101 protein-coding genes, 2 tRNA genes and 1 pseudogene (1 of these 104 running past the window's edge) are annotated in these 115,343 nt (G+C 44.3%); 39 read left to right on the top strand and 65 right to left on the bottom strand.

The window, feature by feature from the left end:
* Positions 1 to 289: 289 nt before the first annotated feature.
* From ACHZC4_RS13430 to ACHZC4_RS13455, 6 genes are all read left to right on the top strand, one after another.
* A complete protein-coding gene (locus tag ACHZC4_RS13430) occupies positions 290 to 1,114 on the top strand; it encodes a TIGR04255 family protein (RefSeq protein ID WP_394754370.1) in 825 nt (274 codons plus the stop codon).
* 18 nt (positions 1,115 to 1,132) lie between these two features.
* Entirely contained in the window at positions 1,133 to 1,780 is a 648-nt protein-coding gene (locus ACHZC4_RS13435; protein WP_394754371.1) for a hypothetical protein, read from the top strand.
* Between the two features lie 7 nt (positions 1,781 to 1,787).
* Positions 1,788 to 2,237 carry a hypothetical protein gene (locus ACHZC4_RS13440; RefSeq protein WP_394754372.1) on the top strand — a complete coding sequence of 150 codons (450 nt, stop codon included), beginning with the start codon at positions 1,788 to 1,790 and terminating at the stop codon, positions 2,235 to 2,237.
* A 289-nt stretch (positions 2,238 to 2,526) separates the two neighbouring features.
* Positions 2,527 to 2,751 carry an addiction module protein gene (locus ACHZC4_RS13445; RefSeq protein WP_394754373.1) on the top strand — a complete coding sequence of 75 codons (225 nt, stop codon included), beginning with the start codon at positions 2,527 to 2,529 and terminating at the stop codon, positions 2,749 to 2,751.
* Positions 2,748 to 3,041, top strand: a complete 294-nt coding sequence (locus ACHZC4_RS13450; protein ID WP_394754374.1) for a type II toxin-antitoxin system RelE/ParE family toxin — start codon at positions 2,748 to 2,750, stop codon at positions 3,039 to 3,041. Before ACHZC4_RS13445 ends, ACHZC4_RS13450 begins: the two co-directional genes overlap by 4 nt.
* Before the next feature lie 217 nt (positions 3,042 to 3,258).
* Positions 3,259 to 3,966 (top strand): tRNA1(Val) (adenine(37)-N6)-methyltransferase, encoded by a 708-nt coding sequence (locus ACHZC4_RS13455; protein ID WP_394754375.1) that lies wholly within the window; start codon positions 3,259 to 3,261, stop codon positions 3,964 to 3,966.
* A 281-nt stretch (positions 3,967 to 4,247) separates the two neighbouring features.
* Here the strand turns inward: ACHZC4_RS13455 and ACHZC4_RS13460 are convergent, their stop codons facing one another.
* Positions 4,248 to 5,900 (bottom strand): alpha-keto acid decarboxylase family protein, encoded by a 1,653-nt coding sequence (locus tag ACHZC4_RS13460; RefSeq protein WP_394754376.1) that lies wholly within the window; start codon positions 5,898 to 5,900, stop codon positions 4,248 to 4,250.
* A 364-nt stretch (positions 5,901 to 6,264) separates the two neighbouring features.
* On the opposite strand from ACHZC4_RS13460, the gene speE reads away from it, so the two are divergent.
* The 4 genes from speE (at position 6,265) to ACHZC4_RS13480 (ending at position 10,644) form a co-directional block, all read left to right on the top strand.
* Entirely contained in the window at positions 6,265 to 7,119 is an 855-nt protein-coding gene (speE, locus tag ACHZC4_RS13465) for a polyamine aminopropyltransferase (RefSeq protein ID WP_394754532.1), read from the top strand.
* Between the two features lie 61 nt (positions 7,120 to 7,180).
* A complete protein-coding gene (locus ACHZC4_RS13470) occupies positions 7,181 to 7,441 on the top strand; it encodes an accessory factor UbiK family protein (RefSeq protein WP_394754377.1) in 261 nt (86 codons plus the stop codon).
* A 43-nt stretch (positions 7,442 to 7,484) separates the two neighbouring features.
* Positions 7,485 to 8,993: a YifB family Mg chelatase-like AAA ATPase gene (locus ACHZC4_RS13475; RefSeq protein ID WP_394754378.1), complete on the top strand. Its 1,509-nt coding sequence runs from the start codon at positions 7,485 to 7,487 to the stop codon at positions 8,991 to 8,993.
* A 391-nt stretch (positions 8,994 to 9,384) separates the two neighbouring features.
* Entirely contained in the window at positions 9,385 to 10,644 is a 1,260-nt protein-coding gene (locus ACHZC4_RS13480) for a SpoIIE family protein phosphatase (protein WP_394754379.1), read from the top strand.
* Positions 10,645 to 10,698: 54 nt separating this feature from the next.
* Here ACHZC4_RS13480 and ACHZC4_RS13485 read toward each other — a convergent pair whose 3' ends face one another.
* Positions 10,699 to 11,172 carry a Crp/Fnr family transcriptional regulator gene (locus tag ACHZC4_RS13485; RefSeq protein WP_394754380.1) on the bottom strand — a complete coding sequence of 158 codons (474 nt, stop codon included), beginning with the start codon at positions 11,170 to 11,172 and terminating at the stop codon, positions 10,699 to 10,701.
* Between the two features lie 302 nt (positions 11,173 to 11,474).
* Here ACHZC4_RS13485 and pyrF point away from each other — a divergent pair, with 302 nt between their 5' ends.
* Positions 11,475 to 12,185, top strand: coding sequence for an orotidine-5'-phosphate decarboxylase (gene pyrF / locus ACHZC4_RS13490; RefSeq protein WP_394754381.1), 711 nt, complete (start codon positions 11,475 to 11,477; stop codon positions 12,183 to 12,185).
* A 60-nt stretch (positions 12,186 to 12,245) separates the two neighbouring features.
* Here the strand turns inward: pyrF and ACHZC4_RS13495 are convergent, their stop codons facing one another.
* On the bottom strand, positions 12,246 to 13,565 hold the full coding sequence (locus ACHZC4_RS13495) for a L,D-transpeptidase family protein (RefSeq protein WP_394754382.1): 1,320 nt from the start codon (positions 13,563 to 13,565) through the stop codon (positions 12,246 to 12,248).
* Positions 13,566 to 13,797: 232 nt separating this feature from the next.
* Between ACHZC4_RS13495 and ACHZC4_RS13500 the strand changes: the two genes are divergently transcribed.
* Positions 13,798 to 16,185: a Lon protease family protein gene (locus tag ACHZC4_RS13500; RefSeq protein WP_394754383.1), complete on the top strand. Its 2,388-nt coding sequence runs from the start codon at positions 13,798 to 13,800 to the stop codon at positions 16,183 to 16,185.
* A 1-nt stretch (position 16,186) separates the two neighbouring features.
* Here the strand turns inward: ACHZC4_RS13500 and ACHZC4_RS13505 are convergent, their stop codons facing one another.
* Both ACHZC4_RS13505 and ACHZC4_RS13510 read right to left on the bottom strand, forming a co-directional pair.
* Positions 16,187 to 17,104: an ABC transporter ATP-binding protein gene (locus tag ACHZC4_RS13505; RefSeq protein WP_394754384.1), complete on the bottom strand. Its 918-nt coding sequence runs from the start codon at positions 17,102 to 17,104 to the stop codon at positions 16,187 to 16,189.
* Positions 17,101 to 17,922, bottom strand: a complete 822-nt coding sequence (locus ACHZC4_RS13510) for an ABC transporter permease subunit (protein WP_394754385.1) — start codon at positions 17,920 to 17,922, stop codon at positions 17,101 to 17,103. Before ACHZC4_RS13510 ends, ACHZC4_RS13505 begins: the two co-directional genes overlap by 4 nt.
* A gap of 294 nt (positions 17,923 to 18,216) precedes the next feature.
* Between ACHZC4_RS13510 and ACHZC4_RS13515 the strand changes: the two genes are divergently transcribed.
* The gene (locus tag ACHZC4_RS13515; RefSeq protein WP_394754386.1) at positions 18,217 to 18,438 is read left to right on the top strand and encodes a hypothetical protein; all 222 of its coding nucleotides are present in this window, start codon (positions 18,217 to 18,219) and stop codon (positions 18,436 to 18,438) included.
* Entirely contained in the window at positions 18,435 to 18,827 is a 393-nt protein-coding gene (locus tag ACHZC4_RS13520; RefSeq protein WP_394754533.1) for a type II toxin-antitoxin system VapC family toxin, read from the top strand. Before ACHZC4_RS13515 ends, ACHZC4_RS13520 begins: the two co-directional genes overlap by 4 nt.
* A gap of 137 nt (positions 18,828 to 18,964) precedes the next feature.
* Here ACHZC4_RS13520 and ACHZC4_RS13525 read toward each other — a convergent pair whose 3' ends face one another.
* The 3 genes from ACHZC4_RS13525 to ACHZC4_RS13535 all read right to left on the bottom strand — a co-directional run bounded on the left by ACHZC4_RS13525 (position 18,965) and on the right by ACHZC4_RS13535 (position 20,329).
* On the bottom strand, positions 18,965 to 19,414 hold the full coding sequence (locus ACHZC4_RS13525; protein WP_394754387.1) for a hypothetical protein: 450 nt from the start codon (positions 19,412 to 19,414) through the stop codon (positions 18,965 to 18,967).
* Positions 19,415 to 19,680: 266 nt separating this feature from the next.
* Positions 19,681 to 20,085 (bottom strand): phospholipid-binding protein MlaC, encoded by a 405-nt coding sequence (locus ACHZC4_RS13530; RefSeq protein ID WP_394754388.1) that lies wholly within the window; start codon positions 20,083 to 20,085, stop codon positions 19,681 to 19,683.
* A gap of 19 nt (positions 20,086 to 20,104) precedes the next feature.
* A complete protein-coding gene (locus ACHZC4_RS13535) occupies positions 20,105 to 20,329 on the bottom strand; it encodes a hypothetical protein (RefSeq protein ID WP_394754389.1) in 225 nt (74 codons plus the stop codon).
* 286 nt (positions 20,330 to 20,615) lie between these two features.
* Between ACHZC4_RS13535 and ACHZC4_RS13540 the strand changes: the two genes are divergently transcribed.
* From ACHZC4_RS13540 to ACHZC4_RS13555, 4 genes are read left to right on the top strand one after another with little or no spacing between them, the layout of a single operon-like run.
* Positions 20,616 to 22,379, top strand: coding sequence for a chemotaxis protein CheB (locus ACHZC4_RS13540; RefSeq protein ID WP_394754390.1), 1,764 nt, complete (start codon positions 20,616 to 20,618; stop codon positions 22,377 to 22,379).
* Positions 22,376 to 23,617: a PAS domain-containing protein gene (locus ACHZC4_RS13545; RefSeq protein WP_394754391.1), complete on the top strand. Its 1,242-nt coding sequence runs from the start codon at positions 22,376 to 22,378 to the stop codon at positions 23,615 to 23,617. The genes ACHZC4_RS13540 and ACHZC4_RS13545 overlap by 4 nt, the downstream gene beginning before the upstream one ends.
* Positions 23,614 to 24,432: a hypothetical protein gene (locus ACHZC4_RS13550; RefSeq protein WP_394754392.1), complete on the top strand. Its 819-nt coding sequence runs from the start codon at positions 23,614 to 23,616 to the stop codon at positions 24,430 to 24,432. The genes ACHZC4_RS13545 and ACHZC4_RS13550 overlap by 4 nt, the downstream gene beginning before the upstream one ends.
* Before the next feature lie 45 nt (positions 24,433 to 24,477).
* Positions 24,478 to 25,974: a PAS domain S-box protein gene (locus ACHZC4_RS13555; protein WP_394754393.1), complete on the top strand. Its 1,497-nt coding sequence runs from the start codon at positions 24,478 to 24,480 to the stop codon at positions 25,972 to 25,974.
* A 61-nt stretch (positions 25,975 to 26,035) separates the two neighbouring features.
* On the opposite strand, the gene maiA is transcribed toward ACHZC4_RS13555, so the two are convergent.
* From maiA to ACHZC4_RS13630, 15 genes are all read right to left on the bottom strand, one after another.
* Entirely contained in the window at positions 26,036 to 26,692 is a 657-nt protein-coding gene (gene maiA / locus ACHZC4_RS13560) for a maleylacetoacetate isomerase (RefSeq protein WP_394754394.1), read from the bottom strand.
* The gene (locus ACHZC4_RS13565) at positions 26,683 to 27,663 is read right to left on the bottom strand and encodes a fumarylacetoacetate hydrolase family protein (protein WP_394754395.1); all 981 of its coding nucleotides are present in this window, start codon (positions 27,661 to 27,663) and stop codon (positions 26,683 to 26,685) included. The genes maiA and ACHZC4_RS13565 overlap by 10 nt, the downstream gene beginning before the upstream one ends.
* Entirely contained in the window at positions 27,660 to 28,775 is a 1,116-nt protein-coding gene (locus ACHZC4_RS13570; RefSeq protein WP_394754396.1) for a homogentisate 1,2-dioxygenase, read from the bottom strand. Before ACHZC4_RS13570 ends, ACHZC4_RS13565 begins: the two co-directional genes overlap by 4 nt.
* Positions 28,775 to 29,830, bottom strand: a complete 1,056-nt coding sequence (gene hppD / locus ACHZC4_RS13575; RefSeq protein ID WP_394754397.1) for a 4-hydroxyphenylpyruvate dioxygenase — start codon at positions 29,828 to 29,830, stop codon at positions 28,775 to 28,777. Before hppD ends, ACHZC4_RS13570 begins: the two co-directional genes overlap by 1 nt.
* Positions 29,831 to 30,144: 314 nt before the next feature.
* A complete protein-coding gene (locus ACHZC4_RS13580; protein WP_394754398.1) occupies positions 30,145 to 30,591 on the bottom strand; it encodes a host attachment protein in 447 nt (148 codons plus the stop codon).
* A gap of 46 nt (positions 30,592 to 30,637) precedes the next feature.
* Positions 30,638 to 30,976 (bottom strand): chaperone modulator CbpM, encoded by a 339-nt coding sequence (locus ACHZC4_RS13585; RefSeq protein ID WP_394754399.1) that lies wholly within the window; start codon positions 30,974 to 30,976, stop codon positions 30,638 to 30,640.
* Positions 30,977 to 30,980: 4 nt separating this feature from the next.
* On the bottom strand, positions 30,981 to 31,931 hold the full coding sequence (locus tag ACHZC4_RS13590) for a DnaJ C-terminal domain-containing protein (protein ID WP_394754400.1): 951 nt from the start codon (positions 31,929 to 31,931) through the stop codon (positions 30,981 to 30,983).
* A 143-nt stretch (positions 31,932 to 32,074) separates the two neighbouring features.
* Entirely contained in the window at positions 32,075 to 33,091 is a 1,017-nt protein-coding gene (locus ACHZC4_RS13595) for a class I fructose-bisphosphate aldolase (protein ID WP_394754401.1), read from the bottom strand.
* A gap of 52 nt (positions 33,092 to 33,143) precedes the next feature.
* The gene (gene lon, locus ACHZC4_RS13600; protein ID WP_394754402.1) at positions 33,144 to 35,552 is read right to left on the bottom strand and encodes an endopeptidase La; all 2,409 of its coding nucleotides are present in this window, start codon (positions 35,550 to 35,552) and stop codon (positions 33,144 to 33,146) included.
* A gap of 8 nt (positions 35,553 to 35,560) precedes the next feature.
* Positions 35,561 to 35,962, bottom strand: a complete 402-nt coding sequence (locus ACHZC4_RS13605) for an Hsp20/alpha crystallin family protein (protein WP_394754403.1) — start codon at positions 35,960 to 35,962, stop codon at positions 35,561 to 35,563.
* A gap of 153 nt (positions 35,963 to 36,115) precedes the next feature.
* Positions 36,116 to 36,757: a YchE family NAAT transporter gene (locus ACHZC4_RS13610; RefSeq protein WP_394754404.1), complete on the bottom strand. Its 642-nt coding sequence runs from the start codon at positions 36,755 to 36,757 to the stop codon at positions 36,116 to 36,118.
* 253 nt (positions 36,758 to 37,010) lie between these two features.
* Positions 37,011 to 37,679, bottom strand: coding sequence for an Hsp20 family protein (locus ACHZC4_RS13615; protein ID WP_394754405.1), 669 nt, complete (start codon positions 37,677 to 37,679; stop codon positions 37,011 to 37,013).
* A gap of 96 nt (positions 37,680 to 37,775) precedes the next feature.
* A complete protein-coding gene (locus ACHZC4_RS13620; RefSeq protein WP_394754406.1) occupies positions 37,776 to 38,162 on the bottom strand; it encodes an acid-shock protein in 387 nt (128 codons plus the stop codon).
* A gap of 201 nt (positions 38,163 to 38,363) precedes the next feature.
* Entirely contained in the window at positions 38,364 to 38,807 is a 444-nt protein-coding gene (locus ACHZC4_RS13625; RefSeq protein ID WP_394754407.1) for a hypothetical protein, read from the bottom strand.
* A 416-nt stretch (positions 38,808 to 39,223) separates the two neighbouring features.
* On the bottom strand, positions 39,224 to 39,550 hold the full coding sequence (locus ACHZC4_RS13630; RefSeq protein WP_394754408.1) for a DUF2934 domain-containing protein: 327 nt from the start codon (positions 39,548 to 39,550) through the stop codon (positions 39,224 to 39,226).
* Positions 39,551 to 40,385: 835 nt separating this feature from the next.
* Here ACHZC4_RS13630 and ACHZC4_RS13635 point away from each other — a divergent pair.
* Positions 40,386 to 43,584, top strand: a pseudogene (locus ACHZC4_RS13635) (type I restriction endonuclease subunit R).
* Between the two features lie 547 nt (positions 43,585 to 44,131).
* Here ACHZC4_RS13635 and ACHZC4_RS13640 read toward each other — a convergent pair.
* The 15 genes from ACHZC4_RS13640 to ACHZC4_RS13710 form a co-directional block, all read right to left on the bottom strand.
* Positions 44,132 to 44,208: transfer RNA gene (locus ACHZC4_RS13640), tRNA-Pro, on the bottom strand.
* A gap of 97 nt (positions 44,209 to 44,305) precedes the next feature.
* Entirely contained in the window at positions 44,306 to 44,659 is a 354-nt protein-coding gene (locus ACHZC4_RS13645) for a MerR family transcriptional regulator (protein ID WP_394754409.1), read from the bottom strand.
* On the bottom strand, positions 44,643 to 44,939 hold the full coding sequence (gene ihfA / locus ACHZC4_RS13650) for an integration host factor subunit alpha (RefSeq protein ID WP_087147386.1): 297 nt from the start codon (positions 44,937 to 44,939) through the stop codon (positions 44,643 to 44,645). Before ihfA ends, ACHZC4_RS13645 begins: the two co-directional genes overlap by 17 nt.
* Before the next feature lie 4 nt (positions 44,940 to 44,943).
* The gene (pheT, locus tag ACHZC4_RS13655) at positions 44,944 to 47,370 is read right to left on the bottom strand and encodes a phenylalanine--tRNA ligase subunit beta (RefSeq protein WP_394754411.1); all 2,427 of its coding nucleotides are present in this window, start codon (positions 47,368 to 47,370) and stop codon (positions 44,944 to 44,946) included.
* Positions 47,371 to 47,394: 24 nt separating this feature from the next.
* The gene (gene pheS / locus ACHZC4_RS13660) at positions 47,395 to 48,414 is read right to left on the bottom strand and encodes a phenylalanine--tRNA ligase subunit alpha (RefSeq protein WP_394754412.1); all 1,020 of its coding nucleotides are present in this window, start codon (positions 48,412 to 48,414) and stop codon (positions 47,395 to 47,397) included.
* 125 nt (positions 48,415 to 48,539) lie between these two features.
* Positions 48,540 to 48,902 (bottom strand): 50S ribosomal protein L20, encoded by a 363-nt coding sequence (rplT, locus tag ACHZC4_RS13665; RefSeq protein WP_394754413.1) that lies wholly within the window; start codon positions 48,900 to 48,902, stop codon positions 48,540 to 48,542.
* Positions 48,903 to 48,913: 11 nt separating this feature from the next.
* Positions 48,914 to 49,111 carry a 50S ribosomal protein L35 gene (rpmI, locus tag ACHZC4_RS13670; protein WP_394754414.1) on the bottom strand — a complete coding sequence of 66 codons (198 nt, stop codon included), beginning with the start codon at positions 49,109 to 49,111 and terminating at the stop codon, positions 48,914 to 48,916.
* Positions 49,112 to 49,455: 344 nt separating this feature from the next.
* Positions 49,456 to 49,980 carry a translation initiation factor IF-3 gene (gene infC / locus ACHZC4_RS13675; RefSeq protein ID WP_087147389.1) on the bottom strand — a complete coding sequence of 175 codons (525 nt, stop codon included), beginning with the start codon at positions 49,978 to 49,980 and terminating at the stop codon, positions 49,456 to 49,458.
* 22 nt (positions 49,981 to 50,002) lie between these two features.
* Entirely contained in the window at positions 50,003 to 51,910 is a 1,908-nt protein-coding gene (thrS, locus tag ACHZC4_RS13680; protein ID WP_394754415.1) for a threonine--tRNA ligase, read from the bottom strand.
* Positions 51,911 to 52,052: 142 nt separating this feature from the next.
* A complete protein-coding gene (locus ACHZC4_RS13685; RefSeq protein ID WP_394754416.1) occupies positions 52,053 to 52,916 on the bottom strand; it encodes an NAD(P)-dependent oxidoreductase in 864 nt (287 codons plus the stop codon).
* Positions 52,917 to 52,988: 72 nt separating this feature from the next.
* Positions 52,989 to 53,297: a BrnA antitoxin family protein gene (locus ACHZC4_RS13690; RefSeq protein ID WP_394754417.1), complete on the bottom strand. Its 309-nt coding sequence runs from the start codon at positions 53,295 to 53,297 to the stop codon at positions 52,989 to 52,991.
* Positions 53,298 to 53,659: 362 nt separating this feature from the next.
* The gene (speA, locus tag ACHZC4_RS13695; RefSeq protein ID WP_394754418.1) at positions 53,660 to 55,495 is read right to left on the bottom strand and encodes a biosynthetic arginine decarboxylase; all 1,836 of its coding nucleotides are present in this window, start codon (positions 55,493 to 55,495) and stop codon (positions 53,660 to 53,662) included.
* 265 nt (positions 55,496 to 55,760) lie between these two features.
* Positions 55,761 to 57,182 (bottom strand): nitrogen regulation protein NR(I), encoded by a 1,422-nt coding sequence (ntrC, locus tag ACHZC4_RS13700; RefSeq protein ID WP_394754419.1) that lies wholly within the window; start codon positions 57,180 to 57,182, stop codon positions 55,761 to 55,763.
* Entirely contained in the window at positions 57,175 to 58,224 is a 1,050-nt protein-coding gene (gene glnL / locus ACHZC4_RS13705) for a nitrogen regulation protein NR(II) (RefSeq protein ID WP_394754420.1), read from the bottom strand. Before glnL ends, ntrC begins: the two co-directional genes overlap by 8 nt.
* Positions 58,225 to 58,745: 521 nt before the next feature.
* On the bottom strand, positions 58,746 to 60,989 hold the full coding sequence (locus ACHZC4_RS13710) for a CHASE2 domain-containing protein (protein ID WP_394754421.1): 2,244 nt from the start codon (positions 60,987 to 60,989) through the stop codon (positions 58,746 to 58,748).
* Between the two features lie 725 nt (positions 60,990 to 61,714).
* Between ACHZC4_RS13710 and ACHZC4_RS13715 the strand changes: the two genes are divergently transcribed.
* A complete protein-coding gene (locus ACHZC4_RS13715) occupies positions 61,715 to 62,368 on the top strand; it encodes a pentapeptide repeat-containing protein (RefSeq protein ID WP_394754422.1) in 654 nt (217 codons plus the stop codon).
* 20 nt (positions 62,369 to 62,388) lie between these two features.
* Here the strand turns inward: ACHZC4_RS13715 and ACHZC4_RS13720 are convergent, their stop codons facing one another.
* From ACHZC4_RS13720 to ACHZC4_RS13750, 7 genes are all read right to left on the bottom strand, one after another.
* On the bottom strand, positions 62,389 to 64,350 hold the full coding sequence (locus ACHZC4_RS13720) for an acetoacetate--CoA ligase (RefSeq protein ID WP_394754423.1): 1,962 nt from the start codon (positions 64,348 to 64,350) through the stop codon (positions 62,389 to 62,391).
* Positions 64,351 to 64,398: 48 nt separating this feature from the next.
* Positions 64,399 to 64,890 (bottom strand): macro domain-containing protein, encoded by a 492-nt coding sequence (locus tag ACHZC4_RS13725; protein ID WP_394754424.1) that lies wholly within the window; start codon positions 64,888 to 64,890, stop codon positions 64,399 to 64,401.
* Between the two features lie 171 nt (positions 64,891 to 65,061).
* Complete coding sequence (gcvP, locus tag ACHZC4_RS13730; RefSeq protein WP_394754425.1) at positions 65,062 to 67,962, bottom strand: aminomethyl-transferring glycine dehydrogenase; 2,901 nt, start codon at positions 67,960 to 67,962, stop codon at positions 65,062 to 65,064.
* Between the two features lie 5 nt (positions 67,963 to 67,967).
* Positions 67,968 to 69,050 carry a glycine cleavage system aminomethyltransferase GcvT gene (gene gcvT, locus ACHZC4_RS13735; protein WP_394754426.1) on the bottom strand — a complete coding sequence of 361 codons (1,083 nt, stop codon included), beginning with the start codon at positions 69,048 to 69,050 and terminating at the stop codon, positions 67,968 to 67,970.
* Positions 69,051 to 69,052: 2 nt separating this feature from the next.
* The gene (locus tag ACHZC4_RS13740) at positions 69,053 to 70,276 is read right to left on the bottom strand and encodes an aminotransferase class I/II-fold pyridoxal phosphate-dependent enzyme (RefSeq protein WP_394754427.1); all 1,224 of its coding nucleotides are present in this window, start codon (positions 70,274 to 70,276) and stop codon (positions 69,053 to 69,055) included.
* Positions 70,277 to 70,302: 26 nt separating this feature from the next.
* Positions 70,303 to 71,289 carry an NAD-dependent epimerase/dehydratase family protein gene (locus ACHZC4_RS13745; RefSeq protein WP_394754428.1) on the bottom strand — a complete coding sequence of 329 codons (987 nt, stop codon included), beginning with the start codon at positions 71,287 to 71,289 and terminating at the stop codon, positions 70,303 to 70,305.
* A gap of 134 nt (positions 71,290 to 71,423) precedes the next feature.
* A complete protein-coding gene (locus ACHZC4_RS13750; RefSeq protein WP_394754429.1) occupies positions 71,424 to 72,326 on the bottom strand; it encodes a hypothetical protein in 903 nt (300 codons plus the stop codon).
* Positions 72,327 to 72,699: 373 nt separating this feature from the next.
* Between ACHZC4_RS13750 and ACHZC4_RS13755 the strand changes: the two genes are divergently transcribed.
* Positions 72,700 to 73,593: a phosphoribosylaminoimidazolesuccinocarboxamide synthase gene (locus ACHZC4_RS13755; RefSeq protein WP_394754430.1), complete on the top strand. Its 894-nt coding sequence runs from the start codon at positions 72,700 to 72,702 to the stop codon at positions 73,591 to 73,593.
* Between the two features lies 1 nt (position 73,594).
* Here ACHZC4_RS13755 and radC read toward each other — a convergent pair whose 3' ends face one another.
* Positions 73,595 to 74,269, bottom strand: a complete 675-nt coding sequence (radC, locus tag ACHZC4_RS13760) for a DNA repair protein RadC (protein ID WP_394754431.1) — start codon at positions 74,267 to 74,269, stop codon at positions 73,595 to 73,597.
* A gap of 85 nt (positions 74,270 to 74,354) precedes the next feature.
* Here radC and coaBC point away from each other — a divergent pair, with 85 nt between their 5' ends.
* The 4 genes from coaBC to argB are packed head-to-tail and all read left to right on the top strand — an operon-like array spanning position 74,355 to position 79,569.
* Positions 74,355 to 75,578: a bifunctional phosphopantothenoylcysteine decarboxylase/phosphopantothenate--cysteine ligase CoaBC gene (gene coaBC, locus ACHZC4_RS13765; protein ID WP_394754432.1), complete on the top strand. Its 1,224-nt coding sequence runs from the start codon at positions 74,355 to 74,357 to the stop codon at positions 75,576 to 75,578.
* Positions 75,559 to 76,014, top strand: coding sequence for a dUTP diphosphatase (gene dut / locus ACHZC4_RS13770; protein ID WP_394754433.1), 456 nt, complete (start codon positions 75,559 to 75,561; stop codon positions 76,012 to 76,014). Before coaBC ends, dut begins: the two co-directional genes overlap by 20 nt.
* Positions 76,015 to 76,042: 28 nt before the next feature.
* Positions 76,043 to 78,652: a phosphomannomutase/phosphoglucomutase gene (locus tag ACHZC4_RS13775; RefSeq protein WP_394754434.1), complete on the top strand. Its 2,610-nt coding sequence runs from the start codon at positions 76,043 to 76,045 to the stop codon at positions 78,650 to 78,652.
* A 17-nt stretch (positions 78,653 to 78,669) separates the two neighbouring features.
* Complete coding sequence (argB, locus tag ACHZC4_RS13780; RefSeq protein WP_394754435.1) at positions 78,670 to 79,569, top strand: acetylglutamate kinase; 900 nt, start codon at positions 78,670 to 78,672, stop codon at positions 79,567 to 79,569.
* On the opposite strand, the gene ACHZC4_RS13785 is transcribed toward argB, so the two are convergent.
* The 7 genes from ACHZC4_RS13785 to dnaA all read right to left on the bottom strand — a co-directional run bounded on the left by ACHZC4_RS13785 (position 79,546) and on the right by dnaA (position 88,668).
* Positions 79,546 to 80,547, bottom strand: coding sequence for a hypothetical protein (locus ACHZC4_RS13785; protein WP_394754437.1), 1,002 nt, complete (start codon positions 80,545 to 80,547; stop codon positions 79,546 to 79,548). The two genes, argB and ACHZC4_RS13785, sit on opposite strands and share 24 nt — an antisense overlap.
* A 253-nt stretch (positions 80,548 to 80,800) precedes the next feature.
* The gene (locus tag ACHZC4_RS13790; RefSeq protein ID WP_394754438.1) at positions 80,801 to 81,376 is read right to left on the bottom strand and encodes a YggT family protein; all 576 of its coding nucleotides are present in this window, start codon (positions 81,374 to 81,376) and stop codon (positions 80,801 to 80,803) included.
* Positions 81,376 to 82,203, bottom strand: coding sequence for a pyrroline-5-carboxylate reductase (proC, locus tag ACHZC4_RS13795; RefSeq protein WP_394754439.1), 828 nt, complete (start codon positions 82,201 to 82,203; stop codon positions 81,376 to 81,378). Before proC ends, ACHZC4_RS13790 begins: the two co-directional genes overlap by 1 nt.
* 277 nt (positions 82,204 to 82,480) lie before the next feature.
* Positions 82,481 to 84,892, bottom strand: a complete 2,412-nt coding sequence (gene gyrB / locus ACHZC4_RS13800) for a DNA topoisomerase (ATP-hydrolyzing) subunit B (RefSeq protein WP_394754440.1) — start codon at positions 84,890 to 84,892, stop codon at positions 82,481 to 82,483.
* Between the two features lie 51 nt (positions 84,893 to 84,943).
* Positions 84,944 to 86,020 (bottom strand): DNA replication/repair protein RecF, encoded by a 1,077-nt coding sequence (gene recF, locus ACHZC4_RS13805; protein ID WP_394754441.1) that lies wholly within the window; start codon positions 86,018 to 86,020, stop codon positions 84,944 to 84,946.
* A 9-nt stretch (positions 86,021 to 86,029) separates the two neighbouring features.
* On the bottom strand, positions 86,030 to 87,130 hold the full coding sequence (gene dnaN / locus ACHZC4_RS13810; protein ID WP_394754442.1) for a DNA polymerase III subunit beta: 1,101 nt from the start codon (positions 87,128 to 87,130) through the stop codon (positions 86,030 to 86,032).
* Positions 87,131 to 87,348: 218 nt separating this feature from the next.
* Complete coding sequence (dnaA, locus tag ACHZC4_RS13815) at positions 87,349 to 88,668, bottom strand: chromosomal replication initiator protein DnaA (protein WP_394754443.1); 1,320 nt, start codon at positions 88,666 to 88,668, stop codon at positions 87,349 to 87,351.
* Positions 88,669 to 88,827: 159 nt separating this feature from the next.
* Between dnaA and rpmH the strand changes: the two genes are divergently transcribed.
* The 13 genes from rpmH to lpxB all read left to right on the top strand — a co-directional run bounded on the left by rpmH (position 88,828) and on the right by lpxB (position 102,659).
* Entirely contained in the window at positions 88,828 to 88,962 is a 135-nt protein-coding gene (gene rpmH / locus ACHZC4_RS13820) for a 50S ribosomal protein L34 (protein ID WP_394754444.1), read from the top strand.
* A gap of 16 nt (positions 88,963 to 88,978) precedes the next feature.
* Positions 88,979 to 89,341 (top strand): ribonuclease P protein component, encoded by a 363-nt coding sequence (gene rnpA / locus ACHZC4_RS13825; RefSeq protein ID WP_394754445.1) that lies wholly within the window; start codon positions 88,979 to 88,981, stop codon positions 89,339 to 89,341.
* Positions 89,323 to 89,556, top strand: a complete 234-nt coding sequence (gene yidD, locus ACHZC4_RS13830) for a membrane protein insertion efficiency factor YidD (protein ID WP_394754446.1) — start codon at positions 89,323 to 89,325, stop codon at positions 89,554 to 89,556. The genes rnpA and yidD overlap by 19 nt, the downstream gene beginning before the upstream one ends.
* Complete coding sequence (yidC, locus tag ACHZC4_RS13835) at positions 89,549 to 91,261, top strand: membrane protein insertase YidC (protein WP_394754447.1); 1,713 nt, start codon at positions 89,549 to 89,551, stop codon at positions 91,259 to 91,261. Before yidD ends, yidC begins: the two co-directional genes overlap by 8 nt.
* Positions 91,262 to 92,602 (top strand): tRNA uridine-5-carboxymethylaminomethyl(34) synthesis GTPase MnmE, encoded by a 1,341-nt coding sequence (gene mnmE, locus ACHZC4_RS13840; protein WP_394754448.1) that lies wholly within the window; start codon positions 91,262 to 91,264, stop codon positions 92,600 to 92,602.
* Between the two features lie 159 nt (positions 92,603 to 92,761).
* Complete coding sequence (locus ACHZC4_RS13845; protein ID WP_394754449.1) at positions 92,762 to 94,912, top strand: AMP-binding protein; 2,151 nt, start codon at positions 92,762 to 92,764, stop codon at positions 94,910 to 94,912.
* A gap of 157 nt (positions 94,913 to 95,069) precedes the next feature.
* The gene (locus ACHZC4_RS13850) at positions 95,070 to 95,276 is read left to right on the top strand and encodes a DUF6494 family protein (RefSeq protein ID WP_394754450.1); all 207 of its coding nucleotides are present in this window, start codon (positions 95,070 to 95,072) and stop codon (positions 95,274 to 95,276) included.
* 98 nt (positions 95,277 to 95,374) lie between these two features.
* Positions 95,375 to 95,890: an RNA 2',3'-cyclic phosphodiesterase gene (thpR, locus tag ACHZC4_RS13855; protein WP_394754451.1), complete on the top strand. Its 516-nt coding sequence runs from the start codon at positions 95,375 to 95,377 to the stop codon at positions 95,888 to 95,890.
* 124 nt (positions 95,891 to 96,014) lie between these two features.
* A complete protein-coding gene (locus ACHZC4_RS13860; RefSeq protein WP_394754534.1) occupies positions 96,015 to 96,899 on the top strand; it encodes an NAD(+) kinase in 885 nt (294 codons plus the stop codon).
* A gap of 2 nt (positions 96,900 to 96,901) precedes the next feature.
* Positions 96,902 to 98,581: a DNA repair protein RecN gene (gene recN / locus ACHZC4_RS13865; RefSeq protein ID WP_394754452.1), complete on the top strand. Its 1,680-nt coding sequence runs from the start codon at positions 96,902 to 96,904 to the stop codon at positions 98,579 to 98,581.
* Between the two features lie 108 nt (positions 98,582 to 98,689).
* Positions 98,690 to 99,715 (top strand): agmatine/peptidylarginine deiminase, encoded by a 1,026-nt coding sequence (locus ACHZC4_RS13870; protein WP_394754453.1) that lies wholly within the window; start codon positions 98,690 to 98,692, stop codon positions 99,713 to 99,715.
* 59 nt (positions 99,716 to 99,774) lie between these two features.
* Complete coding sequence (locus tag ACHZC4_RS13875) at positions 99,775 to 101,457, top strand: DUF262 domain-containing protein (protein ID WP_394754454.1); 1,683 nt, start codon at positions 99,775 to 99,777, stop codon at positions 101,455 to 101,457.
* 59 nt (positions 101,458 to 101,516) lie between these two features.
* Positions 101,517 to 102,659 carry a lipid-A-disaccharide synthase gene (gene lpxB, locus ACHZC4_RS13880; RefSeq protein ID WP_394754455.1) on the top strand — a complete coding sequence of 381 codons (1,143 nt, stop codon included), beginning with the start codon at positions 101,517 to 101,519 and terminating at the stop codon, positions 102,657 to 102,659.
* A gap of 1 nt (position 102,660) precedes the next feature.
* Here the strand turns inward: lpxB and ACHZC4_RS13885 are convergent, their stop codons facing one another.
* The 10 genes from ACHZC4_RS13885 to rpsU all read right to left on the bottom strand — a co-directional run bounded on the left by ACHZC4_RS13885 (position 102,661) and on the right by rpsU (position 112,203).
* Positions 102,661 to 103,323, bottom strand: coding sequence for an inorganic pyrophosphatase (locus ACHZC4_RS13885; protein WP_394754456.1), 663 nt, complete (start codon positions 103,321 to 103,323; stop codon positions 102,661 to 102,663).
* Positions 103,324 to 103,423: 100 nt separating this feature from the next.
* Positions 103,424 to 104,257, bottom strand: coding sequence for a thymidylate synthase (gene thyA / locus ACHZC4_RS13890; protein ID WP_394754457.1), 834 nt, complete (start codon positions 104,255 to 104,257; stop codon positions 103,424 to 103,426).
* Positions 104,258 to 104,301: 44 nt separating this feature from the next.
* A complete protein-coding gene (gene metF, locus ACHZC4_RS13895; RefSeq protein WP_394754458.1) occupies positions 104,302 to 105,144 on the bottom strand; it encodes a methylenetetrahydrofolate reductase [NAD(P)H] in 843 nt (280 codons plus the stop codon).
* A 54-nt stretch (positions 105,145 to 105,198) separates the two neighbouring features.
* Positions 105,199 to 106,491: an adenosylhomocysteinase gene (gene ahcY / locus ACHZC4_RS13900; RefSeq protein ID WP_394754459.1), complete on the bottom strand. Its 1,293-nt coding sequence runs from the start codon at positions 106,489 to 106,491 to the stop codon at positions 105,199 to 105,201.
* Between the two features lie 25 nt (positions 106,492 to 106,516).
* Positions 106,517 to 107,677, bottom strand: a complete 1,161-nt coding sequence (gene metK, locus ACHZC4_RS13905; protein ID WP_394754460.1) for a methionine adenosyltransferase — start codon at positions 107,675 to 107,677, stop codon at positions 106,517 to 106,519.
* A gap of 69 nt (positions 107,678 to 107,746) precedes the next feature.
* Positions 107,747 to 107,823, bottom strand: a tRNA-Ile gene (locus ACHZC4_RS13910).
* 12 nt (positions 107,824 to 107,835) lie between these two features.
* Positions 107,836 to 109,662: an RNA polymerase sigma factor RpoD gene (gene rpoD, locus ACHZC4_RS13915; RefSeq protein ID WP_394754461.1), complete on the bottom strand. Its 1,827-nt coding sequence runs from the start codon at positions 109,660 to 109,662 to the stop codon at positions 107,836 to 107,838.
* An 85-nt stretch (positions 109,663 to 109,747) separates the two neighbouring features.
* A complete protein-coding gene (gene dnaG / locus ACHZC4_RS13920) occupies positions 109,748 to 111,484 on the bottom strand; it encodes a DNA primase (protein ID WP_394754462.1) in 1,737 nt (578 codons plus the stop codon).
* A 21-nt stretch (positions 111,485 to 111,505) separates the two neighbouring features.
* Entirely contained in the window at positions 111,506 to 111,955 is a 450-nt protein-coding gene (locus ACHZC4_RS13925; RefSeq protein ID WP_394754463.1) for a GatB/YqeY domain-containing protein, read from the bottom strand.
* A gap of 14 nt (positions 111,956 to 111,969) precedes the next feature.
* The gene (rpsU, locus tag ACHZC4_RS13930; protein WP_087142143.1) at positions 111,970 to 112,203 is read right to left on the bottom strand and encodes a 30S ribosomal protein S21; all 234 of its coding nucleotides are present in this window, start codon (positions 112,201 to 112,203) and stop codon (positions 111,970 to 111,972) included.
* A gap of 105 nt (positions 112,204 to 112,308) precedes the next feature.
* Between rpsU and tsaD the strand changes: the two genes are divergently transcribed.
* The gene (gene tsaD, locus ACHZC4_RS13935; RefSeq protein WP_394754464.1) at positions 112,309 to 113,322 is read left to right on the top strand and encodes a tRNA (adenosine(37)-N6)-threonylcarbamoyltransferase complex transferase subunit TsaD; all 1,014 of its coding nucleotides are present in this window, start codon (positions 112,309 to 112,311) and stop codon (positions 113,320 to 113,322) included.
* A 22-nt stretch (positions 113,323 to 113,344) separates the two neighbouring features.
* Here the strand turns inward: tsaD and ACHZC4_RS13940 are convergent, their stop codons facing one another.
* Positions 113,345 to 115,099 (bottom strand): EAL domain-containing protein, encoded by a 1,755-nt coding sequence (locus ACHZC4_RS13940; RefSeq protein ID WP_394754465.1) that lies wholly within the window; start codon positions 115,097 to 115,099, stop codon positions 113,345 to 113,347.
* 8 nt (positions 115,100 to 115,107) lie between these two features.
* Positions 115,108 to 115,343: the final stretch of a response regulator gene (locus ACHZC4_RS13945; RefSeq protein WP_394754466.1), read on the bottom strand. The gene runs 2,689 nt beyond the window's last position; 236 of the gene's 2,925 nt are visible here — the last part of the coding sequence; its start codon lies off the right edge, out of view — the gene reads right to left on this strand; it ends in the stop codon at positions 115,108 to 115,110.

Here is a 115,343-nt window from a genome sequence, read left to right on the forward strand (position 1 = left end):
AGCCTGTCGAAGGGTGGGCGGTTAAGCCGATCATGGTTCGACAAGCTCACCACGAACGGCTTAACCTGAAACTGTCCCACCTTAAGTGGATAGCCGAAAAACCTTATATACGAAATGGCCTGATGCTTACTGAATTTGGCTAAGTCAGAGAAAAATTTGGCAATATCAGGGATGATGATTTGTAAAGCCACTGAATAAATGCATTTCCATAAAGGAAAGTTTAGTTGAATTTATTTATGTATCGCCTTAAGAAGGAAAGTCGTCATGTTTAAATTAAGTGAGAATTAAATTGCAAACTTCAAGATCAAAAAAGTTGTCATATCGCCCAATAAATGGAGCTCATGCCATTGTTGAAGTGGTTTTTTTTGTACAATTTAGTCCTGAATTCAACCAAGCTACTAGAACAAAGCTTGCATCACTTGAATTTGACTTAAAGAATGATTTACCTAAAGCCGAACAAATTAAAAAGGTAGCTTTTCAATTTGCATCTGGGCACCACCCATCAGTGCAAAGTTCGGATGAAGAGCTGCTTGGTGTCGTGCTACAAGGTCTAAAAGAAGATGGAAGCGTTGAGTGGATGCTGAGGACTACAGAAAATACTATTGCTATACATTGTTTAGATTATACGACTTGGGCTGAGGTGAGCACGAAAGCAGAAGGTTTTCTAAAAAAAGCATTTGCTCATATGGGAGACTCAAATAGCTCTTTAGCTGTTGTAGGACTCAAGTATGTTGATAAGTTTATTTGTCATGACATATCAGATCAGCCAAATTTATCGGAACTGTTTAAAAATGATACGCCACATGTTGTAAAAACAGCATTTTATAACGATGGGTTATGGCATTCAAATTCCGGGTGGTTTGATAAGTTGGATGAATTACAATGCCTTAATCAATTAAATATTGATGCCAGTTTTATGGATGCTAATGAAAATAAACCAATAGAAATTTCAATAGATCATACCGTAATTGCTATTATTGGAAATGGTAATTGTAGCGAACCTATTCTTGAACTAAACTTAGATTTTATGTCCAAATTGCATCTAAAAAATAAAAAAGTTTTAGCTGATCTTCTAACTGAAGATATGCAAAAGCGGATTAACTTAAAGCCATGAGCTGGGGACTTTGAAAAAATGCCTATTATTCAAACGCTTGATATGAGGGCTTATGACTATTCTCTAGTAAACGGCATAACCTCCTGTTTCAAAAGAAACATCGACAATTTCCCGCGCGATTTCGGACATAATATCATTGACCAGTCCTATGATCATCTTATATCCACCAACAGCTTAGTAAAAACTTTTAAGGCTATTGCTATAACAACTACCTTATCCATAATTGTAAATCCATCAATAAGCTCTAAACCAGTTACAGCAAGACCATATGTTCATGCAAAGGCAAAAGATCAACATTTAAACACTGACAGAGTGGATTTAAAAATGATTGCTAGAATAAGGGATATAGGAATGTACTCTAATGGATGGGATGGCTCTAATGGAAAAGCCGCAAGCAATGCAGCAATTAATGAGGCTGAAATGTTTGTCAGACAACTTTCATTAAATACTAAAGAACCAATTATTACGTTAGCTGCTGATGGAGAAATAAACTTTCTTTGGGTTTTTTCTGACTTTAGGTTGGATTTAGGTATCTATGGCGACAATAGCTATTCGTATTATGGAAAAAAATCCGATGGTAAAGAATTTTTAGCAGATGAAAAACTAATAAATGAAAAATTACCAACAGAAATACTAGCACTTATTAACCAAAATAATATTCATTAATCTTTTAATGCCACGATATACTCAAGAAGATGAAAAAATTGCTCACAGCGAATTTGGAGTAGTAAAAGATGAAGAATATTTACTTCGTATTATTTATGCCCCCGAACATATTAGGGATGACTTAGTAATAGAATCGGCTATTGCCTTGGATGACTTAAGCACAAGAGGCTTTAGTCTTGATAGGGACGCATACAAGAATGATTCTGCTATACAGCAACGCATAAGCACTCAAAGTGACAAGCAACCTGATCAGAGACAAACTTATTTCATTGCAAAATTCCAGTGTATAAGCGTAAGAGATATGTTAGATGAGGCTAATAAAAGGGCATTTATTGTGATAGATGATGTCCATGACGATAATAAAGCTCATGCCTCACTCTATAGCGCAAAAGCGAATCTAGGTAAAGGTATTTTAAGAAAACTTAGATCGCAACTTTTACCGCTCCTTCAAAAATAACACGGTAAGGCACAATAACAGGCTAATCGTGTACTACCCCTTATGCACAAAGCAAATCGGGCATGCTTTTTATGCCGGACGTTTACTATGTTTTCATACGGTTACGGCTTTTTGACACTTATTGACTTCTCATCGGACACTGCTGTAGGGCAACCATAAAGCTGTTGTCTGGCCAGCGCATTCCATGCTCAAACTATTTAATACCTCAGTTTTTTATTAAGGTACTTATTAAAAAACGTTGTGCACGTTACAATTGCTAGCAACGCTACCCAACTTGGAGAATTAGCCAATGTCCACCACAACCGAAACCCTTTTACGGCAAGCTATACAGCTTCCTGTTAATGATCGCGCAGCCTTAATTGAGGGACTTATTATTAGCCTAGATAAACCCGACCCCTCACTGGATACCTTATGGCTACAAGAAGCCGAAAGCCGCCTTGCTGCCTACCGATCAGGTGAACTTGATGCCATTGATGCCGATGACGTTTTTGCTACGTTGGGTAAGCGCGTTTGAAAGTCAGGTTTTTACGTCCCGCAATCAGGGAGCTTAATGAAGCAATCCGGTATTACAACGTACAAAAAGTACGGCTGGGTGAAGAGTTTCGTGACGAAGCGTGGGAAACGATAGGCCGTATTAAGGAGTTTCCACTGGCATGGCATCCTTTAAATGAAACCATTAGACGATGCCAAATGCGTCGTTTCCCATATGGGTTAATTTACGAACCTTCCGAGTCCGAAATTGTCATCATTGCCGTTGCACATCTTCATCAAGAACCTGAATATTGGCGAATTCGGACACAATAAGTTTGTACCAATAGCCACACTGTCATTAAGCCAAGTAGATCAGGCGTGCTTTTTATGCCGGACATTTACTGTATTCCCATACGATTATGGATTTTGGGCTATTGATTGCTCATTGGACACTAATGTCGGGTAATTTTAAAGCTGTTGCCCGACCTACACTCCTCCATAATGAGAATTGCTGTGTACAATATCGCCAACTGTTAAACCCAACAAATCCATGTCAACCTTCCACTTCCAGCAGTTTTCAGTGCTGCAACAATACTCAGGCATGAAAGTATGCACAGATGCTGTGCTCTTCGGCGCGATGGCACCAGTCAATCGGGGCGACCGAGTGCTGGACATCGGGACCGGCACCGGACTGCTCTCGCTGATGGCGGCTCAGCTGGGCGCAGCGCAGGTAACCGGTGTAGAGTTAACCGAAGAGGCAGCTAAAGAAGCTGGGTTCAATTTTAAGCACAGCCCGTGGGCGAAGCATCTTGACATTGTGCATCAGGATATTCAAAGCTTTGCCTTAAAAGTAGATAGGTGTTACGACCTTATCATCAGCAACCCGCCGTTTTTTGAACAGCACAGTAGAGCGCTCAATGCGCTTAGAAATACCGCTCGCCACACCGATCAACTGCCTTACGCCGAACTAATCGGTAGCGTCGGCGCATTATTATCCCTTCAAGGCTTGTTTTATCTGTTACTTCCGGTGCATGCCGTCCTCAACTTTGCTGAGCAAGCCTTGGCAGCCAGCTTATATTTAATCCACCAAACCGATATTCAAGGCTACGCGCATAACACCGCCAAAGTTTCAGCACTGACCTTCAGCCGCCAAGCCGCTGAGTCTACGTCAAGCTTATTGACCATCTATGAATCTCGCAATGTTTACAGCCCAGACAGCGCAGCTTTCCTAAAGGATTTTTTGTTGCGCTTTGCTTAAAATAGCCAAGCTTATCTCGCGTCAACTATCTTGTCCGGTTGGAGACAATTACCATGGACGGTTTTAGCCAGGTAGATCAGTCATGCTTTTTATGCCCGACATTTGGCGTTTTTTCATACGGTTACGGCTTTCAGATACTTATTGATTCCTCATCGGACGCTACTGTCGGGCAACGATAAATCTGTTGCCCGACCTACGCATTCTTATCATCATCCCAACCTACGCCAGACAGATTATGATTTGTTTCAGTGGAGAGCCAATATATCTATGCCTCGACAAGCTCAATTCCCACCTTTTACTTTGGCTTTCAAGTGCGCTCCCAGACGTTTCATGGCTGGAGATGCATCCTCCACGGTAAGATGCACATTAATAATGCTAGGCATCGTGCGGTTATTGAGTGATTGTACAAGTGCCTCCTCAAAGTCTTGTTCAGTAGAAGCATCGTAGCCTTTTAGCGGGCCAAATACTTCCCCCAGCCGGTCAAAGCGCCAATCATTTATATCATTAAAGGGCCCTTCAAGAATGTAGCGCTCAGTGCTGTAACCACGATTGTTAAACACCACCACAATGGGATTCAGCCCAAGGCGAGCATGCGTGGAAAGTTCTGTGCCGGTCATTTGAAAAGCACCATCGCCAATTAAAACAAGGCTACGATGATCGGGCCGTGCAACTTGTGCGCCCAGCGCAGCAGGCATTGCAAAACCCATGGAGGTATAAAAACTGGAAGCCAAAAATTCACTTTGTTCATGTACGCGTAAATCGATAGCGGCAAACAGGCAATCACCGACATCACACACCACAATCATGTCCGGAGTAAGCGCCTCATTAAGGCGATCCGCCAAACGAGTAATAGTGATGGGGCGGTTTGGCTCAGGAAAATTATTTGGCTCTCCTGTTACAGGAGACACTAAAAAATCGTCACGATAAGGTTTGACTGCACTTATCAGGTGGGATAAAAAATCGGTTAAGGCGATATTCGGATAACGGTGGGCACTGATTATCACCTCATTCAGGGAGGCACGGATCATTTTATGGGGGTCAAGTTTGGCTGTATAAATGCCAGTGTCGATTTCATTTAAAGTAACGCCCAGCATCAGCAAAGAATCGGATTGCTCGACCATGTAACGGGCATTTTCGGAGCTCATCGCGCCTTCGTAAATACCCAAATAGGCGGGATGGCGTTCGGCAATCACCGACTTACCGGTTAATGTGGCTACCACGGGTATACGTGAGCGTTCCACAAGCTCCACTAAAGCGCCTTGCAGCCCGCGTCGGTGTAACTCAACCCCGGCAATAATAATAGGTGAAACTGACGTCGCCATCAATGCGGTGGTTTCTGCAATGGCTTCTGATAATGCGGTCGGATCGCTAACAAACTGCTCTATGGCCTCAGCGGGCATAGGATAGCCTTCAACATTGACCAAATCCCTGGGGATTTCTATATACACCGGTTTACAAAACCGGCGTGCTGCGGCAATGGCTCGGTCTATCTGGCGAAAAGCGATTACGGGATCATTGAGTACTACGGTGGCACAGGTAATACGTTCAAAAATTTCGCGTTGCAACGTAAAAGGCCCAAAGCGATGATGGATCAAAGGATCATCCCTTTGTTCACGCACCCCAGGCGCACCGCTGATGACGATGACAGGTGAAGATTCTGCATAAGCCCCCGCCACGGCATTAACCGTATTTAAAGCACCTACGCCGTAAGTGACTGCCAACGCTCCCATTCCAAGGCAACGCGCATAACCGTCAGCGGCAAAAGCGGCAGTGTCCTCTCGAGTAGTGCCGATATGCTGGATAGGGCTTTTGACTATGAGGTCATAAAATCCAAGGATGTAATCGCCAGGAACGCCAAAAATATGCTGAACACCTGCTGCATGTAAACTTTTGAGAAGATATTGCCCAATAGTATCAACTTTAGTAATGCTCATAATGAATTATCCTATGGAAAAGTAATTATCAAGCAAGCCACTAAACGAGTATGTCATCGGAAAAAAATTAAAACATAAGCGTATTTTTTGATATTACGCCTTACCCATCATGGTGCGCGAGACATTTTGCAGGTATTAACCCATTGGCTAAAAAACTAAAAATGCAGTGGGCTATAATCTCTATTTTAATAAGGTTTATGACCGTTTAAGGAGGCAATTGTTCAAGATAATGTTTACAAAACTGCTGGCGTTATTATGGGGTATTAAATTAAGCGAATAACTGTAGATGTAAAGTTATCTGCGCTATTTAGGATCACAGCTGCGGCCAAACTCTAATATAATGCTTTATTTTTCAGGAATTCCCATCATGAATCCAACCGAGTGGTTTACCGAACAAGTCCCCGCTGCTGGCACTGCATTTTCACTTAAAATTAAAAAGAAACTGCACGAGGAGCAATCTGAGTTCCAGTTTTTGGAAATGTACGAAACCGAAACTTTTGGCAACCTGATGGTGATTGACGGCTGCACGATGGTATCTACCCGTGACAACTTCTTTTACCACGAGATGATGAGCCATCCTGCGCTATACACGCATCCTAATCCCAAAACGGTGTGGATTATCGGTGGCGGTGATTGTGGCACTTTAAGAGAAGTTTTAAAGCATCCGTCGGTAGAGCACGCGGTACAGATTGATATTGATGAGCGCGTCACCCGTTTGGCGGAAATTTATTTTCCTGAACTGTGTGAATCTAACGGCGACCCACGCGCTGATCTTAAATTTATTGATGGCATTAAATGGGTGAAAGATGCAGCACCCAATTCGGTAGACATTATTATTGTCGATAGCACCGATCCGGTTGGTCCTGCGGAAGGTTTGTTCAGTGCCGCATTTTACCGAGATTGCGCAGCGTGTTTAACCGAAAATGGCATGGTCATTCAACAAAGCGAGTCGGCATTATTGCATTTAAAACTTATTAAGGAAATGCGCGATGCCATGAGTAGCGCAGGTTTTAGCCATTTACAAACCCTGTTTTTCCCACAATGTTTATACCCCTCCGGCTGGTGGAGTGCAACTATTGCCAGCAAAGCTGATCTAACAAAATTCAGAGAACAAGATGCTGCCAACAAACCTTTTGAGACTGTCTACTATAATGTCGATATACACAAGGCATCGTTGGCACAACCTGAGTTCTTCAAGAAAGCCATGGCTTTAAAATAAACCCCTTCCTGCCGATAGATGGTTACAAGCTCATCGGCATCACCCACCCAGAGGTAAACCCATGTTTGATGCAAAATCCATAGATGATATCGCCAACCGTTTAATCAATTCCATACCCCCAGGTCTTACTAACTTAAAAGAAGATATGGACAAAAATTTCCATGCTATTTTGCAATCGGCTTTAGGTCGATTGGACTTGGTGACCCGTGAAGAATTTGAAGTGCAAAAGGCGGTGCTGGCAAAAACCCGTGCCAAATTAGACGCACTGGAAAAGCGTGTGTTAGCTATTGAAGCGCAAGTACTGGATAAAGCAGAGCTTTAAAACCAACGCCCTAACAGGCCGACCTAACACGGAGTAGTTAAAGATGGCCTTAGCAATTGTGTATAGCCGTGGGCGCTCAGGTATTGATGCGCCCTTGGTTACCGTTGAAGTGCATGTTGCCAATGGCTTGCCGGCGATGTCTATTGTCGGCTTGCCGGAAGCGGCGGTTAAAGAAAGCAAAGACCGCGTTCGCGGCGCATTATTAAATTCCAAATTTGAATTTCCCGCCCAACGCATTACCATCAATCTTGCCCCTGCCGATTTACCTAAAGAAAGTGGACGTTTTGATTTGGCGATTGCCTTGGGAATTTTGGCGGCATCGGGTCAGATACCCAAATACAATCTTGAGCAATATGAATGCGTGGGCGAATTGTCCTTGGGCGGTCAACTACGGCCTATTATTGGTGTATTGCCCATTGCCATTCAAGCCCGTAACAGCAAGCGCAAGCTGATTTTGCCGAAAGAAAATATTGGCGAAGCGGCGCTGGTTAAAGATATTGAGATTGTACCCGCAGAACATTTGTTAGAGGTGTGCGCGCACCTCACAGGGCAAAAATTTATTACCAGCGTGTACGCACCCGATATACAGCCGACACCTGAATCCGATATTGATTTTGCTGATGTGCATGGCCAATATCATGTAAAGCGCGCGTTTGAGATTGCCGCCGCAGGGAACCATAATCTGCTGATGCTGGGCCCGCCTGGAACGGGTAAATCCATGCTGGCATCGCGCTTGCCGACTATTTTACCCATGTTAACTGAGCAACAAGCGCAAGAAACGGCAGCGATTGCTTCGGTAAGTGATTGCGGCATAGACCTTGCCAACTGGTTAAAACCACCTTTCCGCGCGCCACACCATACCGCGTCTGCGGCGGCGTTAGTCGGTGGTGGCAGTAATCCTAAGCCCGGTGAAATTTCGCTGGCGCATAACGGCACGTTGTTTCTGGATGAATTGCCGGAATTTGACCGCAAGGTGCTGGAGGTGTTGCGCGAACCTTTGGAAACTGGTCATATCACTATTTCCCGTGCGACAAGGCAAGCGGATTTTCCGGCACGCTTCCAGTTAATTGCGGCGATGAATCCGTGCCCTTGTGGTTATTTGGGCGATGCGTCTGGGCGTTGCCATTGTTCATCTGAGCAGGTTTTGCGTTACCGTGCCCGCATATCAGGACCGTTGTTGGATAGGATTGATATGCACCTGGAAGTGCCGCGTGTACCGCACGAGGTGTTACGCAAGGGTTCACCGGAGGGCGAGGAAACGAGTGCGGCTATTCGAGGGCGTGTGGTGGCTGCCCGCGCTATTGCAGCAGCGCGTAACGGCAAGCCCAATTCGGCATTAAGTGCCAAGGAAGTTAAGCTTTATTGTGATTTGACCGAACCTGGCCACAAGTTGCTGGAGCAAGCGATGGATAAGTTTGGTTTGTCGCATCGAGCCTATCATCGCATTTTAAAATTGGCTCGGACGATTGCCGATTTGGCGGGTGCTGAGCATATCGCGGTTAATCATTTAAGCGAAGCGATTGGCTATCGGAAGTTGGATCGTAGGGTTTAGGTCACTGCTATTAAGTGGCTACACACATAAGACGGTACACTCAATAAGGCACACCGTTCGGCCAGAGCTTGTCGAAGGGTGTACGGCGTGCCGCTCATGGTTCGACAGGCTCACCACGAACGGCACACCTTCACCTGTCCTGCCTTAAGTTGGAAGCCCATTAAGTTAAGCAAAAAGCCCCCTCTCCTGCTGGAGAAGGAGCTTAAAAGCCGTGTAGATACTTATGATCGCAGGGTTTGATGCAAGCCTCAGATTGGCGCGTTAATTTTGCAGTGTGTGAGCCTAAATTATCCCTAACCGTTGTTTAAACCCGTTAAAGCCAATTGCCTTAAGACAATAATAACGTTACGCTCTGGTAACTGGCTGGCGCGTAACTTCTTGGACTGGGAAAATGAAAAAATACACCGGACAAATGGGTGATCTTTTACAGGTATTGGAAATATCTCGCAATCTTGCCTTAAACCATGATTTGCAAGGCCTGATCAAGCAAATTGAACAAGCCGCTGTTACCGTGCTCAACTGCGAACGAGCCACGGTTTTTGTTTACGCTAAAAATACCGACGAACTATATGGCCTAGTTTGCGACCGTATCGGAAAACTATGTGTACCTGCCGATTCTGGCATTGCGGGCACTTGTTTTAATACCGGTAAGCTAGTGAATGTATCTGATGCCTATGAAGACCCGCGTTTTAATACCTCAGTCGATCTGCTGACCGGCTTTAAAACCCGTAATATTTTGGCTGCACCGTTATTTGGCGACCAGAAAAATGTTCTGGGTGTATTAGAAGTGCTCAATAAAACCGACCATGCCTTCGGAGAATGGGATGAATTTTTATTGGAAGTCTTATCCGCGCAATGCGGTGTGGCCATTCATCGACAGGCGTTAATGGAAGAGTTCGCTGAACGTAAACGTCTGCAACAGGAACTGGCTATTGCCCAAGGCATTCAAAAAAGTCTCTTGCCAGCTTCGGCACCCATAATTGCCGGTTACGACATTGCCGGATGGAGCCAATCTGCACAAGAAACCGGTGGCGATTTTTTCGATTTCCATGTACAGGATGACGGCTGTTTAATACTCATTTTGGCCGATGTGTCAGGCCACGGGATTGGTCCGGCGCTGTTGGCAGCGGAATGCTGGGCTTTGCAACGGGCTTTTTTTTCATGGGCCGCAGATTACCACTCAAGCTTAACCTATATCAACCAACTCATCTGCCGACATATTCCCAGCGACCGGTTTATTACCGCTTTTACCGCTCACTTGAATGCCGAAAACAATACCCTAAGTTTTTTATCGGCCGGCCAAGGCCCGGTTTTCATTGTGCGGGTTGCAGAAAGCCGTATCGAAACATTACCCATCACTTGTTTACCGTTAGGTATTTTGGCCGACAACTGTTATGAAGAGTGGCAAACCATCTCATTCAATGCAGAGGATATTTTGATTGCCTTTACCGATGGTTTTTTTGAATGGGAAAACCCGTCAGGAGATTGTTTTGGAACTGATAGAATCTGCGAAAATGTGTTGTCTCATGCCGAGCTTTCAGCCGCCAGCATTATTGAACGCGTTTATCAACAGTTGCTGAGTTTTGCCCAAGGAACCCAGCAGCAAGATGATTTGACTGCGGTGGTCATTAAAAAATTACCCGATAGATAATGCATTGTCCACGATGTTAAGCAGTCACTTTGAATATACACAGCCTAAAAATGTTTAGGCAAATCCAACCGGATTCCATTCATCCATCATTTTCTGACGTGCCGCATCAAGACGCATTGACATTAGTTCTGCAAATTTCTTTAACAGCGCGTAACCGAACTTGGGTTCTTGCTCGCATCGCTCTAATAAAGCTTTCCCATCAAACATGAGCAATTCCGAATCCTCTTCGGCCATAGTTTGAAAACTCCATTTATAGGGTGATATCAACCAAGACCACCCCAAGACTTGATCCTTCCCCAGCGTTTGAATTTCCAAAGTTGGACCCATTATCGCCGGCATTTGTATAGAAATGCGCCCATTAAGAACCACATAAAACTTGTCGGCATTTTCGCCCTGTCGAAATAAGATCTGTCCCTTTTTTATTTCCCGCGTGCTGGAACACTCACACAGGAATTTAAGGACGTCATCACTGAAACCAGAAAAAAACGCATGATCCGCCAGATACTGGTTAATTGATTGATTACTCATTATTTATCCCCCGCAACTGAATGATGACAACACTAGAAAATGGCGCTACAAATATAAAGCCTGTTTCTTTTGATGGCCAATAGCATTTTAAAGTTCAATGAAGCCAAAACATATAAACCGATAAATTGCCAAATTTAATCTTAACGTATTCTAGTGAACCCTTTAAGCAACGTTTATTCTAAACAATTGATTTAAATTACATAACACCGGATTAAACCCTCCATCCGCGCATAGCGAAATAGTCTGAAGGAGCCTAATTATGCTAAAATTGCCGCGATTATAATTTGTCATTGGTAAACAACATGAAAAACATAGCCCTGAATGAACGCATCATTTTTGCGCTGGATGTCGCGCACGCCGACGAAGCAAAAGACTGGGTTAAAAAACTCGACAGTGATATGAAATTTTTTAAGGTGGGTTTAGAGCTATTTTTGGCCGGTGGCTGGGATATTGTCGATTTTATTATTGATCGCGGCAATAAAGTCATGCTTGATCTCAAGTTTTTCGACATTCCAGAAACCGTTCACTTAGCGGTGCAGCAGCTCAAAAACAAAGGCGTAACGCTCACCACCATTCATGGCAATGATGCCATCATTAAAGCCGCCTTAACCGACAAAGGCGATTTAAAAGTATTGGCAGTCACCGTACTGACTAGCTTTGATGAATCGGATATGCGTCAAATGGGCTTGACCGGATCGGTTGCTGATTTGGTATTAATTCGCGCTAAAAAAGCACTCGACTTGGGCTGTGATGGCGTCGTATCGTCGGCATTGGAAGCACAGGCCATACGCCAGCAATCCAGCGATGATTTCCTGATCGTAACACCTGGCATACGCCCTTCATCCAGTGTTGTCGGCGAGGATGACCAACGTCGTATTGCCACAGCACGGCAAGCCATCATTAGCGGCGCAAACCATGTCGTTATCGGCAGACCCATCAGAACCGCTGCCGATCCTATCGGTACGCTTAAAAAGCTTTATGAAGAAATCGAGCAAGGGCTAGCTGCGGGTTAAGTTCTCTGCTGGAAGCGCGGCATTTAGCGACGCAAAATCTTGCGTCGCTACCGATCAGGCTTAACGCTGGCTAGACAATATCACTGGCTCTATGGGCTTTACCTCTACTTCAAACTCATAGCGGATGCGCTTGGCAAAGGCCTTGGTTTCTTTTGCATCTTTAAAAGGCCCAGCAATGACTTGATATTCGCTGCCTTTTTGCACTTTTCTGGCCGGAATACTGGGGCCCTGATGCGTTAGCATGGCAACCATGCGCTGCGCTGAAACTTCATCTTTAAAGGTATCTACCAAAATTGACCAATCACTGTTTGTTAACGGTGCAACCGCAGGCTGGCCGTACAATGCGCTGGGTCGGGTCAAATGCATAGCGCTATTAGATAACGCCGTAATATCAGGGCTGTTGACCAAAACGGGTGTGGGGATACCATCCGCACGTTGCAGTACAGCGTTAACCTTATCCCAGTCTACCTTGGCACTTTTGGTCTTACTCATTTTTTTCAGCTGTTTTATAAAGGCTTTCTTTTTGGCACTTTTGCCGCCACCTGCCTGCGAAACCGGATCGTGTGCTTCGACATACAGCATGTCCTGATCCCATGCCGCCAAATACGGCTGGTGGACAATGTGTACCGGCGTGCCTACTTTTACATCGTTAAACAACACTTCAATATCTTCAGGATAAAGCTGAATACAGCCATGGCTCACCTGCATACCAATGCCGTAAGGTTTATTGGTACCGTGTATCAAATAACGCGGAATAGCCAGACGCATGGCATAGTAGCCCAACGGATTACTAGGCCCTGAGCGCACTACGCGCGGTAAAATATCACCTTTTTGGGCATGCTCACGATAAATGGAATCCGGCACGTGCCATTCGGGATTAGCGGTTTTAATGGCCACCCGCGTCAAGCCCATCGGCGTATTCCAGCCATCCCGGCCAATACTGACCGGATAAGTCTCCACTTGTGCCTGTTTTTTAGGGTAATGAAACAAGCGCATATTAGCGAGATTAAGCACAATACCTTTGTGGGGGGCTTCCGGTAAAATGAATTGCAACGGTAATAACACCTGGCTGCCTGCTCTGGGTGTCCATGGGGTAATATTTGGATTAGCAATACTGATATCGGTATAACCCAGGCCATAATGTCTGGCAATATCAGACAGGGTATCGCCTTCTTGGCTGTTTACCACAGCAAGCTTGCCGACCATATTTTGCTGGTCGTTTACAGGAAATTCATGCTTGGCAATCGATTGAGTCGGTGTAGGTAGAAGGACGGTTGTAGAATCATGAGAAAAAAGACTGGAAAAACTCTGACAGCCGCTCAGCAGCATTGCCAAAAGTACCATTAAAGCGGTTAAAAAGGGGCGTTTATAGTGTGGCATACGGTTTTTATTATTACCTTAAAAAAGCAAGACTCTAGATTGGATCAATGGGTTATTTAAAGCACAAAACATTAAGTACACATTAAGGCCAACAAATTTTTGATTTCTTTTATCAAATTTTATAACAAAACAACTGAGTAATATAAAGCATTTTTTTTGTTAAAAGACAGGCTTTTGTCACTAAAAATGATAGACTTGCCGCTGTTTGCAACCTCAGGCTACTTACGTTTTCATGTCCAATACTACAAAACTCCCTCTTGAATCTTTAAAACTGCATATCGATTTAAGTGATTTTAAATTTTCTGCTGTGCAGCCAAGAAAAATATCCATTTTAGGACAGCCGCGAGCACAAGCCGCATTTGAATTTGGCATTGCCATGACCAATGCCGGCTACAATATTTTTGTGATGGGCGATCCAGGTTTGGGGCGCTTGACGATGGTTACCGACCACCTGAACACTATCGCACAACACTTGCCCGCACCGCCTACTTACGCTTATGTGGATAATTTTTCCAATTCCAGGGAGCCCTTGGCCCTAGAATTACCCCCAGAATACGGGCAAGTTTTTGTTAAAGATATTGAAAAACTGATTGATAACGTACTGGCAACATTTCCGGCCGCCTTTGAAAGCCCTACTTATCAGCAAAAGAAAAATGCTATTGAGCGCCAGTTCAGCCAAACCTATAACACGGCCATCGATACGGTTGAAGAAAAAGCGCAAACCCTCAAGATTGCTTTATTCAGGGAAGGGGAAGCCATCACCTTTGGGCCTATTAAAAACAAAAAGACCTTAAGCCAGGAACAATTTACCCAATTACCCCAGCCGGAACGTGAATTATTCCATAAACACGTTGAACAACTGGAAGATTACCTCAGCGATGCGTTACTGGAATTGCCGCAATGGCGACGCATCATGATCGATAACCTTAAGCAATTGGATAATGACTCAATCAGTCTTGCACTAGAGCCACTGTTAAGCGAATTGCATGATAAGTATGCCGCCATCGAAGATGTCATTACTTATTTATCGGAACTAAAAAGCAACCTCGAAATCACTATCAGTGATTACCTGATGCTCGGCAGAAGCCTGGAATCTAACGATAATACATCCAGACGACTCAGCCTGATTGAGCAATATATGCCCAATATTTTGATCGAAAATAAGCTGGACTGCGGAGCACCGGTGGTGCATGATCCGCATCCTGTGTATCAGAATTTATTTGGCCGTATTGAATACATTAGCGACCAAGGCACCTTAATTACCCATTACCGTAAAATTTGTGCAGGCTCTTTGCATAAAGCCAATGGCGGCTATTTAATACTGGATGCCGAAAAACTACTGACCTATCCTTTTGTTTGGGACAGCCTTAAACGCGCCTTGCAGTCCGGTTGTATTGAAATTGATTCGCCTTATTCTGAGCTAGGCATTAACACCATCACGCTCAAGCCAGAAGTGATTCCGCTGAACGTCAAAATTATTCTGGTAGGTTCACCGGATATCTATTATCTGTTAGAAGAAATGGACAGTGAATTTAACGAGATGTTTAAAATCCTGGCTGATTTTGATAATCACATTCCGCGCACCGATGAAACCATGCATCAGTTTGCGACCTTAATGGCGCAACAAGCCCACGATGCCCATACCAAACCCCTTACCCGCAGTGCTATTGAAGGCCTGATTGAACACAGTTGCCGACTTGCCGAGAACCAGCATTATTTTTCAGCACGCATTAACGATAGTCTGGAAGTTATTGGGGAAGCCAACTTTTTTTGCACTCAAACTCAGGCCAGCCAAATAGAGCGCAGCCATATTGAGCAAGCCCTGGCAGCCCGAGAATACCGCAATGGCCGCTTGCCACAAACCATACTCGACGAAATGTTGGATGGTTCCATACTTATAGATACCGACGGTGACGCAGTAGGAAAAATTAACGGTTTGACGGTATTGGAAGTCGGTGGCAGCAGTTTTGGTGCACCGGCAAGAATTACTACAACGGTATATCCAGGTTCCAGAGGCATAGTAGATATTGAGCGCGAAGCGGAATTGGGTCAGGCCATTCATTCAAAAGGCGTGATGATTTTAACCGGTTATTTGGGGCATTGTTATGCACAACAATTTCCGCTAGCCATCTCTGCCAGCATAGCGGTTGAACAATCTTACGGCTATATCGATGGCGACAGCGCCTCGCTGGCCGAGTTGTGTTGCCTGATTTCGGCGCTTACCCGTACGCCTATTATGCAGTCGTTTGCCGTCACCGGCTCCGTTAACCAATATGGCGAAGTGCAGCCGGTAGGCAGTGTGAATGAAAAAGTGGAAGGCTTTTTTAGATTATGCAAAGCCAGAGGACTTAACGGCCAGCACGCTGTTATTATTCCTGCGGCCAATAAACGCAACTTAATGTTAAAGCAGGAAGTGATTGATGCAGTAGCGCAAGGCTTGTTTGCCGTGTATGCCGTTACCAGCGTTGATGAAACCTTAGAGTTATTAACCGGTTATCTGGCTGGAACATTAGACAGTGATGGGTTATACCCCGCCAACAGCATCAACTTTAATGCTATCGTCCGCTTAAAAGAAATTTCTGAACTAACCACGGACGATGATAAGGAAGAAGGCAGTTAAGTTATTCGCTAAAAAAAAGTTTTTCTTCCAGCGTCTTGCCGTGGCTCAATTGCCGATAGTGCCAGCCGTTAGCATTGATACATTGCATCAGCTGCAAATCCATTGAAGGCTTGGTGTCAGGATTATACTCAACTATAAATTCATTTTTCTGGGGATTGGTAACCTGTACCACACCGACTAAAGCCTGAAACTTAGCCATAACATCTACAGCTGTACAAGCTTCCATTTGCAGGGTAATAAAGCGGGTTGCCGCCTGCTGTCCGTTAATATGAGTATGTTCTGGCTGCAAAATGCCGTTGTGCAGCAGCAATACCTGATGGCACAATCGATCCAGTTCGGTTAAATCATGAGAGCTGATAACAAAAGTAGTTTCCGGCGATTGTTCGGTAATGATTGAACGCACGCTGCGGACATTCACCGGATCAAGCCCTGCGGTGGGTTCGTCGAGTAATATCAACGCGGGTTTACCGATTAAAGCTTGGGCAATCGATACCCTTTTGGCCATGCCATGACTCAGTACCTGCGGCTTACTGTGCGCAATCTCTGTTAGTGCAACCGCCTCCAAAACGCGGCTTGTTTCCAACATTGCTTCTTGCTTAGTGAATCCCTGTAAACGGGCATAAAAAACCAGTTGCTCTGCTATGGTAAAGCTTGGGTCAAGTCTTGCATCCTGCGGCAGCGCAGATACTTTACCAATCAATTGCGCTGCACCCGGTGGGTATCCAAACAGCTTTACTGTGCCGGAAGTCTGGCGTAAAAACCCAGATAAGATACTAAGCAAAGTGGTTTTACCTGCACCATTAGGCCCCACTAATCCTATAGGTTCGCCCGCCCCCAGCTCAAAGTTAAGATTGTTGAGTGCGAACTTACCGGAATAAACGTGGCTCAGCTGTTGACATTGAATAATCGGTGTTTTCATAGGGCTTGCTTGGTCATTATCCAACGCCCTGCGGCTAATAAAATCAGGCTTTGCAAAAGCGGGATATAAGCCAGTTGCAAGGTTTTCCATTCCGAAAGCTCTGTCAGGGCAGATATTTGATAGCCTGGAATCAAGCATTTAAAAAAGGCCAGTGCCGGCAGGTAGTACGCTAAAATATTGAGGATACCAGCAAGAAAAGTCCAGATTAAAATAGCCCACACCGTTGCTTGGCGAACCGACTTAACGGCCGCGGATAAAGCGGCCATCATGGCGGTAAACGGCAGCACAGCCAGAACAACATTCATGGTTATCGCAGCCAAATTGGGCAATGCGGCAGAAAAAAGCGTCGCGTCCCGGTATAGCACCAATGCGAGAGTCGCTAAGGCTGTGGCGCTAATCAACACTGTCTGAATCATCATAACCCCTGCAAAACGCCCAAAAAATACACTGCTGCGGCTACTGCGTAAAGTGATGAAACGTAGCGTACCTCGTTCCCGATCCGAACAGGTTTGATCGGCGGCCAGGGTAATGCTCAGCATAGGAAATATAAACAGTGCAAAATGCCAGTAAACGGAAAATTCAGGAATAGCCCAATGTTGTAACGAGCTTAGTCCGATAAAATCAAAAAAACTAGCCCCTTCCATAAAGCCTTTTCCCTGTACCAGCATATCAGCAGCAAAGCGTAGCGGATACCACAGGATAAAATACCAAACCACTACAAACGTAAGTAGAGATAGCAAGCCTTTACGGGTTGCAAAAAACCGTTTGAGTTCAAATTGGCTGATGAGTAAGAGGTGGGGGAAAAAGCCAGGCTGCATGGTTTTGTATTTGATTGTGCTACGGAAATGAGTTGTATTTACGCTTAAGGTAACACGCCCCAAATAAGCTGAGCAACTTGAAATGCTGATTTGGTTTTTTGCGTGCCCTTGTACCTGCTTGGAAGAACTTATAAGATGACTAATAATTCCACCTATACACAGCAGAACTTTGCCTTGGCCGCATGCGATGTTTAACGCAACCTTATTGCGCTATGGATTGTACATTACGATTTGGCTTGGCATTTATAGAATCTGGTATAAAAAGCAATACTCTATCTTTCTTAGGAGAACATAATGCTATACGCTGAACGTATGATTATAGAAACTGACACCGCTGGAAACTTGAAACAATTGCCCAAGCTTCCGGCGAACTCGCAGATTGAGGCGATTTTTTTGGTTATGGAAGAACAATCCCAAGCTGTACGCCAACCACATCCAGATATTGCTGGCAAAACCATTGTTGTTGGAGATATTTTTTCGAGTGTTTCAGAAACGGATTGGAACTTGCCCGCATGATTGTTCTGGATACACACATTTGGCTGTGGTGGGTTAATCAAGATAGTAAAAACCTCAAGCCTGATTGGATGAGCCGTATACAGAGTCCAGAAGATGTGGGGGTTTCAGCTATTTCTTGCTTTGAGGTAGCTTGGTTGGAACGTCATAATCGTATCGTTTTACCTTGCTCTAGACAGGAATGGTTTGAAAAAGCATTAATTGGTTCTGGAATTACCTTGTTGCCAGTAAGCCCTGCTATTGCTTCGTTAGCCGTCGACTTACATGAGCACCACAGCGATCCGCAAGACCGCATCATTATCGCAACCGCATTAGCATATAAAAGTACGCTGATATCGGCAGATGGTAAATTTCCGTTGTATACAGAATTGGCGGGGTTATTGTTATCTTAAATTTTGTAGCGTTATAGGAGCGTAATAACTATTGCAGCATCTTTACTCGAACGATACCCGACTCTTTGCATCGGCAACGTCCTAATAGCGTATCTTATTGTGTTGTTATAAAGCAAAGCACGACTTGTATTTAGCCATCAATGCTCAGCACGCTTAATATTGTGTTGCTGCTCGATACCTTTGGTTAAATTATAACCTTCGTCATTGAATAGATCCTCTTTAAAAAACAAGCGCATATTTATAATCCAGGCAATTTTTTTTTGCTTATTGTTTTCTATAATAATGGTTGAAAGTTTATGATTGTTATTAATAATCTGATCCACAATGGTTTGTGGGTTAGTCGGGTCTTCTTTTAGCGCACCCGATACAATACGCTGCGCAGATTTCATTGTCAGCACTGGCTGCGCAGTAGTTAGCTCAGTATTTTGGTCATTTTCAAGTGCCTGCGCGTTAAAGTAACCAATATCATAGCCAAGCTTAAAGGTGAGAACAATCATAATCACCCCTCCACAAGCAGAGAGGGCAATTTTTAATCGCCTTTTAACGCGAGGATTTGACAGTCTTTTTATAATAACGCGAATTTTCATGGCGACATTATCGCATTACCCGCTAGGATTCACATAGAGGCTATTTTTTCTGATCGCTAAACAATTTTAGCGAAAAGACTCTGATTTTTAAAACAGTTAACCGACATTACCTTGCCAGTAGTATTCGATGAGTAATCAATAAGCACCGTATTGTTGGAGTTCCTATCGTCACCACTAACCTACATTAGCTTTAAGCACCACGCTTAGTTAGCAGATTCACTTAGCAAGCGCCTCTGCATTACGTTTAGCAAGATCATCAATAACAGCTAGAGCATTGGCGAGCACAAGCGGATCTTCAATTCTGCATTACGTTTAGCAAGATCATCAATAACAGCGCTTAATGAACCCTTAGTCTGAATTTCATCAGCAAAAGTGGAGCGGTAATTCGTTATCAAGCTGACCCCATCAATCATAATATCGTAAACCTTCCATTCGTTATTATTTAAAAACATGCGGTAATTAACTTCAACAGGTTGAATGCTCGGTTGAATAACGTTAGTTTTTACAATCACTTTGGTTGCGTTACTTGCCATGTCTAGCGGTAAATAGCGTATTGTCCAATCGTTGTATTCAACAAATGCTCTGGCATAGGCTCTGATGATCAAGGTTTGAAACTCATGTTTAAAGCGCGTTTGATCTGAAATGGTTGCCGTTTTCCAGTACTTACCCAAAACTAACGGTGCAATGGTGTCAAAATCGGTATGGGGGATCGATTACACCTCTAACAAACTCGGTAACTTGCGCAAAATTTTGGGTAAAGGATTTATCCTGTAATTTTTTTTGCAGCATTTCTGATACATTTTGTATGACTTGTTGGGGGGCTTGCAAACTCTCTGCCATGGTTTTTATAGCTGGCATCAAACTAAGTAATGTTGCAAATAAAGCCAATATTAAGTAGTGTCTTGTTTTTCGCATGATGATTTACTCCTAAAATTAACTGCAACTTTATAAAGGACGCGTTCTTTTGTTGATAGTGGAATTAAACACATTGACCCTACAAAATAGAATAAAGTCATTTAATTAACAGTGTGTTGAAGAATTTAACCAGATAACCGTTGTCCACACGTAAATATGGACAAGGAAAAATATCCCTTTAAATAGCCCCACCCGAATAAAATCCTAATCTATCTAGCACGTGGCGATTACAGTACGCATCTACAATGTTAAGAGCATAATAGGCCAAAAAACTAGCGAGGATAAAATGGCTACACCACCAAGTAACGAATCTTTTTTTATTATTGGCCTTGGTGCATCAGCAGGTGGGCTAGAAGCACTCCAGGAATTTTTTAAAGCCATGCCATTAGACAGTGGTATGGCATTTATTGTCGTAGTGCATTTAGATCCACACCATGTCAGCTTATTGCCTGAGATATTACAACGGCAAACTACTATGCCCGTAAAGCAGGTTACCGACAACGTAGTGGTTGAACCCAACAAAATTTATATCATTCCGCCCAATAAACGTTTATCCATTTTAAACAATCATCTCCAGCTTATGGATTTAGAGCTGCCCCGCGCCAGCCATTTGCCCATTGATTATTTTTTTAGTTCCCTTGCCCAAGAACGCAGCAACAAAGCTATTTGTATCATTTTATCGGGTACCGGTTTCGATGGTTGCCAGGGTTTAAGGGAAATAAAAGCTGAAGCAGGCCTAGTGATTGCCCAAGATGAAAGTTCGGCAAAATACAATGGCATGCCTAAATCTGCTGTGGAAACGGGTCTGGTGGATTACGTGTTATCCCCGGCTGAAATGCCTGCCAAGCTAATGGAATATAGCCAATATCCCCATACGGATATGCCCGCACTCAGCAAGCAAATTAATACTGACGCCATTCTCCAGAAAATATTAGTGATGATTCGTAACCAGATCGGGCACGATTTTTCTTTGTATAAAAAAAATACTATTTATCGGCGTATCGAAAGACGCATGCAGCTGCACCAGATTGAAATAATGCCGGATTATTTAGGGTTTTTACAAAAAAATGACTGGGAAGTGGCGGCGTTGGCAAAAGAATTACTCATCGGCGTGACCAGTTTTTTTAGGGATCCGGATGCCTTTGAAGTGCTCAAAGCTAAATATTTACCCGATTTACTGGCGCAAAAACCCAATAATTATACTTTGCGGGTATGGGTTCCCGCTTGCAGTACCGGCGAAGAGGCGTATTCCCTTGCCATGCTATTTCAAGAATGCCTGGATAGCCTTAGCCAGCATATCAATGTGCAAGTTTTTGGCACGGATATTGACGAAAGAGCCATTGAAATAGCCCGACGCGGATTTTATTCCGCCGGCATAACCGCCAACGTGGATGATCAGCGTCTTGCGCGGTTTTTTATTACCGAAGATGACGGCTTTAGAATAAAAAAATCAATTCGGGAAATGCTCGTCTTTGCTACCCAAAATATCACCAAAGATGCGCCGTTTACTAAACTGGATATAATTAGCTGTAGAAATTTGTTAATTTATTTCAGCGCGGAATTGCAAGCTAAAATCCTGCCGCTGTTCCATTATGGTTTAAAGCCATCGGGGCTTTTGTTTTTAGGTTCGTCAGAAACCACTGGGCAATCCAATGATTTTTTCACTATTTTAGACAGAAAATGGAAACTGTTTAGCCGCTCAGAGCTAAACAGCACGTTGCCTAAAACCTTTGCTATCCATGAACAACTCGATCACCAAATTAACGATGATGTAAAAAACCCGGCCGTTATTCAAAAGGCCGACGAAGTAAGCTTGGTACAATTGGTCGAAGCCATTTTAAGGCGTAGCGCAGTGCCGCCCTGTGCCATTATTGATAGCAACCATAATATTATTTATGTGCATGGCAGGCTAGGACGATATCTGGAGCCTGCCCAAGGTAAAATTAACCTTAATATCGTGCAAATGATTCACCCCGGACTTAAAACCGCACTTATGTCGGCTATTCGTAAAGCAAATCAGGGCCAAATTGCCAGCCAAAAAAGCCGTTGACACTACACACGGACAGCGGTGTTATCAGTGTTGTGATCAGCGTATCCTCTATCCTGGAACATACGTCGCTATCAGGATTATTGATGGTGTCTTTTGAAGAAATTTACGGCGGCGCAGCACCGGTGCAGACACTGTCTAAACCCACCTCACCGCCGCCGACTAAAACTTTGGAAGAAATGCGCAAGGAGTTGGCCTGGACCAAAGAAAATCTGCAAACTACCATAGAAGAAATGGAAGCTGCTAATGAGGAACTTAAATCTACTAACGAAGAGCTCCAGTCCACTAATGAAGAATTACAAAGCACCAACGAGGAGCTGGAAACCTCTAAGGAAGAATTGCAATCTTTAAATGAAGAATCGGTAACGGTGAACTCCGAATTGCAAAACCGGATGGAAGATTACCAAATCGCCAATGACGACTTAAAAAACCTGTTTGACAGCACACAGCTCGCTACTATTTTTTTAGATACCCAACTGTGTATCCGTCGCTTTACGCCTAAAGTCAAAGAGATCATTAGCTTGGTTGCTACTGATATTGGCCGCCCCATTGCGCACTTTTCCTGCTCTTTGCAAGCTATTGATTTAAGTGAGACTTCCAGGCAGGTGTTAAAAACGCTGGATAAATATGAAGCAGAAATCTATGACACTAACGGACGGTGTTTTTTTACCCGCATACTGCCGTATAGAACAACCAACAATGTGATTGATGGCACTGTGCTGAGTTTTGAAGATATTTCAGCGCGAAAAAAAGTCGAACTGGCGTTAATTGACAGCGAGAAACGTTATAAAAACTTGTTTGATTACAGCCCGATTGCGATTTGGGAAGAGGATTGCTCCAGTCTTGAACAGGCATTGTTTAAACTTCGTGAGCAGGGTATTAGCGATCTGGGTGATTATTTGGCCAAAAATCCTGAGGAAAGCTTGAGATTATTTAAATCTCGGCGTATTTTAGCCGTCAATAACGCGGCCTTAAGTTTGTTTAATGTCCTCAACAAAGAGGAGCTTCCGATAAAACTGCCGCAATTATTGCGCGATGATGCCACTCAACTGTTGCTGCTGCAATTGCAAGCCATCTGGAACCAACAAGAAAAAGTTAACCTGGCCTTTAACTACACCGATCTTTCCGGCAATGTTTTAGCTTTAAGTTTAACCTGGACGATTACCAGTGATCACCAAGGTAAGTTAAATTACGCTAATATCATAACAACGGTACTCCCTCAAAATCAGGAGGCATTATGAAAAATCACGAGGATAAATTTAGTGGACTCAGGCAGCGAGCGGAAAAATTATTAAACCCTAGTGAAATAACTTTACCCGAAATACTGGAAGTCTCGGAAATATCCGATTCCATTGCAGAAATACGTGACACCATACACGAGCTATACACTTATAGAATTGAATTAGAGCTACAAAATGATGAGCTGCTAAGCGCCCAAAAACAACTTCAGGATATCTCCCAAGAGTATTTGGATTTTTATAATGACTCGCCGGTCGCTTATGTTACCCTTAGCAACGATAACCGCATTCTCAAGGCGAATAATACCTTGGCAATTTATTTAGATGCTGCCAAACAAAACCTCGTTAAACATCTGTTTACTGACTATGTGTTAGCGGACGATCAGGATATTTTATATCTCTACCGGCAGGCGTTAACCGACAATAAACACCCTCCTGCCTGTGAATTCAGGTTACGTAAAAAGAATGCGCAGCCTTTTTGGGTGAGATGTGAAGGCTTTTTTAAAAGCAAAAAATCCCGGCAGGAAATCAATCTTGTCTTAACCGACATTAACGAATGCAAGCAAGCTGAGCTTGGCCTACAAGAGTTATTAAGCCACCAGAAAACCGGACGCAAACAAGAAATAACTCAACTTGCCCATGAAATTCATGAAGAATTGACGGACATCCTGGCGGCACTTAAAACAGATTTAAAGGATCTGTCTAATGAGTTGCCGGTAGATTTGTCCGCTTGTCATGAAAAATGTACCCTCATGGACAAGCATATTGACATGGCCATTCAAACTGTTGAAAATCACGGCACTAAAAGGGCTTTATAATGACTAATGCGTTAAATGAGTTTATGTTGCGGTCAAGGAGATCCCTTGAAAGATCCTCACATTAAACGCACAACGATAAATAAACAGCCTTCCATGCTGTCTGATCGGCGCAGGCCAGAAATTCCGCAAGTTGTTGTGCCTCATGAGCGGCGCAAAAAAGCTAAAGATCGTCGCAAACACGCAGACAAGCCAGCTTCGCAGCCATTTGCAAATCTTCTATTAGAACTTCCTAAAGCTTTACCGGTAGCAAAAAGCCTAATCGATTATGAAAGCCCTTTATCAGAGTTAGCGCAAACCCAACCCACAGCCAAACACTGCCATAGCTACTCTTGGCAACTCTACCACTTTTCGCCAATTGCTTATATTACACTTAATTTTGACGGCTTAATTACCTCGGTTAATGTGAGCGGCGTCAAGTTGTTGGGCGAAGACAGTGCGCAACTGCACCAGCGTGCTTTTGTAAGCTTTCTTAAAGGCAGCAATGCCAAACGTTGGCAACAAGTGTTTTTAAAAATGTTAAAAGGTAAGCCAAGACAAAGCACAGAAATGATTTTAGTACGGGTAGATGGAAGCCTTATTAATGTCAGATTAGAAGGCGTCAGTAAAGAAGTGGAAGATGGCGCGTCAGTTCTGTTACTTGCCTTAACCAACATCACTGACAGCAAGCGCATTAAAAGCCCTCTCTCAGCGGTCGTTCCTATTTTTGATAGTTACGAAGGCATTATGGTAACGGATGCCCAAACTATTATTTTGCAAATAAACCCCGCTTTTAGCCATTTAACCGGTTACAGCGTAGAAGAAAGCGTTGGCCAAAAGCCTAATTTTTTGAGTTCGGGCCAACAAGATGCTCATTTTTACCAGCGCATGTGGCAAGCCATTAACCATGATGGCTATTGGCAAGGCGAAATTTTGAATCGACACAAAAAGGGGGGGATTTTATCGCAGTGGCTTACTATTTGCGCTATTACGGACAATAGTGGAGAGGTTATTTATTATGTCGGATCGCTTAGGGATGTTAATTCTGCCCCGCAAACTGATAAAAATGCACTGGGGGCTTATCTACTTTTAGAGCATCAGATACAACAAAAAAATGCCGAACTACAACACATCAAAGAAGAATTAAGCGATATTAACATTACCTTGAGAGTTTTGCTTGAATCGAAAAAAGTCGATAATTCTGATGTCAAAAAACAGTTAGAACAGGAAATTAAGCAAGAAATAGTACCGTTTTTGCAGCAGTTGAAAAAGGCTAATCCTAATACCAAGCAGTTGAGTTTACTGCAAATCCTGGAAGCTAACTTGCAAAATGTCCTCTCCTCTTACGGTAGAAATGACGTTATTGCCACTGGCTTCAAGGAGTTGACGCCCAAAGAAATTCAGGTTGCATCAATGATCCGACAAGGGCTTTCAACCAAAAATATCGCGGCAACGCTGTCGATTTCGGCGGCAACGGTTAATGTGCATCGTAAAAATATTCGCAAGAAGCTTGGGCTGGATAATAAAGCCGTTAATTTGCGTAGTCATCTTGGTTCAGTTGATTAATCTATTTGTTTTATTAAGCTGAAAATTGTACGGTAGCGCCGTTTACTAATCGCCATCAGGATCAGGGTGCATTAGTGTTGGCATCCGGCTGATTTTCCGGCGCTGCCTGGGCAAAATCAGCACAGCGCATACCGTTTTCATAAATAGCGGTAATCAAGGGAAAGCCCTGCATCGGGCAATCAAAACGCAAGGCATTGTAAACTTGCGGTATTAAGAAGGCATCAGCGATACTGGGCTTATCACCATAACAAAACTGGCCTTTATATTCAGTTTTTTGCAATAGCTGTTCTATGGCCATCAAGCCTTCATTTATCCAATGCTTACGCCAATTGTGCTGAAACTCATCGCTAACAGAGCCTTTTAGATAATTCAGCACCCGCAAATTGTTGAGCGGGTGAATATCACAGGCAATAATTTGCGCCACGGCGCGGACATAAACACGCGCCATGGCATTAGCCGGTAACAATGCGGGCGTCGGATAGACTTCATCCAGGTACTCAATAATGGCGGATGATTGCGTTAATACTTTATTTCGAACAACTAAAACGGGTACACGCCCCTGTGGATTAAGCTTCAGATAATCAGCTGTGAGCTGTTCGCCGCCGTTATTAAGCAAATGAATCGGTCGGATTTCATAGTCAATTTTTTTCAGGTTTAAAGCAATGCGTACACGGTATGCAGCCGAGCTTCTAAAATAACTGTACAAGATTACCGACATGGCCTCACCTCTTGCTCAATCGCGCCAAAAATGGATTGTCCTTGTTTATCCAGCATGTCTATGCGGACTTTATCGCCGTAACGCATAAATTCGGTAACCGCCGTGCCTGTTTCAATAATTTCCACCACTCGCTTTTCAACGATGCACGAATAGCCCTGTGTGGAATCATAATTGCTAACCGTACCCGAACCGATGATAGTGCCAGCCGCCAGTTTTCGCGATCTTGCAGCATGGGCAATCAGCCTAGCAAAATTAAACTGCATATCATTGCCCGCATTGGCATGGCCAAATAATTGCGCATTCCAGTACACCATTAAGGGCAAATGCAACTTGGAGTCTTGCCAAGCCATCCCTAATTCGTCGGGCGTTACCGCTACCGCTGAAAAAGCACTGGCAGGTTTGCCTTGCAAAAAACCAAAGCCTTTGGCCAGTTCGCCTGGAATCAGATTTCGCAGTGACACATCGTTAATCAATACAATCAGCTTGATATGAGAAGCAGCCTCTTCAACAGATACGCCATAGGGTACATCATCGGTAATTACCCCAACTTCCGCTTCAAAGTCAATCCCCCACTGTTCGCTAGCCACTTCAATAGCATCATTAGCGCCCAGCATGTTGTCAGAAGCGCCTTGATACATTAAAGGATCATCATACAAACTAGCTGGAACCTCAGCACCACGGGCTTTGCGCACCCGTTCGACATGGCTTAAATAAGCACTGCCATCCAGCCATTGATAGGCTCTAGGCAACGGAGCCGCTACCTGACTGCTATCAAAAGGCATGTAATCACCTTTCCCCTCGTTTAAGGCTTGGTAAACCCTTTGCAATTGGGGTTCAATTTCCGCCCAATTATCCAGTGCCGCTTGTAAGGTCAAGGCGATATCAGTAACCGGTTTTGCTTGGGTCAGTGCGCGGTTAACAACCACCAGACTGCCATCTCTATTGCTGGCTTTAAGGGTGGCAAGCTTCATTTCCACGAATCCACATAATCAGGCCACTCCACTTGTTCAGCGTGTTTGGAAGCTTCCAGCGTATCTCTCGTATCAATCATCACTGCAACCTCATCTGTCATAGTGCCGCGTTTTTTATCTGCATTCTGCAAGGCTTTCGGGTGCGGGCCGTGTGGAATGCCTCCTGGATGCAAGGTCATCATGCCCGGATAAATATGATCCCGGGAAAAAAATTGGCCCGCATGGTAGAAAATAAGCTCATCGTAATCATCATTACTGTGAAAAAAAGGTATGTTCAACGCCGTCGGATCAGTTTCAAAAGGTCTAGGCACGAAGGTACACACCACAAAACGGCTGGAAACAAACGTGGTATGCGCAGAAGGCGGCAGATGGTAGCGATGGCTCATCAGCGGCCTGATATCGCGCCAGTTAAGACGTACCGGCATTAACGTGCCATGCCAGCCCACAGCATCCAAAGGATTAAACGGATAGGTAATGGTGCTGAGGCAATTGCGTTTTTTAACCAACACACGCCATTCGGCATCATTTTGCTGGGCCATAAAGGCATCGTCAATTTTAGGGACATCCAAAATAGCCGGATCGAAAATCGCCTGATTACCGACCAATCCTTTGTCTGGTAACTTAAAACTGTCATTAGTGGCCTCAATTAACAACATGCTAACGGCTTCATTTACTGTCATCCGCCACTGGGTGCCGCGCGGCAACAGCATATAATCACCCTCGCTAAAACTTAAATGCCCGTAATCGCAGAACAATTCGCCCGCGCCCTGATGCACGAAGATTAATTCATCACCGTCGGCATTTCTAAGCAAATGCTCCATATCATTTTGCAACGTCATAAAACGTATTTGGATATTAGCATTGCTGAACAGCAAGCGTGCTTTCCAAAGATCATCTTCTAACAGCGCCAACTTTTTGGTGTCAAAAGCCCGTGGCGTTAATGTCCCTTCAATGGTTTTCCAGCCGGTAGGCGGATGACGATGGTACATCTGGGTAGACGGGCCATAAAAGCCTTCCTTGCCTAATTCCCGTTCATAAGTATTGGCCGGAAGATCAACATGCGCCTGCCGTGAAGCAAGTCCTTCCACTTTAGGAAAATTAATCCACGCCATCAGATCACTCCTCTTTTGATTTGGTCAAGCTCGATAGCTTCAAACAGCGCCTGAAAATTGCCTTCGCCAAAACCATCATTGCCTTTGCGTTGAATAATTTCAAAGAAAATAGGGCCAATCACGGTAGTGGTAAAAATTTGCAGTAACAGCCCTGCGCCACTTGCAGGATCACCATCAATTAAAATCCTGTTGTTTCGCAGTTGCTCTACCGCTTCATGATGGCCTGGAACCCGTGCATTGATGGCATCATAATACGTATCAGGCACGTCCATAAACTCAATGCCGTTATCGCGTAATTGTTGTACAGTGGCATAGATATCATTGCTGGCTAAAGCAATATGCTGAATGCCTTCACCGTGGTAGGCTTCCAGATATTCCTGAATTTGTGATTTGGAATCGGAAGGCTCATTGATAGGAATACGAATCTTGCCACACGGACTGGTCATGGCACGGGATTTTAAACCGGTAACTTTACCGTGAATATCAAAATAACGGATTTCCCGGAATTTGAATAAGCGCTGGTAAAATTCAGCCCACTTATTCATACCGCCATGAAAAACATTATGCGTTAAGTGGTCAATCTCTTTTAGCCCAAAGCCCTTTGGTCTTGAATCTACGCCGTTTAGCGGTATAAAATCCACATCATAAATAGAATGATCTTCGCCATAACGATCAACCAGGTAAATCAGGCTGCGACCAATACCTCGAATGGCCGGGATATTGAGTTCCATCGGCCCTATATGGCTATAATAAGCTTGTGCACCTAATTTAATGACCCGATTTAAACAATCTGCAGCATTTTTGACCCGAATGGCAAAGGCGCAAATAGATGGGCCATGCACTTTTGCAAAAGCCTGCGCAAAACTGGCCGGCTCATGATTAATAATAAAATTTATCTCTCCCTGCCGATACAACACCACATCCTTGGAACGGTGTTTTGCAATGGCCACAAAACCCATCTTAGTAAATAATCTTTCTAGTTCTCGGGTATCTTCCGCCGTGTATTCTACAAATTCGAAACCGTCGGTTCCCACTGGGTTTGATGCACTGTTCATGGCAGTGACTCCGTATTTATTATAAAACTCAGACTAAATACTGATTATTAAGTTTCACTGCCGTAGGGTATGCGCCCACTTTCCCTTTTGAAAAAGGGAGAGAGTTTACGAGCGGTGGAGGGTACTACCATTAAGTTAAAGCAACTAGCCCCTCTCCTGCTGGAGAGGGTTGGGGTGAGGAGAATAAAATCAACAATTTAAATTGCCCTCATCCCAGCCTTCTCCTTTATGCCCTTTGGGTACTAACTCTCCTTTGTTTAAGAAGAGAACTGAACGGTTAGCCCAAAGCCGGTATTCTGGAGACAACAAGCCGCTTATAAAACATGCGGCAAATATTCAGGAAGGTGTTTGCGAATATCTGCGGCGCTTTGCAGGGTGATATTTTTATCGAGTTCTAAACATACCTGTTTTTTAATGTGTTCGGGCAAGCACTGGCGTAATAAGCCCAGAAAAGAAGGCTCTGCAATAATCAGCAGTTGTTTAAATTTGTTGGCGTTATAGGCTTCTTCCAAATGCTCAGCCAACTGATGCGCAAAAATGTCTGCCTCGTGTTTTTTCGGGTCAGTCGGTTGTTCCAATGCATGCCTACTGCTCTGACCGCCTTTAACTCTTCCTGGCAAGTCGGTAGTGAGCTCTCGGGTATATAAACGGCCTTCTGTATGAGCAAGATCTCCTATTTCCTCTAAAGCGGACGAGGGCGTATCAGCAGTAAAGATACGGGCATGGGTGCTGTTAGCAACGAGTATCCAGGTTAGTTTCATGATTTTTTCTCCAAAGTAATGAACAGCAAACTTTTTTGTATATTTTTTAGGGCTTGGGTTGATCTTCTCGGATATGCCCCGTCATTTTTAGCTGTATCCGTAAATTCTCAAGCTCTTCTACCAAATCAAGTATCAAACCGATACCGGACAAATTAACACCCAAATCCCGCTGTAACCTCAGCGCTGAACGGACACGCACCAAATTTGAGCCAGAAAATCGCCATAAGCGTATTTCTGTTCCATGGGGTTCAAGGATGCCTTCTTCCACCAGACCGAGAACCCAATCGGCATGGACGCAGCAGGCTTTGCATAACTCACCCAGTGTTAAGCTATCTTCTTCAATGATGATGCCGGTATAAACTAATGATGGATCGTGTGAGCTCATCGAACTACCCCCCTATAGACTGACGCGGGTTAAAATCAAATGCTTGCTGCATATTTTGGTAAGCGGCCTTAGCTTGGTCTGTGGTTGCAGCCGGCAGAACAATTTGCAGCACCACATAGAAATCCCCGGGGGTTTTAGTGGGCAAACCTCGGCCTGCCAAACGCAATTTACCGCCTTGTCTGGAATTGGGTGGGATTTTCAGATCAACACTACCTTCCGGCGTAGGTACTTTAACTTTAGCACCTAACGCTGCTTCCCACGGCGTAACAGGCAGATCAAGATATACATCTGTTTCGGCCACACGATAAAGTGGATGGGCATTAAAGGCTATTTCAAGAAACAAATCACCGGCCTGACCGCTACCTATACCAGGGCTACCTTGGCCTGCCAGCTTGATAAGTTGCCCTGGTTTAATGCCCTTAGGTATTTTGACATTCAGGTTTCTGTGCTTTACCTGCACTTGGCCTTGGGCATTCATTTCAGGTGAACTTAATGTCACAGTGTGGGTTGCACCGTGATAACTGTCTTCCAGATTAATATGGATTTTGGCATGGCTGTCTTGTCCGCGCAGATGTTCGCCGTGCTGTCGTCCTGTGTGTGCAGATTGGAAGCCTTCACGCCCAAACAACTGTTCAAAGAAATCACTGAAGTCACCAGCATCACCACCAGTAAAGCCTCCGCCTTTAAATTCAAAGCCTTCATCCCAATTAGGTGGCGGTTTAAAATCCTGGCCGGATTTCCAGTTAGCGCCTAATTGGTTATAAGCCGCTCTTTTTTCAGGATCTTTAAGGACTTCATACGCTTCGCCTAATTCTTTAAACTTGGCTTCAGCATCGGCTTCCTTGCTAACATCGGGATGGTATTTACGTGCCAGTTTACGATAGGAACGCTTGACCTCATCTTGGCTGGCATCACGGGAAAGCGCCATGATTTTGTAATAATCTTTATATTGCATATTAATGGCCTACCTTAGCCTAATAAGTTTTCGTTAAAATTCGCCTTTGGAAAGCACATAATCCGGTGAGCGAATTTTTAATGTAATGCAGTAAGAACAGATCATCCCCCCTTAATCCTAAAAATCAAAGGTATTAATGCTTACTATTCTAATTCCAGTGAGTAATTTCCATAACATGCAGCATTATTAAGTTTTGCACGTTTATAAAGTGCATCTTGGGCGGCCTTAATGTTTTCCGGTTTTCCTTGCCACGTTTGCAGTACAGGTTGTTGCAGGGCGCGTCCGTAGGAAAAGCTCATGTGCCAAGGAGCATTGCCCGCCAGTGCATTAATGGCATTAAGATTTACCGTAGCTTCCTCAGGGCTTTGGCCACCGGACAGAAAATTAATTCCCGGCACCGCAGCAGGCACACAGCGACGCAACTGGGCAAGGGTTTTTTCGGCGATTTCAGCTGTGCTTACTTTTTGTAAGGCATCTGCACCTGGAACCACCATACTGGGTTTAAGCAGCATATATTCCAATAGCACTTGATGCCTATTTAAAGCCCGAAATACCGCCTGTTGGACGGCTTCCGTCACCTCAAAACAGCGCTCAATGCTATGGTCACCGTCTAACAGCACTTCCGCCTCCACAATAGGCACAATGCCCACAGACTGGCAAATAGCCGCATAGCGTGCTAATACCTCAGCATTGGCATCTATACCTAGCTGAGTGGGATTGCGGGGACTAATTAAATAGACTTCGCGCCATTTGGCGAAACGCGCGCCTTGTGCTTTGTAGCTTATTAAGCGTTCAGCCAGACCATCTAAGCCTTGGGTAATTAAATCCCCTGGCGCATTTGCTAATGGCAGCGTGCCTTTATCCACTTTAATGCCTGGCACAATGCCCTGCTCCGCCGCGACTTGCGGCAATGGCTTACCGCCGTCTGTTTGTTGGACTAGGGTTTCTTCAAACAAAATAACGCCACTGATAAATTCACCTAAACCGGGTGTAGTCAGTAATAAACAGCGATAGGCGCGGCGGTTTTCCTCTGTAGATTCTAGATTAATTGCCTTAAAGCGTTTTGCTATGGTGGGATCGCTTTCATCAGCGGCAAGGATGCCCTTACCCTTTACTACCAGATCATCAATAGTGGCTTGTAATTCAAGTTGTATGCTCATGATGAATCCCTCTGCTTTATGATAAGTATTTTATCGGCTAGCCATATTTAATTCAGTCTTGCATTGCTGTTTTTAATGCATCATCTACCTTCTCCAACCAAATAAACTGGAGTTGGTTCCTCACCGCTTCAGGTATTTCTTCAAAGTCGCGTTGGTTACGTGCGGGCAGCATGACAGTTTTAATCCCTGCCCTGGCAGCAGCAATTACTTTTTCTTTAATACCGCCAACCGGTAATACCAAGCCACGTAAACTGATTTCTCCGGTCATCGCGACATCATTGTGCACAGTACGTTCAGAAAGCGCAGAATAAAGGGCAGTAAACATGGCAACGCCTGCGCTGGGGCCATCTTTAGGAATGGCGCCTGCGGGAACATGGACGTGGATGTCATTTTTTTCAAACACCTCCGGATTTATACCCAATGCTTGGGCGCGTGACTTCACCAGACTTAAAGCGGCCTGCGCACTTTCCTTCATGACGTTGCCTAACTGCCCCGTCAAAATTAGGTTGCCTTTGCCCGGTATGCGTGTAGCCTCAATAAACAAAATATCGCCCCCCACCGGTGTCCACGCTAATCCGGTAGCAACACCAGGAAGGCTAGTGCGCATGGCGACATCGCTATCGAATTTTTTGGCGCCCAATAAACCAGGAATTTGTTCGCTGTCTATCTGCTCATTAACGCTAATGCCCTCGGCAATACGCATGGCAACATGACGAAAAACCGCGCCTATTTCACGCTCCAGATTTCTACATCCGGCTTCCCGGGTATAATCCTGAATAATAGTCAGTATGGCCGCATCGGTGATTGTGCATTGCTCAGCACTTAAACCATTACTTTCCAATTGCCGGTGTACCAGAAAACGTTTGGCAATCTGGAGTTTTTCATCGGAGGTATAACCGGTTAATTCGATGACTTCCATACGGTCGCGCAACGGTGCGGGAATGCTGTCTAACACATTGGCTGTGGCAATAAACATGACATGGCTCAAATCAAACGCTACCGCCAAATAATTATCTTGAAAAGTTGAATTTTGTTCAGGATCCAGCACTTCCAGCAAGGCTGACGAAGGATCACCATGAAAGCCTGCACCGAGCTTGTCCATTTCGTCGAGCATAAATACCGGATTATTGATGCCAGCCTTGCGCATGGACTGGATGATATTGCCGGGCAATGCACCGATATACGTGCGCCGATGTCCTCTAATCTCGGCTTCATCATGCAGGCCGCCAAGGCTAGCGCGGACAAATTCCCGGTCGGTTGCACGCGCTATACTGCGTCCCAGTGAGGTTTTCCCCACCCCTGGAGGACCTACAAAACATAAAATCGGGCTTTTGCCATTGGGATTTAATTTGCGCACAGCTAAGAATTCCAATATGCGCTGCTTGATTTTATCCAGGCCGTAATGATCTTCATTCAAAATTTCACGGGCTTTGGCAATATCAATCACCCCTGCACTGGCGACAGACCAAGGCAATTCGATAAGCCAATCCAGGTAGGTGCGTATCATAGAATATTCGCCGCTGGCATCCGGCATGCGCTGCAAACGCCCCAGCTCTTTCCGTGCCTGTTTTTCTACCTCTTCCGGCATTTTAGCCGCCGTAATGGCCTTGTTGAGTTCTTCAATTTCGGCATTGCTGCCTTCCTCTTCGCCCAGCTCCTTCTGAATGGCCTTCATTTGCTCACGTAAAACAAATTCACGCTGCCGCTGCCCCATGGTTTCTTGGGTTTGCTCGTTAATTTTGTTGGACAGCTGAAGCACTTCAATCTGGTAATTGAGTAATTCTAATAGCCGGTCAATACGCTCCTGTACATTAAAAAGCCCAAGCAGGGCTTGTTTATCATCGGGTTTTGAAACCAGGTAACTGGCAATCAAGTCAGCCAGCATACTCGGTGAAGTGATGGATTGAATGGCGTTGACCAGTTCAGCCGGCGTTTGTTGAGTTTGCTCCAGCACCTTAAGGGCTTTTTGTTTGAGCGTTATAACGCGTGCTTCAACGTTCTTGGAGCTTATTTCGGGTTCTTCGTAATGTTCACAGCGGGCGACAAAAAACGGGTAACCCGGTAAGAATTCCTGCACACGAAAACGCTGCACACCTTGGCAAACCACATGATGGCTGCCATCAGCTGCGGTTAAATAGCGTAAAATTTCCGTCACGGTTCCCACGGGGTGGAAATCATGAATACCGGGAGCTTCATCAGTTTCATGCAGCTGCATAAGCAAACCAACCGGTTTCTCGGAACGTATTGCCTGTTGTATCGCGGCAATAGAGGATTTACGGCCTATAACCAAGGGCAATACATTTTGTGGAAAAATTACCGTGCCTCGCATGGGCACAATAATCATAGCATCGTTGGGAATAGGCGGGAATGACTGCACCGTTTTGGGTTTTATATCTGAAGAGGGCTGTTCCTTTTCAGGGGGGCTGCCTAGAAGCTTGTTTTTCAAATCCTTGATGTGCATAAGTCGGCCTATCTTTTCCGAAGTGAAATTAATAAACAGCCATTTATAAATTCACGCGTGCCGACTTCAAAATGTCCAGCAGGCAAGTCTATGCACCGTTCAAAACGCCCATAGGGGATTTCTAGCCGACGAATCTGTGACTCTGCATTAACAGGTAAATGCCGCTGTCCTTCAATAATTAAATGGTCACCTTCCAGCGCTACCGTTAACTGTTCCGGAAATACCCCCGGCAGGGCAATCATAATTTTGAAGTCGTACTGCGTTTCGTAGATATCAACCGGCGGCTCCCAAGTCGGTCGCCTGGCGTTAATAACAGTGGGTCTAAAAAACTGTCGATGCAGCCGATCAGCCCGATCCAATATTTTGCAGGCATCCGCCCACATCCAGGTTTCCAAGTCACGTATCGGCATAATGTTTATTTAGGTTGTCAATTTACAAGCCACTACAGTCAGGGTAATCATTCAATCCCGCCTTTAAAAAAGCGGTGGACGCATACCGGTTAGACAGTAGTTTTTAGGATTTAATTTAATTTTTTTAAAAAAGATTAATAGCCGTAAGCTCATTTATGCGTTCCGTGCTAATACGGGAAATAATCCCTTGAGTCCGCTGGCAATAACTTCAATAGAAAGTGCCAGTAGTATTAACCCCATCAGCCGCGTACCGACATTAATGCCGGTTTGGCTCAGGTGGCTGCTTAACCATGAGGTGGCGCGTAATACACACCACAAAAGGCTAGCTACCACAATAATATCCAGCGTTATCATGAGGTAGTGATTTAAATCTTTACTACGTTGGGCATAAAGAATGACGGTGCTAATTGCACCGGGACCCGCTAACAAGGGAATTGATAAGGGTATTAGCGCAATGGATTGTGCAGTTTCGCCTTCTTTGGCTTCTGCTTTGTTTTGTACTATTTCACTGATTTTACCTTGCAGCATGGTCAGTGACATCAGCATCAGTACAATTCCACCGCCCACGCGAAAAGAGCTGATACTGATCCCAAAAAAAACCAGTACAGCTTCACCCATATAAAGTGCAATAAGTAATATGAAGGCAACAGACAAGGCGACTGTTCTGGCTATTGCTTTAAGATCAGACGCCTTATTGTGTGCGGTCATGGCGGCTATGACTGGCATAGCGCCCAAAGGGTCTACCACCGCCAACAGAGCGATAAATATTTTTAAATAATCCGTATATTCAAGCATAATTTTCGCGCCTAACAGTAAGGTCTGCAAAAAAGCGAATGTTCCTGGATTGGGCTAGTACTTAGTCAATTTTATTCTGTCGGATGTTGCAAAGACCTACGAGGTTTTAAAAACCTCGTAGGTCTGGAATTTACTCGATATTTAATGAATGACTAAGTACTAGTACTCGGTCAACTTTACTTTGTCGAGTACTATAAAATACTCCGTTCGTCCTGCGTCCTTCGGCATACTCAGGAGAGCCTTGACGAATGGCTCACCCTTTGGGTACGAACGGCCCTAAAATATCTGACCGGCAAATCAACACTGAACGAGTACCGCTCCGTAAGGACTTGGGAATAACGATGGTTAATATGCCATTATGGAAATCAGTAGTCATTTTGGCGGCATCACCAGAGCCAGGTAACGTTAATACCTGTTCAAACTCACCTGCAGAGCTTTCCCGATAACTGTGTTTGCCGTCTTTTTCATTTTTAGCAGTTTTTGTTTTAATGGCGATGCTCAAAATCCGATCGTCTAAATTTACCTTAATAGCTGATTCATCCGCAGTCGGCGCATTGACGGTGACGATGTACTGATCTGATTTTTCCTGTAACTCAGCATCAGATGTATTAATCAAGTTATCTTCTGCAAGGGCATTGATATTAAAACGTGAATAATTCAGAATTCGTTGTATTTTATTTTGCACGAACTGCATTTTCTGATAAAAATCCCATGAATTATCCTTTAACAATACTTCCTCGAAGGGTGATGTGGACAAAGATGATTCATGTCGAAAAGGTATTTGTAGTGGGGGCATAGTCAACCTGCCTTTTCCAAACGATTGATTAAGATTGCTGTTCACAATAACCATCGCATAAATCTGCATTCCTAATATAACAACAAAGGCTACAGCGGCCAGAGCCGCATAAGTTTTACCATTCATTTTAGTTTTCTCCTGAAACATATTAATGGCTGTAAAAACGACATTAATTGTTCCGCCACGTTCGATGTTATTTCTAACTAATAGCGCAAGTAATAACTACTTTTTGGGGCTGGTTATCGTTTCATGCGTTAACGCTGTGTTTGCATATTCTTTGGCGAGCGCATCATACTGCTTTGCCAGTTCTTCGTGATGTTGGCTTAGCTTGTCCTGGTTGGCTTTTTTATAATCTATGGCTAAAGATTTATGTTGCTGTGCCTGATTTTTATCGCGAATGGCATGTTCTCTAGCAAGACTGGCTTCTTTGGCATGCTCTTCCGGCGTAACGGCGTATTTTTGATGTACGGCAGGCGGCGCTATGATATTGGCGTGCTCTTCAAGAGGTGTTGGAACATGAATTGGGGACGCATCTTCTGCCAACAGTGGACCAAAAATAATGCCCAAACACGGCGCTAAGGCCAAGATGATAACTATCTTTGTTTTCATAAATAACGCCTCCTTATTTGATCGCATTGCTTTACATTTATTCTGTGTAATAACCCCAGGAAATATAGGCCTGTGGCTGAACATTCGTAAAAAAAATGGGAGGCAAGCGATCATCAAAATTTTAAGATCATCTTGATTCTAATCTATGCGCTTTAAGGCCGCCGTCCCAGCATTAGGATCGACGACCTGGTCTAGCTGAGTTTATTGATTTATACGCCTGACAACATTGAACGGATTAATTGCACAATTGCCGGCAATATTGCAACACTGTAGGTCGCCGCTGTATATTTCAGCGGCTGCCCCTGTCTTTTTGAAAGTCGCGGCGTAGGCACCTGACTCGGCAATGACAACCGTAAACGCGGACGGTACGCCATTATCCGTCGCATCAACCGCTTGGCGAGTGGGGAAGCTGTCATGGCCAATAGCCACTTGCATATTAACGCCGACGGGATTGGGGTTTTGGCGATCATTCACCCGAGCCCGGCCACCACTGCCTGCAGGGCAGGTAAAAGTGAAGGCATCAACGGTGTTGCCATTTCCTAAGGTTTGAATGCCCGTGTTAACAGCCATTGCTGAAGACCCAATACCCATTCCGGCCACCATTGATAACGCTGTAGCCATATTTTTGAGATTTTTCGTGTTCATTGTAAATTTCTCCTGCCGCTAGAAAATCTGACGGCCATATAGTATTAACAAGAAAAAACGACTTCTTATGCCTATCCTGGCATGATCAACGCAGGCACAAAAAAGTATGCCTATGCTGTTTTGGGTATTTTTCAATCTTGCGACGATAATTGAAAAATTACGATGTTTTACTGGCCTAGTACTCAGTCAATCTTACATTGTCGAGTACTATGAAATACTCCGTTCGTCCTGAGCTTGTCGAAGGACTTGTGGTTCATGGTTCGACAAGGCTCTCATGGGTTTGTCGAATGTCTCACCACGAACGGTTTTTAAAATATCTGACTGACAAAATAAAATTGACTGAGTACTAGATTACTGGCCCATAGCATCGCTTTTTACCCATAAAACTGAAAATATAAAGTGTAACAATTTATAACTTAAAGCATGAATTCTTGTTCTGCGGCAAACCAGTCTTCAAGCTCATGCCCTGGATCAAAGCCTCTGTTTTCGGCTTTATAATAAGCCAGCTCGGAAATTTTAGCATCGCGATCGGGAAGGCAAATTGCTGAGTCAGACGAATTGCTACTGTCCGTATTGCGCTCCATATCCGGGTTTATATTGTCAGATTCCGGCATGGTTTCAACACCGTTTGAACTTCGTGCTGGCATATCAGGTTCCAAGGTTTGGGCTTTACTATCAGAAAAATTTGCCGCTTCCAGTTGGGATTTTTTCGTTTTTGGGGTTGTAGCTTCAGTCTTTTTCATTCTATTTCTCCCATACCACGGAATATAAAATTAAATTAAAGATAGTTATTGAGTTTTGGATAGCGCCCTACAAAACAATGCAAGTCAGTAAGATCAATAAGTTGAGGTACTTGTTTTTCAACTTTATAGTTTGCAAATATTCTATGAATCGATGGGTTAGAAGTAGAAATGTGCATAATATTACTCACCTGCATTGATTTGTAGAGCCTATCGCATTTTTTCTTTGGGAAAGATTATTAAAACAGCATTATTTAAACAATCTTTTAATTAATCTTTCAAAGAAAAGCTCAACACTTACAATTAATGTACTAATAGATAGTTTATGGGTGATAAAGATAAGTGGCAAGGCCGCAAAAAGGTAAAAAAATAAGTATAAAGTGGGTAGGGCAAATAACCATTTTTTTAGAGATGTAAGGGTGTTACAGGGCTTGCCTAAGAAAATGTGATAAAAAAAAATGCGGGGAATCCTTATGCGGCCGCTACGGTGGAGAAATTACCCCAATAGTTTTCCCACTCACCATTAGCTCTTACACACGTAGTGTTAAACTTAACGCGCGGACTGTCGAAAAAGCGGTTCCGGTGGAAGTTGAGAAATATTCAGCAAGAGATAAAGTGGTTTCCACCTGGTTGTTATTGGTATCGATATGAAAATAGAAATTCAATCATAGCTGAAATAACGAAGGCATTAACTACTCCTGAAGCTGCAATCCCTTATGTGACAAGTGCTCTTTTTGGTGATTCTGGGCAAGAATGTCAAGAACAGTTAAATTCATTCAGCGAGTTTGCCAATAAGTTAAGTCGTTACTGACCATGAATAAAATTTCTATTGTTAATTATGACTGAAGACCAACTGGAACAAGAAACCCTAGGCTGGCTGATGGATGTCGGCTACAAACCCATATACGGCATCGATATTGCCATTGATGGCATTAACCCTGAACGCAGTAATTATGTGCAAGTAGTGTTGGTCGAACGCTTACGCCAAGCAATCTACAAACTGAATTCATCGATTCCCTTGGTTGCCCGTGAAGACGCTTTAAGGCAAGTGTTAAACCTGGATACGCCCGTTTTGTTAGCCGCTAACAGACATTTTCACCGCTTGCTGGTGAATGGCGTTCCGGTGCAATGCCAAAAAGACGGCGAAACCCGTGGCGATTTTGTCCGCTTGGTTGATTTTACCGATGTCGCCGCCAATGAATGGTTAGCGGTCAATCAGTTTTCTATTAAAGGTGCAAAATATACCCGTCGCCCCGACATCATACTTTTTATCAATGGCTTGCCATTGGTACTGCTGGAGCTAAAGAATCCGGTCGATCAACACGCCGATATCTGGAAAGCCTTTGCCCAGTTACAAACCTATAAAGAACAAATCCCCGATGTTTTCCAGTACAACGAAATACTGGTCATTTCGGATGGCACGCAAGCACTCATGGGATCGTTGTCTGCGGACTCAGAACGTTTTATGGCGTGGCGCACCATTAACGGCGTGGAACTTGATCCACTCGGCCAGTTTAATGAACTGGAAACCTTGATAAGAGGGATTCTGGCGCCAGCCTATCTGTTGGATTATTCGCGTTTCTTTGTGCTGTTTGAAGATGATGGCACACTGATCAAGAAAATTGCCGGTTATCATCAGTTCCATGCCGTGCGTTTTGCTATTACGCAAGTGGTAGACGCTTCCCGTCCCGGTGGCAATCAAAAAGGCGGTGTAGTTTGGCATACCCAAGGCTCAGGTAAAAGTATCACTATGACCTGCTTTGCTGCCCACGTAATGCGTGAAGCGGCAATGGAAAACCCAACCATTGTTGTCATTACCGACCGCAATGATCTAGACGGGCAATTGTTTGGTGTATTTTGCCTGTCGCAGGATTTATTGCGCGAGCAGCCGGTGCAAGTAGCAACCCGTCAGGATTTACGGCGTGTGTTAGCCAATCGCCCGTCAGGGGGCATTGTGTTTGCCACTATCCAGAAATTTATGCCGGGTGAAGATGAAGATAGCTTTCCGGAGCTATCAGATCGGCATAATATCGTCGTCATTGCCGATGAAGCACACCGTACTCAGTATGGGTTTACGGCAAAATTGAAGACTGCTCTGTCCGTAGGTCGGGTTAGCCTGCAAGGCGTAACCCGACAAGATTATCAACCTGCAAATAACAAGCTTGCCGACAATAATGGTCTGTTAAAGGCCGCCGAAGAGCCAGCCAGCTATATCACACGCTACCAGGTCGGCTACGCCCAACATTTGCGCGATGCCTTACCCAACGCAACCTTTGTGGCTTTTACGGGCACACCTGTTTCCGCCGAAGACCGTGATACCCGCGCTGTGTTTGGCGAGTACATTCACATCTACGATATGCAGCAGGCACGGGAGGATGGCGCGACAGTGGCTATTTATTTTGAATCACGCTTGGCAAAACTGGGCTTAAAGCATGAAGCCTTACCCGACATTGATGAAGAAGTGGATGAACTGGCGGAAGATGAGGAAGAAGACCAACAAGCCCGCCTCAAAAGCCGATGGGCAGCGCTCGAAAGCATCGTCGGTGCTGAACCGCGTATTCACCAAGTAGCGGAAGATTTAGTGACGCACTTTGAAGAACGCAGCAAGGCGCAATCTGGCAAAGCGATGGTGGTCGCCATGAGCCGTGAAATCTGCGTGCACTTGTATAATGCGATTGTAGCTCTTCGACCCGATTGGCACGAAGAAGACCCCGAACGTGGTGCCATCAAAATTGTCATGACCGGTTCTGCAAGTGATAAGCCCTTGCTGCGCCCGCATATCTATTCTAAGCAAACCAAAAAACGGCTGGAAAAACGTTTTAAAGACCCCGGATGATTCCTTGCGCATGGTGATTGTCCGCGATATGTGGCTAACCGGATTTGATGCGCCTTGTGTGCATACCCTGTACGTGGACAAACCTATGAAAGGCCATAACCTGATGCAAGCGATTGCCAGGGTTAACCGGGTATTCCGAGATAAACAAGGGGGCTTGGTGGTCGATTACATCGGCATTGCCAATGACCTGCAACACGCCTTAAGGGAATACACCGCCAGTAAAGGACGTGGACGACCTACCGTTGATGCCCATGAGGCCTATGCTGTGCTGGAAGAAAAACTGGATATTTTGCGTTCCCTCTTGCACGAGTTTGATTACAGTGGTTTTTTAACGAGTGGTCATCGCTTATTAGCGCAAGCGGGAAATCATGTTTTAGGTTTACATGATGGCAAAAAGCGCTTTTGTGATACCGCCTTGGCCATGTCCAAAGCGTTTACCTTGTGCTGTACCTTGGATGAAGCAAAAGCCGTGCGGGAAGAAGTCGCCTTCCTGCAGGCCGTTAAGGTGTTGCTGACCAAAAAAGATATTAGCAGTAAAAAGAAAACCAATGAAGAGCGTGAACTCGCTATTCGGCAAATTATCGGCTCTGCGGTAGTATCGGAAGAAGTGGTCGATATTTTTAGTGCCGTGGGACTCGATAAGCCGAATATCGGCATCCTGGATGAAGGCTTTTTGAATGATGTGCGTAATTTGCCGGAACGCAATCTGGCGGTGGAATTATTGGAGCGGTTATTGGAAGGCGAAATCAAAGCCCGGTTTGCCACCAATGTCGTCCAGCACAATAAATTCTCAGACTTGCTGACTAACGTCATCAAGCGTTACCAGAACCGCGCCATCGAAACCGCACAAGTGATTGAAGAACTTATCGACATGGCCAGGAAATTTCGGGAAGCCGCTGCAAGGGGAGAGGCACTTGGTTTGACTGAGGATGAAATGCGTTTTTATGATGCCCTGGTAGATAATGAGTCTGCCGTCCGTGAGCTATCCGATGAAATTTTAAAGAAAATTGCCCACGAACTCACCGAAAATCTGCGACAAAACATAACCGTTGATTGGTCGGCACGGGAAAGTGTAAGGGCAAAATTAAGGTTAATGGTAAAGCGGATATTGCGGAAATATAAATATCCGCCGGATCAGCAAGACTCAGCAGTTGAGCTGGTGTTACAACAGGCGCAGGCTTTGGGGGAGGCTTGGATTTGAAGCTATATTGCTTTAAGTGTACAACCACATTACGAAAAAAACTGAAGGTAGAGCGGTTAAATCATCGTACCCGATTCCGTTGGCTGTGCAAAGCAGTCTTTAAACTACCGGCTGGAGTTGAATTGTTTATAGATAATGAATATCAGGTACCAGCTAACTAAGGGATTGCTGTTTAATTGGGTTTTTAGTATCCCATCGTAAGAGATACGGCAAATAACTGAAAAAGTAAGGAGGTGATGGAAGAAAATTTTTGTCAAAAATGACATAAAGTAAGTTTGACTCAAGGCCACTTTAATCGAGTGGCTTTTTTGCTTGGAGATTTTAGAGTGGGCTGACAAAATACAATCTTTTATATGATGCCCGGCATTTCAGGCCGTCAAGATTGTTCTTACAGTCCGGTGGTAAATATCCTGCTGGTAATTGATTGCGGCAGTTATTACAAATTGAATTTACTGTAATCAAATTCAAAGTGTACCCGTATGAGTACCCCGAAAACGCCATTTTCCCAATTCCAGAAAACAGCCATTTCATAACCCTTTGAATAAATTGGTCGGAACGACAGGATTTGAACCTGCGACCCCTTGTCCCCCAGACAAGTGCGCTACCAAGCTGCGCTACGCTCCGACAGAATGAATATAATGTGCATAAAATATTACAAGGCGTACCGTAATGACACAAAGTTAGCTATTGTACTACAGTCGACCCAGGGCTAACGTAATATCTAATTAAGTAAAATCAGAATATCTTCTAGTCCACTAATCATTTGATCGATCAATTTTTTACTGCGCGCCGAATCTTCCTTGGTCTCATCGCTGGTTAGATGCGCTTTAGCACCACCAATGGTATAGCCTTGCTCATAGAGTAATGATCTTATCTGACGGATCATCAATACATCATGTCTTTGATAATAGCGCCGATTGCCTCGCCGCTTGACAGGACTCAACTCCACAAACTCTTGTTCCCAATAACGTAGCACATGCGGCTTAACACCGCATAGCTCGCTAACCTCACCTATAGTGAAATAGCGTTTTGCCGGTATAACCGGCAGTTCGTTATTGTTACTCGGCTCCAGCATAAGCTTCTACTCGTGCTTTAAGTTTTTGACCTGACCTAAATGTTACCACACGACGTGCGGTAATAGGTATTTCTTCACCTGTTTTTGGATTTCGGCCAGGACGGCTGTTTTTATCACGTAACTCAAACTTGCCAAAGCCGGATAATTTAACTTGTTCGCCATGCTCCAAAGAACCTTTTATTTCTTCGAAAAACATTTCTACCATGTCTTTCGCTTCACGCTTATTTAAACCCAGCTCATCAAACAGCTTCTCGGCAAAATCTGCTTTTGTTAATGCCATGAAATCAATCCCTCAGTTTTGCATTTAATTTATTGGTCAATGTTTCTAACACTCTGTTAAATATAGCATCTATATCAGAATCTGCTAGTGTTTGTGAATTATTTTGCATGGTTAAGCTCAATGCAACGCTTTTGCAACCCTCCTCAACGCCTTTGCCGCGGTAAATATCAAAAACTACCACGTCTTGCAGGCTTTGTTCGTTGCCACCTTTAATACAAGCGATCAATGCAGCAATTGCCACATCTTCCTTAACGATTAACGCCATATCACGACGTACAGAAGGATATTTGGATAAAGACTTAAACTTAGGAGGTTGTTTTTTGAGGATAAGTTCCTGATCGACTTCAAACAGGAAAACTTGTGTATCAAAACCTAGCTGTTTCTCCAGATGCGGATGTAGCATGCCCAGAAGCCCTATATTATCACCTTTTTCAGATAAAATGGCAGCAGTTTGTCCAGGATGTAACGCGGGGTGTTGCGCCGGTACAAATTGTGCCGAACAACCCAGCAAAGCAAAGATAGCCTCTACATCTGATTTCATATCAAAAAAATCAACTTTACGGTTTTTTTCGCCCCATTGCTCAGCAGTAGCAGTGCCCAAAATTAAACCAGCGAGCATTTTTTGCTGCTGGGTTTGACCCGCTTGGTTAACAAAACGCAAGCCAGTTTCGAACATTCGCACCCGATTTTGCTGGCGATTAGTGTTATATAACGCCGTCTTTAGCAAACCACACCACAAGGTCGTGCGCATTACCGACAATTCCGATGAAATCGGATTTTGCAAACGCACGCAAATATCATCTGGCGCTACCGCACGCTGTATGTCTTCATCAACAAAGCTGTAAGTAATCGCTTCCTGATAGCCACGGTCTACCAACAAGTGTTTTACGCGGTTAATATCCAGTAATGTTTCTGTAGCCAGACCCAACTTAGAGCGCATTAATAAGCTACTGCTCGGCAGGTTGTTATAGCCGTAAATGCGAGCGATTTCTTCGATTAAATCCGCTTCAATGGCGATGTCGAAACGAAAGCCCGGCGGTGTCACCTGCCAGCCATCGGCATCTGAGTTTATGACCATGCCCAAGCGTTGGAATATATCGATGACTTCTGCATCTTGAAAATCGCACCGCAAGATTTTTTGCAGGCGTTGTTTTCTAAGATATAAACTCGGACGCGCAGGCAAATACTGTTCAGTCGTCACCTCGGTGATTGGTCCTACACTACCACCAGCAATCGCAACAATTAATTGCGTGGCACGTTCAATGGCGCGTGTTTGCAAGGTCGCATCCACACCCCGTTCAAATCGGTGTGAAGAATCGGTGTGCAAACCGTAGCGCCGCGCTTTACCGGCCAACTGTAGCGGTGCAAAAAAAGCACATTCCAGAAAAATATTTTGCGTTGCATCACTGACGGCCGAATCATTGCCGCCCATCACACCGGCAACAGCCAGCGCCCTTGTGTCATCAGCAATAACCACGGTTTCTGTATCAAGTTTTATCTCTTGACCATTCAATAACGTTAATGCTTCATCTGTCTGCGCATAACGCACAGTCATCTTGCCATTAAGTTTGTCCGCATCAAACGCATGTAAAGGCTGTCCCAACTCGATTAACACGTAGTTGGTGACATCCACCAACGGCCCCAAGCTTCGCAGGCCAGAACGACGCAAGCGCTCCTGCATCCATAACGGCGTTTCCGCTTTAGGGTTGACGTTTTTAATCAACCGTCCCAAATAACGCGGACAGGCTTCCGGCACAGCAACAACGACCGATAACACATCTTGGTGTTGTACGCCAACTGGCTCAACCTGAGTGATAGCCCAGTCCATTTGAGCATTTGTGTAGACAGGCTCATTCAAGTAAGGGATAGACCAATCCATTTTGTTGAGTATGGCAATCTCACGGCCCAACCCTTCAACGCTCAAGCAATCAGCTCTGTTCGGTGTTAAGCTGACTTCAATAATCGAGTCATTCAGGCTCAGATAGTCACGAATATCAGTACCCACCGGCGCATCCGCAGGCAGCTCCAGCAAACCTTCTGCGCTGGTTGCAATACCCAGCTCTTTGGCTGAACACAACATGCCCAAGGATTCCTGACCACGTAGCTTGGATTTTTTGATCTTAAAATCACCGGGCAGTTCCGCACCTACTAATGCCGCTGGGATTTTTAACCCTACACGTACATTGCTGGCACCGCAGACAATTTGCAAAGGCGCATCGCCTCCGACATTAACCTGGCATACACGCAAGCGATCCGCGTCGGGATGTTGTTCTAAAGACAGCACCTCACCGACCACTACACCGCTAAAATCGGCAGCGGCAGGCGTTACTGAATCGACTTCCAGCCCCGCCATTGTCAGTTGCGCGACCAGTTCTTCTGTGCTAATCGCAGGATTAACATACTCTCTTAACCAGGCTACACTGATTTGCATAACGTCAGAATTCCTGTTGGTCGCTTAATTAAATTGTTCTAAAAATTTCAGGTCGTTTTCAAAAAACAACCGCAAATCATTGATGCCATAGCGCAACATGGCCAGACGTTCCACGCCCATGCCAAAGGCAAAGCCAGTGTATTTTTCGTCGTCGATATTAACCGACTTAAATACTTCAGGGTGGATCATGCCGCAGCCCATTACTTCCAGCCAACCGGTCTGGCTACACACACGGCAGCCTTCACCGCCACACATCACGCATTCAATATCCACTTCGGCGGACGGTTCGGTGAACGGAAAATACGACGGCCTGAAACGCACCTGGATGTCTTTTTCAAAAAAGGCACGTAAAAATTCATACACCACGCCTTTTAAATCGGCAAAGCTGACATCGGTATCGACTAGAAAGCCTTCTACCTGATGGAACATCGGTGTGTGGGTAATGTCGGAATCACAGCGGTAGACGCGGCCTGGCGCTATCACTTTCAACGGTGGTGTTTGCGATTCCATCACCCGAATCTGTACCGGCGACGTATGGGTACGCAGCACGGTGTGGGCATCAAAATAGAAAGTATCGTGCATGGCACGGGCAGGGTGATGTGCCGGAATATTCAAGGCTTCGAAATTATGGTAATCATCCTCAATTTCGGGGCCTTCCACTACTTCAAAGCCGACGCTGGCGAAAATTTTATTAATGCGATTCAGCGTGGTGGTAATCGGGTGCAAGCCACCACTGCTTTGGCCACGGCCAGGCAGGGTGACATCCACACGCTCACCGGCTAAACGTACAGCCAATGCCGCTTGTTGCAACACGTCTTTTTGTGCTTCTAGCTGGGCTTGTAGCTGGTCTTTGGCTTGGTTGATGACTTGGCCAACGGCCCGGCGTTGTTCAGGCTCAAGGCTACCCAGCTCTTTCATTTGCAGGGTCAACAGGCCTTTTTTGCCAAGATAATGCACGCGCACCTGATCGAGTTGTTCAAGATCATTGACAGCGCGCAGCGCTTGCAATGCCTGTGCGAGAATTTCTTCTGGAGTAGCGGACACGGTTTAGCTCGCGAGTGATTCGAGATAAAAAGAAAAGGGCTTAACGCCCTTATTCCACCTTAATCTTTTAACAAGAAAAAGGTGGAAAATCAAGAGATTATTCAGATAAGAATAATCTTTAAGCCTTAAGGTTTGCTTTGGTGCGCTTTGGCAATCTCAGCAATTTTTCCGAAAGCGTCGATATCACGTACCGCGATATCCGCCATGACTTTACGGTCAATGGCTACATTGGCTTTAGTCAAGCCATTGATCAATCGGCTGTACGAGATACCATACAGTCGCGCTGCCGCATTGATACGTACAATCCACAAGGCGCGGAATTGACGTTTTTTCTGTTTGCGATCGCGGTAAGCATACTGTCCCGCTTTAATGACGGCTTGCTTGGCAACGCGGTACACGCGGCTACGGGCACCATAATAGCCTTTAGCTTGCTTTAAAATCTTTTTGTGTCTTGCTCTGGCGGTTACGCCACGTTTAACTCTAGGCATCTTCTATACTCTCAGCTGTATGGCATCATGCGTGCAACCATACGAACATCGGATGCGTGAACGGCAGCGGGTGAACGTAACTGTCTTTTACGTTTGGTTGATTTTTTGGTCAAAATATGACGCTTGTGCGAATGCGCACATTTAAAACCGCCGGAGCCAGTACGCTTAAAGCGTTTGGCCGCGCCACGGTGGGTCTTGATTTTTGGCATTTGTTTGCTCCACAAAATTAAAATGACTAAATCCTTGAGATGAAACCCTCTAAGGCAAAATGCATGGCCCTGGAGAATTTTTAGCATACCCAAAGGTATACTTGATCGGTCATCCTGACCAATCAGTTCAGAAGCCTGGGCTTCTAAATTAGGGTATCTTGTTCAAAAAGAACACAGAAACGCGAATTATAACGGATGCGCACGCATAAGATTTATGTATCCGTGCAATCAGACGCAGATTGAGTTGATATTAGCAACCTCAACACCGTATTGCTGGGGTTCGTTACCTTACCCCAAACAAACTACAGAATTAATCGGTCTTACAAAAACCGTTTAAATAATAGTTATTTTTTCTTTCTAGGTGCCATCACCATCACCATCTGGCGACCTTCCATTTTGGGGAATTGCTCAACCAAGGCAATCAGCTCAAGCTCTTTTTCCAGACGTTTCAGCACATCCATGCCGATTTCGCGATGCGCCATTTCCCGGCCACGATAACGCACGGTAATTTTAGTTTTATCGCCATCGTTTAAGAATTTGGTCAGGCTTTTCAGTTTAACCTGAAAATCGCCTTCGTCTGTACCAGGCCGGAATTTAATTTCCTTGACCTGAATTTGCTTTTGCTTCTTTTTGGCAACCGCCAGTTTCTTGTTTTGCTCGAACTGGAACTTGCCGTAGTTCATTATCTTACAAACCGGAGGATCCGCGTTTGGCGATATTTCTACTAAATCTAAATCAGCAGCATAGGCAACTTGTCTAGCTTCATCTATTGAGATTATTCCCAATGCCTCACCGTCTACACCTGTTACCCTCACCCGTCTTGCAGTGATGGCATCATTCAGGCGCGTTTCATCTTTTTTAGCAGCGATATCTTAATCCTCCAAATATGTATTATTTTCTATCTGCAATCTCTACTTTTAACCTTTCGGTGTACTCAGCCATTGACAGACTTCCTAAATCTTCACCTTTTTGCGTGCGTACGCTAAGGGTGTTGGTTTCCAATTCTTTGTCACCCACAATCAACAAGTATGGCACACGCTGCATGGAATGCTCGCGGATTTTAAACCCGATTTTTTCATTTCTCAAGTCTATTTTTACCCGCACGCCTTGTAGCTCTAATGCTTTATGGATTTGTGCTGCATAATCAGCATGTCGATCAGCAATATTTAACACGATGGCTTGCACTGGCGATAACCAAACAGGGAATGTACCCGCATGTTGTTCGATCAAAATGCCGATAAAGCGTTCCAGCGATCCCAGTATAGCCCTATGCAGCATAACCGGCACTTGGCGCGTACTGTCTTCATCAATATAGCTGGCACCTAAGCGCCCAGGCATAGAAAAATCCACCTGAATGGTGCCGCATTGCCAGACACGGCCTATGCAATCTTTCAGGGAAAATTCAATTTTTGGCCCATAGAACGCGCCTTCACCAGGCTGCAAATCCCACTTTAAATTTTTGGTGTTCAGCGCCAATTCCAGCGCACTTTCTGCCTTGTCCCACACGCTGTCGTCGCCAACGCGATTTTCAGGACGGGTCGATAATTTAATAATAACGTCTTCAAATCCGAAATCTTTGTAAACATCAAACAACATGTCGATAAATGCCGAGACTTCGTCCTGAATTTGCGCTTCGGTGCAGAAGATATGCGCGTCATCTTGCACAAAGTTACGCACCCGCATCAGGCCGTGTAAAGTGCCTGAAGGTTCATTACGATGGCAAGAGCCAAATTCGGCCAGCCGGATCGGCAAATCGCGGTAACTTCTTAAGCCTTGGTTATAAATTTGAACATGGCACGGGCAGTTCATCGGCTTGATGGCGTAATCACGATTTTCCGAATGCGTGGTGAAAATCATGCTGCCAAACTTGTCCCAATGGCCGGACTTTTCCCACAGCGAACGGTCGACCAGTTGCGGGGTTTTCACCTCGCCGTAACCGTTGACACGCAATTTGTCACGGATATATTGCTCAACTTGCTGATAAATGATCCAGCCTTTCTCGTGCCAAAACACCATGCCGGGCGCTTCTTCCTGGCTGTGGAACAAATCCAGTGCCTTGCCTAATTTGCGGTGGTCGCGCTTTTCAGCTTCTTCCAGGCGGTGCAAATGGGCTTGCAAGTCTTTTTTATCGCCCCACGCTGTGCCGTAAATACGTTGCAGCATTTCGTTATTGGAGTCGCCACGCCAGTACGCGCCAGCAATCTTCATTAATTTAAATGCTGTCAGCTTGCCTGTGCTAGGTACGTGCGGACCACGGCATAAATCGGTAAATCCACCTTGTTCATACAAGGATAAATCTTGGTCGGCAGGGATGGATTCAATGATTTCCGCTTTGTAAGCTTCGCCTTGTGCCTTAAAAAACGCAACTGCATTATCTCTGGACATCACGGAACGGCTAATCGCCAAATCTTCGGCGACCAGCTTTTGCATCTTGTCTTCAATCGCTACCAAGTCTTCCGGTGTAAACGGCCTGTGGTAGGAAAAGTCATAGAAAAAACCGTTTTCAATGACAGGGCCAATGGTGACTTGTGCATCAGGAAACAGTTGCTTAACGGCTTGCGCCATTAAATGTGCGGTTGAATGGCGGATAACATCCACGCCGTCTTCATCTTTTGCGGTAACGATTTGCAAGCTTGCATCGCTGTCGATCACCGTACTGGCATCAACCAGTTTGCCGTCCACCTTACCGGCCAAAGTCGCTTTAGCTAAACCGGTTCCAATGGAACGCGCAACATCCATCACAGTGACAGCGCTGTCAAAGTGTCGTTGGGAACCGTCAGGAAGGGTAATTACAGGCATTTTCTATCAAAGCTCAAGAGTCTAAATAAAAAAGCACTGCTAAAACAGTGCTTGAAATCTTTTAACATGACAGTCGGCACAACTATTGACTATCACGAATATAACAAATAATTTTACAAGTAATAACAGGCAATTGCAATGTCTATCTCTTGGGTTGGCTTTTTAATCGATACAAAGCCGAAATATCCTCATCACCAAAACCCTGCGCCATCAATTCAGCGTAATGCTCTACCGTCATATCCGACAATGGCAATTCAAAACCAATTTGCTTAGCCATGTGCTGGCAGATCTTTAAATCCTTATGATGTAAACGCAATTTAAAACCCGGTTTAAACGTACCGTTAGCCATAGTTAAACCGCGTTTATCCAAAAACCAATTGCCCGCTGCGCCGCCCGCAATCACTTCTATTACTTTTTCCATCGGCAAGTTTTGCGCCTGTGCAAACGCCAACGCTTCCGTTACCGCCTGATTAATCCCTGCACACATCACTTGGTTTACTGCTTTAGTCGCCTGCCCTGCACCTGTTGCGCCCATATACATAATACGTGTCGCAATGGATTGTAGAATGGGCATAATTTTTTGCAAAGCAGCTTCATTACCGCCGACCATCATCGCCAATGTGCCGTTTTTAGCACCTTCCACACCACCTGAAACCGGTGCATCCAGAAATTCCACCTGTTTTTCGGCCAAGATCTTAGCGGCTTGTTGGGCTGTAGCGCTGCTGACCGTGGACATATCCACCACAATTGCACCCGATTTGATGGTTGTCGCGATAGCATTCACCATCTCTAGCACATCGGTATCGGCAGAGACACATAAAAAGATCACATCAACTTGAGCAGCCAAATCCTCGGGTTGAGCAACTGCGATAACGCCCAAAGCCTTTGCCAAACTTTCGGCTTTCTCTGTAGTACGATTGTAGACCGCCGTTAAAAACCCGGCCTTGGCAAGGTTACTGGCTATACCCACACCCATGCCACCCAAACCGATAAAGCCGACTTTCATATTAACTCCCAAGATAGGTATAGGATCTTAAGCCAGCAATTCTTGTTCATAGTCTTACCGAGGTGGTTTCAATTACGCGGCACGTTCTTTAAGCCATTCTTTCAACGCATCATTCATGCGGGTTTGCCAACCTTTACCGGTCGCTCGAAAAGCCTCTAAGACGCTGTTATCAACCCGTAACGCAATCTGTGTTTTGTCAGAACCGCTAGGTCTACCACGCCTTGCTTCCATTGCTACAATGCCAGCAAGCAATTCTTCTTTTGTTGCGGGGCGCTCGTCTTCGTCAATACCATCCCAGACAAAATTTGCTGATTCCGGTATGTTGCGGATAGCGGCTAACACCTCTTCACGACTCATTGTATTTGTTTTTGAGCCAGTCATAGTAAACCTCTCTTTCGTTACTGCCTGCACGGCGAAAACTAATAGTCCGTGTTGAATTATCACGTTTAACATGAACTACTGTCAGCACAGCCAAAAATCCTAATGTGTATGAAATAGATTGAACACGTCTTTCATCGTTTCGGATAGTCAATAGATCAAGGCGATAAATTGATTCAAGCACCTCTAGCATCAGCAAAATCCAAGCCATGCTTAATCAGATTAGACTGCCGCTTTGCTTCATCCCAAGTAAGCTCTGTTTTCATATCAATAATTGTATATGCAACTATTTTGTGCGTCAATGTTGCTATAACAGTTTTTGGCTTAACGGTGGGGAGTGCCCGATACCACGCAAGACTTTCGTATCATTGCCCAAGATAGGTATAAGACTTTAAGCCCGCCAGCAATTCCTGTTCATAATCTTGCCGTTGCTGTACGGTCAGATTGCTATTGGCCAGTTTTTGCCGGTACGAAGTGATCAGCTCTTCGCTGCTGATATGCACATAATCCAGCAATTCAGACACATCCTCACCTTCTTGCAGGTCGTAAAAATGATAACCCTTACTGTCGATCTGGACATTGATTGAATGGGTATCACCAAACAGATTATGCATATCGCCGAGAATTTCCTGATACGCACCGACCATAAAAAAGCCGATCAAATACGGTTGCTTGCTGTCGATGGCATGAATTGGCAAGGTTTTTTCAATATTCTGGCCATCAATATACTGGTCAATACGGCCATCGGAATCACAAGTTAAATCTTGAATAACGGCACGGCGCGTAGGTTGTTCGTCCAAACGGTGGATGGGCATAATCGGAAAGATCTGGCCAATACCCCAAATATCCGGCAAGGATTGGAACAGCGAAAAATTGCAAAAAATCTTGTCGGCCAGTTTTTCGCTTAGCTCTTTTTGTATGGTCGCTTCGCTTTGGCTGCTGGGGTTTAATTGCGCTTTAATTTGCTGACAAGTCATCGCATAGGCATTTTCCGCGTCTGCCAGTTCGTTGATGGTTAACACATCCTGGGTAAATTGCGCCCGCGCCTCGGCGATGGCAAAGCTGGCATCGTGGTAGCATTCCACCAAATGGGTCGCCGCTGGTAACGCTTGTACCGGCTCTTGATGGCCGTACACCGATTCCACATCGGTGACATTGGTAATGAGTACCGCATGGTGCGCGGTGAGGGCACGGCCGGACTCCGTGATAATATCAGGCTGCGCCACTTGTTTGGCCGCGCAGATTTCTGCAAAGCTGCGCACGATGTTTTGTGCATATTCTTCCAGGCTGTAGTTAATCGACGATTCACGGCGCGAACGGCTGCCATCATAATCTACGCCCAAACCACCACCGGCATCGACGATTTTAATCGGCGCACCCAAACGGTGCAGCTCGCTGTAAAACTGTCCCGCTTCACGCAAGGCGATTTTAATGTCGCGGATATTGGCAATTTGTGAGCCCATGTGAAAGTGCATGAGTTGCAAGCAATCCAGTAATCCCGCTTGTTTAAGGCGCTCGACCAGTTGCAGAGCTTCGTGGGCATGCAGGCCAAATTTGGATTTTTCGCCGCCGCTGTTTTGCCACTTTCCGGCGCTGATGCTGGACAAGCGCACCCGCACACCCAGTTGTGGCCGTACCTCCAATCGCGCCGCTTCTTCGATAATAAACTCCAGCTCCAGCGGCTTTTCAATAACCAAATACAAATCCAGCCCCATTTTTAAGCCGATTAACGCCTGACGGATATAGGCGCGGTCTTTATAGCCATTGCACACCACCACATTGCCTTTCGACAACGCCATAATCGCCAGTAATTCTGGTTTGCTACCGGCTTCCAGGCCAATGTTATCGGCGGATAAAATACCTTCTACCACTTGGCGTTGCTGGTTTACTTTAATGGGATACACTGGCGTATACTTGCCCTGGTAATTATTATCAGCGCAGGCTTTTTGGAACGCGGCGTTCAGGCGGTTAACACGGTCTTTGAGTATATCGGTAAAGCGGATCAGCACCGGCAACGACAATTGCTTGTCTTCCAGCGATCTTGCAATCTCTACCAAATCCAGCGCAATGCTTTTATCGCTACTGGGCGTTACGCACACATGGCCTTGGGCATTAATGGAAAAATAGCCGTCTCCCCAGTGGTTAATGGCGTAGATACTTGCCGATTGTTCGGTGGTCCAAGGTTGGGTAGATAAAGTCACAATGTCTCCAGATTTTATTGCAATAAACCAATTTTAAAGGGTAATGGTCAAATTCTGGAGATTTTTTCATGGACAGACTAATTGCTTATGCACAACTGGAATTTCTAGCTTAACTTGATTTGTCTATAGCTGTGCCTTTCACTCTGGACTAGCCCAGCAAAATTACAGCCATTAAATCGATACAGGATGATTAAAACCCATACTTTGGGGCTAACTCACAAAGCAGATTGATGTTATGTTTTAAAAATAATCCAACATTTATATCTTACTCTTCCAAGCCCAATTCCTTGATTTTACGAGTTAAGGTATTTCTACCATATCCCAGTAAAATAGCAGCCTCGTGGCGCTTGCCGTGCGTAAAACTGAGTGCGGTTTTTATTAAAAGCGCCTCTACAGTTGGAATGGTGTGTTTTGCCACTTCTGGATTTTTTGAAGTAAGCTGCTGATTAATCCACACTTTAAGCCCTGCCTCCCAATCATTGCCATTCATTGTTTTTTCAGATGCCTCGATCATGAGTTCTGGCGGCAAATCATGGATATGAATTTCTCTGCCCGATGCCATAACCGATAGCCAACGGCAAACATTCTCCAACTGCCTGACGTTGCCAGGCCATTCCAGCGCACTTAAAAATGTTTCAACCTCCGGCTTTAACGTCTTAATTTCGGTATTAAGCTCTTGTGCCGCCTGTTTTAAAAAATGCTGTAACAGCAAGGGAATATCCTGTTTGCGCTCACGCAGCGGCGGAATATGGATACGAATGACATTTAAACGATGAAACAAATCTTCCCGAAACCTCCCTTGCGCCACCAGTGTTTCCAGGTCTTGATGGGTGGCGGCAATAATACGCACATCAACTTTTACCGCCGCATAAGCCCCCACCGGATAAAACTCACCATCGGCCAGCACTCGCAGTAATCTAGTTTGCAGCTCTGCGGGCATATCGCCTATTTCATCCAGAAATAACGTACCGCCGTTGGCTTGTTCAAATCGGCCGGCTCGACGTGCTTGCGCACCGGTAAAGGAGCCTTTTTCGTGGCCAAACAGCTCAGATTCCATTAGATCTTTGGGAATAGCTGCCATGTTTAAGGCAATAAATGCGTTTTTGCTGCGCGGGCTATGGCGATGCAAAGCTTTGGCCACCAGCTCTTTACCAGTTCCTGACTCACCGTTAATCAGCACGGTAATATGGGAGCGGGCCAATCGACCAATGGCACGAAAAACCTCTTGCATGGAGGGTGCGGCACCAATAATTTCGGGCGTGGTTTCTGGAATATCGGTACTGTCGGCACTGATGTGTTTTTTACTTTCTTGCTGCTGGCCATGAATGCAGGCGCGGTGAGCCAGATCAACCACATCCTTAATATCAAAGGGTTTAGGTAAATATTCAAACGCACCGCCGTGAAATGCCGACACCGCACTTTCCAGATCGGAATGAGCCGTCATGACAATCACCGGCAAATCAGGATGGCTGATTTGAACCTTATCCAGCATTTGCAGGCCGTCCATACCGGGCATACGGATATCGGTAAGCAAGGCATTGGGCACTTCTTTTTGTAAGGCACTCAGCAAATCTTTGGCATTTTCAAAGCTGCGGGTAATAAAGTCGGCTTTTTGTAAGGCTTTTTCCAGCACCCAGCGTATCGATTTATCATCATCAATAATCCAAATAGTTTCCGATTTAATCATGCCCATTCTCCAACGGTAAAAGGATTGAAAACACGGTATTTCCAGGCTCGCTAGTGCATTCAATTAAGCCGTTATGCTGATTAATCAGCGCTTGCGCAATGGATAAGCCTAAGCCCGTGCCTTCGGCTCTACCGGTAATCATAGGGTAAAAAATTTGATTCATGATGTCAGGGTCTACGCCGGGGCCGTTATCAATCAGGTCGCATTTTATCGCCAGCTTGTAGCGTTTACGGCCTATGGTCATTTGCCGGTAAATACGTGTTTTTAATATTAATTCGCCTGTGCCTTCCATGGCTTGCACAGCATTGCGGGCAATATTTAAAATAGCCTGGATTAACTGATCTTTATCAGCCTGAATTTCAGGGATGCTGGGATCGTAATCACACTTTAGGGCTAGCTGGCCGGTAGATTCAGCATCTATCAACTGCCTTACCCGCTCTAATACTTCATGAATGTTCAAGTGAGTTTTATTGGGTAGTTTGTTGGGGCCGAGCATTTTGTCCATTAAACCTTGCAATCGATCCGCTTCAGCAATGATGATGTGGGTATATTCTTTTAATTCAGGGCTATCTAATTCCAAATCCAGTAACTGTGCAGCACCGCGCAAACCTCCCAGGGGGTTCTTGATTTCATGTGCCAAGCCGCGCACTAACAAGCGCGCAGTTTGTTGCTGTGTTAACAGCTGCTCTTCCTTAAAAATACGCAAATGATTATCTACTTGTTGCAGCTCAACCAGAATTTCGCTAATTTTGTGACCCTCAAACAGCGGTGTTGCAATTAAATTTATCGTCACCGAGCGCGTTAACCGATCTAAGGCAAGTTCGCGCTCAGAAAAAGGTTCTGCATTTAGCAAGCTGTGCTGTAAATTGTTCAATAATGAAGGATCTGCCAATCGGAATAACTCGAAAGCGGTTAAACCAAGCAGATGTCTTGAGCTATCAGCCAGCAACATTTCGCCAGCCGAATTCACATAAGTCAGGGTGAGCTTATTATCAAATAATAATATGGCTCCAGCCAGGTGATCAAGGATGCGCTTATACATGATTTTAGTTTTTTATCCGTGAATACTGATTAAACTCAAGCAATTTACAAGCCATGTAATAGCTGAGCCGGAAATTAGATAGATTAAGCCCTGCTGGCGCACAAAAGAAGTGCGGTATAGTTTTTTTAAAGAGCAGCCAATTACAAACCGCACCAATACAGACTAACAACGCACCATTGTAGCGCAACCGGTAGCGCTGACTGAAGGTGTTGCAAAAACTCAGAGCCTCAATAAAAAATCTCAAAGTCGCCCGACCGAAAAAGAATTACTGGAATTGCCCAGACGGTGATAAGGCATCGAAAACCGAAGCCGTAGAAAAATACACAACAGCACAAACGCAGCGCGGGAGTTAGTAGGATTAGAAAAGCCTGAATCCAGCGAGGCTCTAATGTGCGGCAGGTCTTGGCGGTATTGCTTGAGACACACTTGGTGTGTCAGAGCTACAGGCATAAAAAAAGCCAACCGGTTAAAGTAGCTTTTTATTTATGAATCATCTCTTACACATTGACATTGATTTGTACCTATTGGACATCAAGGGTTAAATAACGCCAGGATTGCATAATCTGGTTTATTTCTATCACCGGTTTTTGCAAATTATTGTTTTGTGTTTGCAAGCGCGGCAAATATTTTTGCAGATATTGGACATAAAAAAGTGTTGGGCCGTCGTTTGGATAATATTTATTGAGGTTGATAAAAGCCTTTTGTGCTTTGCTCCATTCGTGATCTTGAAATAACTGTAACGCTTTTGTAAAGGCATGCAGCAAGGGTGCTAGCTTTGGGTCGTTGTGATTATTTTTGCCGAGTAGTTCAAAGATGGTAATCGGTTGCGTTTTGCCTTTGAGCAGGAATTGGCCAATTTCGCGGCTCATAAAATCATGTAAACCATCAATTACGCTGCCAGACACCAAAATATGAGTGCCCAATACTTTATTTAAATCTTCAATACGCGTTGCCGTGTTGACGATATCCCCAATAGCCCGATATTCGTAATGGTCACCGGTACCGACATTTCCAAGGCGCATTTCACCGTAGTGCAGCCCTAATCGTGTGGGTAATTGATGAAGCGGGGATTGGTTAAAATGCTGTATTGCCGTGATAACTTTTAGTGCCGCATGACAGGCATCAATTCTAAGCTGGGTATCAGCAACAGGTTTTGCCCATAGTGCAAGCATGGCATCGCCAATAACATCGGAAATTAAACCGTTATAAGCCTTTACAGCAGGAAACATGGCGCTGTAATACTTATTCATCAATACGTTTAAGGCCATCGGATTCATGCTTTCAGACAACGTGGCATATTGCCCGGCATCTGTCGCCATGCAAACGCCTTGCATTAATTCGCCGTAGCTGTCCATGGCATCGGGATATTGTGTGTTTTTAATGAATACATTTCTGGGCAGGTAACGTGCAGAGACTCGATGTACTGTTCTTAAATGCCATACTGACTGAAAAAGACAAATAAAGCTGGTCTGCAAAATAAAGGTTAAAAGAGGTAGCCATAGATAATCGCTTACAAATAGATAATACGCCACAGTCAGATATATCAAGCTCAAGGTAATAATCAAGATGATGGCAATTTTGTAGGGGTAGATACGAAAAATACCAATCAGCAGGCTGCCCCACGCCATTAACACGAAAAATTGATTATAGGCCGTTAATGGTTTTATCCATGATCCGTCAAGCAGATTAGCGGTAGCGGTCGCTGCAATTTCAACCGGGCTGGTGTTACCTTCGCCATTTCCCGAGAAAACCGTATAAAAACTCTGGTTTTTTTCAGGCTCTATATTTTTAGCATAACCGACCAAGACAATCTTATTTTTCAATAGCTTGGCATCCAATAACTTGGCTGACAATACGCGATGTAGCGGAATAGTAGTGATTGCGTTCGCACTGCCGTAATAATTTAAATATAGACTGTGATCGCTGTTTATTAAAGAACGCCAGGATTGAAATAAACGTTTTTGTTGGGGCGTGTAAGCAGGCGACCGGATGATATTGTCCAATTGTTTTAAAGATGTGCCGTTTTGAGTTAATACCGATTGAATTTCCTGAAAGGTTTCCAAAGGCTTTTGGAGTTGATCAAAACTTGCGGGTAGTTTGTTATATAGCGTCGGATTCAGCTTTTGCATTAACTGTAAAAGGTTGCTGTAATTTGTTTTTAGCAAGTAACACTGAAAAACCGCCGTGGGCATTGTCGGTATACCGCCGACACTGTTTTTTTGTAGCCAAAACTGCTTAACGGTAGACAATGTTTTAGGGATAGGAAACGGAGCGCTGGCGATGGCCGCTTTTTCTAATACCGAAGTAGGTTGAATAATGCGCTCATAAATAAGCTCATTTAAGACAGGAGCCGCACGCACGGAAAATTGTTTGATATAGCTGGTAAGCAGAACATTTGTGTGTGTGGCTAACGCCAAGGCAAATGCGTTGTCATCTTTTGTGGCGTGTTGCTCAGAAAAATGGATATTAAAAGCAATCAGTGACGGATGGTATTGATTCAGTTTATTGAGTAAGTGTGCGTATTGGCTGCGCGGCCATTTTTCGGGATCTTCATCAAGCTTCAACACTTCTGTAGACGCTTTATCAATCGTTATGATAACAACCTGTTCAGGCGCTTTTAGTGGCCCTCTTAGCTGAAAAACAGACGCAAGCCCCCAATCCTCCTCTAAGGTCAAGAAGGAATCTGTCTGGCTTAAAATGGCTGCTAAAATGGCTACTATTAAAAGCGATAAACAGTTTTTAGATAACTTAAATAAAGATTTCATTAACAATCATATGCTAACTTTTATGCCATCCGAATAGGCTCTTTAGAATAAATTACTACGCCGCCAGGATGCGTCGTGGTTATGTTGCTGATAGCCTGCACATTATATAATTCTTATCGATGCCTTCCAATAGCGCTACCTTTGACTGCCCGTAATGTCTTTAGGGCTTGGGCAAAAGCTGATCAGCTTGCTTGTTCACTATGAACAGCTTTGTGACGCTTGGATATAGCCTTACTTCTTAAATGAGTAGCTACACATGTGCATAGCACAGTTAGATACCTGTAGGCGCGAATTCATTCGCATTTTATCCACGGAGCGGTGTGGATAAATCCGCAACACATACCAAAAGCTTGATCAAGCTACAGCGTTTTCAGTATTGATTAGTTATATTCGAGGGAATACAAACCTAGGTTTGTACTCCACTACTAATAATTAATGTTATTCACCTGATATGAAAACGCTGTATGTCATGCAAGATAGTAATTATTGCTGGTACGTTACTTTAGACTTGATAGTGTCCCACTTTGTGGACAGCTGACCTAATAATATCTAAATTGAAACACGCCCACAAGTTGGCTACCTATTTAAGCTGAGGCAATTTTTACATGCGTAAAATGCCTAACGATACGGCGCATTATGCGTTGGATTCCTAAAATGACATCACCCCACACCCATAACATTAGACTTTGTCACACCAATCTTTCGAGTTTTTAGGCAGGATTTTTATGAAAATATTTTTTATCGCTTTATTATCGTTATCAACCATTACTAGCGCCTGGAGCGCGGCCGCTGTTGACCATAAAAAATTTATAGGTGATTTCCGTGGTAAAAGCTTTGTAGGACGTAAGGATTTAAGATACGCGTACTTTGAAGGCGATATATCCAGGGCCAATTTTACCGGCTGCGATCTAACCGGGGCGACCATTAAAGGCTTGGCTTTAAACACTAATTTTTACCGTGCTAACATGCGCGGCTTTCAATTTCAAAATGTCAATGCCGCAGGTTCCAATTTTGCACTGGCTAACTTGTCGCATGCGCTGGTATGGGGACGCTTTGCAGACGGCAATTTTAGAATGGCCGTATTGGATTTCGCTAATGCCCACGACTCTAATTTTGACCGTGCTATTTTTGATTATGCGTCACTTCACAAGTTTGCTGGCACAAGTGCATCATTTTTTAAAGCACGGCTTTACCGAGCCAACGTTATTGGCTCAGTACTGTATAACGTTAATATGGCCTTGTCCAACGTAACGGGCGCGGTGTTTATTGACAATGATTTACGCAAAACCAATCAGTACCATCTTAAATGGCCTACAACTACTTATTTTAAAAATAACAATATGGCAGGTCGTTTTTTTGAGTTAGCTAATCCGCAGTAACATTGCATACCACACAGCGCTTAGCCTCGACTTATGAATTTCTTAATGCGGCGATATTGCTCTAAAGATTCTGGATTGGACAGGGTGTGCTGGTTTTTTACCGGATACCCATGAATAATATTACGTACTGCCAGCTCCGCAATTTTGCCGCTTTTGGTGCGCGGAATATCGGTCACCTGTAGAATTTCTGCCGGAACATGATGAGGAGAAGCATTTTGTTTGATTTGTTGTTTAATTTTCATTTTCAGTTGATCTGATAATGCTATGCCTGTACGCAAAATGACAAATAAAATGATTCTGCTGTCTCCCTGAACTTCCTGTCCAATCACTAGGCTTTCCAAAACTTCCTCTACCTGCTCCACTTGCCGGTAAATTTCAGCCGTGCCAATTCTGATACCGCCAGGATTGAGCACGGCATCCGAACGCCCATAAATAATCATGCCACCGCTTTCGGTTAAGCTTACATAATCGCCGTGCCACCACACACCTGGAAATTTATCAAAATAAGCAGCATGGTACTGGCTCTGCTCGGGATCATTCCAAAAACCTACCGGCATGGACGGAAACGGCGCTTTACAAACCAGATCGCCTTTTTTGCCTTGCAAGGATTGCCCGCTGTCGTCATAGACATCGACATTCATTGCCAGACCACGGCACTGAATTTCTCCACGGCGCACTGGAAGGAGAGGACAACCCAGTACAAAACAGGAAATAATATCCGTGCCACCGGAAATAGACGACAAACACACATCTGTTTTGATGGACTGGTAGACATAATCAAACCCCTCTGGCATTAACGGCGAGCCGGTGGATAAAATGGTTTTAAGCGATGCCAGATTGTGGGTGTTTTTAGGCGTAATATCTGACTTTTTAAGTGCATCAATATACTTGGCAGAAACACCAAAGATATTGATTTGAAATTCATCAATCAAGTCAAATAACACGTCTGCCTTTGGGTAAAGCGGCGAGCCATCATAAAGCACCAGTTCCGCACCGGACGCTAAACCCGATACCAGCCAGTTCCACATCATCCAGCCGCAGGTGGTGTAATAAAATAGGCGATCACCGGGATGGATATCCACATGCAGCAAGTGTTCTTTCAGGTGCTGGATTAAGGTTCCCCCAACCCCATGCACAATACATTTTGGCGGCCCGGTTGTGCCGGAAGAATAAAGAATGAACAGCGGATCATCGAACGCCATCGGTACAAATTCAATCGGCTGGCTTTGTGAAAAATCAGCTAAATAATCTTGCCACAGCGTTACCTGGTTATTGGTTGGAATGGTGTGGTCTTTTAAATAAGGGATGAGCACCGTTTTTTGAACCGAAGGCAGTGCTTTAAGTAGAGCCTCAAGTTGATCCATTCGGTTAAAGATCTTGCCGTTAAAGCGGTAGCCATCGCAGATAAATAATACCTTGGGGGCTATTTGACTAAAACGATCGACAATACCAGAAACGCCAAAATCCGGTGAACAGCTGCTCCAGATAGCACCAAGGCTTGTGGTTGCCAGCATGGCAATAATGGTTTCGGGAAAGTTGGGCAAAACGCCAGCTATACGGTCGCCGGGCTTGACCCCGTCATTTTTTAGCGCCTGAGCGAGTTGTGAAACTTTGCCATATAAATCCTTATAGGATAGCTTTTGGGTGTCGCCATTTTCGTTACGAAAAGTGATGGCGACGCTGTTTTCATCCGGTTGACACAATAAATTTTGCGCATAATTAAGCCGTGCATCAGGAAACCATTTAGCGCCCGGCATTCTATTTTTGTGCGCTACAACAACGTCTCCTTTGTGCTCCGCCTTTATATCGGCAAATTGCCACAACAAATCCCAAAAAGCTGCCGGGTCTTCAATAGACCACTGATAAAGATCAGTATATCCGGTAATATCAATACCGTATGTTTCGCTTACCAGCCTCATAAAGCGGGTCATATTGGCGTTTTTCTGCCGCTGTATGGAAGGCTGCCAAAGCACTGGATTCACGTTATTTTCCTATTTTCCTGCTTAGGCTAAAGTGGACAGGGTGCATATTTAAACGATGGGTTCATCAGCAGCTTGGCCCGGCTGATAAGCAACGTACACATACACCGGAATATTAAGTACCGCTAAATTATTTTCAATGAGCGGTAACACATCATCCCAATCCAAATCACCAAATCCCGTTCCTATTTTTGGTAAGGCCACCGAGGTCAGTTTCTCAAAATTTATGATCTTCACTAGCGCAGTTAACGCGTGTTTAATGTTATTCAAAGTGGCTTTATTATAGTGATGATCGTTGCTTTCTATGTTTTCATGGGTGATTAAATTAACGATGCGGGTATTATTTTGCCCCACCCACATCCAGGCTTCACCGGGCTTGGTATTGTGTTGATGGCACCAGCGCTCAAAATCTTTGGGCAAGGCGGGGTATTTGTGACGTAATTCCAATGCCAAACCTTTATCCATAGCATCATTTAGTCCCACTCCATGAACAATTGTGTGCGCTTTGCTCAATAAAATGTCACCTTCGACTTTGTATATCACGTGCTTCTCCTTTTACATGGGGCATGCATTGCGCAACACAAGCCTGCTACACCACCACCTACCAGGGCTAGGTCATATTCTGGTGTGATCATTTTCTTCTCCTTATCGGCACAGATGGAAACTTATTGATGTGGCTAGCCCTATGAAATACGCACATTCATAAGGCAGATCTTATTGTTCATAACTCTCCAATGGCGGGCAAGTGCAGACCACATGCCGGTCACCATAAGCATTATCGATACGCCCTACCGATGGCCAATATTTATCATCATGCTGCGTGTTATCAGGGAAAAAAGCTTGCTGCCTGGAGTAGGGAAGCTGCCATTCTTCCAGCAATAACCTGTGGCTGTGCGGGGCATTGTGTAATACATTATTTTCCGGATCGGTGTTTTGGTTTTCTACCTCTCTGATTTCCTGCCGGATAGCAATTAAAGCATTACAAAAGCGGTCGATTTCAACTTTGCCTTCGCTTTCGGTGGGTTCGATCATGAGGGTATCGGCTACAGGAAAAGCCACGGTCGGTGCATGAAAGCCAAAATCGATCAGGCGTTTGGCAATGTCTTCGACCGTGATGCCGCAGGTTTTTTTAAATGCGCGGCAATCAATAATACATTCATGGGCGACCCAGCCGTTTTTTCCGGTGTATAAAATAGGGTAATGCGGGGCTAAGCGTTTGGCGATATAGTTGGCGTTCAATATCGCCGTTAGCGTGGCGCGTTTTAGGCCAGCTGCGCCCATCATCGCAATATAAGCCCAGGAGATGGTATAGATACTGGCAGAACCCCAGGGCGCTGCGGATACCGTACCGACAGTGCCGTGCTTGCCTTTAGCCGGATTGACCCCTTCCACCACGGGGTGGTCTGGTAGAAACGGCGCTAAATGAGCGCCTACCCCAATCGGGCCAACGCCGGGGCCGCCACCGCCATGAGGAATGCAGAAAGTTTTGTGCATATTAAGATGAGCCACATCCGCACCAATTTTTCCGGGTCGGCACAAACCCACCAAGGCATTAAAGTTGGCACCATCCAGATAGACCTGGCCTCCGTGTTGATGAATTAAAGTGCAGATTTCCCGGAATGCCTGTTCAAATACGCCGTGTGTGGACGGGTAAGTGATCATTAATGCCGCGAGGGTCTCGGTGTGTTCGGTCACTTTCGTTCGCAAATCATCCAGGCTAATATTGCCGTTTTCATCGCAAGCCACCACGACGACCTTAAGCCCAGCCATAACTGCGCTAGCAGGATTAGTACCGTGCGCAGAGGCGGGTATCAGGCAAATGTTGCGCTGTACCTGGTTGCTGACTTCATGGAATTTGCGGATGACCAACAGGCCAGTGTATTCACCCTGTGATCCTGCATTGGGTTGGAAGGAAAATGCGTCAAAACCGGTTAAATCACAGAGCATATCTTCCAGTTCGGCAAACATCTGCTGATAGCCATGGGTTTGGTATAACGGGGCAAAAGGGTGCAGGCCGTTAAATTCATGATAGGAAATAGACTGCATTTCCGTTGCCGCGTTGAGTTTCATGGTGCAAGAACCTAACGGTATCATCGAGCGATCCAGTGCAATATCGCGCCGGGCTAACCTACGCATATAACGCATCATTTCCGTTTCGGAGTGGTAGCGCTCAAAAACAGGATGCTGCAAAATATTATCATTGCGCAATAATGCATTGGGTATACATTCCTCCAGAACATCGTTTAATCGGTTAATGTCCGGAAGCTCTGCGGCGGGCATTGAAAAAACTTGCCACAGTGCCCTAATATTTTTCCGCGTTGTGGTTTCATCCAACGAAATACCGATATGATCGGCATCAATAATACGCAGATTAATACTGGCTTCTGCCGCCTGTGCCACAAGGCGTTTCGCACGGTTAGGAACCCGAACGACAACGGTATCGAAATAACACCGGCTAATAACCTCAATGCCAAGTTGAGAAAGTCCTGCCGCCAGAATTTGAGTATAACGGTGTACCCTGCCCGCTATCAGGCGCAGGCCTTGCGCCCCATGATAAATAGCATAGAAACCGGCGATGACGGCTAACAGAACCTGCGCTGTGCAAATATTGCTGGTGGCTTTGTCTCTGCGGATGTGCTGTTCGCGGGTTTGCAGTGCCATACGTAGGGCAACTTGGCCGTGGCGGTCTTTAGACACACCGATGATACGACCAGGTACGGAGCGTTTAAATTCATCTCTGGTTGCAAAATAAGCAGCATGCGGGCCACCGTATCCCATCGGTACGCCAAAGCGCTGGGCGCTGCCGACAACAATATCCGCCCCAAATACGGAAGGCGGTTTAAGCAGTACCAGACTCAGCAGATCGGCGGCAACCGTCAATAGTGCGGACTTTTCATGGGCAATGCTGGCAATTTGGCTAAGATCGTTGATTTCGCCTCTGGAGCCTGGATATTGCACAAGCACTGCAAAAAAATCATAGTGCTGCAATTCATCGTTATACAAATCGGCGAGAATGACTTCATAGCCCATGGAATGGGCTCTAGTTTTAACGACCGCAATCGTTTGCGGATGGCAATCCTGATCGACCACTATGGTATTGGTCGTGTTGTTGGACAGGCGCCTGGACATGGCCATAGCTTCGGCCGCAGCGGTGGCTTCATCAAGTAACGAAGCATTGGCAAGCGGCATGCCGGTCAAATCAATAATGACTTGCTGGTAGTTTAACAACGCTTCCAGCCGCCCTTGGCTGACTTCCGCCTGATAAGGCGTGTAAGCGGTATACCAGCCCGGATTTTCCAGGACATTACGCTTGATAACCGCAGGCATAATGGTGTCGTAATAGCCCATGCCGATCATTGAGGTAAAGACTTTATTGCGTTCGCGTGCTTTGTGTATATGTTTGATGACAGCACTTTCGCTAATGGTTTGGGTTAGTTTGAGTGCCTCATGGTTAATAATGTCATCCGGTAGGGCGGTTTTTATGATGTCTTCCAGATCAGTTAAGCCCAGTTCGGTGAGCATTGCTTGGGTTTGTTGGAGGTTGGGGCCAATATGACGATGCATAAATTGGCCGCGCATTTCCAATTGGTTCAAGCTAGGGCGAGAGTTTGGCATAATTATTATTTAAGGTAGCGATGGGGAATGAAGGGTAGCCGGGTAACGGTGACGGCAACCTGTTGTTCGCGTAGCTTTACCTCTAAGCGCGTATCTTCTATGGAATACTCCCGATCCAGAAGCGCCATTGCAATCGGTTTACCCAGGCTAGGTGAAAAGCTGCCGCTGGTGACATGGCCTATCACATCGTCATTTTTGTTATAGACCATACTGCCTTCCCGTACCGGTTGTTTGCTCTCAATAATGAGGCCAACCCTTATTTTTTCTGAGCCAAAGTGTAACTGCCGGAGAATGTTGTCAGCGCCAGGGAAATTGCGGTGGCCTTTCTTAACCAGCCAGTGTAAACCGGCTTCTACTGGAGTTACCGTTTCGTTGAGTTCATGTCCGTAAAGGCACAAACCCGCTTCCAGACGCAAAGTGTCGCGTGCGCCAAGGCCTATAGGGGCAACTTCGTTTTCAGAAAGCAATAGACGGGCTAATGTATCAGCATGGGCGGCGCTAACAGAAATTTCAAAGCCGTCTTCGCCGGTATAGCCGCTCCTGCTAACGGTGCACTTAATGCCAGCAAGTTCCGTTTCGAAGGCGTGCATAAATGATAAGTCGGCGGCGCGTGCCGATAATGTCCGCATAACGGCTACTGCCGAAGGCCCTTGCAAAGCAATTAGCGCCTGGTCTTTGAGTTCAATCAATTGGCAGCGGGAAGTTAAACAGCTGGCAATATAGCTAAAATCCTTATCTTTACAGGCACTGTTGACAATGATCATCAACCCGGAATTGAGACGAGTAATAATGATGTCGTCAATAATGCCGCCAGCGTTATTGGTGAGTACGGTATATTTTTGTTGACCGACGTTAAGCCCGGTAATATCGCTAGGGGTAAGCCGTTCAAGCTCATCGGCGGCCCCATCCCCTAAAATCAAACACTGACCCATGTGGGATATATCAAACAGTCCGGCATGGCTTCTACAGTGTAAGTGCTCGTGGATAATGCCCTTGGTATACTGAACAGGCAGCTGATAACCGGCAAACGTCACCATTTTGGCGCCAAGCTCAAGATGAAGCTGATAGAGGGGCGTTTGTTTTAACATTATTATCCCTTAAGCTCAGCCAAATGATGCAGTAAATACTGCAAATCTTTTTCGGTATGATCAGCTGAAACCTGTAATCTAATTTCCTGTTCGCCCTTGGGTACAACAGGATAGTTCAGGCCGGTCACTAGAATGTTCTGGGCAAATAAATGCTCAACCAAAGCCGATGTATTATCGGTATCTCTGATTAAAATAGGCACGATAGGATGTTCTCCTGGCAAGGTTTCATAGCCCAAGCGCTTAAGCCCGGCTCTTAAGAAGATACTTAAGCCGCGCAATTTTTGCAGGAGCTGTAAGCCTTCTGGGCTATCCAATATATTGAGTGCCGCCAACGATGCCGCAGCTTCGGCAGGGGTAATAGGATTTGAGTAAATATAAAACGGTGAGCTTTCACGCAAATAATCTATGACCACTGAGCTTGCGGCCACGTAGCCACCATTTACGCCAAGGGATTTGCCCAGCGTTGCAATCAAGATATCCGCCTTGCCGCCAGTGACTTCTTCCGTACCACGGCCATTTCCCCCAAGTGCCCCCACGCCATGGGAATCATCCACTATGCTGATAATGCCTTCCACATAATCATCATCATATTGCTTACAGATGGCATCAATCTTGTCGAGTTGGGCATGGTCGCCGCGCATACTGAAAATGCCGTCTGTTATTACACAAACCCTTTTACACAGACCTTTATTCGCTACAAGAATATGCTCCAGCGCACTAAGATCTGCATGGGCATAGACTTCTTTTTTAGCGGGATGCGATAGACGGATGGCATTGATGATACAGCTGTGGTTAAGTGCATCGCTAACGACCAGAGTATCTTCGGATATAAATTGCGGTAGCACGCCCATCATGGTGGCGTAGGCGGCACTGAACAGCATGGCAGATTCGCGTCCATGAAATTTGGCCAAGCGTTTTTCAAGGGCTGTATGCGGCTGGTAGGTTCCGCTGATAAACCTCACTGCACCGGGGCCGGCACCAAATTTATCAGCGGCTTCCGCTTCCACTTTTATGACTTGGGGGTGTCGTGATAATCCCAAATAAGAGTTTGAGTTCATGCGTAAGAAGGCTCTATCGCCGTAACCTTCAAGCAAATAGCGCACACCAAAGCTGTTTTGTGCAGCCTGAATGCCGATAGTCACTTTCTCTTTGCCTTTGCAGATGCCTTGTTTTTCTAAGGTGGTCAATTTGGCTTTGAAAATTTGCTCTACATTATGTAATGACATAAAAACTCCCTACATCCTAATGCCCATTAACTAAATGACTTAATAGGTACCTTGACGTTTATTTTTTGCTCATTAAGCGTGATGTGTTTTAGCATATCTGCAACGGTTGCCGCTAAATCATAGTGTGCCTGCCAACCCCATTCGGCGCGGGCAGCGCCATCATCCAAATGTCGTGGCCACGAGTCGGCAATGGCTTGGCGAATCGGGTCGATCTGGTAACTGATTGTAAAATCAGGTAGGTGTCTTTGTATTTCTGCCGCCAACTGCGCGGGGGTAAAACTCATGGCAGCCACATTAAAAGCATTTCGGTGTTTTAAGGTTGCAGCCTTGGTTTCCATAAGCTGGATAGCGGCAGCAATGGCATCAGGCATGTACATCATATCCAGCTGGGTATCTGCCCGCAGAAAACAGTCATAATGCCGATTTTTTACGGCAGCATAAAAAATATCAACGGCGTAATCAGTGGTGCCGCCGCCTGGTAAAGCGGTGCTGGAAATCAGTCCCGGATAACGCAAACCCCGCGTATCCACACCATAATGATGATAATAGTAATCACAAAGCAGCTCACCGGATACTTTAGTAATGCCGTACATGGATTTGGGCCGCTGGATGGCATCTTGGGGGGTGTTAAAATAAGGGGTTTCTGGGCCGAAAGCACCTATGGAACTTGGGAAAAACACCGCACAATGGTATGTTCTGGCCACTTCCAGGATATTAAGCAGACCGTTGACATTGATATCCCAGGCTTCTAGGGGCTTTGCTTCGGCTACCGCCGAAAGTAAAGAGGCCAGATGAAAAATCGTGTCGCATTGGGCGTCTGCAACAAGTTGTGCTAAAGCTGAAGCATCACGGACGTCCAAGGATAAACAAGTCTCGTGCTGGATAAATTTACCGTATGCGGGCTTATTATAAGAGGTGGGGACTACATTTTTAGCGCCATATTTATCACGCAATACTTGCGTTAACTCCACCCCGATTTGACCTGCCGCGCCCGTTATTAGAATTTTGTTCATCTACACATTTTTATTATTGGCTATCCATTAACGCGGGATACGCAGTAAGAATTATCCCGCTATCCTTCGACAAGCTCAGAGACGTAGTCAGCGCATGATAAGTGCCTACGACAACAAAAAGCGATGATTGTCCGTCAATGCACGGTGGTTAAATCACGCCGTTGTTCATCAAGGCCATCCCAAAATGTGGCCACGCCATCCAGCATTTCATTGCCATAATGGATAAAATCATTTTCATCCAATTTTTGGGTAAAATAAAGCTCCTCGAGCTCTTCTTGAGTGTGGGCAGCGTGTTGGGATTCCAATTGGTTGTGCCACGTAAAAAAACCCAATGGCAGATCGAGTGAATTTTTTTCATTAAAGCGTTTTAAGCCCCTAATTAACTGCCCCCAGAATCCGGCCGCAGCCCAATTCTCCACCGCATAACTGGCAGCTTGTGATACCAGATAATCGCTTCCTCCATACAGCCTTATTAGCTCGTTACAAAAAAACAGTGTGGCTGGGCTGCCGTGTTTAGGCTGGCCTATATCTGCAAACGACAGGTCGAGTTTTTGGGCAAGATAGTAAAGCCATTCAAAATGCCCTGCCCCAAAATGAAAAATACCGCCCTCTATGCTACCTTCTGTCGAACCCAGATTATCGCCGTCGTTTGTTGGTCCGTGCAATTTAAACCTCACGCCCAGTTCATTGGCCAGAATTTCTTTGGATGCCCGCATGCTTTCCAGCGTATTGGCATGAATCATTTTATTAAGTTGGGCAATTAAAAACTGATTGGAAAATACCGAAAACTGTACGATAAAAGCCTTGATCTGCATAAGGTCTATATTGCCTTGCTCAAACCAAGTTGTGTAAGGGTTAGCTGTAATAATGCGATGCCTTAATAATTCTTTATTGATCCGGCTTTGAAAGGCAAGAAATCGTTTGGCTTTATCTAAGGAATAGTCGCCCCGCCCTTCACTCAGTGCAATCAGTGACGGTTCTGTTAAGCCTTCAATATGATGTTTCTGGGCAAAACGGGTTAATAGCTGATTTTCCATGATATTTCTCCGATAAATGTATTTTATACATTCGACATAATTCTAATTAGATAAGTTTCAGGGCTTGCAGTATTTTATAAACTTTAGGCGATAACTAGCTTAATTTTCCAGCCCTTTTTAAAATGCAAACGTTGATTTCCGATCAATTTACTTAAAAATATCCCGATGCTATGAGCAAGTAATTTACCGACAAACCGATTTTCCAATGCCAATCTGGCATGACGCATGTCGGCCAACGTAAAAATTATTTAAACAATCTCTTGGTGTTCGGCGTATTAAAATAGCGCAAAACTCGACAGGTTTAATCCATAAGCCATGAAAAAATAATGCTAAAATGCCGCATCTAAAATTTTTCAAAACCTAGTGAGGTACTATGGACGCTCCAGCAGCGCTTTATGAGTCATCCCTGTCTTCTTTAAAGCTTCGGGCGCGCGGAAAAGTGCGCGATATTTATGATATTGACGATCAGCACATGCTGATTGTGGCAACGGATCGACTGTCCGCATTTGATGTGATTTTACCCGACCCAATTCCGGGTAAAGGCCGTGTGTTAACCAGTGTGTCGAACTTCTGGTTTGCCAAAATGCGCCATGTCATGCCCAACCATATTGTTGATATCCCCTTGCAGCAGGTTGTGCCAAATGCAGCTGATCGTGCCCAGGTTGAAGGGCGGGCAATTGTAGTAAAATTACTGAAACCACTGCCTGTTGAAGCCATAGTCCGAGGCTATTTAATTGGTTCGGGCTGGAAGGATTACCAAAAAACCGGCGCGGTATGTGGCATTCAGTTACCCCAAGGCTTGCAGCAAGCACAGCAATTACCCGAGTCGATTTATACGCCGTCCACCAAAGCAGCGGTAGACCAGCACGATGAAAACGTGACTTTTGAAGCAACCGTGGCCTTAATTGGGCAAGATCTGGCTGAACAGTTACGTGATGCCAGCTTGCGCTTATACAAAGAAGCCGCCGCTTATGCCTTAGAGCGCGGTATTATTATTGCCGATACCAAGTTTGAATTTGGTACCGATAATAATGGCGTATTACACCTGATTGATGAAGTGCTGACTCCGGATTCTTCACGCTTTTGGCCGGCAGAAGAATACCGCGTCGGCATCAGTCCCCCAAGTTTTGATAAACAGTATGTGCGTGATTATCTGGAAACACTGGACTGGGATAAAAAAGCGCCAGGGCCATCTTTGCCTGTGGAAGTAGCGGAATATTGTGCCGCCAAATACCGCGAAGCTGAAACACGCTTAACGGGAGCTTGATTTACAAAAGCCCATTTTCAGCAAAAGAATACGGCTGGCCGTCGCCAATAATGAAGTGATCGAGTACACGGATATCCAGCAAAGCCAGTGCCTGCTGGAGTTTTTCCGTAATGTGTTTGTCAGCTTGACTGGGCTCGTTAATACCTGATGGATGGTTGTGGGCAAAAATAACCGCCGCCGCATTGTAATGCAAAGCTTGTTTTACCACTTCTCTTGGGTAGACATTTGCGCTGTTGAGCGTGCCCCTAAATAACTCATCTAATTGGATAACGCGATTTTGATTATCCAAAAATAAACAGGCAAACACTTCATAATTGTAGCTACGCAGCCGTGCGCTTAAATAAGCACGGGTAATATCAGGACTGCTAAGGACGCTGCCATGCTGAAGGATTTCTTTAAAATGTCTTCTCGCCATTTCCAACACCGCTTGTAATTGTGCATATTTAGCATTTCCAAGGCCATTACCTTGGCAAAAGCGTTGTTGATCCGCGCCCAGTAATGCTCTTAATGATCCAAATTCAGTCAGTAAATCTCGCGCGACATCAACTGCCGATTTGCCAGGTGTGCCGGTACGTAAAAAAATAGCCAGCAATTCTGCATCGGTTAATGCTGCCGATCCGCGTTGTAGTAATTTTTCTCTGGGTCGGTCTTCTTCGTTCCAATCCTTAATCCCCATCTGACATCCCTTTTTAAGTTAAAATTAAAGCATAGAAGAATTTGGCTATACTTGCCATAATGCGACATTCAATAACTCTCAGGGCTTGATCATTAAAAAACGTATTTTATTAGCGGTCAGTGGTGGAATTGCCGCATATAAAGCGGCTGAACTGGTTAGATTGCTGGGTAAGCAAGGCTTTGATGTCCGTGTAGTCATGACACAATCAGCAACACACTTTATCAGCCCATTGACATTTCAGGCATTGTCCGGCAATCCGGTATGCACAACCCTCCTGGATACCGATGCCGAAAATGCCATGGGGCATATTAATCTGGCACGCTGGGCTGAGCTATTTTTAATTGCACCAGCAACGGCTAATGTGCTTGCAAAGTGCAGTCATGGTTTGGCGGATGATTTAGTATCGACGCTTTACTTAGCGGCAACCTGTCCAGTGATCATGGCTCCCGCTATGAACCAGGCGATGTGGCATAAAACGGTAACGCAAGAAAACGTGCAAACGCTTATTCGCCATGGCGTTACCCTGATTGGCCCTGAGCAAGGCACGCAAGCCTGTGGTGAAATGGGCTTCGGGCGGATGTCCGAAGCTTCAGAAATTTGCGATTTTTTAGTTTCCCGCCTGCATCATCAAAACGCCCTTCCCACAGAGCACTTACTACAGGGGAAAAAAGTTTTAATCAGCGCCGGACCAACCCGGGAAGCCTTAGATCCGGTACGCTATATCAGCAACCGCAGTTCCGGGAAAATGGGCTACGCACTGGCGACAGCTGCCGTAAATGCTGGCGCACAAGTCACGTTAGTAAGTGGCCCTGTGGCATTAAATCCTCCTGCCTCCGTTAAAGTGGTTGCTGTTGAAAGTGCTGAGCAAATGTATGCCGAGATTATGGCCAGGGCGGAAAACGTCGATATTTACATTGGCGCGGCCGCCATTGCTGATTACACGCCGGTCATTACGCACTCGGAAAAAATTAAAAAACACGCCACAGAGATGATAATAACCCTTAAGAAAACCCGAGACGTGCTTGCAGAAGTGGCACAATTACCTAAACATCCGTTTACGGTAGGTTTTGCCGCAGAAACCCATGATCTTGAGCATTACGCACAAGATAAACTAGCCCGAAAAAAAATCGATATGATTGCTGCTAATTGGGTGGGCAAGACTCAGGGTGGTTTTGAGAGTACAGATAATGAATTACAGGTTTTTTGGAAAAATGGCCAAAAAACCTTGGCAATGGCTGATAAAAATCAGATTGCTGCACAGCTTATACAATTGATTGCTGAGAGGATGAATGAAAAAAGTACAACTTAAAATTCTGGATACACGCCTGGGGCATACTATTGCTTTACCAGAGTACGCAACCTCAGGTTCTGCAGGTCTGGATTTACGTGCCTGTCTGGATCAGGCTTTGGAACTAAAGCCCGGTGATACGGTTTTAGTGCCTACAGGTTTGGCTATTCATATCAACGACGCTCAATTGGCGGCTATGTTACTGCCACGCTCAGGTCTTGGCCATAAACATGGCGTGGTACTGGGTAATTTAGTCGGCTTGATTGATTCGGATTATCAAGGCCAAGTATTTGTGTCAATGTGGAATCGCGGCAATGCGACTTTTACCATAAACGTTGGCGAGCGCATTGCACAAATGGTTTTTGTACCGGTTGTACAGGTGGAGTTTGAACGCGTAGATGCGTTTGATGACAGTGATCGCGGCGAAGGTGGCTTTGGGCACACCGGCAACCACTAAAACGATTACCAATTAAGAGGTCATGTAGATGGGACGTATATTTAGCCTTTTATTACTGGTTACAGTATTGCTGATTTTTGCCGTTGGGGCGGCGGTGCATTTAATATCTTCTTCGGCAATCAATAATACTAAGGCCGATGCCTCAGAAGAAGTCGCAAAATCGATTTCTTTGAGCGTATCAGAACAAGTGTTTTTATTAAATAAAACACTGGATAAAATCGCTCACGATCCTGAAGTAATAGCAGCAATTAACCATGCAAACCCTGCCGCTCGCGAATCAGTTGCCAAAACCATACAAAGCTATTTCCCGGAAGCCATGAAAATCAGATTACTGCTTCCTGGTGTTAATAAACCCGACGAAACTAATGTGCCCCACATGGGCTATGCCGATTTGGATATGATCCGGGAAACATTTATTAAAAATCAACCCCCTGTTGTACAAGGCGATACCGGGCCTAATCGACATTTAGCAATGACCAGCCAAATCATTCAGGGTAATGATGTTATTGGGGTCATTTTGGCGAGTCTCGACTACGAGTTTATTACCAAAACCATTAAGGCGATAGAGTTAAAAAACTACTATGCCGAGCTAAGACAAGATGATTTGGTATTAGGGAAATCTGGAATAGAAGCCAGTAAAGCACCGTCTAATAGCGGTGAAATGACTGTGCCCCATACTGCCTGGAAAATTTATTATCAATACCCGGCGGGTGCAAGTCTGGGTGAAAAAACCCGGCTTTGGCTGAGTATTATTTTTGCCATATTAATCGCGGTTGCGGCGTATTTTTTCAGCTATCGCAGACTGGCCCAGCTAATGAAGGAAGACTCAAGCAGCGTGCTTAAAGCCTTTAAGGATATTATGACTCATCAATCAATGGGCAGCTATCCGGTTAATTTGGCAGAAATGAATATTTTAATTTCATCATTTATGCGCCTAAAGCGTGCCTTAGAAAATACTGACGGTAAAATTAAAGATGACGAAGATGAGCTTGAAAAAAATGGCTTCTTCTCAACACCGGACACTTTTGGTTTTTCTGACACCTCAATTGACGACAGCTTTTCTGACACCTCAATTAACGACGTAGTTTATGAAAAAACAGCAGCCCAGAAACCAAAAGTTGAACCGTCTATCAGCATGGCGTCGGCTACTCTCGTCAAGCAAACAAAAAATATAGTAGAAGAGCCTGTAGATAATAGCCCTATGCCAGTAACAGCACCACCTCTTGAAATTATTAAAACAGCACTGGCCGCCCAAACCACACATGCCCTGTCAACAATTTTTAAAGCCTATGACATTCGTGGCATTGTAGGTAGCACTTTAACTTTGAACATGGTCTATGACATAGGCCGTGCCTTTGGAACACAAGCCAAAAATCATGATTGCCACAGCATTATACTTGGCCGCGATGGCAGAGACTCAAGCCCCGCGCTTGCTGATGAATTAGCAAAAGGCATCGCCTCAACTGGCTGTAGCATTATAGACATTGGCATGGTACCCACGCCGTTACTTTATTTTGCCGTACAGCATATTGAAGGACGTTCGGGCATCATGGTAACCGGCAGCCATAATCCACCGGAATACAATGGCTTTAAAATGATAATTGACGGCGAAACCCTGGCCGAAGACCGGATTCAAGATCTTAAACAATGTATCGATAGCCACAATTATGTGACTGGCGACATGGGGCTGATTGAGAAAAATGACAAACTAGCCAGTGAATATGTCGGCACCATTGCTGAAGATATTCGCATATCAAGGCCCATGCTCATTGTTTTGGATTGCGGTAATGGTGTGGGTGGTAAGTTGGGGCCATTGTTGCTCAGAACACTGGGCTGCGAAGTTATTGAATTACATTGTGAAATCGATGGCAGCTTCCCCAACCATCATCCAGACCCTAGCAAGCCTGAAAACATGATGGAACTGAGTACGGCAGTTAAACATTATAAGGCTGATTTAGGTATCGCTTTTGATGGCGATGCTGATCGTTTGGGTGTTGTTGATTCTACCGGAAAAATTATTTGGCCAGATCGGCAAATGATGTTATTTGCCAAACATGTCCTGGTGGGCAAGCCGGGTATTGAAATCATTTATGATGTTAAATGCTCCAAGCACTTAGCGGAACAAATTAAAAAATACGGCGGCAGGCCCGTCATGTGGAAAAGTGGCCATTCACTCATGAAAGCCAAAATAAAAGAAACCGGTGCCAAGTTAGCCGGCGAAATGAGTGGCCATATCTTTTTCAATGACCGTTGGTTTGGTTTTGATGATGGCCTGTATGCTGCCGCACGTTTAATAGAAATTCTTTCCAATGAATCCGGCAGCAGTGCACAGGTTTTTGCAGGTTTCCCTGATAGCATTAATACCCCCGAATTAATTGTTAATTTACCCAGTGATGATGCCGTTATATTGATTGAAAATATCCGTGTATTAGCCGATTTTAGCGATGCCAAAATTATCGATATCGATGGTTTGCGTGTTGAATTTGTCGATGGCTGGGGCTTAGTGCGCGCCTCCAATACAACGCCATCATTAACACTACGTTTTGAGGGTGACTCATTAGAGGCTATGCAAAAAATACAGCAGCGCTTTAAACAACTTATCCATAAAGTTAAACCGAATCTTGTACTCCCTTTTTAGTCATGGAAAATTAACACATGCTACAACAAAAAACCGCCCACCAAATAGCCGATGTTTTAATAGAAGCACTGCCCTACATCCAACGCTTTAAAGGCAAGACCATCGTCGTTAAGTTTGGTGGTAATGCTATGATTGATGAAGCCCTTAAAAGCAGTTTTGCCAGAGATATTGTACTCATGAAACTGGTAGGTTTAAATCCAGTTGTGGTGCATGGGGGCGGCCCACAAATTGGACAAATGCTGGAAAAGTTAAGCATTAAAACCCGATTTGTCGACGGCATGCGGGTAACCGACAGCGAAACCATGGAAGTGGTAGAAATGGTGCTGGGCGGATTAGTCAATAAAGAAATCGTATCCTTGATTAACAAACATGGCGGCAAAGCCATCGGTTTAACCGGCAAGGATGGTGATTTAATTCGGGCAAGAAAACTTACCCAAAAACAACCACCCGCTGAAACCGATGTTTCTGAAATTATTGATTTGGGTTATGTGGGCGAAGTCAGCAGTATTGATCCTGCTGCGGTTGACATGCTCAGCCATAGCGACTTTATCCCTGTTATTGCCCCGATTGGTGCCGGAGAAGATGGGCACTCCTATAACATTAATGCCGACTTGGTGGCCGGTAAAATTGCCGAGGTATTAAAAGCAGAAAAACTGATTTTATTGACTAATACTGCCGGTATTTTAGATAAGCAGGGCGAATTATTAACGGGGTTATCACTTAAAGATATTGATGATTTGATTGCAGATGGCACAATTTCAGGCGGTATGATCCCAAAAACCCGCTGCGCCACCGATGCGCTAAAAGGCGGTGTTCACAGCGTTCATATTATCGATGGCCGCGTGGATCATGCAGTATTGCTGGAATTGTTTACCAACCAAGGTGTCGGCACTTTACTGTTGAGCCGCCCTCGCTAAAGCGCTATTAATATACGGCCTGAAAGAGGCGCGTAAATCACTGACTTTCTGGCTGGCGCATAACTCTCGACCTTGGGAGGAATCACGGCAACGTATATCCAGAAATAATTGATAGTCCGCATCATTGAGCGCAATTTTGGACAGCGACAAGCTAAGATCAAAATCTGTAGCGGGTGGACGGTTCATAATCAACTTATCGTTGTAAATGTCCGGTGCGGTAGTCGAATAAAATGTAACAAATTTATGACCAATATCCCACGCTTTATTGCATTGATGGTCGTTATTGCAGTAAAACAAGCCGAGCTTGTTAGCCTCAATAATGCTGGCAATTTTGTTTGTCGGGTTACTCGTCTTTGTTTCAGTAAGATACACAAACCTATCAATATCCGCCTTGAATTCAGTTTCTATTTGCTGTTTTTTGTCGATATTGGCAAGCGTAGTGTGTTCAGTTTTTTTAATTTGCCCTTGTGTGGATTGCATGTCGGCTAGCAATTTTTGTGGCACTTTTTTACCATTACGCTCAAGAAGCGCTGCTTGTTTTTGTTGCCAGACAAGCAGCGATTTAAGTTGTGCTAAATTGCCTTCAATAATCTTTTTTTCCGTATCCAGTGTTTTAAACTTTGTATTTAGCGCCGCCATTAAATCTTCTTTGGAATGGTAGGTACTTAACAATGCCTTATCATGAATTCCTTGATAGGCAATGAGTTTTTCTTTCTCGCGACGCAATTCTGCAAGCCGTCTATCTTGAATAATCTGCTCTTTGTTTTTTGCTTTTTCAGTGACCTCGATTACCCGACCTTCTTTGCTCAATGAATCTCTACGAAATTGATTTTGTTCTGGCGGCACCTGATCTGAGAAGAAAGTATTGTTGTTGTCATCTTTCCACCGGTACATTTTTTTAGCTACAACAACCTGACTGCTGATTATGCAACAGATACCGGTGAAAAAAAAAGTCGCGTGCATGATTTTATTTGACATAAATTAACTATTTTTTCATTGTCTTAGTATGGATTATAGTGACAAATATAGCAGATAGAAAATCTTATTGTGTTTTCTACATGTTTTTTGATTACAGAAAAAACTGTAAATATATTTTGCATTGCTTTATATTTTTTAACCCAGTTTGCATAGATAATCTAATTATTTGATAATAAATAAGCATTAGCAAACAAACAAAAAACAGCCACACTATCTCAAACAAAACAATAAAACATGTCGAGCCATAGCGATTTTACGCTATTAAATTAGCTAATTCGTGCAAAGGGGGCAAAATAACCATTTTACTGAGTTGTAGCAATAATAATGCCGCCATTGGTGATAAATCAACCCCACCCAATTCGGGAATAAATTTACGACAGGTATCGAGTAGAGGGGTTGTCAGGCTAAACAAAATCGATGCCGTCGCACGAAACCTGCCGGGGTCTAGCCAACTCAATAAAGCCCTGGCAAATACAGCAAATATAAAAACATTAATCAGCAATGAAATCAATTGAGTAATCGATAGCAATGTTAATGCACCGATATTAAGAGTGACGCCTTTGAGAATGAGTATCGAAAAATCTGAAAGCATTTGTAAGCCGAGTAAAAGCACCAACGACGAGGTATCTATCTTACCGATAGATGGCACAAAGCGACGTAATAGCTTCAAAGGAGGATGGGTAACCTTGACCAAAAACTGCGAAATCGGATTATAAAATTCAGCGCCACACCATTGCAGTAAAAACCGCAGTAAAACCGCCAGTATATACAACGACAATAAGGTATCAATAATAAAAATCAGGGGATCGACCACATAAGATGCTGTCATTAGTTATTCTCCGATTGCTGTGACATTTCAATAGAACGATCTCTTGCGGCATGTAATGCACGTGCTACTAGGCCTGTAAAGCCACCTTGCTCAAAAACTTCTATGGCACGTTGTGTGGTACCGCCAGGTGAAGTGACACGTCTTCGAAGTTGCTCTGGCGACTCTGACGATTCCAGTGCTATTTTAGCCGCGCCCAACGCCGTTTGCTGCACCAGTAATCGTGCAGTGGCTTCGGTTAAACCTAGGTCTACGGCAACTTTTTCCATCGCTTCCATTAACAAAAAATAATAGGCAGGACCACTTCCAGATACAGCAGTAACGGCATCTAGCTGGCCTTCCCTATCAACCCATAGCGTGATACCAACTGCACGCAAAATACTTTCAGCCAAATCGCGTTGTTCTGCTGAAACTTGGTCATTAGCATGTAAGCCGGTCGCTCCTGTCAGCACTAATGCGGGAGTATTAGGCATACATCGAACAATCGCGCTAGTATCACCTAACCAGTAACTGAGATTTTTTTGACTAATGCCTGCAGCAATAGAAATAACCAGGAGATTTTTTTGTTGAACGGTAGCTGCTGCGGCCGTGGCAACGGATTTTAGCATTTGCGGTTTAACAGCAAACACGACGACATCAACCGAAGTCAGTACCGCATTATTATCGGCAGTAGTATTCACATGTAGATTGGCAGCCAATAATGCCAACGTATCCAAACTAATGTCCGACACCCAAATATGCTCAGCAGGATGCCCACTGGCAATCAAGCCACTGATTAAACTAGTGGCCATATTTCCACCACCGATAAAACCTATTTTTTGTGTATGCATAATGAATGTGTCTCGGTAAGGTATTAAATCATTTTAACCTAAATAGTGCTTTTTCCGTCAATCACAAAGCTTTCCCTAAAAAATACAATTTTGCCCTTACTGAATAATTATTAATCGGGATCTACCGTGACAATGAGTAACCTGCAACCCGCTATCTCAGTGAGTTGTTGTAAATATCCAAACATTATCGAAAGGTTCACTATCATCAGATTTTACGGTGTGCCTAGCTACGTTTTCGATGGTATTTAGCCATGGACCATCGCTTGCTTAATTGCGGTTAGACATCTAAATTAGCAACATCCAGCGCATTTTTAACAATAAAATCACGCCGAGGCTCAACCACATCGCCCATTAATGTGGTAAATACTTCGTCGGCGGCAATCGCATCTTCAATTCTAACCTGAAGCAGCCTGCGATTATTGGAATCTAATGTTGTTTCCCACAACTGTTCGGGATTCATCTCACCCAGCCCCTTATATCTTTGAATATGCTGACCTTTTTTTATTTCCTTCATCATCCATTCAAATGCCTGCTTAAAATTGGCAACCGGTTGCTGTCTTTCACCCATACGTATAAAGGAATCATTACCAAATAGCCCTTGAGTATTTTGGGCAAACTGGGTTATCTTTTGATAATCCTTACCAGCAAAAAAAGTTGATGGCAAAACAAACTGGGTGACGATACCATGCTGGCGTTTATTAACAGTAACCGAAAAATCATGAGCTGAATTGTAATCCAGATGAATAGTAAACCGCGCATTGCTGTCATTTACTACTAATTGCTTTTCAAGTAAGTCAAACCACGCTATCAGCTGTTGTTTATCCTGTCGATCTTGATCAGTAATCAGCGCCATATAAGTCAGCTGTTCTAAAAACACACTATCGTATTTCCGCGACAACCGATTAATCATATTGACCACACCAATGAATTCGTTTGCTAGCTTTTCCAAGCCCTGTCCCCGTATAGGTGGCGTGGTTTCATCGGTAAATAACTGTGTTTTATCTAGAGCCAACTGAATCAAGTATTCATTTAATTGGGCATCATCTTTTACGTAGTGTTCCTGCTTGCCTTTTTTTACTTTATACAACGGTGGCTGTGCAATATAGATATAGCCTTTTTCGACAATCTCCGGCAATTGACGATAGAAAAAAGTCAGTAGCAAGGTTCTAATGTGGGCTCCATCGACATCCGCATCAGTCATTATAATAATACGGTGATACCTCAGTTTTTCTAAATTGTATTCCTCTTTACCGATACCACAGCCTAACGCCGTAATTAACGTTCCAACCTCTTCTGAGGAAATCATTTTGTCAAACCGAGCTTTTTCTACATTAAGAATTTTGCCCTTTAATGGCAAGATCGCCTGAGTACGTCGATCGCGACCTTGTTTTGCTGAACCGCCTGCGGAATCCCCTTCCACTAAAAACAGCTCAGATAATGCAGGGTCTTTTTCCTGACAATCCGCCAACTTGCCGGGTAAGCCTGCTATATCGAGTGTTGTTTTGCGTCGCGTCAACTCCCTGGCTTTACGCGCAGCCTCCCTTGCCCGCGCTGCATCAACTATTTTACCAACAATCGTTTTAGCAATTTGTGGCTTTTCTAGCAAAAATTCTTGTAGTTTTTCATTCATGGTAGATTCAACTAACGGCTTCACTTCCGATGAAACCAGCTTATCTTTAGTTTGAGATGAAAATTTAGGATCGGGTACCTTAACTGAAAGTACAGCAGTTAAACCTTCCCGGGCATCGTCACCGGTAGTTTGCACTTTTTCTTTTTTCGCTAATCCAGAGGCCTCAATATATTGATTAATGGTGCGGGTTAACGCGCCTCTGAAACCGGCTAAGTGACTACCGCCATCACGCTGTGGAATATTATTGGTATAGCAAAACACATTTTCCTGATATGAGTCATTCCATTGCATAGCTACTTCTATAGTTACCCCATCTTTTTCAGCAATAAAATAAAAAACATCTGCAAACAAAGGTGTTTTGTTTTTATTAAGATGCCTAACAAACGCACTTATACCACCTTCAAACTCAAAAACATCTTGCTTATCATTACGTTCATCTTCCACGCTAATACGAACACCGGAATTTAAAAACGATAACTCCCTAAGTCGCTTGGCTAAAATATCATAATGAAATTCAACATCAGAAAAAGTTTGGGTACTCGGCTTAAAATTTATCAAGGTACCACTACCCTCTGCAGCCCCGACATCTGCTAACGGCTCTACGGGTACACCCATGAGATATTTTTGTGTGTATCTGCGCCCATTTTTACGCACTTCTAAATTCAATTCTTCGGAAAGCGCATTAACAACTGAAACTCCAACGCCATGTAAACCACCAGAAACTTTGTATGCATTATCATCAAATTTACCACCTGCATGCAACACTGTCATAATAACTTCAGCTGCAGAACGCCCCTCTTCCTCATGAATATCAACAGGAATTCCGCGACCATCATCAGAAACACTCACTGAACCATTTAAATGCACAATAACCTTAACTTCTTTACAATACCCTGCTAAGGCTTCATCAATAGAGTTATCCACCACTTCAAAAACCATATGATGTAAACCAGAACCATCATCGGTATCACCAATATACATCCCCGGACGCTTCCTAACTGCGTCCAATCCTTTTAAAACTTGAATATTAGAACTATCGTACTGACCATTATTACTCATGATTATTTCTACTTTATCCTAAATTAATAGTTAAATGTTCCACGTGAAACATTACACTGCTGTCACGTTACCATGTTCCACGTGAAACATCTTATAGTTTTGAAGGCTATTCAAGGAACCAAAATCCGCCATTTCGATAGCAGTCATGAACACCTGGCAGTTCATATGAGCCAAATAATTTAATATTTTTTTTCGGTTTTTTATATCTAGCTCAGCAGCAAAATCATCAATAAGCACACAAGGAGGAACGCCACCCTCAGTAATAATCAATTGAACTTGAGCTAATAACAAACTTATCACTATCAATTTCAACTGTCCTCTTGAGACATAGTTCTTTGCTAACCTACCATCAAACATTACTTGAAAATCCCCTCGATGCGGCCCACTGTGGGTAAACCCATAACGTAGATCTTTAGCTAAATCATCACTTAGGGCTTGCGAAAAGGTCACTGCCTCACCCCATCCAGAGAAGTGCTTAAGCTCTACGGGATCCCCGTCAAAAAACTGTTGAATCACACTCATAAAGACAGGGTTTAATTTATTTAAATACTGCTCACGAAAATCAGCAAGCTCAACGCCATAAGCAACCAACTCATCATTCCAGGCATCAAGTTGCTTAGGCGCATTTTTTTTTAACAAAAAATTTCGATACGTTAATGCTTTTCTAAAGCGCTTCCATACTATCAAAAAAGAATCATTGCTATTAAACACACCCCAATCTAAAAACTCTCTTCTTATTTGGCTGCTAGAATCTAATAATTGATAGCTTTTAGGATAAATTAATTGTATCGGCAACGCATAAGCCAAATCTGATCTTTTTTGATTTCCATGATGATTAACCTGAATAACATTTTTTTTATCAGCAAGTTGCAACCCCAAAGAAAAGGTATTTCCATTCTTTCGAGCTACAATACCTGAAATCGTTATTTGATCCTTATCAGAATTGATAATTGATTTAATCACAGATGTACGGAAAGATCGGGCCCGACCCAGCAAAAAAATAGATTCTAATAGCGCACTTTTACCGCTACCATTTTCCCCATAAAAAAAATTAATTGCTGTCGAAAATGTGATGGAAGATCTACAAAGATTTCTTACCCCACAGATATTCAGTTTTAATAAAGCCATCAAAATGATTTATAGCTTCATCGGCATCACAATAAATTTATAGATTTTTTCATTGGGTTCTTCAATAAAACAAGTATTTACATTACTAGCAATAGTTAATACAGCAATATCAGAATCCAAATTTGCTAAAGCATCTAATAAATATTGGGCATTAAAAGAAATGACTAAAGGCTCTCCGGAATACTCAGTAACCAACTCTTCTTCAGCTTCTTCATGCTCTGGGTTGTGCGTGCTAATTTTTAAACTGCCGGAACTAATATCGAGGGTCACACCTTTAAATTTCTCATTCGACAAAATTGCAACCCGTGTTAACGCCTCTTTAAAAATGTTTTTTTGAATCTGTAGCGAACTAAAAAATTGTTGTTGAAAAACCTTGCTAAAATCTGGGTATTTCGAATCTACCAATTTTGCTGAAAAAACAATATTTTTATTAAAAATCCTGATGCTATTATTCGAAAACTCAATCTTTAATTCAGCATCCGCATCATCTAGCAAACGAATTAATTCCAAAACCCCTTTGCGTGGCAAAATGATACGCGCTTCAATGTCGGTATTGTGACCCAATTGATCTTCATAAATTGACAATCTATGACCATCTGAGGCAACTAATTTCAGTGTATTATTAGAAATATTTAATAAAAGCCCATTTAAATAATACCTAACATCCTGATTTGCCATGCAAAAAGTTGTTTTCACCAATGCTTTTTTAAACTTTCCAGCATTGATAAAAAATTGATGATCGAATACTGACTCAGAAAACTCAGGATAATTATCTGCGGGCAAGCAACTTAAAGAAAACCGACTTTTGTTGGAAGTTATTTTTACTTTACCCTCACCTGCTTCAAAAACAATTTGTGCGCCTTGTGGCAATAATCGACAAATATCCAAAAGCTTTCGAGCCGGCACTGTGACAGAACCTTGTGCTTCACTAGAAATACTCACGGTTACAATTAACTGGATTTCAAGGTCAGTCCCTGTGAATATTATCTGGTCTTTTTTTATAAAAATTAAAACATTGGATAAAATAGGCATTGTTTGCCTTTTTTCAATAACGCTAACGATATGTTGCAAAGGAGTTAACAACTCTTCTCGGGTAATGGTAAATTTCATAATTAAATAATATAAATATATATATTGTTATTATTAAGGGGGCTAAAACCTGTGGATAACCCTGTTTTTAACTTGTAATACAAAGACTTTTCCTGTGGATAAGCCTGTGGATAACCCTGTGGATAACATGTGGGTAACTTTGGTAAAAATTTGTCTCTAAAGAAATAACTAAGTTATGCACATTTTGCACACAGGGTTATCCACAGGGTTATCCACAATCAATGACTTAGCGTTCTCAGTAAATTTGAATAATCTTCCGCGATTTTAACATTCGAATTTTTAAGCTCATTTACCCGTTTGCAAGCATTGATTATCGTTGTGTGATCTCTGCCCCCAAAAGCATTACCAATTTCAACGAGACTGAGTGATGTTAATTCTCGTGCCAAACTCATTGCTATTTGTCGTGGTCGTGTAATGTCTTGTTGCCTACCTTTGGCCGACAAATCCGCAATACGAATTTTAAAATATTCAGCAACTGCTTTTTGAATATTATTTATATTCACTAATTTATCTTGCAAAGAAAGTAAATCATGCAAAGCTTCTTTAGTGAATTCTACTGTAATTTCACGACCTGTAAACTGTGCATTGGCAATTACTCGCCGCAATGCACCCTCAAGATCCCGGACATTGGAAGGGATTTTTTTAGCAATTAAAAACGCAACATCATGAGGAAGCTTTACATGGGCTAAATCTGCTTTTTTCATCAAAATTGCAGCCCTTGTTTCCATGTCTGGAGGTTCTATAGACACGGGTAGTCCCCAGCTAAATCGCGACTTTAAACGATCTTCAATGCCTATTATTTCTTTTGGGTACTTATCGCACGTTAGCACAATCTGGTGCTTTTTTTCCAAAAGAGTGTTAAAAGTATGAAAAAACTCTTCTTGTGAGCGTTCTTTTCCTGCGAAAAACTGAATATCATCAATCAGTAAAACATCGATATCACGATAATATTCTTTAAAATGGGAAAATGAATTTTTTTGTAAGGCCCTAACCATGTCTTGCACGAATTTTTCAGAGTTAAGATAAACAATTCTAGCGGAGGGATTTCTTTTTAACACGGCATTACCCATTGCATGCATTATGTGCGTTTTCCCCAGGCCTGAGCTACCATAAATTAGTAGAGGATTATAAGCTTTGCCAATATTTTCAGAGACTTGTAAAGATGCCGCTTTTGCCAGTTGATTGGATTTACCCTCGACAAAGTTTTCAAATGTAAACGCTTTATTCAAAAAATTAGGTTTATTTCGGGGAGGTTGTATAGTGGGGGTAACCTGTCTTTCGGGGGAAAATACTGCAATTTTTTTTGAGCCAATTTCTAAATTTAAGCGCATATCGCCATTTGAAAACTGGGCAATGGCATCTTCAATTTTAGTTAGGTAATGTTCTTTAACCCAGTCTAGAACAAAACGATTGGGCGCTAATAATTTTATTTTATTTTCATCTTGGACTACCTGAAGAGGCCGTATCCAGGTACTGAATTCTGAGCTGGAAATTTCATTTTCAAGCTTGGCAAGGCAGTTATCCCAAATGGATTTCATGTGAACACTTAACGAGTATTGATTTAGTCAGAAGTCTTGCTTTGTGCATAACTATACAGCAACAAAACACGTCGCCATAAAATTGACATGATTCAGTGAATATTCTATCATAGAAGGTCGTTTTAATCTGTTTTTGTTAAACTCCACTAGGCTTAAGAAATGAAAAGAACATATCAACCCAGTAAAATTAAACGTGCTAGAACGCACGGTTTTCGCTCGCGCATGGCCACAGTGGGTGGGCGTAGAGTTATAAATGCCCGCAGAGCAAAAGGCAGGGCTAAATTAACCGTTTAGCCGCCTTAATTGTGTGGTGAGTCTCAAATTTGGTTTTTCGCCTAAGTTACGGTTAAAAAAACCCGCAGAATACAAAAATGTTTTTGATAATCCAGTAAAATCCAGTGACCAATACTTTACTTTGTTGGCCAAAAAAAATAATTTTGATCACCCACGCTTAGGCTTGGCGATTGCCAAAAAAAATATAAAAAAGGCAGTGTGTAGAAATATTATCAAGCGAACTGTCAGGGAAAGTTTCAGAATACAGCAAGGCTTGGGAAGTGTGGATATTGTGGTTTTGGCAAGACGAGATGCGGTAGGAGTGCCTCTTGACCTTTTAAGAAAATCATTGGAAAAACATTGGATTAAGTTGGTGGCCCGATGCGCATCATGCTCATAGCCACAATAAGGTTTTATCAGTATTGCATCAGCCCTTTGCTTGGGAGCAATTGTCGCTTCCATCCCAGTTGTTCAAGTTATTCTCTAGAGGCGCTTCGACGCTTTGGTGCCATTACCGGCATTTATCTGACTTTCAAAAGACTATTAAAATGTCACCCCTTTCATCAAGGGGGGGTTGATCCCGTTCCGGAAAAATTTGGTAACAAGAATGGATAACATAAGATTTTTATTAATCATTGCTTTTGGTTTTCTTGTTGTTTTGCTATGGGAAAACTGGCAAAAAGATTACGGCCCGAAGACTGTGGCAGCGATTTCAAGTTCTGCGCCATTAGCGAATGCGCAAGATGATTTACCCACAGCGACGACAGCTGCGGGTGCACAAGCCCCTGCTGCGCAAAGTGAATCAGCGGCACCTATAACCGCTTTGCCGGCTTCCAAAGTGATTACTGTCAAGACCGATGTTATTGCTGTTGAGATAGATTTGCAGGGTGGAAGCGTACAAAATTTGGATTTATTACAATATCCTGTAGAAAAGGATAATGCCATTGTTAATAAAGTGCGGACTATGTTCGGTTTGCCTGCCTTAGAAAAAAACGATACCCCCATCCGTTTGCTTAACGGAAATCCAGAAAAAATATTCATTGCTCAAAGCGGTTTAATTGCTGGTAGTGGCGCGGCGGCGGCTCCGGATCATCATTCTATATTTAGCAGCCAACAAGATGTTTATGATTTGCAACCTGGCCAAGACACTTTAAGGGTACCTTTAACCTGGACAGATAATAATGGGCTTGTCGTTAATAAGATTTTTATCTTTACACGTGGTAGCTATGCGATTGAGTTAGAACAAAGCGTTAACAATGCTTCCTCAAAGCCCTGGTCGGCAAGACAATATAGTCAGTTATTAAAGCTTCCCGTCAAAGAAGAAAAAGGCGGTGGCATGCTGACGGGTATGAAAGCGTTTGATGGCGGCGTTATCTACACGGATAAGGAAAAATACCAAAAAGTAGACTTCGATGATATGGTCGAAGAGAATCTAGATGTTGCTAGTCAAGGCGGATGGGCAGCTATGATCCAACATTATTTTGCCTCGGCATGGATACCGCCTGCTAACGAGGAAAATCATTTTTATACCAAGTATTTGAAAAGCGGCCAATATGTGATCGGCTCCTACTCCCCGGTAGTAATCGTTGAGCCTGGAAAAACCAGTAATTTTGTTTCACGTTTGTTTGTGGGACCTAAAATTCAGCCGGTTATGGAAAAAGTAGCGCCAGGCTTAGAGCTAACTGTTGATTACGGGGTGCTGACCTTTATTGGTAAGCCTATCTACTGGCTGCTGAATAAAATTCATAACATCACCGGTAACTGGGGTTTTGCGATTATTGGTGTGACCTGCTGTATTAAATTGCTGTTTTTTCCGTTATCGCAAGCAAGTTTTAGATCAATGGCTAACATGCGTAAAGTACAGCCACGCTTGAAAGAATTACAAGAGCGTTTTGCCGATGACAGACCGCGATTTAACACGGAAATGATGGCGCTGTATAAAAAAGAAAAGGTGAATCCTTTAGGCGGTTGTTTACCCATATTGGTGCAGATACCTGTATTTATGTCCCTGTATTGGGTGCTGGGTGAAACCGTTGAATTCCGACATGCGCCGTTTATGTTGTGGATTCAGGATTTGTCCATGAAAGATCCGTTCTATATATTGCCGGTCATCATGGGGATTACCATGAAAATTCAGCAAGGCTTAAATCCAGCGCCTGTTGATCCCGTACAGGCTAAGATCATGAAGATGTTTCCTCTCGTATTTACTATCTTCTTCCTGTTTTTCCCCGCCGGTTTGGTGTTGTACTGGGTTATCAACAATACCTTGTCAATCACGCAACAAACCTATATCACCAAGCAGATCAATAAAACGGCGTAGGTGCTTAATAACTCCGACACCATTGCGGCGATTGCTACCCCCTCCGGTAACGGAGGGGTGGGCATAGTCCGGATTTCCGGTGCATTAGTTACTGAAATAGCCGGTTCCCTTCTAAAAAAAAAACTTACCCCAAGGCTTGCCCAATACAATCACTTTCTTGATCAAGACGGTAATGCCATTGACTCAGGCATCAGTTTGTATTTTCCTGCTCCCGCCTCGTATACCGGTGAAGATGTCCTTGAATTGCAAGGTCATGGCGGCTCTGTTGTCTTGGATATGTTGCTGCGCCGTGTGTTATCACTAGGTGCACGACTTGCCAATCCAGGTGAATTTACCGAGCGTGCTTTCCTTAATGACAAATTGGATTTGGCGCAAGCAGAAGCGGTTGCTGATTTAATTGAATGCAGTACCGAACAATCAGCACGTTCTGCACAAAAATCCATGCAAGGTCTGTTTTCCAAGCAAATTAACGCTTTGGTTGGCGAGTTAACCGAACTTCGTATTTATGTGGAAGCGGCAATTGATTTTGTCGATGAAGAAATCGATTTTTTAAGCGATGGTGTTGTCAAAAACCGACTTGCCCGACTTTTGCTGAGCCTGCAAGACATTCAGAAAAATGCCCAACAAGGCCGCTTGTTGCGTGAAGGCATGACGATTGTATTAGCAGGCAAACCTAATGCGGGCAAATCCAGCTTGCTCAATGCGCTGGCAGGCCATGATGCCGCTATTGTGACCCCTATTGCTGGCACCACACGAGATATTTTAAGAGAGCGCATCCAGTTAGACGGTATGCCGCTCCATATTATCGATACGGCTGGTTTGTGGGATAGCGATGATATTGTTGAAAAAGAAGGCATACGTCGGGCCCGCGAAGAAATTCAAAAAGCCGACAAGATCTTACATCTGGTTGATGGGCAAGATCTTGATAAGCCATCATTATTGGGCGACTTGCCTGAGCATATTGAGATCATCAAGGTCGTCAATAAAATAGATCTTACCGGCAGATCTCCCGCAATACAACATACCACGCAAGGGACACATCTTTATCTGTCTGTTAAAACAGGGCAGGGCATGGATTTATTAAAACAGCATCTCAAACAAAGTGTCGGCTTTAATGAATCCACCGATACTGTGTTTATTGCCCGTAGACGGCATATCGAAGCGCTTAATAAAGCGTATGATTTTATCGAAAGTGCTGTACAACAATTGCAAGTCCGCGCAGGAGAGCTGGTGGCAGAAGACTTGCGCCAAGCTCAAAACAGTTTGGGTGAAATTACCGGAAAGATCTCATCAGATGATTTGCTAGGTAAAATCTTTTCTAGTTTTTGTATTGGGAAATAGCATTGCTTCAGATCGGCGCGTAACTATTTTTAAGATACCCCCTTTACGCTGTATAAACCTCCTCATCAATAAGGTTTAAATTCTGGTAAGCGTTATATAATCAGTATTCTATTTTTACACTAGAATATTGATGATTATGGCCAGAGCGGGAAGAAACCTATGTTGAAAAAAACTTTACGATGCCTACTGAAGTTGATTTACCGAGTAGAAGTCAAGGGCTTTGAAAATTATGATAAAGCGGGTGAACGCGTATTAATTGTTGCCAATCATACGTCTTTTCTTGATCCACTGCTGATGTGGCTATTTTTCCCCGATGACATTACCTTTGCCATTAATACCCAGATTTTCAAACGTTGGTGGATACAACCTTTTTTAAGTTTTTCCCAAGTGTTTCCGATGGATCCTACCCATCCGATGTCGTTGAAGAATTTAATTCATCATCTGCAAAAAAATACCAAAACTGTTATTTTTCCTGAAGGCCGCATTACGGTTACCGGTGGCCTAATGAAAATTTATGACGGTACCGGCATGGTCGCAGATAAATCAGAAGCGGCCATTTTACCGGTACGCATTAGTGGCGGGCAATACACGCATTTTTCTCGTTCGCACAAAATTGTGCGCTTGCGCTTGTTGCCAAAAATTACCATACAGATTTTGCCCCATACCCGGATAGCGGCACCGAATGATTTACGCGGCAAAGTACGCCGTAAGTTCAGTGGCCACATTTTGGCAGACATCATGACCGAAATGATGTTTGCTACCAGCAACTATCAGCAAACTATTTTTGCCGGATTATTGGAAGCGCGCACTATACACGGGGGTAAGCATATTGTTGCAGAAGACATGGATCATCAGCCCTTGTCTTATAACGCATTAATAACCCGCACTCTAGTTATCGGCAATGCCATAGAAAAAATGAGTGTATTGGGTGAAAATATAGGGGTTTTTTTACCCAACTCCACCAAAACGCTGTGTGTGGTGTTAGGCTTGCAGCTGCATGGCCGTGTACCCGCGATGATGAACTATTCCATTGGTTCCGCAGGCATGGTGTCCGCCTGTCAAACTGCGACAGTTAATACCGTGTTAACTTCACGCCGATTTATTGAAGCAGGAAAATTTGAAGAGATAGCCCGTCTGCTTAATAGCGAAGTTAAACTGGTTTATCTGGAAGATCTGGCCGAAAAAATAAGCGGTTTTGATAAGCTAATCGCTTATATACAGGCTAGAACAGCTTGTTTTTGGTATCCCAAAAAAGCCGTCTCACCAGATCATCCGGCAGTCGTTTTATTTACTTCCGGTTCAGAAGGTACGCCTAAAGGGGTGGTGCTATCCCATGCTAATATTCTGGCCAATCACAAACAAGTTTCGGCGCGTATTAGCTTTAACGCGCACGATGTTATTCTCAACTTCTTGCCCATGTTTCATTCCTTCGGCTTTACCGTCGGCACTTTGTTGCCAATCCTTAATGGCATGAAAGCTTTCTTTTATCCTACGCCCCGTCATTACACGGTTATTCCTGAAATGGCCTACGAAACGAACACAACGATTTTGTTCGGTACCAATACCTTTTTGGCGGCTTATGGCAAAAAAGCCCATCCTTATGACTTTTATAAGGTGCGCTATGTGGTTGCCGGAGCAGAAAAATTACAAGACAGCACGCGAGAGTTGTGGATGGATAAATTTGGTATTCGTATATTGGAAGGCTATGGTGCGACTGAAACCGCCCCTGTTGCTGCTGTCAATACCCCAATGGATTATAAAGCCGGTACGGTAGGTCGACTTATGCCGGATATGGCTTTTAATCTTGAACCTGTCCCCGGCATAACGGATGCTGGCAAGCTGCATGTTGCAGGCCCCAATATTATGTTGGGTTATTTGCTGCATGACAATCCGGGCGTACTGATTCCACCCGAATCCATTTATGGCAAAGGCTGGTACGATACCGGCGACATTGTCCATGTTGATGATGATGGTTTTATCAGTATTCGGGGCCGTAGTAAGCGCTTTGCCAAAGTCAGCGGTGAAATGGTATCACTGACGGCTGTGGAACAATTGGCAATCCATGCCTGGCCACTGGCATTGCATGCGGCAATTAGCGTGCCTGATAGCAAAAAAGGTGAGCAAGTCGTGGTATTGACAACACAAAAGCAGGCCACTCTTGGCCAACTTTCCGACGCTTCTCCCGGTGTCGCATCTATTTTGCTGCCTAAAAAAATACTTATCGTTGATGCTATACCGGTTATGGCCACCGGCAAAATAGACTACCCAGCCGTTACCGAGATGGCTAGCAGCCTATTAAAATTGCGCTAATTCTATTAATGTTGGAGTAGGGCAATAATGATTACTTACCCGATCACATTGGGCTTTTCAAGCTTGCCATAAAACGGCTATTCAATATTTAAAAATGAGTATATAGTTAATTCAGAGCTTGGTTTTTCTATCCTTTTATATTCCTCAGGAGGTTCAAATGAATGAAGATACCGTTAATATGGAAATCAGAAAGTTTCTAAAAACTGTCGGTGTTACATCCCAGCGTGAAATTGAACATGCGATAATTAAAGCCATTGAATCTGGAAAACTGAATGGTTGTGAGTGTATCGATGTCAAAATGACACTTGAAGCACCGGCTATCGGTATCAGCCACTGTATTGAAGGAAAAATTGCGCTTGAATAGCGGTTTTTTGAAAAAGTTAAATTGAAGGGGGCAAATGGGCAATGATTGCAGATGTTATACCCTTAGAACAACAGGTATAGTCCAGGTCTTGGAAAACCATGAAGCGCTTATTTTTTGGTCTTGCACCGGATATCGCCACCCGCCAACAATGCGCATGCCTACAAAAAGCAATCGATAACGGACAAAGCCAAGCCGTTGCTATTGCAAATTTACATGTGACCCTGGTATTTTTAGGCGCGATAAACATAAATACCGAAAACCTGCTGATGGAGGAAGCGGCAACCATCTTATTACCTGAAGTAAATCTTAATTTCGATCAACTCAGCTATTGGTCAAAGCCTGGTATTTTGTGCCTGACTTCCCGCACAATAGGTTCGAGTGTTTTATTACTGGTTGAACAATTAACAGTAATTGCACAAAAACATACGATTTCAATTGATCCACGTCCTTATCAGCCCCATGTTACTTTGGCCAGAAAAGCAAAACAATCCGTTAGCTTAGTGTTTGAACCCATTATCTGGCATGCCGATTGTTTTCATCTGTTTGAATCGTGTTCAACTGATCATGGTGTGGAGTATAGAATACTCAACTCGTGGAGCCTAAAGAAGCAATAAAGGGCTATTTAAATATCACATGAAAATGCACTGCGTTCGCTGTTTTTGAGATTTCTGCAAAACTCATGGTTTTAAAGCAGAATTTTTGTATAATCAAACGCCCTGTCTTTATTTTTATTGCATGATGCACACTACTTTTAAAACCGTAGGTATTATTGGCAGACTCAGAGATCCCAGTATCGCCACAACGTTAACTGCCCTTTGTGGCTTTTTGATGCAGCGCCACTATAAAGTGGTGCTGGCAAAAGACAGTGAGCGGTTTATTGATAACTTATCGGTAGAAACCTGTGCGCTCAACGAAATAGGCCAGCGTTGTGATTTAATAATAGCGGCGGGTGGCGATGGCACGTTTTTATCAGCGGCCCGCGCCATTGTAGACTATGACATTCCTTTAATTGGCATTAACCTGGGACGGCTGGGTTTTTTGGTAGATATATCCCCAAACGACTTAGCAGACAAGTTACAGGCTATTTTGCACGGGCATTACACCGAGGAACACCGATATTTGTTACGTGCCAAAATAATCCGTGATGGACGGGTTATTCACGAGGAAACCGCCGTGAATGAAGTTGTGGTGCACCGCTGGGTAACGCCGAGCATGATTGAAATCATCACCAAAATTAATGGCGTGTTTTTAAACTCCCAACGTTCCGATGGCCTGATCGTATCAACACCCACCGGATCGACAGCCTATTCGTTATCTGCTGGCGGACCTATTTTATACCCGTCTTTAGATGCCTTGGTGTTAGTGCCCTTGAACCCGCATACCTTATCTAATCGACCTATAGTAGTGCATGATTCGGCAGAGATTGAAATCAGCTTTTGCCAGACTAAGCAAATTAACGCGCAAGTCACTTGCGACCACATCGAAATCCCGGATGTGCTTATCAGTGATAAAATCTTTATTAAAAAAGATCCTAAGCCGATACGGATATTACATCCTGAAGGCCATGATTTTTTCCAAATACTTAGAAACAAATTAAATTGGAGCAGTGGCTACCACAGCTGACTATGCTATTAAATCTCAGTATTACCGATCTTGCTGTTGTTAAAACCCTCAATCTCGATTTAGCCAAAGGCATGTCGGTGCTGACCGGTGAAACCGGCGCGGGCAAATCCATTTTATTAACGGCCCTGGGATTGGCGCTAGGTGATCGTGCGGATTCCGGCTACATACGCCCCGATTGCAAACGCGCCGAAGTTAACCTGGAGTTTGATTTAAACGATGCGCCCCACGCACAACAATGGCTGCAAGATAATGATCTGGATGATGAGCAACAATGTTTTATTCGGCGGGTCATTAACGACGATGGCCGCTCCAAAGCTTATATCAACAACCGTGCGGTAACCTTGCAATCGTTGCAGGAACTCAGTGAAAAGCTGGTGGAAATTCATGGCCAACACGCACATCTAACCTTATTAAATAGCGATGAGCAACGACGGCTGCTGGATGTGTTCGCCAAAAATCAGCATATCCTGGAAGCCCTTAATGCCAGCTATCGGCAATGGCATACTGCAAACCAGGAGTTGCAAGCACTGCTAAAAGCCAGCATCGACCAAACCGAGCGCGAACAACTGCTGCGTTATCAACTAGAAGAATTGCAACAACTGGACTTAGCAAATTTTAACTACGCGGCTTTGTTGGAAGAGCACGGCAAACTGGCTAATCTAGAACAAATTTTAACGACTGGCCAAGAAGCGGTAGATAGCTTGTATGAAAACGACCAGCAGTCGGTTAACCAGATGCTAAACCATAGTATTAATAGCCTAACGCAACTCAGCCGTTATGCACCGGAATTAATTGAAGTATGCACGATGTTATCGGAAGCGCAGATTCAAACCGAAGAAGCGGCACTGCAATTACGCCGGTTTATAAAAGCGCAGGAAGCTGATCCACAGCGCATGGCAGTGCTGGAAGAGCAGATGGACATCATTCAAAAACTCAGCCGCAAACATCGTGTAGCGCCGGAAGAATTACCCGCAGTAATTGAGCAGCAAGAACAAGAGTTGCACGCGATTACCCACAGTGGCGAGCGTATTGCTGAGCTGACGGCACAAGCCCAGCAACTGCGTAGTCAGTATGATCAACAGGCTGCACAATTATCTGAAAGCCGTGTGCAAGCGGGTAAAAAATTGCAGCAACAAATCTCGGATATTATTAAAGAACTGGGTATGGCGCAGGGCGAATTTCTGGTGAATATTGTCTCGCAAGATGGAGATGCACCTAAACTGAATGGATTGGATACGGTGACATTTTTGGTGAGTGCCAATCCCGGTTTACCGCCTAAGTCTTTAGCCAAAGTAGCTTCTGGCGGCGAGTTATCGCGCATCAGTCTGGCCATTCAGGTTAGCACCGCCAACGATAAAAGCACCCCAACCATGATCTTTGACGAGGTGGATTCTGGAATTGGTGGCGGTATTGCCGAAATTGTCGGCCAAAAACTGCGGCGTTTAAGCCAAAATCGGCAAGTATTGTGCGTAACCCATTTGCCGCAAGTGGCCGCGCAAGCCCATCAGCATCTGTACGTGTCCAAAAGCCACACTACTGATGTTACATCCTCTAATGTGCGCTTGCTTGAAGAACCCGAGCGTATTGAAGAAATTGCTCGCATGTTAGGCGGTGTTAATATAACAGCCAACACGCTTGCCCATGCCAAAGAAATGTTAGCGCAGGCGACTTCAGATTTGTAGCGATAGCAAAAGCGTATTTAGGCACATAAATTCGCCCTCTCTATTTAGCTATTTTGTGTTATTGACACAGTGCAAACCCTATAAAAATTATTACTTAAAGGAGTTCACATGATCCGCTTTCCAGCCGAATGGGAAAAACAAGATGCTGTGCTTATTGCATGGCCACATGAAACCGGCGATTTTCAAAATCGCCTAGTCGCCGTTGAACAAAGCTACCGTTTTATAGCCGAAACTATTAGCCGATTTCAGCGCCTCATTATTGTGTATCGTGATGATAACCATCAGCAGCATATTCAAAGCCAGTTAAATAGCCTTGAAAACATTGTATATGTTCAAGCCAGGGTCAACGATATCTGGGTGCGCGATACTGCATTTTTGACGGTGGAACACGACGGTAAACCGCTATTGTTAAATTTCCGTTTTAATGGTTGGGGCGATAAATATCCACATCAATATGACAATGCTCTTAATCAACGTTTATTGACTGCGCCGTTGTTTGAACAAGCCCAATATAAAATGGTTGATCTTATACTTGAAGGCGGCAGTGTAGAAAGCGACGGCATTGATACTCTCTTAACCACTCGCCAATGCCTGCTAAATCCAAATCGCAATACAGGGTTAAGCCAACAAGATATTGAGCAACGGCTGAATAAATATTTTGGTGTTGAGCGCGTCTTGTGGCTGGATCAGGAAAATTTGTCCGGTGATGATACCGATGCCCACATTGATACTTTAGCCCGGTTTTGTGCAGCGGATACTATTGCTTACACCAGTTGTGTTAATCCCAACGACAAGCACTTCGGTAGCCTGAAAAACATGGCGGCACAATTGCATGAACTGCGCACTCAAAATGGTAAGCATTACCAGTTGATTCCATTGCCAATGCCGGCACCGATTTATGATGAAGAAGATCAGCGACTGCCAGCCAACTATGCCAATTTTTTAATTATTAACGGAGCAGTGATGGTGCCAGCGTATGATGATCCTATGGATGCTATTGCTCAACAACGCTTGGCAGGTTGCTTTCCTGATCGGGAGATTATTGCCACACCGTGCCGACCTTTGGTGCATCAGTACGGTAGCTTGCATTGCATGACGATGCAGTTTCCCGCAGCGGCGTTGGGCATTGTTTGATAACTTCCCAACCAATATAGCAAAATGTTTTTAAGCCGGGTTATCTTTAGGAGTTATAAATGGCATTTATGTTAATGGAACCCACTAATCAAACTTTTCAAGAATTGATTAGTAATGGCGTTAAATATCAAGTGCCCAGATTTCAACGAGATTACGCTTGGGATAAGGAACAATGGGAAGACTTGTGGTCTGATATTGAGACTATCAACGACGAACAATACCATTACATGGGCTATATCGTCTTGCAACGCAAAAGCCAGCATGATTTTGAAGTTATTGATGGCCAACAACGGTTAATCACGTTGTCTTTAGTGGTATTGGCGGCTATGAAAAGCATTCAGTCGCTTATCCATAAAAATGAAGAGGCCGCTGAAAACACAGAACGCTTGCGTGTACTGACCGAGCGATATGTTGGTTCTAAAAATCCTATATCGCTAAAAGTGGATAGCAAGCTTTCATTAAACAGAAATAATAGCGCTAACTTTAAAACGATTTGTTCCACCTTAGACGCACCTAATAAAAGAGGCCAAACAAAAACCAATAAACAATTAAATGAGTGTTTTAAGTTTTTTGTCACTAAAAGACTCGGTAATACTGGACAGGAAATAGCCGAATTTATTGAGCGTATTGCTTCAGGAATGATTTTTACAAAGATCGTCGTGCAAGATGATTTAAACGCTTACAAGGTATTTGAAACCTTAAATGCACGTGGCGTTCAGCTTTCCACTCCGGATTTATTAAAAAACTATATATTTTCAGTGGTAACAAAAAACAATGATGTTTCGGATGACGAACTAAATGAATTGGATGAGAGTTGGTCTGATATTGTTTCTCAGCTAGGCGAAAGTAATTTTACTGATTTTATTCGCTACCATCATAATTTTCAAGCACCCTTAGTCACCAAAAAAGAGTTGTTTGCCTCGGTAAGAAAGAGGGTGAATACCTCAGAAAGAGCTTATGAATATCTTCATTCTTTGAGTCGGTATGCACCGATTTATGCCTCTTTATTAAATCCTCACGATGATTGGTGGAGTAATCAAGATGTAGTTTATCGTAACGCTAAAAAGTACCTGGAAGGATTTGAGCTGTTTAATATAAAGCAGCCTTTTACTATTTTAATGGCTGCGTTCCATCAGTTTTCACCTGAAGAATTTGTGAGCCTTTCTAAATACATCTATATTTTAGCGATTAGATACAACGTTATCTGCCATCTTTCTCCTAATGAGCAAGATTCTGTTTATAATCAACTTGCCATCAAAATAAACTCAACTGAATTTAAACGGGCCAGCCATGTAAAAAATAGTGAGTTGTTTAAAAAACTCTACCCTGGCGATGATGTGTTTTTTAATGCCTTTGAATTTCATAAAATGCCTAGCAGACGCTCTGCAAAAAAAATACGCTTTCTGTTAGCGGAAATAGAAACCTACTTAGGGCACGAAACAGACTATACCAAAACGACCTTAGAGCACGTGTGTCCTTATAATCCTGATGAGGAATGGGATAATTATTTTGGAGAAGGGGTAAATGACATTCAAGATCGTTTAGGGAATGTGGTGCTACTTGAAAAAGATGGCTTAAAAAGGTCAAGTTTTGAAAATAAAAAACGAGTTTACTTAAGGGCGCATTATCCATTGGCACAACAAGTCGCCACTTATGATGAGTGGAATCTACCAAGCCTGAATGCTTATCAAGCATGGTTAGCAAAGCAGGCGGTAGAAACCTGGAAGGTTGCATACGATTAAAACTACCCATCTATAGATAACATTACCTTTCCTTCCACTATTCCTGATCAAGGACTACTGTGCCACAACCTCCCTTACGTATTCTGTTCAGTGCAGGTGAATCCTCCGGTGACCAACACGCCGCTAATATGTTTCTGGAGCTGAAAAAACTCCAACCCGATATTGGCGCCATTGGTATGGGTAGCACTAAAATGGCACAGGCCGGTATTGATATCCGTTATGACTCCGCCAACATTGGCGTAATTGGCGTTGTTGAAGTCATCAAACATTATCCCGAAATTTTACGAGCATTAAAGCTAATGAAACAGCTAATCGACAAAGAGCGCCCAGATTTGCTGGTGTGTGTCGATTACAAGGAATTTAACTTTAAACTGGCAAAATATGCCAAGCAGCAGGGCATTAAAGTGCTGTTCTATGTGAGTCCACAAGTTTGGGCATGGCGGCCTGGGCGCGTTAAAAAATACGGTGCCGTTATTGATATGATGGCGGTGATTTTTCCGTTTGAAACAGCTTATTATGATGCCGAAAATGTACCAGTGTGTTATGTTGGCCATCCTTCGGTGGATAAAGTGCATCCACATTATTCTAAATCTAAAGCCTTGCAGCAGTTTGGGTTGGATAGTGAGTGCCCCATAGTGGGCTTGTTGCCAGGCAGCCGTAATAACGAAATCAAACGCATGTTGCCAGTGATGATAGCCGCTGCAGAGCAGTTGCATGCCGAGATGCCCGACATTCAATTTATCTTGCCGCAAGCCGATTCCATTAGTGACAGTTTATTAGATTATTATCTGCAACACGCTAAAGTAAAAATTAATCGGATTAAAAACTTGCCTTATGATGTAATCCAATGCTGCAATGCCGTGATGACCACCTCGGGAACCGCGACACTGGAAGTGGCTTTGTTAACCATACCTATGGTGATTGCCTATAAGTTATCCCCACTCACTTATTGGTTAGGTCGATTGCTGGTTAACACCCCGTTTATCGGTTTGCCTAATATCATCGCAGGCAAAAGCATCATCAAAGAATTAATCCAGCATGAGGCATCGGCAGAAAACATGGCCGATGAGATTAAGCTCATTCTGGCGGATATTGGTTACCAAGAGCAAATGCGCCGTAATCTCATCCAGGTAAAGCAGGCGTTAGGGCAGGGCGGCGGCTCAAAAAATATGGCTAATTTGGCATTAGAAATGTTGCCTTGAGTTATTTAACGGCGACCATAGGTGTTGCGGATTTTCCGGGCTTAATGGCGCAATTATCTCCAAAGTGATTTTTATAATCCAGCATAGAACATCGTATCACTTCGTGGGCTTCATCGCGGCCATAAACATCGGTGATTTCACACACGTTTTGTTCAGAGGGCAGGTGTTTATAGGTCAAAAAATAATGCTTTAAGCGATCAATATAAGATGGGGGACAATCTGATACATCACGCCATTGCCGATAAAATTCATCACCTTTCATAACGGCAATAATTTTATCGTCGGCTTCGCCGCCATCCAGCAATCTAAATCCGCCAATCGGCACGGCCTGCAAAAGAATGTCGCCGTGGGTTACGGTACGTTCGCTTAACACACAAATATCCAGTGGATCGCCATCGCCTCTGGCCACTTTTTTACCTGATTTTAACGCGGCATAAGCGGCAACACTTTCTGCACAATAAGTGCGCGGAATAAAACCATACAGCGTTGGAATCATATTGGAATATTTTTGCGGACGGTCAATTTTCAAATAGCCGCTTTCTTTATCGATTTCGTATTTCACCGTATCGGACGGCACAATTTCAATAAATGCCGTAATAACGGAAGGGCTTTCCATGCCCGGATCTATTCCGTGCCAAGGGTGTGCTCTATAGTGCATAGTCATGATGTATGATTTTTTGCCCAGTGAAAGGCTCGTGGGTTAATTAAAAGAACATAAAAAGGGTGAGATTAAAGACGGGATAAAACGTTCAGCACCAGAAAAATTAGATAGAAATAGCGGCTTTGATAGCATCATGCGCTTGATAGGCCGTGATTTCAAAATCTTCATAGCGATAATCAAATATGGATTCAGGTTTACGGTTGATTTTTAACCTGGGTAATGGATAAGGCTGACGTGTTAACTGCAACTTGGCCTGCTCAAGATGGTTTAAATATAAATGCACGTCACCGCCTGTCCAGACAAAATCCCCCACCTCTAAATCACATTGCTGGGCAATCATGTGCGTTAACAGGGCATAACTTGCGATATTGAAAGGCACACCTAAAAACGTGTCGCAGCTGCGCTGGTATAGTTGGCAAGATAATTTGTTATCGGCAACATAAAACTGAAATAAGGCATGGCAAGCGGCCAGCGCCATTTTTCCCTGTGCAATATTTTGTTGCGGGCTAATGCGTTCGTCCGGCAAATCGGCAACATTCCACGCAGACACTATCAAACGTCGGCTGTTGGGTGTGGCTTTGATTTGTTCAATCACCTGCTGGATTTGATCAATATGCTGGCCATCCGGTGTAGGCCAAGAACGCCATTGATAGCCGTAAACAGGGCCTAAATTACCCGCCGTATCCGCCCACTCATTCCAGATTGACACATTATTGTCGGTTAAAAATTGGATGTTGGTATCACCGTTCAGAAACCACAGCAATTCGTAAATAATCGATTTAAGATGAATTTTTTTGGTAGTGACCAAAGGAAAGCCTTGCGCCAAATCAAAGCGCATCTGGTGGCCAAATAGAGATAAAGTACCGCTACCGGTTCTATCGCCTTTTGGGTTGCCTTCTTGAAGAATTTTGTTGAGTAATTCTAGATAGGGTTTCATAGGCTTACTTCAGTAGGTTACGCGGGGACTATTTTTTAATCCAATTAAAGACTCAGATTATTGATGATAGCTAAAGTGGGCGCAGATTGATTCATGGTATAAAAATGCAAGCCTGGTGCACCGCCATCCAGTAATTGCTGGCATAGCTTACTGACCAATTCCGTACCAAAGGCTTGTATAGCTCCACGGTCATCACCATAACTTTCCAGACGCTTACGCATCCAGCGCGGAATATCTGCGCCACACATTTCAGAAAACCGAAACAGCTGTGTGTACTGGGTTATGGGCATAATGCCAGGCACAATCGGAACAGTAATACCCTGTTTTTCACAGTTATCGACAAAATAGAAATAGGCTTCAGCATTATAAAAATACTGGGTAATGGCCGCATTAGCACCAGCATCCACTTTACGTTTAAAGTTTTTGAAATCTTCTGCGGCGCTGTGGGCTTGTGGATGGATTTCAGGGTAGGCCGCTACGTGAATATGAAAACTGTCTCCGGTTTCCTGGCGAATAAATTCGACTAACTCATTGGCATAACGAAACTCACCGGGCGACATCATGCCGGAAGGTACATCGCCACGCAAGGCAACTATGCGGCTAATGCCATGATCCTGGTAATCTTTTAATATGCTGCGGATGTTGATTTTAGTCGATGCCACGCAGGATAAATGCGGCGCAGCCGATAGACCTTGCGCCTGAATATTCACTACAGTATCGAAGGTTTTATCGCGTGTTGAGCCACCCGCGCCAAAAGTAACCGAAAAAAATTCGGGATTAAGTGCGCTTAAGGTTTTGTGAACAATATTTAAATTCGCCGCACCCTCATCCGTTTTAGGGGGGTAAAATTCAAAACTGAACATTTGTTGATTATCTTGTGATGGCATATTGTCCGGTTGGCCGGCATGATTTAATCATGCCGGCTTAAAGTTTAATCAGGATTAATAACGGTAATGATCAGCCTTATAAGGCCCTTCAACAGGAATGTTGAGATACTTAGTCTGTGCATCAGTTAATACGGTTAGGTTGACACCTATTTGCGCCAAATGCGAGCGCGCTACTTTTTCATCCAGTTTTTTAGGCAAAATGTAGACTTTGTTTTCGTAACTGGCGGCATTTTGCCACAATTCCAATTGCGCCAATACTTGGTTACAAAACGAATTGGACATCACAAAACTAGGATGGCCTGTGCCACAGCCTAGGTTAACCAAACGGCCTTCAGCCAATAAAATCAATTTCTTACCATTAGGCAAAATAACATGATCCACTTGTGGCTTGATGTTGTCCCAAGTGTACTGGCGTAAAGACGCAATGTCGATTTCTGAGTCAAAATGGCCGATATTACAAATAATGGCCTGGTCACGCATAACCAGTATATGTTCATGACGGATAACATGGAAGTTACCGGTAGCGGTCACAAAAATATTAGCAATCGGTGCCGCTTCTTCCATGGTCACCACGCGATAACCTTCCATCGCCGCTTGCAATGCACAAATCGGGTCAATTTCAGTGATCCAGACGGTAGCGCCCAAGCCACGCAATGATTGCGCACAACCTTTACCAACATCGCCATAACCGCAAACCACAGCTATTTTACCGGCGATCATTACGTCAGTGGCGCGTTTAATACCATCGACCAAAGATTCGCGGCAACCGTACAAATTATCGAATTTGGATTTGGTGACCGAATCGTTGACGTTAAAGGCAGGCACTTTCAGGCTGCCTTTGGCAACTCTTTCGTAAAGACGCAACACGCCTGTGGTGGTTTCTTCCGACAAACCTTTCACATCTGCCATAAGCTCTGGAAATTTATCGTGCATCATATTGGTTAAATCACCGCCGTCATCCAGAATCATATTTGGACGCCAGCCATTAGGGCCAATAATGGTTTGCTCAATACACCAGTCCGCTTCGGCTTCAGTTTCGCCTTTCCAGGCAAATACTGGCACGCCAGACGCTGCTATGGCTGCGGCGGCATGATCCTGGGTAGAAAAAATATTGCACGATGACCAGCGCACTTCTGCGCCTAATGCAGTCAGGGTTTCAATCAAAACCGCCGTTTGGATGGTCATGTGCAAACAACCGGCAATACGGGCGCCCTTTAAAGGCTGCGCCGCGCCAAATTCTTCGCGCAATGCCATTAATCCAGGCATTTCGGTTTCAGCAATATTGGTTTCTTTGCGACCCCAGCCAGCGAGGGCGATGTCAGCAATTTTGTAGTCGTTTTGGCTCATTGAGTTACGTGTCCTGTGTGTATGATTAAAGGCCGGCGGCTTGCTGCAAGGCGTCAACCTTGTCGAGCTTTTCCCAGCTGAAAGTGTCTTCGGTACGACCAAAATGCCCGTAAGCTGCTGTGGGTAGATAAATAGGTTTTAATAGATCAAGTGTGGCGATTAAACCTTTGGGGCGCATATCAAAATGCTCGCGTATTAATTGCACCAAACGATCTTCACTCAGTTTGCTGGTGCCAAAAGTTTCCACGCTGATAGAAGTGGGTTCAGCCACACCAATGGCGTAGGAAACTTGGATTTCGCAACGTTCAGCCAAGCCGGCAGCCACAATATTTTTGGCGACATAGCGCGCCATGTAAGCTGCGGAACGATCAACTTTTGATGGATCTTTACCGGAAAACGCACCGCCACCGTGTCTTGCCATTCCGCCGTAAGTATCAACAATAATTTTACGGCCGGTTAATCCGCAATCGCCAACGGGGCCACCAATAATAAATTGGCCAGTCGGGTTGATGAAATATTTGGTGTCTTTATGCAGCCATTCTTTCGGCAGAACAGGCAAAATAATCTCGTCCATGACTGCTTCATGCAAGGCTTTATTGCTGATTTCCGGTGAATGTTGCGTTGACAATACCACAGCATCAATAGCGACCGGCTTATTGTTCTCATAGCGGAAACTGATTTGACTTTTCGCATCCGGGCGTAGCCACGGCAAGGTTTTATTCTTTCTGACTTCAGCTTGGCGCTTGACTAACAAATGCGAATAAGTAATCGGCGCTGGCATGTAAACGTCAGTTTCATTGCTGGCGTAGCCAAACATCAGGCCTTGGTCACCCGCGCCTTGTTCGTGATCGGCGTCTTCATCCACGCCCATTGCAATATCGGCAGATTGTTTGCCGATAGCATTCAAAACGGCACAGCTTTGGCCATCAAAACCAATATCGCCATGATCATAGCCAATATCGCATACGACTTTACGAACCAAGGCTTCAAGATCCACCCAGGCATTGGTGGTCACTTCCCCGGCCAAAATGACCATACCGGTTTTTACCAATGTTTCACAGGCAACACGGGATTTTGGATCCTGCTCCAATAGGGCATCCAGTACAGCATCAGAAATCTGATCGGCAACTTTATCTGGATGGCCTTCGGATACAGATTCGGATGTGAAAATGAAGTTATTGCTCACGTTATCACCTTGATTATAAATGTAAAAGTCAGATACGCAAAAGGCTGCATTTAGCAGCCTTAGGTTGTTTGGTGGGCCCTGTAGGACTTGAACCTACGACCTGCCGATTATGAGTCGGACGCTCTAACCAACTGAGCTAAGGGCCCTTTATTGCTTAACTATTCGCCATCTAAAAAGCAGCGCAGTTGTTCTGATCTTGACGGATGTCTCAGTTTTCTTAACGCTTTGGCTTCTATCTGCCGTATGCGTTCACGAGTCACGTCAAATTGTTTACCCACCTCTTCCAGGGTGTGGTCTGTATTCATGTTAATGCCAAAACGCATACGCAGAACCTTCGCTTCCCTGGCCGTTAATCCAGCCAGTACATTTTGGGTCGATTCGCGTAAACCGGCAATGGTTGCCGATTCAACAGGTGACAATACTTTAGCATCTTCTATGAAATCTCCCAAATGCGAATCTTCATCATCACCAATCGGGGTTTCCATAGAAATCGGTTCTTTGGCTATTTTCAATACCTTACGAACTTTATCTTCTGGCATTTCCATACGGTCGGCCAGCTCTTCCGGTGTCGCTTCGCGCCCCATTTCCTGTAAAATTTGCCGTGAAACCCTGTTCAATTTATTGATGGTTTCGATCATGTGCACCGGAATACGTATAGTCCGAGCTTGGTCGGCAATAGAGCGGGTAATCGCCTGTCTGATCCACCATGTTGCATAGGTCGAAAATTTGTAACCACGACGGTATTCAAATTTGTCTACTGCTTTCATTAAACCAATGTTGCCTTCCTGAATTAAATCAAGAAATTGCAAGCCACGATTAGTATATTTTTTCGCAATAGATATCACCAATCTTAAATTGGCTTCAATCATTTCCTTTTTGGCGCGTCGGGCTTTGGCTTCGCCGATAGACATACGGCGGTTAATATCTTTTAAGCCGCTGATCGTTAATCCAAATTCTTCTTCAATGCCAATCAGTACCTTTTGTGCTTTTTTAATGTCTTTTTCATGCTCTTTAATAACCGAAAAATACTTGTTGTCGGCTACCAAAAACTGAGTGATCCAATCAATATTGGTTTCGTGTTCAGGGAAAGTTGAGACAAATTCTTTGCGCGGCATTTTGGCTTTATTAACGAAAATATCCATAATAATGCCTTCTTGCTCACGAGTAGCTGCAACGCCGTCTGGAATGATGCCAGACAGTTTTTTGAGATACTGTGGTGTCCACTTGAATTCCATGAACAACTCTGCCAAAACACCCAGCGCTTGCTCAGTTTTTTCGCTGGTATAGTCGTGTTTTTTAACCGCTGCTGAGACCGTTTTTAGCTGAATTCTAAGTACTTCAACTTTTTCTTTGATGTCATCATAATTGATGCCTTTCAATTCTTCTTCGGCAGTTGTTTCTGCTTCGGTTTCTGCTTCTTCAACAACATCATCTAACGCTTGAGAGATGATCAGTTCTTCAGGTTCTGATAAATCCACCAAGCCTGAAATCAAATCAGTGAGTCGAATACCGCCTTCTTCGGTAGAAATATTATCAAAAGACTGGATGAAGTCTTCAACAACTACACAAGAACGCGCCAATGCTTTAATGAGTTGTTGCTGGCCTTCTTCTATGCGTTTGGCAATTTTTAGTTCGTCAGCGCGGGTAAGTAGCTCAACCGAGCCCATTTCGCGCATGTACATGCGGACGGGATCTGTGGTACGGCCAAATTCGCTATCGACAGAGGCGAGTGCTGCCACTTCTTCTGCGTCTTCGTCATCGGTGGTAACGGCGGCTTGATCAGTGATTAATGAGTCTTCGTCGGGAGCGGATTCATATACCTGAATGCCCATATCATTGATCATGCTAATGATATCTTCAATTTGTTCAGGATCAACAATGTCAGGCGGCAAGTGATCGTTAACTTCGGCATACGTCAGGTAGCCCTGAAGTTTGCCTTTAGCAATCAGTTGTTTGAGTTGAGATTGTTGTTGCTCTTGGTTCATTAGGTATTCACCGATAGTCTATTTCAGAAATGGGACTATGCTTAAATCCGCAATTATACTATAGATCATAACTTTGGACAGCACTCTATTTTTGTGCTAATAATTTACGCAGTGTTTCTTTTTCGTGTGGTAATAATTCTGCACCCTTATTCAACAGCTTTTCCAGCGTGCCTGACCTGGCATGACTCAATAATCTCGTCAATGTGTCATTAAAGGTGTCTTCTACCTTGTCTTCCGGCAGCATTAAATCCAGCATAATAAGCTTTTTTACGGTATTTTCTTGGGCGTTATCTCGATAAAGCTCCATTAAAACGGTCGCGCTGCTTGGGCGATAGGTCGTGATGGTTTTCACAATATCTTTGAGCAATTCCACGCCGGAAAACTCCAGCTCGTCCCAGTCAATGTTTTTTTGTTCAATCAAGTTGATGATTTGGGGGTTCTGTAGCAATAATGCAATAGCGGTACGTGCAGATGAGAGGCGACCTGCATTTCTGGCTTTATCTTGTGGTGAATTACGCTGTCCTGGGTTGAATATAACTGCTCTTTCTGGAATATCCAGTGTCGCCAAGCCAGATAGGGCTTTCAGATGGCTGATCATCATGTCTTTAAAGGCGCTTTCTGATAGCTTTTCCAAATACGGCTTGGCTTTGGCGACCAATTGGGCGCGGCCCTCCATTTCAGTTAGATTTAATTTGGCTGACAGCTGCTCAAAAAAATACGCGGATAAGGCTTGTGCGTTATGGGTTCGTTCGGTAAATTCAATCAAGCCTTCTTTGCGCACCAGCGAGTCGGGATCATGTTGGCTGGGCAATAGCATAATGCGCAGCTGCCGGCCATCTTTCATGCTGGTGAAGGCAACTTCCATTGCACGCCACGCCGCTTCGCGCCCCGCTTTGTCGCCATCAAAACAAAAAATCAATTCCGATGAAAAACGAAATAACAAATCCAAATGCGCCTGCGATGTTGCCGTGCCCAGTGTTGCTACTGCGTAATTAATACCAGCTTGTGCCAAGGCAATCACATCCATATAGCCTTCAACGATTAAAATGCGCTGCGGCTTAGGATTAGTTTGCAGTAATTCATACAGGCCGTACACTTCTTTGCCCTTATGAAATAGCGTGGTTTCCGGTGAGTTCAGGTATTTAGGCAGCGAATCGTCCAAAACCCTGCCCCCAAAGCCAATCACCCGTCCGCGCTTGTCTCTGATCGGAAACATAATACGGTGGCGAAAACGGTCGTAAGCCGAGCCATCATCACGCGCGACCAGCAGCCCTGCATCGACAAGCGTATTAGCAGGAAAGCGTTCGGTGAGGGTGTTCCAAGCATTGGGCGCGTAGCCGAGCATGAATTGACCTGCTATGTCGCCGGTGATACCGCGATTTTTTAAATAATCGACTGCTATCTTGCCATCGGTACTGGCGCGGAGTTGCTGCACATACAATGCAGTGACGTGCTCCATCAGTAGATACAGATTGCTGATCGTGTCTTTGGCTTGTGTAGGTTGCTGGTTATTGGCTGATTCACGCGGCACTTCAACCCCTGCAAACGAGGCTAGATCTTCAATCGCCTCGACAAAATCCAGGTGATTAAAATCCATCACAAAGCTGATGGCATTGCCGCTGACACCGCAACCAAAGCAATGGTAAAACTGCTTGGTGCGGTTAACAGAGAAACTGGGGCTTTTTTCGGTGTGGAACGGACAGCGTGCCGAGTGGTTAGTGCCGACTTTTTTAAGCGGCACGTAGCTATCGATCAGGTCGACAATATCAATCCGCGTTAATAAATCATCGATAAATTCGCGTGGAATCCTGCCGCCAGACATTAAACTACCCCGACATGTAACTTACCCAGCTAGGGCGGATTTGATCTTGGAGCCGACTACGGCCATATCAGCACGTCCTTGCATAGGGGCTTTCAGCAGGTTCATGACTTTGCCCATGTCTTTAATGGACTCAGCGCCGGATTCAGCTATCGCCGCTTGAATCATGGCATCCATTTCCGCATCAGTCAGGGCTTGCGGTAAATAATCTTGAATGACGACTAACTCGGCTTCTTCAATAGCAGTCAGATCAAGTCGTCCCGCATCGTTAAACTGCCTGATGGATTCACGGCGCTGTTTGACCATTTTATCCAACACCTGGAGCGTGCGTACGTCATCCAGGATAATGCGTTCGTCGACTTCAATCTGCTTAACAGCAGATAAAATCAGGCGAATAACACCTAACTTGTGCTTGTCGCCGCCTTTCATGGCGGCTTTCATATCGTCCTTGATACGGTCTGTTAACAAATCCATTGGTTTGCCTTAACTTACAGAGTAGGACGGCCGCGACGCAGGTTTTTAAGTGCATAGCGTTCACGCGCCAATTTTTTCAAATGACGTTTAACCGCAGCAGCGCCTTTGCGTTTACGCTCAGCGGTGGGTTTTTCGTAAAACTCACGGCGACGTACTTCAGCTAAAACACCGGCTTTTTCGCAGGCACGTTTAAAGCGACGAATCGCGATGTCGAAAGGCTCATTTTCTTTAAGTTTGACTGAAGGCATTTATTAATCCAAGTGTGATAATATTTAATAACAGGGGCGCACAGCGCCTCTAAATAAACTGAACCCTTAATTATACCTTTACTTTTCCAATTTTCAAAAAAATTCATGTACGTATTGGGCATAGAAACTTCATGTGACGAAACCGCCGTCGCTATTTTTCACAGTAGCAAGGGCTTGGTACATCACTTATTGTACAGCCAAATCGACATGCACAGCGAATACGGCGGTGTTGTACCAGAGCTTGCATCACGCGATCATATCCGTAAATTAATTCCGTTAGTTAAGCAACTGTTGCAAGAAAGTGGCTTGACCAATGCCGATTTGGGCGGTATAGCTTATACCGCAGGGCCAGGATTAATGGGTGCGTTATTGGTGGGAGCAGCAACTGCCAGAAGCATGGCGTATGCGTTACAAATCCCTGCTGTGGCGGTGCATCACATGGAAGGGCATTTGTTAGCGCCGATGCTGGAAGACAAACCGCCATCGTTTCCGTTTTTAGCGTTATTAATTTCCGGTGGTCACACATTATTGGTGCATGTTAACGGTATTGGCCAGTACGAATTGCTGGGCGAATCGTTGGATGATGCAGTGGGTGAAGCGTTTGATAAGACGGCCAAATTGTTAGGCTTAGGTTATCCGGGCGGGCCAAAATTGTCTGTGTTGGCTGAATTAGGCACGGAAAAAATCCGCTTTCCACGTCCGATGACCGATAGACCTGGCTTGGATTTCAGCTTTAGCGGTTTGAAGACTTTTGCGATGAACACCATTAATGCGTCGCCCAAAACCGAACAGGACAAAGCCGATATAGCCGCCAGTTTTCAGGCGGCGATTGCCGATACGCTCAGTATTAAATGTCGTCGTGCCCTTCGGCAAACTGGACTTGGTCGTTTAGTGGTGGCCGGTGGTGTGAGCGCTAACGCACAAATTCGTGCAGCGTTAAGCCTTATGGCGACGGGCGAAAATGCCGAGATTTATTTTCCCAGAGCACAATTTTGCACCGATAACGGCGCAATGATCGCTTATGCCGGTTGTCAGCGCTTGATGGCGGGGCAAGTGGAAGGCTTGGCGATTACTGCGCGTCCGCGTTGGCCGATGATGGAATTATCTTTTACGTGTTAATGCGCAGGGATTAGGAGTCCGCTTAAGCTTTGTGTAATTGACTCATTAAAAACTCTTCAACCTGAGCTAAAGGTAAAGGATGGCACAATAAATAACCTTGCGCTTCGTTACAATGATTCTCCTGTAAAAAAGCCAGTTGAGCATCGGTTTCCACACCTTCGCAAGTTACTTGCATGTGCATGCTATCAGCCATAGACATAATGGCAACGGCAATAGCACTGTTGTTTACACTTTGTTCTAAATTGCGAATAAAACTTTGGTCAATCTTCAAGCGATCAATAGGAAAGTTTTTGAGTCGGCTTAAGCTGGAATAACCCGTGCCAAAATCATCTATAGCCAAGTGTACGCCCAGCTGTTTTAGGGAAAGCAGAACGTCCAGTATCTCATCTTCATCGGACACCAATGCGCTTTCAGTGATTTCTAATTCTAATAGGTGGGCTGGCAGCCCTGTTTCGGCTAATATGATTGCTACTTTGGAAGGGAAGCTTTTATGCCTTAATTGCAGTGCTGAAATATTAACAGCCATGCGGTTCAGCGTAAGACCCTGATGTCTCCACACACAGGCTTGTTTACAAGCCTGACGCAAGACCCATTCACCGATATTTATGATGAGATTAGATTCTTCGGCTAACGGAATGAATTCAGCCGGGCTCATACGTCCAAGCTCGGGATTAACCCAGCGCAGCAAAACTTCCACTCCGCAGAACTTATTGAGTGCGATATCCAATAACGGCTGGTAATACAATTCCAGCTCGTCGTGCTCGATGGCTTTACGTAAGTGATTTTCTACATTAAGCCGCCGCAAAGCTGCTTCAGTCATCTTGCTTGAGAAATACTGGTAGATATTACCGCCGGCACGCTTAGCGTAGTACATGGCCATGTCGGCATTTTTAAGTAATTCTTCCCCAGAGCCACCATCATCGGGGAAAACCGCAATGCCGATGCTGGAAGTGATGTAGATTTCGTTGCCGTCAAATAGGTGTGGTTCGGCCAGATTAATACGGATACGTTCAGCAACTGTTGCCGCGCTTTCGCTGCGATCAAGACTGGATAAAAGTACCGTAAACTCATCGCCACCTAAACGTGCCAATGAAATACCTTCTTCGGTGGTACCGGTGCGAATCAATACATCGCTGGCGCGCAGACTTTTTCGCAATCGCTCGCCGGTCTCCTGGAGAATAAGATCGCCCAAATGATGACCCAAGGTATCGTTAATACGTTTAAAACCGTCAAGATCTAAAAAAAGCACCGCGAATTTTTTCTTTTCGCGTTGCGCCAACGCAATCATGTGTTGCAGGTATTCTCGGAAAAACTGCCGATTGGGGAGTTCGGTTAAGGTATCAAAATAAGCCATACGGTGCAGGCGGCGTTCGCTTTCTACCAGCTGCAAGGTGGTGTAGCTGCCTCTTAGCATGTAACGTACGCGATGATTCAGCAGGGGGATATTAATGGGCTTGGTAATAAAGTCGGTAGCACCCACTTCAAAGGCCTGGTTGATTGAGTCAAAGTCTTCAAGGCCTGTCATCATCAAAACAGGAATATGCTGACTGTTTGGCAGTTTTCTAAGTGCGGTGCAGGTAGCAAAGCCATCCATTCCATTGGGCATCATAACATCGAGCAACACCGCATTTGCACCGCACACACCCAGTAAAATTAAGCCTTCTTCACCACTAGCCGCTTCAGTGGTTTGGACACCTACTGCTTGAAGCGCGTTGGCAACCAGCAATCGGATCATCGGATCATCATCAATGATGAGAACGTGAGCTGAATGTTGCATGTTTATTCCTATATGATTTTAGTGGATGAGCTAAGATAATTATTCAGTGCCACACGGGTACCCATAAATTCCTGATTTATACGGTCAAGCGAGCTGCCGGAAACATCATAACGATGGTTTCTTGCTTCATTTTCCACGTCACGGCACAGCTCCGCCAAGCCTTGAGCGCCGACCTGGCCGCTACTGGATTTTAATGTGTGAGATGCGGCGCGAATAGCATCAACATCACCGGTGCTCCAGGCGT

Source organism: Crenothrix sp. (assembly GCF_043729335.1).
Classification (GTDB): Bacteria; Pseudomonadota; Gammaproteobacteria; order Methylococcales; family Methylomonadaceae; genus Crenothrix.

Coding starts and splice junctions, on each gene's coding strand:
- ACHZC4_RS13740 (WP_394754427.1), bottom strand. CDS start 70,276: ATGTCATTACATAATGTAGAGCAAATTTTCAAAGCCAAATTGACCACC.
- ahcY (WP_394754459.1), bottom strand. CDS start 106,491: ATGAGCCAAAACGACTACAAAATTGCTGACATCGCCCTCGCTGGCTGG.
- ACHZC4_RS13875 (WP_394754454.1), top strand. CDS start 99,775: ATGGCATTTATGTTAATGGAACCCACTAATCAAACTTTTCAAGAATTG.
- rpoD (WP_394754461.1), bottom strand. CDS start 109,662: ATGAACCAAGAGCAACAACAATCTCAACTCAAACAACTGATTGCTAAA.
- lon (WP_394754402.1), bottom strand. CDS start 35,552: ATGCACATCAAGGATTTGAAAAACAAGCTTCTAGGCAGCCCCCCTGAA.
- ntrC (WP_394754419.1), bottom strand. CDS start 57,182: ATGATTAAATCGGAAACTATTTGGATTATTGATGATGATAAATCGATA.
- ACHZC4_RS13925 (WP_394754463.1), bottom strand. CDS start 111,955: ATGGATTTGTTAACAGACCGTATCAAGGACGATATGAAAGCCGCCATG.
- ACHZC4_RS13630 (WP_394754408.1), bottom strand. CDS start 39,550: ATGAAAAAGACTGAAGCTACAACCCCAAAAACGAAAAAATCCCAACTG.
- recN (WP_394754452.1), top strand. CDS start 96,902: ATGCTATTAAATCTCAGTATTACCGATCTTGCTGTTGTTAAAACCCTC.
- ACHZC4_RS13845 (WP_394754449.1), top strand. CDS start 92,762: ATGTTGAAAAAAACTTTACGATGCCTACTGAAGTTGATTTACCGAGTA.
- ACHZC4_RS13570 (WP_394754396.1), bottom strand. CDS start 28,775: ATGGCGTGGATTAATTTTCCTAAAGTGGAAGGACTTGCTTCACGGCAG.
- hppD (WP_394754397.1), bottom strand. CDS start 29,830: ATGAACAGTGCATCAAACCCAGTGGGAACCGACGGTTTCGAATTTGTA.
- ACHZC4_RS13595 (WP_394754401.1), bottom strand. CDS start 33,091: ATGAGCATACAACTTGAATTACAAGCCACTATTGATGATCTGGTAGTA.
- ACHZC4_RS13645 (WP_394754409.1), bottom strand. CDS start 44,659: ATGCTGGAGCCGAGTAACAATAACGAACTGCCGGTTATACCGGCAAAA.
- ACHZC4_RS13480 (WP_394754379.1), top strand. CDS start 9,385: ATGAAAAAATACACCGGACAAATGGGTGATCTTTTACAGGTATTGGAA.
- ACHZC4_RS13870 (WP_394754453.1), top strand. CDS start 98,690: ATGATCCGCTTTCCAGCCGAATGGGAAAAACAAGATGCTGTGCTTATT.
- dnaA (WP_394754443.1), bottom strand. CDS start 88,668: ATGAAATCCATTTGGGATAACTGCCTTGCCAAGCTTGAAAATGAAATT.
- ACHZC4_RS13850 (WP_394754450.1), top strand. CDS start 95,070: ATGAATGAAGATACCGTTAATATGGAAATCAGAAAGTTTCTAAAAACT.
- ACHZC4_RS13485 (WP_394754380.1), bottom strand. CDS start 11,172: ATGAGTAATCAATCAATTAACCAGTATCTGGCGGATCATGCGTTTTTT.
- ACHZC4_RS13710 (WP_394754421.1), bottom strand. CDS start 60,989: ATGAAATCTTTATTTAAGTTATCTAAAAACTGTTTATCGCTTTTAATA.
- ACHZC4_RS13510 (WP_394754385.1), bottom strand. CDS start 17,922: ATGCAGCCTGGCTTTTTCCCCCACCTCTTACTCATCAGCCAATTTGAA.
- ACHZC4_RS13470 (WP_394754377.1), top strand. CDS start 7,181: ATGTTTGATGCAAAATCCATAGATGATATCGCCAACCGTTTAATCAAT.
- ACHZC4_RS13445 (WP_394754373.1), top strand. CDS start 2,527: ATGTCCACCACAACCGAAACCCTTTTACGGCAAGCTATACAGCTTCCT.
- ACHZC4_RS13885 (WP_394754456.1), bottom strand. CDS start 103,323: ATGACTATGCACTATAGAGCACACCCTTGGCACGGAATAGATCCGGGC.
- rpmI (WP_394754414.1), bottom strand. CDS start 49,111: ATGCCAAAAATCAAGACCCACCGTGGCGCGGCCAAACGCTTTAAGCGT.
- gcvT (WP_394754426.1), bottom strand. CDS start 69,050: ATGTTAAAACAAACGCCCCTCTATCAGCTTCATCTTGAGCTTGGCGCC.
- pheT (WP_394754411.1), bottom strand. CDS start 47,370: ATGCAAATCAGTGTAGCCTGGTTAAGAGAGTATGTTAATCCTGCGATT.
- proC (WP_394754439.1), bottom strand. CDS start 82,203: ATGCATACACAAAAAATAGGTTTTATCGGTGGTGGAAATATGGCCACT.
- dut (WP_394754433.1), top strand. CDS start 75,559: ATGAAAAAAGTACAACTTAAAATTCTGGATACACGCCTGGGGCATACT.
- yidC (WP_394754447.1), top strand. CDS start 89,549: ATGGATAACATAAGATTTTTATTAATCATTGCTTTTGGTTTTCTTGTT.
- ACHZC4_RS13525 (WP_394754387.1), bottom strand. CDS start 19,414: ATGAAAATTCGCGTTATTATAAAAAGACTGTCAAATCCTCGCGTTAAA.
- ACHZC4_RS13690 (WP_394754417.1), bottom strand. CDS start 53,297: ATGACTGGCTCAAAAACAAATACAATGAGTCGTGAAGAGGTGTTAGCC.
- ACHZC4_RS13460 (WP_394754376.1), bottom strand. CDS start 5,900: ATGAGCATTACTAAAGTTGATACTATTGGGCAATATCTTCTCAAAAGT.
- ACHZC4_RS13715 (WP_394754422.1), top strand. CDS start 61,715: ATGAAAATATTTTTTATCGCTTTATTATCGTTATCAACCATTACTAGC.
- ACHZC4_RS13550 (WP_394754392.1), top strand. CDS start 23,614: ATGAAAAATCACGAGGATAAATTTAGTGGACTCAGGCAGCGAGCGGAA.
- ACHZC4_RS13620 (WP_394754406.1), bottom strand. CDS start 38,162: ATGAAAACAAAGATAGTTATCATCTTGGCCTTAGCGCCGTGTTTGGGC.
- ACHZC4_RS13625 (WP_394754407.1), bottom strand. CDS start 38,807: ATGAACACGAAAAATCTCAAAAATATGGCTACAGCGTTATCAATGGTG.
- ACHZC4_RS13475 (WP_394754378.1), top strand. CDS start 7,485: ATGGCCTTAGCAATTGTGTATAGCCGTGGGCGCTCAGGTATTGATGCG.
- ACHZC4_RS13500 (WP_394754383.1), top strand. CDS start 13,798: ATGTCCAATACTACAAAACTCCCTCTTGAATCTTTAAAACTGCATATC.
- ACHZC4_RS13610 (WP_394754404.1), bottom strand. CDS start 36,757: ATGCTTGAATATACGGATTATTTAAAAATATTTATCGCTCTGTTGGCG.
- maiA (WP_394754394.1), bottom strand. CDS start 26,692: ATGTCGGTAATCTTGTACAGTTATTTTAGAAGCTCGGCTGCATACCGT.
- ACHZC4_RS13440 (WP_394754372.1), top strand. CDS start 1,788: ATGCCACGATATACTCAAGAAGATGAAAAAATTGCTCACAGCGAATTT.
- ACHZC4_RS13940 (WP_394754465.1), bottom strand. CDS start 115,099: ATGCAACATTCAGCTCACGTTCTCATCATTGATGATGATCCGATGATC.
- ACHZC4_RS13505 (WP_394754384.1), bottom strand. CDS start 17,104: ATGAAAACACCGATTATTCAATGTCAACAGCTGAGCCACGTTTATTCC.
- ACHZC4_RS13565 (WP_394754395.1), bottom strand. CDS start 27,663: ATGAAGCTTGCCACCCTTAAAGCCAGCAATAGAGATGGCAGTCTGGTG.
- pyrF (WP_394754381.1), top strand. CDS start 11,475: ATGAAAAACATAGCCCTGAATGAACGCATCATTTTTGCGCTGGATGTC.
- ACHZC4_RS13585 (WP_394754399.1), bottom strand. CDS start 30,976: ATGAGCTCACACGATCCATCATTAGTTTATACCGGCATCATCATTGAA.
- metF (WP_394754458.1), bottom strand. CDS start 105,144: ATGCCATCACAAGATAATCAACAAATGTTCAGTTTTGAATTTTACCCC.
- ACHZC4_RS13605 (WP_394754403.1), bottom strand. CDS start 35,962: ATGCCGATACGTGACTTGGAAACCTGGATGTGGGCGGATGCCTGCAAA.
- ACHZC4_RS13755 (WP_394754430.1), top strand. CDS start 72,700: ATGGACGCTCCAGCAGCGCTTTATGAGTCATCCCTGTCTTCTTTAAAG.
- ACHZC4_RS13495 (WP_394754382.1), bottom strand. CDS start 13,565: ATGCCACACTATAAACGCCCCTTTTTAACCGCTTTAATGGTACTTTTG.
- recF (WP_394754441.1), bottom strand. CDS start 86,020: ATGGCTTTATTAAAACTGAATATCTGTGGGGTAAGAAATCTTTGTAGA.
- ACHZC4_RS13590 (WP_394754400.1), bottom strand. CDS start 31,931: ATGCAATATAAAGATTATTACAAAATCATGGCGCTTTCCCGTGATGCC.
- ACHZC4_RS13790 (WP_394754438.1), bottom strand. CDS start 81,376: ATGACAGCATCTTATGTGGTCGATCCCCTGATTTTTATTATTGATACC.
- gcvP (WP_394754425.1), bottom strand. CDS start 67,962: ATGCCAAACTCTCGCCCTAGCTTGAACCAATTGGAAATGCGCGGCCAA.
- glnL (WP_394754420.1), bottom strand. CDS start 58,224: ATGTATAAGCGCATCCTTGATCACCTGGCTGGAGCCATATTATTATTT.
- ihfA (WP_087147386.1), bottom strand. CDS start 44,939: ATGGCATTAACAAAAGCAGATTTTGCCGAGAAGCTGTTTGATGAGCTG.
- thyA (WP_394754457.1), bottom strand. CDS start 104,257: ATGAAACCCTATCTAGAATTACTCAACAAAATTCTTCAAGAAGGCAAC.
- ACHZC4_RS13520 (WP_394754533.1), top strand. CDS start 18,435: ATGATTGTTCTGGATACACACATTTGGCTGTGGTGGGTTAATCAAGAT.
- ACHZC4_RS13775 (WP_394754434.1), top strand. CDS start 76,043: ATGGGACGTATATTTAGCCTTTTATTACTGGTTACAGTATTGCTGATT.
- radC (WP_394754431.1), bottom strand. CDS start 74,269: ATGGGGATTAAGGATTGGAACGAAGAAGACCGACCCAGAGAAAAATTA.
- ACHZC4_RS13540 (WP_394754390.1), top strand. CDS start 20,616: ATGGCTACACCACCAAGTAACGAATCTTTTTTTATTATTGGCCTTGGT.
- ACHZC4_RS13860 (WP_394754534.1), top strand. CDS start 96,015: ATGCACACTACTTTTAAAACCGTAGGTATTATTGGCAGACTCAGAGAT.
- ACHZC4_RS13515 (WP_394754386.1), top strand. CDS start 18,217: ATGCTATACGCTGAACGTATGATTATAGAAACTGACACCGCTGGAAAC.
- ACHZC4_RS13750 (WP_394754429.1), bottom strand. CDS start 72,326: ATGGAAAATCAGCTATTAACCCGTTTTGCCCAGAAACATCATATTGAA.
- ACHZC4_RS13535 (WP_394754389.1), bottom strand. CDS start 20,329: ATGCGAAAAACAAGACACTACTTAATATTGGCTTTATTTGCAACATTA.
- ACHZC4_RS13615 (WP_394754405.1), bottom strand. CDS start 37,679: ATGAATGGTAAAACTTATGCGGCTCTGGCCGCTGTAGCCTTTGTTGTT.
- ACHZC4_RS13580 (WP_394754398.1), bottom strand. CDS start 30,591: ATGAAACTAACCTGGATACTCGTTGCTAACAGCACCCATGCCCGTATC.
- rplT (WP_394754413.1), bottom strand. CDS start 48,902: ATGCCTAGAGTTAAACGTGGCGTAACCGCCAGAGCAAGACACAAAAAG.
- thrS (WP_394754415.1), bottom strand. CDS start 51,910: ATGCCTGTAATTACCCTTCCTGACGGTTCCCAACGACACTTTGACAGC.
- gyrB (WP_394754440.1), bottom strand. CDS start 84,892: ATGAGTAATAATGGTCAGTACGATAGTTCTAATATTCAAGTTTTAAAA.
- rpmH (WP_394754444.1), top strand. CDS start 88,828: ATGAAAAGAACATATCAACCCAGTAAAATTAAACGTGCTAGAACGCAC.
- dnaG (WP_394754462.1), bottom strand. CDS start 111,484: ATGTCTGGCGGCAGGATTCCACGCGAATTTATCGATGATTTATTAACG.
- ACHZC4_RS13455 (WP_394754375.1), top strand. CDS start 3,259: ATGTCAACCTTCCACTTCCAGCAGTTTTCAGTGCTGCAACAATACTCA.
- tsaD (WP_394754464.1), top strand. CDS start 112,309: ATGTACGTATTGGGCATAGAAACTTCATGTGACGAAACCGCCGTCGCT.
- argB (WP_394754435.1), top strand. CDS start 78,670: ATGCTACAACAAAAAACCGCCCACCAAATAGCCGATGTTTTAATAGAA.
- yidD (WP_394754446.1), top strand. CDS start 89,323: ATGCGCATCATGCTCATAGCCACAATAAGGTTTTATCAGTATTGCATC.
- ACHZC4_RS13745 (WP_394754428.1), bottom strand. CDS start 71,289: ATGAACAAAATTCTAATAACGGGCGCGGCAGGTCAAATCGGGGTGGAG.
- ACHZC4_RS13435 (WP_394754371.1), top strand. CDS start 1,133: ATGCCTATTATTCAAACGCTTGATATGAGGGCTTATGACTATTCTCTA.
- ACHZC4_RS13785 (WP_394754437.1), bottom strand. CDS start 80,547: ATGTCAAATAAAATCATGCACGCGACTTTTTTTTTCACCGGTATCTGT.
- rpsU (WP_087142143.1), bottom strand. CDS start 112,203: ATGCCTTCAGTCAAACTTAAAGAAAATGAGCCTTTCGACATCGCGATT.
- thpR (WP_394754451.1), top strand. CDS start 95,375: ATGAAGCGCTTATTTTTTGGTCTTGCACCGGATATCGCCACCCGCCAA.
- dnaN (WP_394754442.1), bottom strand. CDS start 87,130: ATGAAATTTACCATTACCCGAGAAGAGTTGTTAACTCCTTTGCAACAT.
- ACHZC4_RS13685 (WP_394754416.1), bottom strand. CDS start 52,916: ATGAAAGTCGGCTTTATCGGTTTGGGTGGCATGGGTGTGGGTATAGCC.